At 46.1% G+C, this 115343-nt stretch carries 91 protein-coding genes and 2 tRNA genes; 49 read left to right on the plus strand and 44 right to left on the minus strand.

Annotated elements, in window-relative coordinates; all coding sequences use genetic code 11:
* Positions 1-148: 148 nt before the first annotated feature.
* The 3 genes from HGH90_RS11465 to HGH90_RS11475 form a co-directional block, all read right to left on the minus strand.
* Positions 149-664: a hypothetical protein gene (locus tag HGH90_RS11465; protein WP_168766745.1), complete on the minus strand. Its 516-nt coding sequence runs from the start codon at positions 662-664 to the stop codon at positions 149-151.
* A 127-nt stretch (positions 665-791) separates the two neighbouring features.
* Positions 792-2840, minus strand: a complete 2049-nt coding sequence (locus HGH90_RS11470) for an OPT family oligopeptide transporter (protein WP_169191159.1) — start codon at positions 2838-2840, stop codon at positions 792-794.
* A gap of 169 nt (positions 2841-3009) precedes the next feature.
* Positions 3010-4728 (minus strand): peptide MFS transporter, encoded by a 1719-nt coding sequence (locus HGH90_RS11475; protein ID WP_168766747.1) that lies wholly within the window; start codon positions 4726-4728, stop codon positions 3010-3012.
* A gap of 169 nt (positions 4729-4897) precedes the next feature.
* On the opposite strand from HGH90_RS11475, the gene purD reads away from it, so the two are divergent.
* The 9 genes from purD to HGH90_RS11520 all read left to right on the plus strand — a co-directional run bounded on the left by purD (position 4898) and on the right by HGH90_RS11520 (position 14491).
* On the plus strand, positions 4898-6175 hold the full coding sequence (gene purD / locus HGH90_RS11480) for a phosphoribosylamine--glycine ligase (protein WP_168766748.1): 1278 nt from the start codon (positions 4898-4900) through the stop codon (positions 6173-6175).
* Positions 6176-6494: 319 nt separating this feature from the next.
* The gene (locus HGH90_RS11485) at positions 6495-7517 is read left to right on the plus strand and encodes a rod shape-determining protein (RefSeq protein ID WP_106527013.1); all 1023 of its coding nucleotides are present in this window, start codon (positions 6495-6497) and stop codon (positions 7515-7517) included.
* 99 nt (positions 7518-7616) lie between these two features.
* Positions 7617-8504 carry a rod shape-determining protein MreC gene (gene mreC / locus HGH90_RS11490; protein WP_168766749.1) on the plus strand — a complete coding sequence of 296 codons (888 nt, stop codon included), beginning with the start codon at positions 7617-7619 and terminating at the stop codon, positions 8502-8504.
* Positions 8501-9010, plus strand: a complete 510-nt coding sequence (gene mreD / locus HGH90_RS11495) for a rod shape-determining protein MreD (RefSeq protein WP_145663531.1) — start codon at positions 8501-8503, stop codon at positions 9008-9010. Before mreC ends, mreD begins: the two co-directional genes overlap by 4 nt.
* A 70-nt stretch (positions 9011-9080) precedes the next feature.
* A complete protein-coding gene (gene mrdA, locus HGH90_RS11500; protein ID WP_168766750.1) occupies positions 9081-11021 on the plus strand; it encodes a penicillin-binding protein 2 in 1941 nt (646 codons plus the stop codon).
* Positions 11022-11055: 34 nt separating this feature from the next.
* Positions 11056-12342 carry a rod shape-determining protein RodA gene (gene rodA, locus HGH90_RS11505; RefSeq protein WP_168766751.1) on the plus strand — a complete coding sequence of 429 codons (1287 nt, stop codon included), beginning with the start codon at positions 11056-11058 and terminating at the stop codon, positions 12340-12342.
* Positions 12343-12476: 134 nt separating this feature from the next.
* Positions 12477-13223 carry an MBL fold metallo-hydrolase gene (locus HGH90_RS11510; RefSeq protein ID WP_247680019.1) on the plus strand — a complete coding sequence of 249 codons (747 nt, stop codon included), beginning with the start codon at positions 12477-12479 and terminating at the stop codon, positions 13221-13223.
* Positions 13224-13244: 21 nt separating this feature from the next.
* Positions 13245-14105, plus strand: a complete 861-nt coding sequence (locus HGH90_RS11515; RefSeq protein WP_169191160.1) for an AraC family transcriptional regulator — start codon at positions 13245-13247, stop codon at positions 14103-14105.
* Between the two features lie 38 nt (positions 14106-14143).
* Positions 14144-14491, plus strand: coding sequence for a nuclear transport factor 2 family protein (locus tag HGH90_RS11520; protein WP_145663544.1), 348 nt, complete (start codon positions 14144-14146; stop codon positions 14489-14491).
* Between the two features lie 69 nt (positions 14492-14560).
* On the opposite strand, the gene HGH90_RS11525 is transcribed toward HGH90_RS11520, so the two are convergent.
* From HGH90_RS11525 to HGH90_RS11560, 8 genes are all read right to left on the minus strand, one after another.
* Positions 14561-15055 (minus strand): hypothetical protein, encoded by a 495-nt coding sequence (locus HGH90_RS11525; RefSeq protein WP_168766753.1) that lies wholly within the window; start codon positions 15053-15055, stop codon positions 14561-14563.
* Positions 15052-15771, minus strand: coding sequence for a hypothetical protein (locus HGH90_RS11530; RefSeq protein ID WP_169191161.1), 720 nt, complete (start codon positions 15769-15771; stop codon positions 15052-15054). Before HGH90_RS11530 ends, HGH90_RS11525 begins: the two co-directional genes overlap by 4 nt.
* Before the next feature lie 106 nt (positions 15772-15877).
* A complete protein-coding gene (locus HGH90_RS11535; protein WP_145663553.1) occupies positions 15878-16429 on the minus strand; it encodes an RNA polymerase sigma factor in 552 nt (183 codons plus the stop codon).
* Between the two features lie 193 nt (positions 16430-16622).
* Entirely contained in the window at positions 16623-17588 is a 966-nt protein-coding gene (locus tag HGH90_RS11540; RefSeq protein ID WP_168766755.1) for a transketolase family protein, read from the minus strand.
* A 52-nt stretch (positions 17589-17640) separates the two neighbouring features.
* Entirely contained in the window at positions 17641-18669 is a 1029-nt protein-coding gene (gene galE, locus HGH90_RS11545) for a UDP-glucose 4-epimerase GalE (RefSeq protein ID WP_145663559.1), read from the minus strand.
* Positions 18670-18699: 30 nt separating this feature from the next.
* Entirely contained in the window at positions 18700-19572 is an 873-nt protein-coding gene (rfbA, locus tag HGH90_RS11550; RefSeq protein ID WP_168766756.1) for a glucose-1-phosphate thymidylyltransferase RfbA, read from the minus strand.
* A gap of 196 nt (positions 19573-19768) precedes the next feature.
* A complete protein-coding gene (locus tag HGH90_RS11555) occupies positions 19769-20773 on the minus strand; it encodes an inorganic phosphate transporter (protein WP_168738764.1) in 1005 nt (334 codons plus the stop codon).
* Positions 20774-20813: 40 nt separating this feature from the next.
* On the minus strand, positions 20814-21464 hold the full coding sequence (locus tag HGH90_RS11560) for a DUF47 domain-containing protein (protein WP_145663566.1): 651 nt from the start codon (positions 21462-21464) through the stop codon (positions 20814-20816).
* A gap of 182 nt (positions 21465-21646) precedes the next feature.
* Here HGH90_RS11560 and HGH90_RS11565 point away from each other — a divergent pair, with 182 nt between their 5' ends.
* Positions 21647-22477, plus strand: a complete 831-nt coding sequence (locus tag HGH90_RS11565) for a UDP-2,3-diacylglucosamine diphosphatase (RefSeq protein ID WP_169191162.1) — start codon at positions 21647-21649, stop codon at positions 22475-22477.
* A gap of 193 nt (positions 22478-22670) precedes the next feature.
* Positions 22671-23069, plus strand: a complete 399-nt coding sequence (locus tag HGH90_RS11570; RefSeq protein ID WP_168766758.1) for a hypothetical protein — start codon at positions 22671-22673, stop codon at positions 23067-23069.
* A 240-nt stretch (positions 23070-23309) separates the two neighbouring features.
* On the opposite strand, the gene HGH90_RS11575 is transcribed toward HGH90_RS11570, so the two are convergent.
* Positions 23310-23603 carry a YHS domain-containing protein gene (locus tag HGH90_RS11575; protein ID WP_169191163.1) on the minus strand — a complete coding sequence of 98 codons (294 nt, stop codon included), beginning with the start codon at positions 23601-23603 and terminating at the stop codon, positions 23310-23312.
* 90 nt (positions 23604-23693) lie between these two features.
* Positions 23694-25760 carry a M13 family metallopeptidase gene (locus HGH90_RS11580; protein ID WP_169191164.1) on the minus strand — a complete coding sequence of 689 codons (2067 nt, stop codon included), beginning with the start codon at positions 25758-25760 and terminating at the stop codon, positions 23694-23696.
* Positions 25761-26047: 287 nt separating this feature from the next.
* On the opposite strand from HGH90_RS11580, the gene HGH90_RS11585 reads away from it, so the two are divergent.
* From HGH90_RS11585 to HGH90_RS11595, 3 genes are read left to right on the plus strand one after another with little or no spacing between them, the layout of a single operon-like run.
* The gene (locus tag HGH90_RS11585; RefSeq protein WP_168766761.1) at positions 26048-26419 is read left to right on the plus strand and encodes a hypothetical protein; all 372 of its coding nucleotides are present in this window, start codon (positions 26048-26050) and stop codon (positions 26417-26419) included.
* An 11-nt stretch (positions 26420-26430) separates the two neighbouring features.
* Complete coding sequence (locus HGH90_RS11590) at positions 26431-26868, plus strand: group III truncated hemoglobin (protein ID WP_211172624.1); 438 nt, start codon at positions 26431-26433, stop codon at positions 26866-26868.
* A 14-nt stretch (positions 26869-26882) separates the two neighbouring features.
* Entirely contained in the window at positions 26883-28139 is a 1257-nt protein-coding gene (locus HGH90_RS11595; protein WP_168766762.1) for a replication-associated recombination protein A, read from the plus strand.
* A 112-nt stretch (positions 28140-28251) separates the two neighbouring features.
* On the opposite strand, the gene pbpC is transcribed toward HGH90_RS11595, so the two are convergent.
* Positions 28252-30666, minus strand: coding sequence for a penicillin-binding protein 1C (gene pbpC, locus HGH90_RS11600; RefSeq protein WP_248277000.1), 2415 nt, complete (start codon positions 30664-30666; stop codon positions 28252-28254).
* A gap of 227 nt (positions 30667-30893) precedes the next feature.
* On the opposite strand from pbpC, the gene HGH90_RS11605 reads away from it, so the two are divergent.
* The gene (locus tag HGH90_RS11605) at positions 30894-31769 is read left to right on the plus strand and encodes an alpha/beta fold hydrolase (protein WP_169191165.1); all 876 of its coding nucleotides are present in this window, start codon (positions 30894-30896) and stop codon (positions 31767-31769) included.
* Between the two features lie 62 nt (positions 31770-31831).
* Here HGH90_RS11605 and HGH90_RS11610 read toward each other — a convergent pair whose 3' ends face one another.
* Positions 31832-32440, minus strand: a complete 609-nt coding sequence (locus HGH90_RS11610) for an RNA polymerase sigma-70 factor (protein ID WP_168766764.1) — start codon at positions 32438-32440, stop codon at positions 31832-31834.
* A gap of 107 nt (positions 32441-32547) precedes the next feature.
* Here HGH90_RS11610 and HGH90_RS11615 point away from each other — a divergent pair, with 107 nt between their 5' ends.
* From HGH90_RS11615 to HGH90_RS11625, 3 genes are all read left to right on the plus strand, one after another.
* Complete coding sequence (locus HGH90_RS11615) at positions 32548-33576, plus strand: FecR family protein (protein WP_169191166.1); 1029 nt, start codon at positions 32548-32550, stop codon at positions 33574-33576.
* Positions 33577-33822: 246 nt separating this feature from the next.
* A complete protein-coding gene (locus tag HGH90_RS11620; protein WP_169191167.1) occupies positions 33823-37176 on the plus strand; it encodes a TonB-dependent receptor in 3354 nt (1117 codons plus the stop codon).
* A 21-nt stretch (positions 37177-37197) separates the two neighbouring features.
* Positions 37198-38901 carry a RagB/SusD family nutrient uptake outer membrane protein gene (locus tag HGH90_RS11625; protein WP_169191168.1) on the plus strand — a complete coding sequence of 568 codons (1704 nt, stop codon included), beginning with the start codon at positions 37198-37200 and terminating at the stop codon, positions 38899-38901.
* A gap of 56 nt (positions 38902-38957) precedes the next feature.
* Here HGH90_RS11625 and HGH90_RS11630 read toward each other — a convergent pair whose 3' ends face one another.
* Both HGH90_RS11630 and HGH90_RS11635 read right to left on the minus strand, forming a co-directional pair.
* A complete protein-coding gene (locus HGH90_RS11630) occupies positions 38958-44546 on the minus strand; it encodes an alpha-2-macroglobulin family protein (RefSeq protein WP_168766768.1) in 5589 nt (1862 codons plus the stop codon).
* A gap of 203 nt (positions 44547-44749) precedes the next feature.
* On the minus strand, positions 44750-46243 hold the full coding sequence (locus HGH90_RS11635) for an ATP-binding cassette domain-containing protein (RefSeq protein WP_168766769.1): 1494 nt from the start codon (positions 46241-46243) through the stop codon (positions 44750-44752).
* Between the two features lie 91 nt (positions 46244-46334).
* On the opposite strand from HGH90_RS11635, the gene HGH90_RS11640 reads away from it, so the two are divergent.
* Entirely contained in the window at positions 46335-46799 is a 465-nt protein-coding gene (locus tag HGH90_RS11640) for a GNAT family N-acetyltransferase (RefSeq protein ID WP_211093103.1), read from the plus strand.
* A gap of 73 nt (positions 46800-46872) precedes the next feature.
* On the opposite strand, the gene HGH90_RS11645 is transcribed toward HGH90_RS11640, so the two are convergent.
* The 5 genes from HGH90_RS11645 to HGH90_RS11665 all read right to left on the minus strand — a co-directional run bounded on the left by HGH90_RS11645 (position 46873) and on the right by HGH90_RS11665 (position 53818).
* Positions 46873-47697, minus strand: a complete 825-nt coding sequence (locus tag HGH90_RS11645; protein ID WP_169191169.1) for a DUF6048 family protein — start codon at positions 47695-47697, stop codon at positions 46873-46875.
* Positions 47660-48136: a DUF6452 family protein gene (locus HGH90_RS11650; protein WP_168766771.1), complete on the minus strand. Its 477-nt coding sequence runs from the start codon at positions 48134-48136 to the stop codon at positions 47660-47662. The genes HGH90_RS11645 and HGH90_RS11650 overlap by 38 nt, the downstream gene beginning before the upstream one ends.
* Positions 48137-48161: 25 nt before the next feature.
* Positions 48162-51047 (minus strand): excinuclease ABC subunit UvrA, encoded by a 2886-nt coding sequence (uvrA, locus tag HGH90_RS11655; protein ID WP_168766772.1) that lies wholly within the window; start codon positions 51045-51047, stop codon positions 48162-48164.
* A gap of 188 nt (positions 51048-51235) precedes the next feature.
* Positions 51236-52498 carry a beta-ketoacyl-ACP synthase II gene (fabF, locus tag HGH90_RS11660; RefSeq protein WP_168766773.1) on the minus strand — a complete coding sequence of 421 codons (1263 nt, stop codon included), beginning with the start codon at positions 52496-52498 and terminating at the stop codon, positions 51236-51238.
* Between the two features lie 243 nt (positions 52499-52741).
* Positions 52742-53818, minus strand: coding sequence for a fatty acid desaturase family protein (locus HGH90_RS11665; protein ID WP_169191170.1), 1077 nt, complete (start codon positions 53816-53818; stop codon positions 52742-52744).
* Between the two features lie 272 nt (positions 53819-54090).
* Between HGH90_RS11665 and HGH90_RS11670 the strand changes: the two genes are divergently transcribed.
* From HGH90_RS11670 to HGH90_RS11680, 3 genes are all read left to right on the plus strand, one after another.
* A complete protein-coding gene (locus HGH90_RS11670; protein WP_168766775.1) occupies positions 54091-55107 on the plus strand; it encodes a LacI family DNA-binding transcriptional regulator in 1017 nt (338 codons plus the stop codon).
* A 264-nt stretch (positions 55108-55371) separates the two neighbouring features.
* Positions 55372-57663: a GH92 family glycosyl hydrolase gene (locus HGH90_RS11675; RefSeq protein WP_168766776.1), complete on the plus strand. Its 2292-nt coding sequence runs from the start codon at positions 55372-55374 to the stop codon at positions 57661-57663.
* 168 nt (positions 57664-57831) lie between these two features.
* Entirely contained in the window at positions 57832-60114 is a 2283-nt protein-coding gene (locus tag HGH90_RS11680) for a GH92 family glycosyl hydrolase (protein WP_169191171.1), read from the plus strand.
* 124 nt (positions 60115-60238) lie between these two features.
* Here the strand turns inward: HGH90_RS11680 and HGH90_RS11685 are convergent, their stop codons facing one another.
* The 7 genes from HGH90_RS11685 to HGH90_RS11715 all read right to left on the minus strand — a co-directional run bounded on the left by HGH90_RS11685 (position 60239) and on the right by HGH90_RS11715 (position 69313).
* The gene (locus HGH90_RS11685) at positions 60239-63652 is read right to left on the minus strand and encodes a ThuA domain-containing protein (RefSeq protein WP_169191172.1); all 3414 of its coding nucleotides are present in this window, start codon (positions 63650-63652) and stop codon (positions 60239-60241) included.
* A 7-nt stretch (positions 63653-63659) separates the two neighbouring features.
* A complete protein-coding gene (locus HGH90_RS11690; protein WP_168766779.1) occupies positions 63660-64403 on the minus strand; it encodes a ThuA domain-containing protein in 744 nt (247 codons plus the stop codon).
* A gap of 143 nt (positions 64404-64546) precedes the next feature.
* Positions 64547-65269, minus strand: a complete 723-nt coding sequence (locus HGH90_RS11695; protein WP_168766780.1) for a DUF1080 domain-containing protein — start codon at positions 65267-65269, stop codon at positions 64547-64549.
* 37 nt (positions 65270-65306) lie between these two features.
* Positions 65307-65720, minus strand: coding sequence for a c-type cytochrome (locus HGH90_RS11700; RefSeq protein WP_168766781.1), 414 nt, complete (start codon positions 65718-65720; stop codon positions 65307-65309).
* Positions 65721-65774: 54 nt separating this feature from the next.
* Positions 65775-66830, minus strand: a complete 1056-nt coding sequence (locus tag HGH90_RS11705; protein WP_168766782.1) for a sugar phosphate isomerase/epimerase family protein — start codon at positions 66828-66830, stop codon at positions 65775-65777.
* A 22-nt stretch (positions 66831-66852) separates the two neighbouring features.
* The gene (locus HGH90_RS11710; RefSeq protein ID WP_168766783.1) at positions 66853-68016 is read right to left on the minus strand and encodes a Gfo/Idh/MocA family protein; all 1164 of its coding nucleotides are present in this window, start codon (positions 68014-68016) and stop codon (positions 66853-66855) included.
* A gap of 22 nt (positions 68017-68038) precedes the next feature.
* Positions 68039-69313 (minus strand): MFS transporter, encoded by a 1275-nt coding sequence (locus tag HGH90_RS11715; RefSeq protein WP_168766784.1) that lies wholly within the window; start codon positions 69311-69313, stop codon positions 68039-68041.
* Between the two features lie 663 nt (positions 69314-69976).
* On the opposite strand from HGH90_RS11715, the gene secA reads away from it, so the two are divergent.
* The 8 genes from secA to HGH90_RS11755 all read left to right on the plus strand — a co-directional run bounded on the left by secA (position 69977) and on the right by HGH90_RS11755 (position 77642).
* On the plus strand, positions 69977-73297 hold the full coding sequence (secA, locus tag HGH90_RS11720) for a preprotein translocase subunit SecA (protein WP_168766785.1): 3321 nt from the start codon (positions 69977-69979) through the stop codon (positions 73295-73297).
* Between the two features lie 91 nt (positions 73298-73388).
* Entirely contained in the window at positions 73389-74048 is a 660-nt protein-coding gene (deoC, locus tag HGH90_RS11725; protein ID WP_169191173.1) for a deoxyribose-phosphate aldolase, read from the plus strand.
* 29 nt (positions 74049-74077) lie between these two features.
* Complete coding sequence (locus tag HGH90_RS11730) at positions 74078-74518, plus strand: SPOR domain-containing protein (RefSeq protein WP_168766787.1); 441 nt, start codon at positions 74078-74080, stop codon at positions 74516-74518.
* Positions 74502-75677: a M20 family metallopeptidase gene (locus tag HGH90_RS11735; protein ID WP_168766788.1), complete on the plus strand. Its 1176-nt coding sequence runs from the start codon at positions 74502-74504 to the stop codon at positions 75675-75677. Before HGH90_RS11730 ends, HGH90_RS11735 begins: the two co-directional genes overlap by 17 nt.
* A 162-nt stretch (positions 75678-75839) precedes the next feature.
* On the plus strand, positions 75840-76430 hold the full coding sequence (locus HGH90_RS11740) for a TetR/AcrR family transcriptional regulator (protein WP_169191174.1): 591 nt from the start codon (positions 75840-75842) through the stop codon (positions 76428-76430).
* A 69-nt stretch (positions 76431-76499) separates the two neighbouring features.
* Positions 76500-76958 carry a hypothetical protein gene (locus HGH90_RS11745; RefSeq protein ID WP_168766790.1) on the plus strand — a complete coding sequence of 153 codons (459 nt, stop codon included), beginning with the start codon at positions 76500-76502 and terminating at the stop codon, positions 76956-76958.
* Position 76959: 1 nt separating this feature from the next.
* Positions 76960-77274 carry a DUF3817 domain-containing protein gene (locus HGH90_RS11750; RefSeq protein WP_168766791.1) on the plus strand — a complete coding sequence of 105 codons (315 nt, stop codon included), beginning with the start codon at positions 76960-76962 and terminating at the stop codon, positions 77272-77274.
* Positions 77271-77642 (plus strand): rhodanese-like domain-containing protein, encoded by a 372-nt coding sequence (locus HGH90_RS11755; RefSeq protein ID WP_168766792.1) that lies wholly within the window; start codon positions 77271-77273, stop codon positions 77640-77642. Before HGH90_RS11750 ends, HGH90_RS11755 begins: the two co-directional genes overlap by 4 nt.
* 119 nt (positions 77643-77761) lie before the next feature.
* Here the strand turns inward: HGH90_RS11755 and HGH90_RS11760 are convergent, their stop codons facing one another.
* The 5 genes from HGH90_RS11760 to glyA all read right to left on the minus strand — a co-directional run bounded on the left by HGH90_RS11760 (position 77762) and on the right by glyA (position 81910).
* Entirely contained in the window at positions 77762-78439 is a 678-nt protein-coding gene (locus HGH90_RS11760) for a hypothetical protein (RefSeq protein ID WP_169191175.1), read from the minus strand.
* 1 nt (position 78440) lies between these two features.
* Positions 78441-78812 carry a GntR family transcriptional regulator gene (locus HGH90_RS11765; RefSeq protein WP_168766794.1) on the minus strand — a complete coding sequence of 124 codons (372 nt, stop codon included), beginning with the start codon at positions 78810-78812 and terminating at the stop codon, positions 78441-78443.
* Between the two features lie 11 nt (positions 78813-78823).
* The gene (locus tag HGH90_RS11770) at positions 78824-79639 is read right to left on the minus strand and encodes a hypothetical protein (protein ID WP_168766795.1); all 816 of its coding nucleotides are present in this window, start codon (positions 79637-79639) and stop codon (positions 78824-78826) included.
* Positions 79640-79645: 6 nt separating this feature from the next.
* Positions 79646-80479: an ATP-binding cassette domain-containing protein gene (locus HGH90_RS11775; RefSeq protein ID WP_168766796.1), complete on the minus strand. Its 834-nt coding sequence runs from the start codon at positions 80477-80479 to the stop codon at positions 79646-79648.
* Between the two features lie 153 nt (positions 80480-80632).
* Positions 80633-81910 carry a serine hydroxymethyltransferase gene (gene glyA / locus HGH90_RS11780; protein ID WP_169191176.1) on the minus strand — a complete coding sequence of 426 codons (1278 nt, stop codon included), beginning with the start codon at positions 81908-81910 and terminating at the stop codon, positions 80633-80635.
* A gap of 242 nt (positions 81911-82152) precedes the next feature.
* Between glyA and HGH90_RS11785 the strand changes: the two genes are divergently transcribed.
* Both HGH90_RS11785 and HGH90_RS11790 read left to right on the plus strand, forming a co-directional pair.
* Positions 82153-83145 (plus strand): sugar phosphate nucleotidyltransferase, encoded by a 993-nt coding sequence (locus HGH90_RS11785; protein ID WP_168766797.1) that lies wholly within the window; start codon positions 82153-82155, stop codon positions 83143-83145.
* 58 nt (positions 83146-83203) lie between these two features.
* Positions 83204-84151 carry an NAD(P)H-dependent flavin oxidoreductase gene (locus HGH90_RS11790; protein WP_168766798.1) on the plus strand — a complete coding sequence of 316 codons (948 nt, stop codon included), beginning with the start codon at positions 83204-83206 and terminating at the stop codon, positions 84149-84151.
* Between the two features lie 39 nt (positions 84152-84190).
* Here HGH90_RS11790 and HGH90_RS11795 read toward each other — a convergent pair whose 3' ends face one another.
* From HGH90_RS11795 to HGH90_RS11810, 4 genes are all read right to left on the minus strand, one after another.
* Positions 84191-85495 (minus strand): ABC transporter permease, encoded by a 1305-nt coding sequence (locus HGH90_RS11795; protein ID WP_168766799.1) that lies wholly within the window; start codon positions 85493-85495, stop codon positions 84191-84193.
* A 15-nt stretch (positions 85496-85510) separates the two neighbouring features.
* Complete coding sequence (locus tag HGH90_RS11800) at positions 85511-86455, minus strand: ABC transporter ATP-binding protein (protein ID WP_168766800.1); 945 nt, start codon at positions 86453-86455, stop codon at positions 85511-85513.
* Between the two features lie 55 nt (positions 86456-86510).
* Positions 86511-88073: an NAD(P)/FAD-dependent oxidoreductase gene (locus tag HGH90_RS11805; protein WP_168766801.1), complete on the minus strand. Its 1563-nt coding sequence runs from the start codon at positions 88071-88073 to the stop codon at positions 86511-86513.
* 136 nt (positions 88074-88209) lie between these two features.
* Entirely contained in the window at positions 88210-88590 is a 381-nt protein-coding gene (locus HGH90_RS11810; protein ID WP_145663729.1) for a DUF3127 domain-containing protein, read from the minus strand.
* Between the two features lie 553 nt (positions 88591-89143).
* Here HGH90_RS11810 and dnaA point away from each other — a divergent pair.
* The 3 genes from dnaA (at position 89144) to HGH90_RS11825 (ending at position 92769) form a co-directional block, all read left to right on the plus strand.
* Positions 89144-90577 (plus strand): chromosomal replication initiator protein DnaA, encoded by a 1434-nt coding sequence (gene dnaA / locus HGH90_RS11815; RefSeq protein ID WP_079469646.1) that lies wholly within the window; start codon positions 89144-89146, stop codon positions 90575-90577.
* Positions 90578-90780: 203 nt separating this feature from the next.
* Positions 90781-90869 (plus strand) — tRNA-Ser (locus HGH90_RS11820).
* 160 nt (positions 90870-91029) lie between these two features.
* Positions 91030-92769, plus strand: coding sequence for a hypothetical protein (locus tag HGH90_RS11825; protein ID WP_168766802.1), 1740 nt, complete (start codon positions 91030-91032; stop codon positions 92767-92769).
* A gap of 84 nt (positions 92770-92853) precedes the next feature.
* Here HGH90_RS11825 and HGH90_RS11830 read toward each other — a convergent pair whose 3' ends face one another.
* Together HGH90_RS11830 and chrA are read right to left on the minus strand one after the other, a co-directional pair.
* Positions 92854-94230, minus strand: a complete 1377-nt coding sequence (locus HGH90_RS11830) for a hypothetical protein (RefSeq protein ID WP_211093104.1) — start codon at positions 94228-94230, stop codon at positions 92854-92856.
* 57 nt (positions 94231-94287) lie between these two features.
* On the minus strand, positions 94288-95643 hold the full coding sequence (gene chrA, locus HGH90_RS11835) for a chromate efflux transporter (RefSeq protein WP_211093105.1): 1356 nt from the start codon (positions 95641-95643) through the stop codon (positions 94288-94290).
* Positions 95644-96054: 411 nt separating this feature from the next.
* Here chrA and HGH90_RS11840 point away from each other — a divergent pair, with 411 nt between their 5' ends.
* From HGH90_RS11840 to HGH90_RS11855, 4 genes are all read left to right on the plus strand, one after another.
* On the plus strand, positions 96055-96462 hold the full coding sequence (locus HGH90_RS11840) for a hypothetical protein (RefSeq protein WP_168766803.1): 408 nt from the start codon (positions 96055-96057) through the stop codon (positions 96460-96462).
* Positions 96463-96652: 190 nt separating this feature from the next.
* The gene (locus HGH90_RS11845) at positions 96653-99049 is read left to right on the plus strand and encodes an ABC transporter permease (RefSeq protein ID WP_168766804.1); all 2397 of its coding nucleotides are present in this window, start codon (positions 96653-96655) and stop codon (positions 99047-99049) included.
* Positions 99050-99225: 176 nt separating this feature from the next.
* A tRNA-Pro gene (locus HGH90_RS11850) sits at positions 99226-99299 on the plus strand.
* Positions 99300-99562: 263 nt separating this feature from the next.
* Positions 99563-100045, plus strand: coding sequence for a MaoC family dehydratase (locus HGH90_RS11855; RefSeq protein ID WP_247680020.1), 483 nt, complete (start codon positions 99563-99565; stop codon positions 100043-100045).
* Between the two features lie 129 nt (positions 100046-100174).
* Here HGH90_RS11855 and HGH90_RS11860 read toward each other — a convergent pair whose 3' ends face one another.
* Both HGH90_RS11860 and HGH90_RS11865 read right to left on the minus strand, forming a co-directional pair.
* Positions 100175-101095, minus strand: coding sequence for a helix-turn-helix domain-containing protein (locus tag HGH90_RS11860; protein ID WP_168766805.1), 921 nt, complete (start codon positions 101093-101095; stop codon positions 100175-100177).
* A gap of 12 nt (positions 101096-101107) precedes the next feature.
* A complete protein-coding gene (locus HGH90_RS11865; RefSeq protein WP_169191177.1) occupies positions 101108-101992 on the minus strand; it encodes an NAD(P)H-binding protein in 885 nt (294 codons plus the stop codon).
* 204 nt (positions 101993-102196) lie between these two features.
* Here HGH90_RS11865 and HGH90_RS11870 point away from each other — a divergent pair, with 204 nt between their 5' ends.
* Complete coding sequence (locus HGH90_RS11870; protein WP_168766807.1) at positions 102197-102772, plus strand: Crp/Fnr family transcriptional regulator; 576 nt, start codon at positions 102197-102199, stop codon at positions 102770-102772.
* Between the two features lie 65 nt (positions 102773-102837).
* Positions 102838-103548, plus strand: a complete 711-nt coding sequence (locus tag HGH90_RS11875) for an MBL fold metallo-hydrolase (RefSeq protein WP_168766808.1) — start codon at positions 102838-102840, stop codon at positions 103546-103548.
* Between the two features lie 143 nt (positions 103549-103691).
* Here the strand turns inward: HGH90_RS11875 and HGH90_RS11880 are convergent, their stop codons facing one another.
* Complete coding sequence (locus tag HGH90_RS11880; protein WP_169191178.1) at positions 103692-104477, minus strand: AraC family transcriptional regulator; 786 nt, start codon at positions 104475-104477, stop codon at positions 103692-103694.
* A 132-nt stretch (positions 104478-104609) separates the two neighbouring features.
* Between HGH90_RS11880 and HGH90_RS11885 the strand changes: the two genes are divergently transcribed.
* The 7 genes from HGH90_RS11885 to HGH90_RS11915 all read left to right on the plus strand — a co-directional run bounded on the left by HGH90_RS11885 (position 104610) and on the right by HGH90_RS11915 (position 113752).
* Complete coding sequence (locus HGH90_RS11885; protein ID WP_169191179.1) at positions 104610-105944, plus strand: TolC family protein; 1335 nt, start codon at positions 104610-104612, stop codon at positions 105942-105944.
* Between the two features lie 4 nt (positions 105945-105948).
* A complete protein-coding gene (locus tag HGH90_RS11890) occupies positions 105949-107013 on the plus strand; it encodes an HlyD family secretion protein (protein WP_168766811.1) in 1065 nt (354 codons plus the stop codon).
* Complete coding sequence (locus HGH90_RS11895) at positions 107006-108595, plus strand: MFS transporter (RefSeq protein ID WP_168766812.1); 1590 nt, start codon at positions 107006-107008, stop codon at positions 108593-108595. The genes HGH90_RS11890 and HGH90_RS11895 overlap by 8 nt, the downstream gene beginning before the upstream one ends.
* A gap of 37 nt (positions 108596-108632) precedes the next feature.
* Positions 108633-109034 carry a hypothetical protein gene (locus tag HGH90_RS11900; protein ID WP_168766813.1) on the plus strand — a complete coding sequence of 134 codons (402 nt, stop codon included), beginning with the start codon at positions 108633-108635 and terminating at the stop codon, positions 109032-109034.
* 132 nt (positions 109035-109166) lie between these two features.
* Positions 109167-110522, plus strand: a complete 1356-nt coding sequence (locus HGH90_RS11905) for a glycoside hydrolase family 27 protein (protein ID WP_169191180.1) — start codon at positions 109167-109169, stop codon at positions 110520-110522.
* A gap of 368 nt (positions 110523-110890) precedes the next feature.
* A complete protein-coding gene (locus HGH90_RS11910; RefSeq protein ID WP_169191181.1) occupies positions 110891-112612 on the plus strand; it encodes a hybrid sensor histidine kinase/response regulator in 1722 nt (573 codons plus the stop codon).
* 159 nt (positions 112613-112771) lie between these two features.
* The gene (locus HGH90_RS11915; protein ID WP_169191182.1) at positions 112772-113752 is read left to right on the plus strand and encodes a terpene synthase family protein; all 981 of its coding nucleotides are present in this window, start codon (positions 112772-112774) and stop codon (positions 113750-113752) included.
* Between the two features lie 59 nt (positions 113753-113811).
* Here HGH90_RS11915 and HGH90_RS11920 read toward each other — a convergent pair whose 3' ends face one another.
* Complete coding sequence (locus HGH90_RS11920; RefSeq protein ID WP_169191183.1) at positions 113812-114318, minus strand: GNAT family N-acetyltransferase; 507 nt, start codon at positions 114316-114318, stop codon at positions 113812-113814.
* A gap of 138 nt (positions 114319-114456) precedes the next feature.
* On the opposite strand from HGH90_RS11920, the gene HGH90_RS11925 reads away from it, so the two are divergent.
* Complete coding sequence (locus tag HGH90_RS11925) at positions 114457-115335, plus strand: MBL fold metallo-hydrolase (protein ID WP_169191184.1); 879 nt, start codon at positions 114457-114459, stop codon at positions 115333-115335.
* Positions 115336-115343: the final 8 nt, after the last annotated feature.

A 115343-nucleotide genomic window follows, 5' to 3' on the forward strand; every position in this document is an offset into this window, starting at 1 on the left:
TTAGGCGTATATTGTTTAAATACCTGTTTAGTCTTAGTTTTGGCCATAGTAATTTCAATGTGGTAATTAAAATTACTAATCGGCCCTTTCTCTGCAAAGAAAAGGGCCGACCTTTTTGGTCAGCCCCCTGTTTTTTTATACGGGGTACTTATTGTCCTACCTGGGTAATAATTGCTCTGAAAGCGCCGTCCTGCACACTTCTGGGGCCTCCGGCCGCTGACTGGTCGGCGAGAGTGCCGGAAAAGGTGCCTTCTACCACCATATTGTCAATACGTGTAATCCTTATAACGAAGTCGCTGCTGCCGGTAGACACAAGGGTATTGGCATATACGCTGTTGAGTACGATGCTCATACCGTTACCGGTTTTGGTAGCAGGGTACGCGCCCGGTGTAAAAGGCAGGGTGGGTGCGGCCATGGCCATGGTGATTACATCACCGGTATAAGTTTGCCCGGTAATTTCCAACTTTGGATAGTCGTTATTCGGGTTGTTGTCTGTTAAATTAGGCGCATAGATGGTTCCTTTTGGATTATCTACCAGGTACACCCTGTTATCCAATTTCATCGAAACATATTTGCGGCGCTGGGCATCGTCTTTACTATCTTTCTTGCAGGATATACTCAACATTACAATGGCACTGAGTAATGCAGTTACTAATATGCGCATAGGTTATATTATAATCTGTTTTAATTAATCGGCGACTAAATTAATCATTTAAATACAAAAACGGATGCCGGTAACGGATTGTTACATCCCTTCACCGGCATCCGCTGTATATCTTTTTGATGGGCTATTACGCCTTACGCGCTGTGCGGTACAGGTACCAGCCCATAAACGCAAAAAAGCCACAACCTATTATATAATATCCTGTTTGTCCCAGCATATTTGTGAGCCCGGTTTGTTGATTGAGTTTGGACAAGATGACGGCCGACCAGTCGAAACCCGCCAGTATGGCGATGATAACGCCGGCCACGGCTCCTCCGGCTACCAGGCCGGTAGCAAAGAGATTGCCTTTACCCAATTCTTCTTCTTCCGGAGAAATCTTTTTGTTGGATTGCTTCCGTTTTCGGTCTACCACACCACGGATAGCTCCGCCCACAAAGATGGGTAAGGTAGTAGATAGTGGCAGATAAGCTCCCACGGCGAAAGACAGGGAGTTAACGCCGCATAGTTCCATGGTAATAGCGAGGAATACGCCTACCAGCACAAACTGCCAGTCGAGGTTGAACGACAGGATACCTTTTGCCAGTGTAGCCATGAGCGTGCCTTGCGGAGCAGGATAGTATGCACTGCCGATGGCATGATCTTTTACCCCATGGAGTACCATATCTGCCGTAGGCTTATCCAGGAACTTCACCGTTAAACCGATCACCACTGAGGAAACGATAGCTCCAATAAATAACGCCAGCTGTTGATACATAGGCGTGGCCCCCACGATGTACCCTGATTTTAAATCCTGCGAAGTACCGCCTGCATTTGCCGCAGCAATACAGATCATACCACCTACTACCAGTGCCATCGGTTCATACACTTTGCCTGTCCAGCCAACGGCAATAAATACCAGGCAGGTGCCCATGAGGGTGGCGATGGTCATACCGGAAATAGGATTGTTGGAAGAGCCGATCAATCCTACGATGCGGCTGGAAACGGTGACGAAGAAGGCGCCAAATATAACTACGAGTAGGCCTACCAGTAGTTTTTTGCTGATGGAGTCGCCCGGAAGCTGTGGTAACAGTGCAATGAGTAATACTAGTGCAATGCTTCCGAAAAGCACCACTTTTAAGCTCAGGTCTTTTTCTGTTCTGGGTGCGCTGCCTTTGGCGGCACTGTTTTCAGAGCCATCTTTGATAGCGCCCAGGCTTCCTTTAAAGGAAGAGATGATAGTAGGAATTGTTTTCAACAGGGTAATAAATCCACCTGCTGCTACAGCGCCGGCGCCGATTTGCCGTACATAGGCATAGTATACAGCAGCCGAGTAATCGCTAAAAGTATGTGTAACTGGGTTCCAGTCGCCTTGTCCGCCAGGCGTTTGCAGGTTGGCCAGGTAACCTATTTTCACCAGCTGGGTGGCAATGGTATCGGGTGGTAGCAATGATGCCAGCAAAGGGATGAGGGCCAGCCATGATAGTACGCCTCCGGCTACCAGTACCCCGGCAATGCGGGGGCCGATAATATATCCTACGCCCATGTACTCGGGCGTAATATCAGCACTGATTTTGGCAGAAGGGAAAAACTTGCTGGCCTGTTTAGTCATATATTCGGGCGTTTCGGCAATCACATGCAGGATCTTCTGGAAGATGGCATATATGAAAGCGAAGCCCAGTCCGTAGAAAGCTGTTTTAGCGAAGTCGCCTCCCTTCTCTCCCGCTATCAGTACATCGCCGCAGGCGGTACCTTCGGGGTATGGGAGGGTTTTATGTTCTTTTACAATCAATGATCTCCTCAGGGGGATCATCATCAGCGTGCCCAGGATACCGCCGCAGATGGCAAGAATCAGGATGGTGAAATAATTGAAATACTGGGCGCCGCCACCATCGCTGAGGAACAGGAATCCCGGTAAAGTAAACACCACACCTGCTGCAATAGATTCGCCAGCAGAGCCGGTGGTTTGGATGATATTGTTTTCAAGAATAGTGGTGTTGAAGAATTTTCTGCCTAAAGTAATGGCAATAACGGCAATAGGGATGGATGCAGATACTGTGAGACCGGCTTTCAGTGCCAGGTATACGGTGGCGGCGCCAAAGATAATACCGAAAATACAACCGAGTAAAATGGACTTGAGGGTAAACTCTTTCATTTGTACACCGGGTGGAACAAAGGGCTTGAATTGGTTATCAGACATATGTATATTTGATTACAGGTAGTATGTTGTACAATATAATATAGTAAATAATCCGGCGCCGGACATGCAATGATACTAAATAGTAGTTTGAATGCGGTATAAAAGAAGAGGAAAGCAGGATTGATCCCGCTTTCCTCCATTTCCTTATTATTGACCACTAATAAAAAACTTATCTAACGCCGTGCATCCATTTTTTCAGGAAGGTGGTAGACAGGAACAGCAATACTGCTGCAGTTCCTGGCAGGATTACAAACACCATGAAGAATTCATAGAGGTTGTGAATGGTAAAGCCTGCGAAAGTAGGATAATGGGCTGACAGTTTCAATTCGTGCAGCTTATCCAGTTGTTGTGCAGTAGCAGTAATAGTACCATCGAGAATGCCTTTTAGGTCGATACCATTTTTGGTAGCCAGTTCGTATTTATCCATTGTAGGCGGCAGCAGGGCGCCGAGCGTTCCAGCCAGCGCATAACCGGCGGCATTGGCCAGGAACCATACACCCATCAGCAGGGAAGAGAAACGATGAGGGGCCAGTTTGGCTACCAGCGATAAACCGATAGGCGACAGGCACAATTCACCCAGTGTATGGAACAGGTACATGAGGATTAACCAGCTTACGCCGATTTTTTCATTAGCACCCAGCCCTTTCATTTGCCAGGCAATGATAAAGAAGCCAATGGCCAACAGTGCCAGTCCGAGTGATTGTTTAGCCGGAGATATCGGTTCCAGGTTACGTTGCTGTAATTTCAGCCATAAGAAGCTGAAAGGCAATGCAAATACGATGATGAAGATGGAGTTGGCATTTTGCACCAGGCTTGGCGGCATGTCCCAGCCAAAGATGCGGCGATCAGTCTGATAATCCGCTACGAAGGTGAGGGAAGATCCTGCCTGTTCAAAACAAGCCCAGAAGAAGATCACGAAGAATGCCACAAAGTAGATCACGAGGATTCTTTGCCTTTCTACTTTGGTAATAGATTTATCGGTAAGGATCAATACAGCGAGACTGATACCAGCGGCATAGATGAAGGGATATACCCATGACTTGATAGGATTAGGGTCGATGGACAGGTAGTGGATGCCGAAGAAGAGGGCTACCATTAAAACCAGTACGCTGAAAATGGCAGTAGAAGTAAATTTAGCTTTATCGGCTTCACCGGTAGCAGTAGTGCCGGAGGATTTGGAGAAATCGGGTTTGCCGCCGATGGCTTCGCCGGTAGGCGTTACTACATATTTATCTTTGAGGAAGTAAAAGAGGATGGTGCCAAGGAACATAGCGATACTTGCGGCCAGGAATCCCCATTTAAAGGCGCTTACCACTCTTACGCCAGTGGCTTCTATTTTTACGTCGCCGAGGATAGGACAAATGGACATACCGAGGAAGGCGCCCATGTTGATACCCATATAGAAGATGGTGAAGGCGGAGTCGAGGCGGCTGTCATTTTTGGGATACAGCTGGCCTACCATAGAAGAGATGTTAGGTTTGAAGAAGCCGTTGCCAATAATGAGGATAAAAAGCGCCAGCCATACGATCATTTTGGCTGTTTCCACGTTGGATGCGTATAATACGCCACTTAATACCATGAGTAGTTGACCAATACCCATTACAAAACCTCCCAATATAATGCAATTCCTGTTTCCCAGGTACCTATCGGAAATATATCCACCCAGCATAGGTGTCAGGTAACATAAACCGAGGAATCCTCCATAAATAATAGAGGAATCTGCTTCAGAGAAAGCCAATGCATTTACCAGGAAGAGCGTCAAAAGCGCTCTCATACCATAAAAATTAAACCGTTCCCACATCTCCGTGGCAAATAATACTGGGAGCCCTTTAGGATGGCCCTTCTGCGAGGCAATAGGGGACTCTTGTGCAACAGCAGTTTGCATCATAAATTGGTTAGTTTTAGCAATAGTTGTTTAGATTTCGTAAACCTTTAAATATGGCAAGTTAAATAAAATCGGCTATCAACGTAAAAAAATGGGATGAATGCTCATTTTTTGCCATTTTTTGAACTTTCTTTGCATTTTCTTTCGCATCTGCATTTATTAGGCAACTCATATGAACATACTACTACTAGGAAGTGGTGGCCGGGAACACGCGCTGGCCCTGAAAATGTCACAAAGTACCCTATGCGGTCAACTTTTTATTGCCCCGGGTAATGCCGGTACCGCTCAATGTGGTACGAACGTTAACATGGGGGTAAGTGATTTTGAGAAGATCAAGGCTTTTTGCCTGGAAAATGCCATCGACCTGGTGCTGCCGGGCTCTGAAGAAGCGCTGGTAAACGGTATCTATGATTATTTTAAGAGTGAACCTGCATTACAGCATATACCAGTAATGGGTCCATCTAAGGAAGGGGCTCAGCTGGAGGGCAGCAAGGCTTACGCCAAGTTGTTTATGCAACGTCATCATATTCCCACAGCTGCTTACCGGGAGTTCAACGCCGATAATTATGAAGCGGGGGTGGCGTATCTTCAACAGCACTCCTTACCAATTGTACTGAAGGCCGATGGCCTGGCAGCAGGTAAGGGCGTGGTGATTGCCACTTCGCATGAAGAGGCGCTGACTGAATTTGAACAGATGATTAAGTCGGCCAAATTCGGCGATGCCAGTAAAACCGTGGTGGTAGAGCAATTCCTTACGGGTATTGAGTTGTCTGTATTTGCCCTTACTGATGGGCATTCCTACCAGGTATTACCAGAAGCCAAAGACTATAAGCGGATTGGAGAAGGCGACCAGGGCCTGAATACAGGCGGTATGGGAGCGGTATCCCCGGTACCTTTTGCCGATGCGGTATTCATGAAGAAAGTGGAAGACCAGGTGATCCGTCCTACTATTGAAGGGCTTTCCAAAGAAGGAATTGTCTATCATGGGTTTGTGTTTTTTGGCCTGATTAATGTAGAAGGGGAGCCTTTCGTGATCGAATATAACTGTCGCATGGGGGATCCTGAAACGGAGGTGGTTATGCCCCGTTTAAAAAATGATTTACTGGATTTATTCATCGCAGTAACTGAAGGTAAGCTAAGTGAGCAGACTATTTACGCCGATGAGCGTGCAGCATCTACGGTGATGCTGGTATCAAAAGGATACCCGGAAGCATATGAGAAAAACAAGGTAATCAGCGGTATTCCGGCGCCTACCCACGACCAGGTAGTGTTTCATGCCGGTACCCGGCAAGATGGTGCCAACATACTGAGTAATGGTGGCCGTGTACTGTCTGTTACTTCACTGGCGGCCGATCTGTCTTTAGCCCTGGCTCATTCTGTACAAACAGCAGAGCAAATCTCTTTTGAGGGCAAAGTATATCGCCGCGATATAGGATACGAGTTTATTTAGCCAACGGGCTTTAGCTGCCGACAGGGCTACTGCCGGCAGCTAAAGTGTTTAAGCCATGAACAGCTACAGTAGGGAGGACTGGTACAGGACAATTGAAAAGCGGGACTTGTAAAGGCGTAATTTTAGGCAGCAGGAACAATTAAAACGGACTAATTCCGTTCATCTGATCGAAGCGTAAAGAGAGCAGTTACTATGCCGTTTGTATAACAAATAACTTTTTTTAATATTTAGCTGTATTATTGCAAGAATATCCATTTTTTGCATCGTATATTCGTTGGAATTATTCATTTTTGCATTCTAATTTTTGACCGTATCAACAATGGGATTTTTTAATTTTTTAACGCAGGAAATCGCGATTGATCTTGGTACAGCGAATACGCTGATAATTCATAATGACCAGGTGGTAGTGGACGAGCCTTCCATTGTAGCGATAGAACGGGCTAGTGGCAAAATTGTGGCTGTAGGAAAGAAGGCCATGATGATGCACGAAAAAACACACGAATATCTTCGTACTATACGTCCCCTGAAAGATGGCGTGATAGCGGATTTCAATGCCGCTGAAGGCATGATCAGGGAACTCATAAAAATGATTTACCCCAAAAAGCCCCTGTTTGCCCCCAGCTGGCGCATGGTGATCTGCATTCCTTCCAGTATTACGGAAGTGGAAAAAAGAGCCGTACGCGATTCTGCTGAACAGGCAGGTGCCAAAGAGGTATACCTGATTCACGAACCTATGGCTGCCGCACTCGGTATTGGTATCGATGTGGAAGAGCCGGTAGGTAACATGATCATTGACATAGGTGGTGGTACCACTGGTATTTCGGTGATTGCACTGGCGGGTATCGTTTGCGACCAGAGTATCCGTATTGCGGGGGATGAATTTACCGCCGACATCATGGAAGCCCTGCGCCGTTACCACAGCTTGCTGATTGGTGAAAGAACCGCAGAACAAATTAAAATCCATATCGGATCTGCCCTGAAGGAACTGGACAATCCACCAGATGATATTCCTGTTAACGGTAGAGACCTGGTAACCGGTATTCCGAAACAAATCATGGTATCCTACCAGGAAATTGCGGAAGCCCTCGACAAGTCTATCTTTAAAATCGAAGAAGCCATCCTGAAAGCGCTGGAAACAACGCCTCCTGAGTTGGCATCAGATATTTATCGCAGAGGTTTATACCTAACCGGTGGTGGCGCCTTGCTCCGCGGACTGGATAAGCGTCTCACGCAGAAAATCAAACTGCCGGTGCATGTAGCGGACGATCCATTACGCGCCGTGGTAAGAGGTACAGGTATTGCCTTAAAGCATGTTGGTAAGTATCCGTTCCTGATGCAATAACACTATTTTGATATTTACGGATTTTGAGGCGTAGTGGCGGATACTCCCCCGATGCCAAAAAATCCGTAAATCTCTAAATCTCAAAACCCGTGCGCGCTTGTGCGAAATTTAATCATTTTCTTTAGGCGATACTTTAACTTCTTCTTATTTCTGCTGCTGGAAGTGATTTGCATGGTATTGGTATTCCAGCATAACAACTTTCAGCGAACCGCCTATCTTAGCTCCGCCAACGCCATCAGCGGTAAACTGTACGACAAGTATAATAACGTTCAATATTACTTTCACCTCAAGTCGACAAACGATAGCCTGGTGAACGAAAACATGCGGCTGCACAATGCCCTGCTTACCAGCTATGATAGCATGCTTACCGCAAAGGGGATTAAAATCGATACCGTACGTCAGTACAGTGATGATACCCTGCGCAAAGTGATAGGTACACAGATCCGCCGCTACGAATACTTTTCCGCCAAAGTGATCAATAACTCCATCAATAAGTCTGTTAACTATATTACTATTCACCGGGGTAGCTTGCAGGGCATTCGTCCTAATATGGGCGTTATCAGCAGCAGCGGTGTTGTAGGCGTAGTAAGAAGTGTAAGCGATAATTATGCGGTGATTTTGTCGATGCTCTCTAAATCTAACTCCGTATCCATCAGCGCCCGTCTTGGCCAGGGTAAAGAAATGGGATCTGTACACTGGGATGGCGAAGACGCCGGTTATGCACTGCTGAAAGACGTACCCAAAAGTGCTAAAATACATAAAGGAGATACGGTGGTAACCAGCGGGTTTTCTGCCCTCTTCCCTGAAAATATTCCTATCGGCTATGTGGAAAATATTGCCGTGGGAGATAAGGCCAGTACCTCGTATACCATCCGGTTGAAATTGGCCACCAATTTCTACAACCTGCAATATGTGTATGTAATCGAGAACCTGTTGAAAGAAGAACAACAACGATTGGAAGATTCAACGTATAAGTTGATTAAATGAGTATACTGTTAAGAAATATAATCCGCTTTGTGCTCCTGTTGCTGATACAGGTGTTTGTGCTCAATGAAATATTGCTGCATCAGCTGGTGAGCCCCTATCTTTACATGCTGTTTATACTGGCGCTGCCCTTTAACCTGCCCCGTCCTGTATTGATGTTGATGGGACTGCTGATGGGACTTTCCCTGGATATGTTTATGAATACCCCTGGTATGCATGCTGCTGCCTGCGTTTTCATTGCCTATCTGCGCCCGTTTATTATCAATATCCTATCGCCACAAGGAGGTTTTGAAACTACCCAGAAAACACCTTCCATGACCAGTATGGGGGTATCCCAGTTCCTTATTTATGCTGCCATCCTCGTATTGCTGCATCATACCGTATTTTTTTCCTTAGAAGTATTTGGTACAGGTAACCTGTTATACCTGATCATGAAGATCGTCTTTTCATCGCTGGCCAGTCTTTTCCTGATTGTACTGTATGAATTACTATTCTTCTCAAGGAAGTAATAGGGAGAAGCGGCAAGCTTTAGGCTTTTTAATGTAGGTTTGTAATTTAAAATATATCCGTCCTTAAAGCATGTCTGTATTTAATCAGCCCAGGAAGAGAGTAATACAGTTGATTATACTGGGGATGGTCACTTTAATCATCTCGAGATTATTCTTCCTGCAAATTGTGGAGAAGAAGTACGCCAAACTGGCGGATGCCAACGCAGTATTGCGTAAGGTAGTGTATCCCAGTCGTGGTATTATCTACGACCGGCAGAATCGTAGTATCCTCGGAAACGATGTATTATACGACCTTGTAGTAACGCCCGCCAGTGTAAAAAATATCGATACGGCCTATCTCTGTAATATCTTAAAAATAGATAAAGAAGAATTCAGGAAACGTATTATCAATTCTATTGTAAAGAATGGACGGGTAAGGCAATCGGTATTTGCTCCCCTGTTGGCGCCGGAGGTATTCGGACAGCTCCAGGAAAGCATGTACCTTTTTTCACCGGGTTTTGAACTGGTACCCCGGCAAATCCGCTCCTATCCTTACTCTGCGGCGGCTAATATACTCGGGTATATCGCGGAAATTTCCCCGGCCATGCTGAAGGATACCGCCAACTATGGCTCCTATAACTCCGGCGATTATCTCGGTTTTACAGGATTGGAAAAAACGTATGAGTCGGTATTGATGGGCCAGCGAGGTATCCAGTACCTGGTAAAAGACAACCTTAACAGGCCTCAGGGCGCCTATGAAAACGGCGAATTCGATAGTGCCGCCGTAGCGGGGAAAAACCTGCGCCTTTCCCTGGATATTGAATTGCAGCAGTTGGGCGAGCAGATGATGAAAGGAAAATCCGGCAGTATCGTAGCCATTGATCCAAAAACCGGGGGGATCCTGGCCATGGTAAGCGGCCCCAGCTTCGATCCTAACCTGTTGACCGGATCTAACAGAAGTGCCAATTTCAGTAAGCTATATACCGATACCACCAAACCGCTTTTCAACCGTGCCATCCAGGCTACCTATCCTCCCGGCTCTACCTTTAAGCCGATGATAGCCCTGGTGGGATTGGATGAAGGTGTAATTACACCCAGCTTTGGCTATCCTTGCCGGGGCGCCTATTACGGTTGTTCGCGGCCTATTAAGTGCGAACACCATGATCCGGGGCACGCAGCGAACCTGCGCCTGGCGCTCTCCCATTCCTGTAACGCCTACTTCTCGCATGTATACCGCCTCAGTGTGGATGCTGCCAAGTTTGGTGGTATTAAGGAAGGCGGGATGCAGAAATGGGCCGATTATATGAACACCTTTGGTTTCGGTCATAAGATCGGGGTAGATATCCCCAGCGAGGGACGCGGACTTGTACCAGACAAAAAATATTATGATGCCCGTTATAAAGGCAGCTGGAATTCCTGTACGTCTGTGTTCCTGGGTATAGGTCAGGGCGAGCTGTTGTTAACACCGCTGCAAATGGCGAATGCCATGTGTATTGTGGCTAACCGTGGTTCTTACTATATTCCTCACTTTGTAGCCAGCATTGACAATGACGATACCCACCTGTTGGATAAATATAAAAAGAAACATGAAGGCGCGCATATCTCTGACTCCGCGTATAGCGCAGTAATTCATGGTATGACCGATGTGGTGGAAAGCGGTACCGGCCGTATTGCGCAAATTGAAGGTATTACTATTGGTGGTAAAACAGGTACAGCGGAAAACTATGGTATTGTAAATGGCGTAAGAACCAAATTGAAGAACCACGCATTGTTCGTAGCCTTTGCGCCTGCCGAAAATCCACGTATAGCCATTGCGGTGGTAGTGGAAAATTCCGGTTTCGGCGCGACGTATGCCGCGCCTATCGCCAGCTTGATGATGGAGAAATACCTGAAAGATAGTATCTCTACTAAACGCCAGCCATTGCTGAAAAAGGTAATGGAAACAGTTACCCTGGACCAGTCGTTGCTGGCTAAGTCGCATCTGGATTCACTGAATAACAATGCCATCATGTTGAAGAAGAAGAAGTCGTAACCAATCGCTCATCGAATAAACTGATTAATGAAGAATGAACCGCTCGCAAGCCAAACTGACACAAGGGATTGACTGGCCAATAGTTGGCCTATACCTCGCACTGGTGATTATAGGCATAATGTCGATTTTTGCTGCGGAATACCGGGGTGACGACAATGTGTGGTATGATATCATCCACCCAAATAAAAACTATTCCAGGCAGCTGGTGTGGTTCGGCGTATCATTGGTATTGGCGGCTGTGATATGGCTAACGGACAGTAAGTTCTTTACAGCTACGGCCAATCTGATGTATGCGGGCGGGTTGCTGTTGCTATTATTGGTATTGGGAATTGGTAAAGATGTAAAGGGGTCCCACTCCTGGTTGGTGATTGGAGGATTCCAATTTCAGCCGGCAGAGCTAACCAAGTTATGTACTAACCTGGCCCTGGCCAAATATATATCGTCGCAGGAAACGGATTTTACCAAGCTACGATCGCGGCTGATTGCAGCGGCTATTGCCCTGATTCCGGCCGGTATCATCATCTTACAGGATGAAACGGGGCTGGCACTGGTATATTTCTCCTTCTTCCTGGTGATGTACCGTGAAGGGCTGCCGGGCGTATTACTGGTGATCGCGTTTTCAGGAATTGTACTCGTATTATCTGCCTTGCTGGTAGATCGAACGGTACTCTTTTCTATTTTCACCGTGGTAACTGCGTTGGTCATTTATTTCAGTCGAAGGGAAATAAAACGAAAGCGATCGAGACTAGCCATCATATTGGGTGTATACGCTTTCTGCGGCCTGTTTGTGATGTTTGTGGTTCCATTTGCATTTACCAAAGTGCTGAAAGACTACCAGGTACGCCGTATTGAAGTAATGCTGGGTAGAGAAAATGACCCCAAGGCAACGTATAATACAAGGCAGAGTATGATTGCCATTGGTTCGGGTGGCTTTTGGGGCAAAGGTTACCTGAAAGGAACGCAAACCCGTTACGACTTCGTACCTGAGCAGAGCACTGACTTTATATTTTGTACAATAGGGGAAGATTTTGGCTTTTTCGGCAGCATCATTTTCCTGGCTATTTATGTGGCGTTGCTCTTCCGGATCATTTTCGTGGCGGAGCGACAGCGATCGACCTTCACGCGAGTCTATGCCTATGGCGTGGCCGGAATAATCTTCTTCCACCTGGCCATTAATGTGGCTATGACCATCGGGTTGGCTCCTGTAATCGGGATTCCGCTGCCGCTGGTAAGTTACGGCGGATCTTCCCTGATGACCTTTACCATGTTGATATTTATCTTATTGCGACTGGATGCTGACCGGCAGATGGTTTTAAGATAGCAGAAAGCTGAAAGCGTAAAGCAAAAAGCTATTGTAGCGGATGATCTAAACGTATATTTACTCGCTTTGCTCATTCGCTACAATAGCTTTTTGCTTTACGCTTTCAGCTTTCTGCTTTTTTGTACCTTTGCGCCATGGCGCGTATTATTCCATTATCCGAAGGGTCATTTACAGTAGATGGGACCAAGAAATTCCTTCCTTTTAACCGGGAAACCGAACGCATGCAGGATCGGCCGCATGGGTCATTACTGGTAGAAATCCAGCCGTTTCTCGTGATCACTGACCGCGATTATATACTTTTTGATACCGGGCTGGGATTCCGTAATCCTGATGGGGTATTACAAATCCATCAGCACCTGATTGACCATGGCGTTAATCCCATGGAAATTACCAAAGTGTTGATGAGCCACCTGCATAAAGACCACTCGGGTGGCATATCTGCAGAAGATCCGATCACCAGGGAGCGTACACTCACCTTTCCAGGCGCTACTTACTATGTTAATAACGAGGAAATGCTGTATGCCATGGAGCATTCCGGTAAATCTTATCTCGCGGAAGATATCTTCTTATTACAACAACGGGATAACGTGGTATTTACCACCGGTAATGGTACCATAGATGGTTATATTCATTACGAAGTAACGGGTGGCCACTGTCCCTATCACCAGGTATTTTTGGTAGATGACGGAGAAGATAAAGTGTTTTTTGGCGGAGATGTGGCGCCCCAGATTTCCCAGATGAAGAGTCGTTTTGCCGCCAAGTATGACTATGATGGTAAACGCAGCATGGAACTGCGACAGGAATTTATGGAGCGGGGTAAAAGCGAAGGTTGGACCTTCCTGTTTTACCACGATACCAAAGAACCTTTCACCAAGTTTTGAGTATAAAGCATACCGCCGTTTATGTACACCCTTTTTGATAGTCATGCCCTGAAGGGACAGCATGCCGTTAAAACATGGCAGCAGGATGGTTATCGTTGGGCATCGTATAGTCTTTACCGTGAATCGGCTTCCCACGAATTATATATACCTCATACTTTATTGAACCTGGTAATACAGGGGCATAAGAGAATGTATGATGGCAAGCAGGTACATCACCTGCAAGCAGGCGACGTGCTCGTAATACCGGCGGGTACGCTGCTTTGTTCGGAAATACTCCGACCGGAGCAACAATACCGGAGCATTAACCTGGTGATACCGGATGAAATGGTGATATCGGTGCTGGCTGGAGCCGCCCGCCGGCAGGATGCTTACAGTAAGGAATTGACCGTACAATCAGGCGACAGGCGTTGGCAACAGCTCGCCGCCACTTTGCTGCAGGGCTTTACGGAGGAAGGTAACCCCGGTTTTGCCTCTGAGGACATTCTCTCCCAGGCCTTACACCTGGTGAACAGCAATGGAGCATTGAGTAGTATGCTGGTGAAGGCGGTGAAATATCCGTTACCAGATATGATGAACCAGCTAAGAACCCGCTTGCCGGAAGTGCGTTTTTTGGAAGAAATTGCCCAAATGGGGCATATGAGCACGGCCACCGTAAAGCGTCGTTTTCGCGAGATATACCATTGCAGCCCCATGCAGTGGATATGGGAAAAGCGCCTGCAGATGGCAGGCTTCCTGTTGCACACCACGGAGCAGCCTATCCCGGAAATTGCTTACAGCACCGGATTTGAAAATATTACTCATTTTTACCGCCAGTTCAGGCGTTGTTTCCAGGTAACACCGCTGCAGTGGAGGGATATGGAAACTGATCTTTTCAGCAAATAGCGTTATTCCCCGATTCTCTACCTTCAGGAAAAAAAGTAATGGAACAATTGAGCCACTTTGGTGAGGCCTGGGTAAAAGCCTGGAATGCCCATGACCTGGAAGAGATATTATCGCACTATGACGACAACATCGTTTTTTATTCCCCGGTGATCAAAAGAATCAATAATGACCCTTCCGGAACAATCCGGGGTAAGGAAAACCTGCGCGCCTACTTCAGCAAGGCCTTGGTAGCTTATCCTGATTTACATTTTGAATTGTATCATATCCTGGAAGGAGTACAGTCGGTAGTACTGTTTTATAAGAGCATTAACGACAAGTTATCAGCGGAAATGATGGTATTAAATGAAAAGGGGTTAGTGTGTGAAGTAAGGGCACATTACAAATAATGTCACTACCTATTAGGGTATCTTGTTCAGGGATTGATGCCACTGAACAAGATATCTCTTTATATTATATTAAGGTCTCCGTCTGGGACCTCCTCCCTGCCCCATCCTGTTCATGCGTTGGGTATTGAGGTGGTTGATCATAATACTCCGGAATTCTCTTTCACTTTTAAATACCATGCCTGCTTTTCTGCCGGGTAGCACGCGTTGAAATTCGTTACTGTAGCGGGAACGGATGTCGAGCATTCTTTTTTCATAATTCAGCTCCTTGTCCATATTTTTCCGGGCCAATTCATCGGCATTATCTGCGGTCAGCTTATCCTGTTCTTTTTTGTCCCGGCGTTCGGCTATCAGTTGTTCTACTTCGTGGGTATAATTATTATATATCGGCAGAAATTTTTGGGCTTCTTCCGGTGTGAGTTCCAGTTTTTTGGTCAGGTATTGTATCTGTATAGCCTTTATTTTCTCCGTAGCATCCTCTGCCGGAGGCTGTTGGGCACTACTAACGTGGGTACCCGTGAGCAGCACAAACATTACAATCCATATAAAGCTAAGACGTTTCATCATTTCTTATCAGGTAACACTTCCTTGGATAAATCCGTTTGTAGCAGGTATTTTTCGATGGCATCCAGCGGAACGTCTTCACTCAGTTGGTGTTGAACCGGGGAAACTTCCTGGGCAGCTGAAGATGCGAATACTGCATCGTTATCGAAGGAATCAGTGTGGGTTTGCAGGTATTGAACGATATCCTGGTCGTTAAGATCTTCCAGTTGTTTTTCAATAGAGGTATTGTGATAGTTATTATTCACAATAAACAGGATGGCGCTGCTGCCTATAAAAAGGGTGAGGCAGGCGGCCACTGTCCATTTCATCCATGTGCTCACCTTATTTCTATGAACAACCCGGATGGGTGAAACAACGGGAATATGACGACCTGGTTGCAGGGATGCAAAGTAATCATCCGGAACGGAAAGGGTATCTTTTCTGGGTATAGTGGCCAGGAAAGGGGAAAGTGTTTCCAGTTCTGTTTGTACCGGATTGATATTTTCTTTGGCTTTGATCCGTTGCAGGATAGTAGCTGGCAATGCGTTAAAATAGCCAATGGGGATATCCTGGGGGGCGGGCATGACAGAACGGAGTTCTTCCAACTGAATCTGCATTATAATAGCGGCCGGGAGCTGTTCAAAATAACCGGCTGGAACCGCAAAAGGTGCCTTTGCCGGCCAGTTGACGCCTGGCGCTATTTGCATTAATTCATTTTGTATGTTGGTTAGCTTGTTCATATCCTGTTTGTTAGACAGTGAAGGGATCTAATAGTTTAATGTGATTTTAATCTTTTAATAAAATTCTTTAAAAATCACTTAAAATAGATATTTGTATGATTATATATCAGGCATTTCTGATAAATTCCTCTATTTTTTTTACCGCGTGGTGGTAAGAGGCCTTCAGGGCTCCTTCCGAGGTTTCCAGCACTTTACTCATTTCTTCATAGGGCATTTCATCGTAATATCGGAGATTGAACACCAGCCTTTGTTTATCTGGCAAACTCAGAATGGCCCGTTGCAGCTTCCATTCCAGCTTATTGGGATCGAACTGGGGGTCGGCTTTGAGTTTGTTGCTTAGGCCGGTTTCTACTTCCGACAGGGAAACGGATGCCTTACGTTTTTGCTGTTCCAGGAAAGTCAAACTTTCGTTGGTGGCAATTTTATACAGCCAGGTATACAATTGTGCATCTTCCCGGAAGTTTTCCAGGTTTTTCCACACTTTAATGAACACGTTTTGCAACACATCGTTTGCGTCGTCGTGATCCAGCACCATTCTGCGAATGTGCCAGTATAGCCTTTCCTGGTACTTCTGGATAACGAGTGTAAACCCTTTTTCCCTGGTATCCGGGGTGCGGTATAATGCCAGTAATGTTTTATCGTCCTGTGAAACGGCCATAGGTTAAATGGATCTTAACAGGTTTTAATTAGATGAATATAAATAAAAACCCTTTCATAAGACGCATTCTTTGGGGTAAGGTTTAATTGGTAAGCAGAATGCGCAAAGCATAAAAGCTATTGAAGCGAATGACCGACGCGATTTTCAATATTCGCAAAGATCATTCGCTTCAATAGCTTTTATGCTTTATGCTTTACGCTTTCTGCTTTCTCTGCATAGCTTTCTCTGCGGCAGCTACGATGTGATCTGGATCCAGTCCATACTTTTTCAGGAGATCCAGTGGTTTACCACTTTCACCGAAGGTATCGTTGGTACCTACGTATTCGATAGGCACGGGAATGTGACGGGAGGCTACCTGGGCAATACTGTCGCCAAGTCCGCCGAGAACGTTGTGTTCCTCTGCTGTAACCGCGCAACCGGTTTTGGTGAGGGAAGCGATAACGGCGGCTTCGTCGAGTGGTTTGATGGTGTGGATATTAATAATTTCTACGCTATATCCTTTTTCTTCCAGGATTTTGCCGGCTTCGATGGCGAGCCATACCATGTGGCCACAGGCGAACAAGGTTACGTCTGTACCTTCATGGAGGATCTGGGCTTTACCCACCTCGAATTTTTGATCTTCTGCGGTGAAATTGGGCCATTTCGGGCGACCGAAGCGGAGATATACCGGACCTTCATAGTCGGCAATAGCGATGGTAGCGGCTTTGGTTTGGTTGAAATCGCAGGGAACGATAACAGTCATACCAGGCAGCATTTTCATCATACCGATGTCTTCGAGGATCTGGTGAGTGGCGCCGTCTTCACCCAGGGTAAGACCTGCGTGGGAGGCACATATTTTTACATTTTTGTTGGAGTAGGCAACAGATTGACGGATCTGATCATATACCCTGCCGGTGGAGAAGTTGGCAAATGTAGTTGTATAAGGTATTTTACCACCAATAGTTAAGCCAGCAGCAATACCAATCATATTAGCCTCAGCGATACCTACCTGTACAAAGCGGTCAGGAAATTCTTTTACGAATGCATTCAGTTTCATAGAACCGAGCAAATCGGCTGTCAGCGCTACTACGTTGGGATTCTTACGGCCTGCTTCCAGTATTCCCTCGCCAAACCCACCACGGGTTTCTTTTTCATTTAGTGGTTGAATATCTTTTACCATTGTGGTCTTTTTAAAATTGAAGTCTAAAAGTAAACATTAAAAAGTGATGATCCTAGTTACTCAGCACTTTATTGCGGAGACTTACTTCCCACTGCCAGGCAGTGCGCATGCTGTCTTCTATACCTATTTTAGGTTCCCATTGCAATTTCTCTTTAGCCTTGCTGTTGTTGGCATAAATAGAAATCACATCTCCTTCGCGGCGGGGGCCTGTTGTGTAGTTCAGTTTAATACCAGATATTTTTTCAAAGGCTTTGATAGCTTCCAGCACGGTAACGCCGTTGCCGGTACCCAGGTTAAATACTTCGCAGTTGCTGGTATTGCGGTGTGCGATCAGGTATTGCAGTGCTTTTGTGTGAGCATTGGCAATATCCATTACATGGATATAGTCACGTACGCAAGAACCATCGCGGGTATCATAATCGGTACCAAAGACGGTCATTTTGGGAATTTTCCCGATGGCGGTTTGGGTGATTACGGGTACCAGGTTATCGGGTTTGCCCAGGGGTAATTCGCCGATGAGGGCAGATGGGTGGGCGCCTACCGGGTTAAAGTAACGAAGTAGTATGGACTGGGTATCATTTACGCGGCTATAGTCTTCAATCATCTGTTCTCCCATTTGTTTGGTGCGGGCATAGGGTGACTGGGCTTCGCCGAGCGGGGTTTCTTCTACTACCGGGAGAGCTTTGGTATTGCCATATACCGAGCAGGAAGAAGAAAATACCAGGTTAGGTATATTGTATTCTTTTACACACTTCAGCACATTGATGAGTGAGGTGAGATTGTTCTGAAAGTACATCAGGGGCTCGTTAACGGATTCCCCTACTGCTTTCAGGGCTGCAAAATGGATAACGCCGACGATATCCCTGTTTTCATGAAATACCGCATTGGTATCTTCCAGGTTACAAAGGTCAACTTTGTAGTTGCGTACCTTTTTTCCGGTAATTTTTTCTATACCATCCAATAGTTGGGTGGAGCTTCTGATGTTGCTGTCGACAGAGACTACATCAAATCCATTATTGATCAGATCTACAATAGTATGTGCGCCAATATAGCCACAACCACCCGTAACAAGAACCTTCATGATATTTCAGATTTACTTTTAGTTGATATTTCAGAACATTTTTTGTTTGAGTACGGTTTCGAGATAAGCTCCGTAACCGCTTTTCAGCAAAGGTTTGGCCAGCTCTTTTAACTGATCGGCATTGATAAATCCTTTGCGATAGGCAATTTCTTCGATGCAGGCTATTTTAATACCTTGTCTTTGTTCAATGACCTGTACAAACTGGGAGGCCTGCATCAGGGAATCGAAAGTACCGGTATCCAGCCAGGCAGTTCCGCGAGGTAAGATAGAAACTTTTAATTTTCCACGGCGTAAATATTCCTTATTTACATCGGTAATTTCATATTCGCCCCTGGCGCTGGGTTCCAGGTTTTTGGCAATTTCTACTACTGAATTATCGTAGAAGTAAAGGCCGGGCACTGCATAATTGGATTTGGGCTGTGCTGGTTTTTCCTCAATAGATAGTACCGTCATGTCGCTGCCAAATTCTACCACACCATATCTTTCAGGATCAGATACCTGGTAGGCATATACGATTCCGCCATCGGGAGAGGCATTATTAGCCAGTTGGGTGCCCAGTCCGGCTCCGTAGAAGATATTATCTCCCAGTACCAGTGCTACACTGTCGTTACCAATGAACGATTCTCCGATGACAAAGGCTTGTGCCAGGCCATTGGGATTGGGTTGCTCTGCGTAGCTAAGATTTAGGCCCAGTTGGTGGCCGTTCCCAAAAAGACGTTGAAAAGAAGGAAGGTCATGCGGGGTAGATATGATCAGGACATCTTTAATGCCTGCCAGCATCAGGGTAGACAATGGGTAATAGATCATCGGCTTATCGTACACCGGCATTATTTGTTTGCTGATAGCGTAAGTAATGGGGTGTAACCGGGTACCGGAGCCGCCGGCCAGGATAATTCCTTTCATTTCAAGATCATTTTTGATGGTCAATAACTACGGTCTCCTTAAGAAAACCGCACAAAAATAGCGGCTCTCTTTCAAATGTCCAAAGAAAGCATAAAGCAAAAAGCTATTGAGGCGAATGATATAAGCGGAAATTGGTATAATACCTGCGCTGATCATTCGCCTCAATAGCTTTTTGCTTTACGCTCTTTGCCTTATGCTAAATAAACAAGTTTACAATAAAGTATGTCACTGCGGCAAGGAGTCCACTGATGGGGATTGTTAGTACCCAGGCCCAGAGCAGGGATACGGTTACCCCCCAACGAACGGCCGATAATCTTTTGGTAGCGCCTACTCCCATAATAGCACCCGTAATAACGTGGGTGGTACTGGCCGGGATACCCAGGTGTTCGGTGAGGAAGAGGGTAATGGCGCCGGAAGTTTCAGCAGCCACACCTTCCAGTGGAGTTACTTTGGTAATACGGGTCCCCATTGTTTTTACAATTTTCCAGCCACCGCTCATGGTACCGAGGGCGATACAGGTAAAGCAGGATAAGGGTATCCAATCGGGCATTGATTTGATATTGTCGATATAACCGGCAGAAACCATAGCGGCTGCAATGATACCCATTACTTTCTGGGCATCGTTACTACCGTGGCCAAGGCTCAGTGCAGCGGAAGATGCCAGCTGCAGGCGTTTGAACCAGCTTTCTGCCCGGTATGGATTCGCTTTCCGGCATACATTCACGATAATGAGCGTAATCACAAAGGCTACGATCATACCAATGAGGGGAGCCAATACGATAAAATACACGGTAGGAAGCACTTTATGGTAGTTGATTACCGCAAAGTTGCCACCTGAGGCGGTTAGCGCTGCTCCAATAAATCCCCCGATCAGGGTATGGGAAGAACTGGATGGAATACCCAACCACCAGGTAAACAGGTTCCAGGTAATGGCTGCTACGAGTCCGCAAAGGATTACTTTCAGTGTAATAAACTGCTCAAATACAGAACTGGCCACAGAATTGGCCACTTTAAATTCTCCGATTACATATTTGGCAATAAAAAAAGCCGCAAAGTTGAAAACTGCGGCCCAGAGCACTGCCTGAAAAGGCGTCAGTACTTTGGTCGACACAATAGTGGCTATAGAGTTGGCGGCATCATGAAAACCATTGATATAGTCAAAGATGAAGGCCAATATGATGATAATTACTAATAAAGTCATGACAAGGGTGCATTATGCGTTCAGAACAGTATTCCCCGAATCAGGAGTACTTGATAATAATGGTTTCTATAACATTGGCGCAGTCTTCGCATTTGTCGGTAGCGATTTCCAGCGCCTGATAGATTTCACGCATTTTAATCAGTTCTGCCGCATTTTGCTCTGTATCGAACAGATCGGCGATGGCCATATCGTAAATATCGTCGGCATGGTTTTCCAGGCTGTTGATTTTTACACAGGCATCCGTAATGATACGCATGTTCTGCATATTACGTAATTCAGGTATTGCTTTGGCGAGTTCCAGTACACCCAGGTGGATTAATTCAGCGAGTTTGCGGATGCTATCGTTGATATAGTGTACCTTATAGAGGTCCATTCTTTTGGCGGAACCGTGGATATAGTCTGCCACGTCATCCATAGTGGCAGCCAGGTAGTGGATATCTTCCCGGTCGAAGGGAGTAATAAAGTTTTGGCCCAGTTCTACAAATATCCGGTGCGTATAGTCATCGTTTTTATGTTCCAGGCGCTCGATCAGATGTACTTTATCTTTTCTCACGGCCAGATCCGTAGTAGCTACCAGCTCGTTGAGCACAGTTGCCATTTCTACCAGATTGGAAGCTACATCTTCAAACAGCGAATAAAATACCCGGTCTTTCGGCATGAATAGTTTAACAAAAGAATTGAAGCCTCCCATACGTTTGAGTTTAAAAATTTGCCGCAAAAATAGCTTTCAGAATCTATCCCAGCCAGTAAAAAACGCGAATTAATAATTCCTTAACACTGGATTAATATAAAAGTAATATAGCGATTTTTCCTTTGTATTGAAAATTATACTCATAATCAGGCTGCCTACAACCTGTACATACGACCTATTAAATGTCAGACAAACGTCCATTAGATATAGCCGTTATTTCCGATGTGCATCTGGGAATTTACGGGTGTCACGCAAAGGAATTGATCCAATACCTGGATAGCATAGCGCCAAAAATTCTGATACTGAATGGGGATATTATTGATATCTGGCAGTTTAGCAAGCGCTATTTTCCCAAAGCCCATACCAAGGTAATCCGCAAGATCCTCAAAATGATCGGCAAAGGTACAGATGTATACTATCTGACCGGTAACCACGATGAAGCATTGCGCAAGTACGCAGGTTTCGAACTGGGCAATTTCACCATCGATAATAAATTGGTGCTGGAAGTAGATGGTAAGCGACATTGGTTTTTTCATGGCGACGTATACGACGTGACCATGAAAAATTCCAAATGGCTGGCTAAACTGGGCGGAAAAGGATATGACCTGCTCATTATCCTGAATCGCCTGGTCAATCACGTGCTGGAAAGCCTCGGGAGAGAAAAGATGTCTTTCTCCAAGAAAGTAAAACAAGGGGTAAAGTCAGCCGTGAAGTTTATCTCCGATTTTGAGCAAACAGTGGCCGAAATAGCGGTGGATAAAGAGTTTGATGTAGTATGTTGCGGGCATATTCACCAGCCCCTGATCAAGGAAATGCAGGTGGGCGAAAGAACGGTCACTTACCTGAATTCGGGCGACTGGGTAGAAAGTCTTACCTCACTTGAGTATATTAACCAGCAATGGACCCTGTACCAACATCCTATTACCAAAACCCGTATTGTATTGGCAGAAGATGAAGACGACGCCAATCCCGACTGGGATATTCAGCGTATCATTACTTTCCCCGGCGCTTAAAAAAATGTTTTGCTGAGTTTCTCTTTGAATTTATTCATATTTATTATATTTAGTATATATTTATAATTAAATATTATTTTCACAAAATCATAACAACCGCTTAATATTAAATTAAAGGTAGACTCCTAAGTTTGCCAGAGAAATAATTAAGTGTAACGATAGTGGGCATTTAAAAAAGCAGAAAAACAGCTAGATGAAAGTATTGAAGTTGCATCCTTTAATGACTATCTCCCTATTGCAAATGCAAATCCAGCGTTTGCTCTTTTGTAATGTAGCGGTATATGTGCGTAATTCGCTGGCAAACACTTTTGATACATTAAAAGAAGCAGGTTTTGAAGAGGAGATACTGGTGGAGTTTCCGATCGACGAAACGCTGAGTTTGCGTGAGTTTGAGGAAGAGGTGGAAGAGCGGTTCAATTTTTCACTGGAGCTGTGCAACAAAGACAATAAACCTTTTATGAATAAAAGCCAGCACCTTTTTCAGCTGGCCTGCAATACGGAAAAAAAGGAAGAACGTAACTATCAACTGGATATTTCCCTCGACATGCTGATGAATAACAATCGCCAGTCGCCACAGCAAAACATGTGGTAATCTGTTTGGGGTTGTTGACCCGAGGATATTCCTGTTGGCCCCACTTTATTTATATCCCTTTGCTGAAATACTGATAACGGACAATGATTCCCTGAAACTATTCGGCTATGCTCGCTATGGCGTTGGCTGAAAGGCGTTTGGGGAGGCAGCCCTGACCGGAATAACGTAGTACTTAATTAAAATAGATTTCATAAACTGAAGCCGAATACCGCCGGGATATTTACCCCGGCGGCTTTATTATTATTTGCCCAGTTTGGCCATGTATTTTTCAGGCGCTTTTTCAAATACACCTTTACAGGTAGTGGAGCAGAAGTGTACGGTATCTCCTTTATATACTGCAAATTCTTTATAGGCAGTATCATAAGGCATTTCGCATACCGGATCCGGTAGTTTACCGTTAGCGTCTACAGTTAATTTTTCCTCCTTAGCAGTAGCAGGTCCGGCAGGCATAGTGGTGTTGCTTTCTGCGGGCTTACTTTGCTGGGCACAGGCAAACAGGAATAAGGCGCTACAGGCAATGAATATATATTTCATGACGATTATTTTTTTGCAAAGTTATAGATAAAAAATTACGGGTTTGCAGTGTTGACTGCAAACCCGCTATGAGGAGGATGAGAAAACTGATTACCAGATGACTACGCGTTGTGCCTCCGGTAATACCATTTTATTGCCGGGAGCGCAACCCCAGGCTTCCTGGAATTCAGCCAGGTGAGGTAATGGTCCGTTGATGCGGAATCTTGCCGGAGAGTGCGGATCTGTCTGGATCTGGTTGCGGAGGGCAGCATCGGTAATATTACCATGCCATACCTGTGCCCATCCCAGGAAGAAGCGTTGTTTCCAGGTAAAGCCATCAATTGGCTTGGGTTCTGCCTTACCTTCCAGGGATTTAGCCAACGCGTGATAAGCGAGGGTTAAGCCCCCCAGGTCGGCTACGTTTTCACCAATGGTTAAGGCGCCGTTTACTTTGAATCCGGGTAGAGCTTCCAGGCCGCTGAAATAGTTGATATAACGTTTGGTCAGCGCATCGAAGTTCTTACGATCAGCGGCGGTCCACCAGTTTTTCAGGTTACCATCGGCATCGAATTGAGAACCCTGGTCGTCGAAGCCATGGGTGAATTCGTGGCCGATTACCGCGATGATACCACCGTAGTTGATAGCGTCATCGGCGTTTGGATTGTAGAAAGGAGGCTGGAGGATACCGGCGGGGAATACTACTTCATTGTTTAATGGATTATAGTAAGCGTTCACCGTTTGTGGCGTCATGCCCCATTCTTTCTTATCAACCGGTTTGCCGATCTTTTTAATATTATCATTATGCTCAAAGAGGGCGGCTGATACTACGTTTTCCAGCAATTTACCTTTATCGATGTCAATAGAAGAGTAGTCTTTCCATTTATCAGGATACCCGATTTTATAGGTAAAGGAAGCCAGTTTTTTATGTGCCATGATTTTGGTAGAATCGCCCATCCAGGTGAGTTTATCGATTCTTTCGCCATATACTTTACGTACGTTTTCGATCATCTCAGATACTTTCTGTTTGCTGCTTTCCGGGAAGAATTTTTTAGCAAACAGTTTACCGAGCGGCATGCCCAGTTTGGCATCGGTGATACGGATAGCGCGTTCGGGGCGTGTTTTTTGTGCTTTTTTACCTGTCATCACGGTACCGAAGAAGTGAAAGTTTTCGTTATCGAAAGCGGCAGGCAGGTAGGCTGCAAATTGTGTGAGCAATTGCCATTTGCTGTATGTTTTCAGGGTTTCCAACGGGGTTGCTTTCAGCAGGCTGCCGGCTTTGGTGAGGTATGCCTTGTTTTGGATAATGATGGTATCGGCTTTAATATCCTGTTTGCCGGCGAAGTTATCCCAGTCAAATTCCGGGGCTAATGTTTTCAGTTCTGCAAAAGCGGCTCTGTTGTAGGTTTTCACCGGATCGCGGAGTTCTACATTAGAGAGTTGGATATTGGCCAGTTTGGTTTCGAAGTCGAGGACGGTTTTACCGGCGTTGGCTTCCGTGAAGCCGGCCAGTTTAAACATTTTATCTATGTGGCTAACGAATTCGCTCCGTACATTTTTGGTAGCGGAGTCTTGTCTTTCGTAGTAGCTTTTTTCGCCCAGGCTCAGGCCGCCCTGACCCTGGTACAGCACGTTCATTTTACTGTCTTTGGCATCTGCATCCGCACCCAGTCCTACGAAGGAGGATACGCCGATTTTTTGTAACTCACCGGTAACAGCGGCCCAATCGGCGAGGGACTTGATACCATTAATTTTATCGAGATAAGGTTGTAATGGTGTGATACCGCGTTTTTCCACGGTAGTGGTGTCGAGGAAAGAGGTGTAGAAATCTCCGATTTGCTGTTCTTCGCTGCCTTTTTTCAGATCAGTTTTGCTGGTAATGTCTCCAATAATTCCTTTCAAGCGAACTTCTTTATTTTCTTTATCAAGGATGTTGAATGCACCCCAGCGGCTTTCAGTGGATGGAATGGGATTGTTTTTCTTCCAGTTTCCATTCACATAATTGTCGAAATCATCACAGGATTTGTAGGAGGTATCAATGTCTGCCAGGTTAAAGGCGGGGACTTTGGTGGTATCAGCCTGGGCTGTTTCACCCTGGTGCGAGGAACTGTTGGAATTGCAGGCTGCAAACGTAACCATGGCAGCCAACAACGGTAGTTTTACCGCATTGCTTTTCTTCATATATTAAACAGGTTTAGTATTTAAAGTTATGGAAAACGGGTCAAGTAGCCTCCAGGGTTTTTTATGAGCGGCAATCACTACGGTAGCGGGTTATGGATCAAATCAGATATTCTCTAAATAATTAGGTAGGTTTGTGTTAGAAAATTGAGAAATTGATGACTTTCAGGTTTAAATTGTATAGAATAACGACTGTACTCGCACTATTAATCTCCGCTTTTTTCGTGCTCTCGGCTGTATTGAGCCTTGCTATCGCGGGACCGAATATAAGTATCCTATTACCTTTTATTATGGTAGTGGCTTGCTTTATTCATAGTATTTTATCTATATATCTGCAACGGAGCCTGTCAACGCCCGGCCTTCCACTGAAAGAAAATACCCCCAGTGGTATCCGTATTATGGGCATATTGGGGCTGATATTTGCTTTTATGTTACTGATGTCGGGCTTTTGGGCGATGACAGTACCAGCAGAACAAATGAAAGACCTGTTGAAGCAATTGCCACCGGAGCAACAGGCCAGTATTCAATCGGGTATGTTTAAACTGTTAGGGAAGATCTGTTTATTTGCCGGCGTAGTATTTATTGTGAACATTAACCTGTCTTTCAGGTTCCTTCGTCAGTGGCAGGAACTGCAAGAGGGAAAAGGGGAAGATAGGGAATAAAATACGGGGTTATGGAAAAGCGGGAAATTGCCAACACCGAAGATATTATGGAACTGGTAAATAGTTTCTATGATAAAGTGAAGGCAGATAACGTGATCGGTTTTATTTTTAATGATGTAGCAAAAGTAGACTGGTCGCGCCATTTGCCGGTTATGTACGATTTCTGGGGAAGCCTGTTACTGGGAAGTGGCAGCTATGGCCGCAATGTAATGGATCCGCATTTTAAACTGAATAAGCTGATCCCCTTGGAACCTGCATTCTTTGAGCGTTGGCTGCAACTGTTTGAATCTACCGTTAACGAACGTTTTACGGGAGAAAAGGCCACCCAGGCTATTTCCCGTGCGAGGTCCATTAAAGGCATCATGTCGTTTAAAATGGACCAGATCAATCACCCGGATAAGGGGACCGATAAAAATATCCCATTGGTTAACCCGGGCCATCAACAATAATATAATCCATTTGTATGCAACCATTAGCGGAGCGTTTAAGGCCGGTAACATTGGATGAACTGGTTGGGCAGGAGCATCTTACCGGCAAGGATAGTATTTTAAGAAAAGCCATAGAAAAGGGAATGATTCCTTCCATGATTTTGTGGGGACCTCCCGGTGTTGGTAAAACTACCATTGCCAATATTATTGCGCATACGTTGCAGGTGCCGTTTTATACATTGAGTGCTATTTCGGCTGGTGTAAAGGAAGTACGGGAGATAATAGAAATGGCGAGAAGGCAGCGGCATGCCGTATTATTCATCGATGAAATTCACCGCTTCAATAAATCGCAGCAGGACGCGTTGCTGGGAGCCGTCGAAAAGGGTATTATCACCCTGATTGGCGCTACTACGGAGAACCCTTCCTTTGAAGTAAATGCAGCGGTATTGTCGCGTAGCCAGGTATATGTGTTAAAGCCGCTGGGCAAGGAACAGCTCATGCAACTGCTGCAACAGGCCATGGAAAAAGACGAGTGGCTGCGGAGCAAAAGAATTGAATTAAAAGAAACCAGTGCGCTGTTTAATATTTCCGGTGGAGATGCCCGGAAATTGCTCAATCTCTTTGAGCTGGTGGTAACCACTTTACAGGAAGATCCCATCGTGATCACCGATCAGAAAGTAATGGATATTGCCCAGCAACGGGTGGCCATTTATGATAAGAGCGGCGAACAGCACTACGACATTATTTCTGCCTTTATTAAATCGATCCGCGGCAGCGATCCCAATGCAGCAGTGTATTGGCTGGCCAGGATGATTGAGGGAGGAGAAGATGTGAAATTTATTGCGCGCAGGCTGGTGATACTGGCATCGGAAGATATTGGCAATGCCAATCCAAATGCCTTGCTGCTGGCTACTAATTGCTTCCAGGCTGTGAATATGATCGGTTACCCCGAGTCCCGTATTATTTTATCACAATGTGTTACATACCTGGCAGCATCTGCCAAAAGTAATGCGTCTTATATGGCTATCAATAAAGCCCAGTCGGCGGTATCCAATACCGGTGATCTGCCGGTGCCCATGCATATCAGGAATGCCCCTACGAAATTGATGAAGGATATGGGCTATAGCCAGGGATACGCATATGCCCACGATTTTGAGAAAAATTTCGTGGAGCAGGAATTCCTGCCGGATGCATTAAAGGGCACAAAGTTCTACGACCCGGGAAACAACCCGCGGGAAGATGAGCTGCGCCGCTACCTGAAGGCGTTGTGGAAAGAAAAATATAATTATTAAGCAGAGAGCAGAAAGCGTAAAGCAAAAAGCTATTATGAAGAAGAACTTAGCGAGTATTTAAAAATTCGCATTAATCATTCTCCATAATAGCTTTTTACTTTACGCTTTCTGCTCATTCCCTTTCCTTAGCCAGTATTTCAAATACTTGCTCAATCCTTTCTCCATTTTCGTCTACCAGTGTAATGGTATGCTTGCCTGCGGCCGGATGCAGTGCCATTTGGTGAAACTCTGTGGTGGTACCGATAAAATGATCGTCGAGGTGCCAGAATATTTTAACGGCGGTATTCCGGTGGGTGGCAGTGAAAATAGTTTGACCCGGTTTGCCATCAATTTCTACGGGCACGAATATACGAGCGCCGGGCTTGGGATAAATCAGTTCCATGGGTGCTTTATCCTGCCCTAACGAAGCCAGGCAATCAGGTTTATAAGGGGGCAGCGGCTGGTAATAATTTTTGCTGCGATAGTAATATTCCTGTGACGGAGGTAATACAAACCACGACTTATGCTGCATTAACTGTGGCGACTCGCAGGCTTCCGTGACGCGCCATTGGCCGGTTCTGTCGAGGTGAATTAACTGGTGATACGGACATACTCCCGACCGTATGCCTGCAACGGGCACATAGATTGTATCTTTTTCGTCGCATAGTTCGCTGGCGCGATAGCCGCTTTTGCGGCAAACTTCTACTTTTATTAATTGGGCGTAGGGTGTATTAAACCAGCCGCTGGTGTGCAGGAGGCGAAATACATCAAACAGGATGGGCGCGGCTGTAGCTACGCCAATGAGTCCGGGGCGTCCTTCGCCGTCGGCATTGCCCACCCACACACCTACTATATATTGCGGGGTTACGCCAATGGCCCATCCGTCTCTGAAGCCGAAGCTGGTGCCTGTTTTCCAGGCAATACGCTGGGAGGAGGAAAATTGTTGCCATAGCAGTTCTTCCCCGGGGCGCATCACTTCTGTCATTGCCTGGAAGGCGTACCAGATAGCGCCGGCGTCGAGCAGCCCGTTTTTGCTGAGGCCATAATGCGATGGGCGCTGAATATTGAGTTGATAGTTAGGTGGATGTATATCATCCATATCATATTTCCCTTTGTATTGCTCCATATGGAGAAGTGTGCGAGCCATGCTGGCATACATGCCGCACATTTCCCAGAGGGTGGTTTCGCCACCTCCGAGGATCAGGGATAAGCCGTAGTGGTCGGCCGGTTTATTGAGTGTGGTAATACCTATTTTTTGCAGCAGGGCATGAAATCTTTCGTACCGGTATTGTTGCAGCATACGCACAGCCGGAATGTTGAGCGACCGTGCCAGTGCACGGGAAGCGGGAACGGCGCCATCGTAGCCCAGGTCGAAGTTCTGGGGGGAGTAGCCGGCAATCTGTGTAGGAATATCCGGGATCAGGGTATGCGGCAGTATCAGTCCGTCATTGAGCATGGCGGCGTATAGTACGGGTTTCAGGGTGCTGCCAGGGCTCCTCCTTGCCTGGATAATATCTACATGGCTCTCCAGCTCAGCATTGGAAGGCTGATAAATGTTTCCAACATAAGCGAGGGTATTTCCTGTTTCTACATCGAGTACCAGTACGGCGGCATTGTTGATGCCATTGGCTTTATAAGCGTTATGGTATCGTTCGGCGATGGCGGTGGTATTTCGTTGCAGATCCGCTAGTACAGTGGTTTTAATGCGAGTGGGCGCATCTGATTTTTGCTGCTGGTAGTCGCGCCGGAAAAGGTCCAGGAGATGAGGAGCATCTTGTGGAAGTGGTAAAGGCTGATCGGGCAAGGGTTCCAGTTTGGCCAGCTGGCAGGTAATGCTGTCGATGCTGTGCTGTCGATGGAGCTTGTCGAGCAGCTGGTTACGTTTGCTGAGCAGGGTGGCCCTGTTGCGGCCGGGGTGTACGAGTGCGGGACTGTTGGGCAAAACAGCCAGGGCAGCCATTTCTCCCCAGGATAGTAAATCTGCTTTACGCCCATAATAACGCCAGGCAGCGGCCTCCAGGCCCACTACATTTCCGCCGAAAGGTGCATTGGCTGCGTATAACGCGATAATTTTATTTTTAGAAGCAGCAAATTCCAGTCGGGTAGCCAGTACAGCTTCCACCATTTTTTGCCAGATATTACGGGGCTGATTACGCGAGAGACGAATTACCTGCATGGTGAGGGTACTTCCGCCGCTCACTACTTTTTTGCCACGGATATTCTGGCTGATAGCGCGGCTAATGGCAAGAGGATCTACTCCCCAGTGATAATAGAAGCGTTTGTCTTCATAGGCCACAATACACTTTTTGAACTTTTCCGGCACATGTGGATTATAGGGAAACCGCCATTGTCCATCTGGTGCAATACTGGCGTTCAGCAGATCGCCGTTGCTATCTTCCAGTACATAAGAGGTGGCAGTGGTAAAAAGCTGCCGGGGTAAACAGCAATAATAGGCAATAAGCAGTACAGCGGCTGCGCTGAGCCACCATTTCTTTTTTATGCACCATTGCCGGAGTGTATGTAGCTTCATCAGGGTGTTCTGGGTCAAATAAGTATTATGCGCCCAAAGATAATGTTTTGGGCAGTTACCGTGACGGCGATATGACTACTCATGAATGCTTCTCCTTAAAAAAATATATTTTGTACTAATTGGTAAAATATATACCTTCACAATAGTAAAGCGTGAAATGATGATGTGAAAGTGTTACCGGGCAAGTGCTATCTGCCCTTTTTTTAAAATCATTATTGTACTAAATAGTACAAAATAAAAAAGATATGAAAGCAGCTATTTCTTCTTCCATTTTGCACAAGAAAGTGCGTGTTCGCGAACTGGATATATTTTACCGCGAAGCGGGACCTGCACAAGCGCCGGTAGTTTTATTGTTGCATGGTTTCCCTAATACCTCTCATATGTACCGGGACCTGATTCGCGACCTGGCGGGAAACTATCGTGTGATCGCGCCGGATTACCCTGGATTTGGGCTCAGCAGCCGGCCGCCGGTGAGTGCGTTTGCATATACATTTGATCACCTGGCCGACATGATGGAAGCATTTATTGATACCCTGGGGCTAACGCACTTCGCCTGGTATATGCAGGACTACGGCGGACCGATAGGATTTCGTATTATCAGCCGGCGCCCTGAGCTGGTAAAAGCGCTGGTGATCCAAAACGCTAATGTATATGAAGATGGCCTGGGGCCTGGTGTACAGGAAATTGCAGCGTTGAAACAGGCGGGCGATGAGCAGGCATTACATACCACCATCGTTAATAAATTATCCCTGGAATATATCAGGAATGAACATCTTTTCGGTGCTGCCAACCCGGAAACGGTGAGTCCCGATAGTTATGAACTGGCGGCTTTTTATATGAACAGGCCGGGTATGGAAGATATCCAGGTAACGTTATTCCATAACTATGGCACCAATTTTCCATTGTATCCGGCATGGCAACAATACCTGCGTACCTATCAGCCACCATTGCTGGTGGTATGGGGTAAGAACGACCAGATCTTTACCTGGCCCGGCGCGATTGCGTACCAGCGAGATGTGCCGGCTGCGGAGATACATCTCCTGAATGGTAGCCATTTTATGCTGGAAGAATACCATGAGCAAGTGGCTTCACTGATCACCCATTTTATGGAGAAAATATAAAAGATAGGAATCCTTATTGTAAGTTCGCGTGAAGGGTATCTCTGAAATAAGGGGGTATCCTTTTACTTTTTCATCATCATCCACAGCAGCAGTACAGCCAGGTCATTGCCCAATGAAGCTCTCAGCAGGCGCAAGGCTTTTCGCATATGTTGTTCTACGGTATTTACAGAGATATTGAGCCGCTCCGCCACCTCTTTATTGGACAACTGGTTTTCCCGGCTCAGCAGGAACACAGCCCTGCATTGCGTAGGCAGTTGTTGTATCCTGGCCTGGAGACGAGCCTCAAGCTCTTTTAGCTCCAACTGGCTGTTGTTTTCCCTGGCCGTCACCGGCATATCATCTATGAAGGCTTTTTCTTTCTTTAACTTGGCTAACTGCTGGCGATGATAATTGAGTATCCTGTTCTTCAACGCCACGAACAAATAATTTTCCAGTACTGTAGCGGGTTGCAGCGCGGGGAGCTGCTTGTAAAGGGATATAAATACATCCTGCGCCAATTCCTGCGAAGCTTCGAGGTGACCGGTCTTTTTATAGGCGATATTGACAAGCCGGATAAAGTGCCGTTCATAAAGCCTATCAAACGCCTGGGATTCGCCCTGTTTGAATAATGCAATTAACTCAAGGTCGGTATGATAAGATTTCGGTTTGATAGCGGAATAGTTTGATCTCAAATTTAATAATAAATCGTTTTTTATCTAAGCGCTATTATTCCTTAATAATTTATTTAAAATAAAATTTTAACCGGCATAACGGTAGCCGGTTAAAATGGTGTTTTTATATGCAGACGTCCATTTTTTATATGATGAGCCCTCAATATTTATTAACGCTCCTGGAGAAATACAAGGATGGTACCTGTACGGAAGAGGAGCTGCAGCAATTGAATGACTGGTATAACGCCCTGGGTGCGCATTTACCGGATCAGTTGCTGGATGCCGGCAGTGAAACAGCCCGGCAGTTGACCCAACAGGGATTGGCTTCCCTGAAGGAAGGGCTGTCGATTGCAGATGCTCCGCGTACGGCAACGATTATAAAGCCATTCTGGCGGAGGGCCGGTAGCTGGGCGGCTGTTTTCCTGGGTATGCTGATGCTGGCCGGTACAGTATGGCTGTTGCAACAAAAGCAGTCATCGGTGGTGGTGGCTGATAATGGCCTGCAACAGGTAGCTGGATCGGATTACAACCGTTATATTATTTTACCCGATAGCAGCACCGTATTATTACACGCAGGTAGCCGCCTGGAATACCCTGCATCATTTAATGGCAGCAACAGGGAAGTAAGTCTTTCAGGAGAAGCCTATTTCGACATACGGCATGATAGTACCAAAACTTTTGTGATTAATACCGGTAAACTGCGCACCACCGTACTCGGAACGGCATTTAACATAAAAGCCTACCCTGAGGCGCGTGAAATTACGGTGTCGGTGACAAGAGGGAAAGTAAGAGTAGAAGATGAGCATAAGGTTTTAGGAGTATTGACGCCTGATCAGCAGATTGTATATAATACCTTGGCGGCCACCGCCGAGCAACAATCGGTCAATGCGGCCGCAAAGATAAGCTGGGTGCGGGAAGACATGGTATTTGAGTCGACCTCTTTTGATATGATAGCCGCTGCACTTAGCAAACGTTACCAGGTAAATATCCGGTTCAGAAATGAAGCGTTGAAGCATTGCCTGGTCAGGGCTTCGTTTACCGGCACAGAGTCGCTGGAGGAAGTGCTGGATGTAATTTGCCTGGTACGGAATGCATCTTATACTATCGAAAACGGCCATGATATAACAATAGATGGAAAAGCTTGTGTAGCAGAATAAAAACTAAATTGTTTGCCTATGCTGTATTAATATCTGACTTGTAAAATCACCCATTTACATTGTGGTTATTGTGGATAGCGTCGCTCCTCGAGAGGGATAGGGACATGCTATGGGTATGATCAGCACCAACGTCTCATTTATTCCTAACATATAAAACCAACTCACGTTATGCGTACATCCATGGCTGTGGTAACACAGCTTGCAGGTATTTTTTTGTCATATTTAAACCGTAATGCCCGACAAGTTATGAAGATCAGTACTATGGTAGTGGTAAGTATCCTGTTCCTGTCGCAGATGCTGATGGCGGCAAGCGGCAGCGCGCAGAATATTTCCACGAAGAAGATCACATTGGCGCTCAGCAATGAATCATTGCGTAATGCCCTGGTAAAGGTGGAAAGCCTTTCCGGCTTCCGTATTGCCTTTCCACCTGAGCAAGTGCGCCGGTTCAGGAACGTCAGCCTGGCGAGAGGCACCCGCACTGTACAGGAAACGTTGGAGTTGCTACTGGCAGATACGCGGCTGAGCTTTAAGCAACAGGATGATATTGTAATCATCTTTCAGCCATCTGTATCCGGAAAAAGCAACCTCGAAGAGGACACGCTCAGTAGTCTGCTTTTACCCACCACGGCGCCGCAGCAGCAGGTCCGCACGATCATTGGTTCTGTTATTGAATACAGAACCAATACCCCGCTGCCCGGCGTATCTGTGCAGATAAAGGGTACTACCCGCGGCACGCAAACGCAGGTGGATGGTACTTTTAGCCTCCAGGTACCGGTAGCTGCGAAAGCATTGTTGTTTTCCTATGTTGGTTTCGAAACCAAAGAGGTGGAAATTGGCGTGACCAACTCTGTCAACGTAGCCCTAAGCCCTGCTAACATTGGTTTGAAAGACGTAGTGGTAGTGGCTTATGGTGAACAGAAGAAGGCTACGGTAACGGGAGCTGTTGCTTCTATCACCACCAAAGAGCTGACACAGAGCCCTGTGTCTAATCTTACCAACGCCCTGGCAGGCCGGCTGCCAGGGCTGATCACTACGCAACGTAGTGGCGAGCCTGGAGTAGATGCCAGCACCTTCTATATCCGTGGGGTAGCTACGCTCAATAATGCCTCTCCTATTGTAATGGTAGATGGGGTAGAGCGCCCGATGGATTACGTAGATCCTAATGACGTAGAAAGTGTAACCATCCTGAAAGACGCTGCCGCCACCGCCGTATTGGGTATGCGGGGCGCCAACGGGGCAGTACTGGTTACTACCCGCCGGGGAAGGGCAGGTGGGCCACAGGTAAGTTTCCGCGCCTCTATGGGATCGCAGGAACCTACCCGTATACCGGAATACCTCGGCTCATACGACTATGCCCGGTTGCTGAATGAAGCGCTGACCAACGATGGTGCTCAAAAGGCATTTACCGATCAGCAGTTGGAAGGATTTAAGAATGGCACGTTGCCTAATACAGACTACTATAAATTTTTGATGAAACCGTCGAAGGTGGCGCAGGGTAACCTGAATGTGAGCGGCGGCGGGAATGTAGCCCGGTATTTTATTTCCGCAGGCTATAACCTCGCAGAAGGCAACTACCGTCATACCAAGGAAAATGCAGATGGCTACAATGGCAATAATGCCATGAAACGTTATAACCTGCGGGCCAACGTAGACGTGGATATTTCTCCCAATCTCACTGCCCGCCTGGATGTGGCAGGCATACTCACCGACCGGACGGATGGTAATAACTCCGCCTCTACCGTTATTAACCTGGCTAACAGGCTCCCGCCTACCAACCCTATATTTAATCCGAATGGCTCTATGTGGGGAAATGGTACCTATACCGCTAACATGTTTGGAGAAATTTCCCAGAAAGGATACAGACGTTATTATAACAACGCCATGCAGGGAACCTTCGCACTCACCCGTAAGCTGGATTTTATTACCAAGAACCTGAGCATTAAAGGATCTTTTTCTTACGATAATACCAACTCTCCTTCCGCTACTTACAGCCGCAGCTACGCGGTGTTTGAACCCCTGTATAACGCCAACGGGGAGCTTACCGGCTATAAGCAGTCCGGTACCGATACCAAGATAGATCCAAACGGTACTTTTGGTGGTGGCGATGCCGTCCGGAATACTTACTTTGAGGCCGTGATGAACTGGAACCGGCAGTTTAAATCGCATGAGGTAACCGGTATGTTACTTTGGAACCGCCGTTTACAGGAATATAATTCTACCATTCCCTATGCCTATCAATCCCTGTTATTCAGAGGAACGTACAATTACAAGCTCAAATACCTGCTGGAAGTAAGCGCCTCTTACCAAGGTTCTGAAAACTTTCCCAAGGAAAGCCGCTATGGCTTCTTCCCTTCCATTTCCGGTGGATGGGTAATATCTGAAGAGCCTTTCTTCAAGGATAATATCAAAGCAGTCAGCTTCCTTAAGATACGCAGCTCTTATGGAGAAGTAGGTAACGACCGGGCTACCAACGATCGTTTTCCCAGTGCTTCTAACCGCTTTTTGTGGTTTACTTCCTGGGCAGGCGCCGATCCTTATTATTTCGGTACCTCTGCACAGCAGGCCAATGGCTGGGCCCAGGGCTCTATCGGGAACCCCAATGTTACCTGGGAACGTGGCCGGCAGGTGGATGTAGGGCTGGAAGCACGTTTCTTCCGCGACAGGTTAAGTATGACGGTCGATTATTTCAGACAGGAACGCAGCAAGATATTGATACCACGCAGTACCTTATCAGATGTATTCGGACAAGGTATTAAAGCACAGAACATTGGTATCGTTAATAACAAGGGCATTGAGGTGGAATTATCTTTCCAGGATAAAATTGGACAGGTTTCCTATAGTATAAAACCCAACTTCACGTATGCACGCAACAAAATTATTTACCAGGATGAAGTAGCCCGTGCTTATCCCTGGATGCTGCGCACCGGTCATCCGGTGGGTACCAAATTTGGATTGATTGCAGAAGGGTTCTTCAAAGATGCTACAGATGTGGCGAATAACCCGTACCAGAACTTCTCTGCCTATGGCGCCGGTGATATCAAGTATAAAAAACTCACCGGCAAAGAATACGATTATATACAATCCAGTTTTGATGAAACGGCCATCGGTTACGCACGTACGCCGGAAATTATGTATGGCGCTTCTATGGGACTGAGCTATAAGGGATTCGACTTTTCTATATTATTACAGGGAGCGGGTCATTCTTCCGTACAGCTGAACAATGAATCGGCCTATGAATTTTTTCAGGGAGGTAAAGTAAAGCCTATTCACCTGGGCCGCTGGACGCCGGAAACAGCGGATGCGGCTACCTATCCCCGTTTGCATGCTACCACAAACGGCAACAACCACCGTGCATCTTCCTTCTGGATCAGGAGTGGCGACTATCTAAGAATCAAGAATGCAGAGATAGGCTACCAGCTTCCCAAGCAATGGATCAAACGTGCCGGGCTTAATTATTTCCGTGTATACGTTAACGGTATGAACTTCTATACGTGGGACAAGCTAAAAGATTTTGGACTGGATCCGGAAGTAAACGATGGCAATGGCGCGATGTATCCTATTCAGAAGATCTGGAATTTTGGCATAGATGTAAGGTTCTGATATAAAAATAAATCCTAAGAAATGAGATCACCATTCAACGCAATTATATTTTCTATACTTCTCCTCACCACGTTGGGCGCCTGTAAGAAAAATTTCCTGGACAGGGCCGCCACCACACAGCAGCAGGATGCAGATATATTCACCAATTTTGCAACTACCGATATGGTAGTGAATAATCTATATTCACGTATTCGGGGCGCCTATGTATATTGTGGCGGATACGCTATGTCTTCCGCTACCGATGAAGCCAAGGATGCTTCCAGCTGGATGGCTTCCCAGAACTTCAATAACGGATCCTGGTCCGGCAGCCTGAACCCGATAGGTAATACCTGGCGCGACAACTACGTCGCTATCCGCCAGGCAAATACTATCCTGACCAATATCGTGAAATATAAAACGCCAGATGATGCCAACAATCCAGGTTTCCTTGAAAACAGGGTAGGTGAAGTGTATTTTCTGCGGGCCTGGTACTTGTCGGAATTGATTCGCCAGTTTGGCGGCGCCATTATTGTCAATGATATAATAGACCAGGATGATAAAGTAGCATTGAATAAACCCAGAAACAAATACGATGAATGCGTAGCACAGATCTTGTCCGATTGTGAGGAAGCTTATAAGCGGGTGCAGTTCTCCTATCCTGCCAACCAGGTGGGACGTGTAACCAAAGGCGCCTGCCTGGCGCTGAAATCACGCATGTTATTGTATTCAGCCAGTCCCTTATGGGCTATTGCCGGAAAAAATGGTTTCCAGGCAGACATTACCAGCGGTGCGGCGGCTACAGATCCGGAGAAATGGCGTAAAGCAGCAGACGCTGCCAAAGCAGTGATAGACCTGAAAGATGGCAATAATGCGATCGTATACCAGTTGGAACCTACCTTGGCCGACCGCCAGAAGATGTTTACCAGCACTACGCTACAGAGCCGGGAAGTGATCTTTGAACGTATGCGTGAAACCAACCAGGACTACGACAAATACATGTTTCCTTATGGCAGCAATGGCTGGTCGGGTTGTGCACCTACGCAAAACATTGTAGACGACTACGAAATGAAGAACGGTCTGCCCATCACCGACCCTGCTTCCGGTTATGATGCTGCCAGGCCTTATATCAACCGCGATCCACGGTTTTATAAAGATATTACTTACAATGGGGCAACGTTTAAAAATCGTAAAATAGAAACATTTACCGGTGGTAAAGATGAACAGAGTACAGCCACAGACCATACCCGCACAGGCTATTATTGCCGCAAGCTGGTAGATGAAAGCATTACCGCCAACCAGGGATCCTCTACAAGATTGGTGCATGGTATCATTTTTCGCCTTTCCGAATTTTACCTGAGTTATGCAGAGGCGTTGAATGAATACGATCCTGGCAATGCAGATATCCTGACTTATGTGAACTTCATACGGCAGCGGGCGGGTCAGCCGGTAATCCCGGCAGGGCTTAACCAGCAACAAATGCGTCAGCGTATCCGTAATGAAAGAAGGATAGAGCTGGCATTTGAAAACCATCGTTTCTGGGATGTACGCCGCTGGAAAATTGCAGAGAACACGGAAAAAACCGTGTATGGTATGAAGGCGATTGTAGACGCCGCCGCACCGGATGGCTTCCGTTACGAACGTTTCAAAGTAGAAGACCGCCTATGGCGCAACCCGATGTATGTGATTCCTCTTCCGGTGGATGAAACTTTACGTAATGTGAACCTGGTACAAAACGCCGGGTGGTAAAAAAAAGGGGTGTTTCTCGTACAGAAACACCCCTTTTTTTGTTATTAATCGCTTCTTTATTTTACTACTTCTATCCATTTACCTGGCTGGAAAGCATGTATGGTATTATCATACATGGCCTCACAGGAAGTAGCCGGCAAGTAATAGCGGCCCAGGTAAGCGGCGTTTAGCAATACATTGTAAGTACGTTTCTTGTTTTCTTCTATATTGAAATAAGTATATACCCTGTCGTCACGTATATCCATATACGTAGATGGCGAAGAATGGAATGCGCTATCATTTTCCATCAGGCGGGTATTCAATATTTCCCATCCGGACGGGAAGATTTGCGACAGTGCCATTTGTTCGTAATAGCCTCGTTTGCCGGGGTTAGTGATGGTAACAGTGGCCATGAAGTCGCTGCCTTGGCGTAGTGTGGACGGATCCAGTGGTTTGCCGTCGCGCGTACTGTAGCTTACCTGCATTCCCAATATATCAGGATTATTGGAGGCCACCGGCTCCTGGCCTGCATCCGGCTGGCCTTGGAGGATCAACCGTACATACAGCACATTTTGCCCGTTGTTCTGAATGCTGACATTACCAGCAGCGCCATTGAATGTAACCGGTACCTGTGTCACAAACGATTGACCATTCACACTGCCTTTTGCGCCATTGAGTGTATAGCTGAAACCCATCTTGCTACCGCCTTTATTAGTACCACAGTATTTCGCTACGGCAATCAATGCGTAAGCAGTCGTTTGGGTACTGTACCATTGGTCGTTTTGCGACAAATGCGCGGCAATCTGTTTCACCATATCGTTGGCCGTATTGCGTTGGCCGAGGATGGTGAGTGTTTCCAGTATCATGGCTTTATCGCGCACGTCGGAGCCGAAGGTGCCTCCCAGTTGCTGGTAAGGTTTCACTTCGGTGCTCAGGCCACGTATAAGTGACTGTGCCACTTCCGGTTGGCCGGCTAGTTTATAGGCTGCTGCCAGTCGCCATTTAGCGGGAGCAGACAGGTATTTGAATTCTTTGAGCCTGTTCATGGCGCCTAATTCCGGTGATTTGGCCAATGCCAGCAAATACAGGCGGTACGACTGTGTAAGGTCGCCGCCATAGAAATTGAGCGTACTCGGAGCCCAGGTACCTGCTTTATTCCGTTGGTATTTCTTCCATTGGTCCAGCAGTCCCGGAGGAAGGGTGTAGCCTTGTGCCTGTGCTTCTATGAGGAAATGACCGCCATAGTTAGTGCCCCATTCATCGGAGTTGCCTTCGCCGGGCCAGTAGCTGAAGCCACCATCCGAAGCCTGGAAGCTCTTTAGGCGGTTGATACCGGCCTTTACGTTCCTGTCTATTTCTGCCAGCTGGCTTTCTTTCAGGTCCATCAGCTGATTAAGCACAAGCTGAGGGAACACACCGGAGGTAGTTTGTTCAATACAGCCGTGTGGATATCCTATCAGGAATTGCAGGCGCTTGCCGAGGTTCAGTGATGGAATGGTAGATACTTCCAATACGCCGGAGTTGGTACCTGCCATGCCTACCGGGCTGAATGCCGATTGCCAGCTCTTATTCCCTTCCAGTGTATTTTCAATGATGTTGGTAATAACGGGGTTAGGATTGCGAACATTCAGTTCTACATTTTCTTCTGCCCTTTCTACGCCACTGGCGGCTACCACTTTTATTTTAGCTACGCCGGTGAGTGGTTTTACTTTTACATCAAAATAAACAATCTGTTCCCCTGGTTGGGAGAAGGTAACGGTTTTGGTATGCTCGCCTATTATTTCCAGCAGTGGGCTGGTGCTCAGTGTTACGCTGGCGTTACGGATATTGGGCTCCAGGCCAAATACGGTTACTGGCAGTTGTATAGTTTCTGATGGTCCTAATACGCGGGGAGCAGTTGTGAGCAGCATTAGTGGTTTTTTCACGGCTACTGTTTTTTCTGCGGCGCCATACGCACCATCCTGTCCGGCTACCACCATGGCTTTTACGGAGCCGATATAAGGAGGTAATTTGAATTTATGGGTTTGTTTCTGTCCTGATTTCAGGTAGAAGGGGCCCATATATTTAACTACCGGTTTAAAGCGATTGGCTTTGGCGCTACCGGCATTTTTATTGAGGCCTTCGTCACCACCGATACTGAGTATACGATCCATATCTGCGCCCCAGGCGCCAATTACATAGTCAAACAGGTCCCATGTTTTTACGCCTAGTGCTTCCCGGGCATAGAAGGAGCTATGGGGGTCGGGTGTTTTAAAGCGGGTGAGGTCCAGCAGCCCTTCATCTACAATGGCGATGGTGTAGGTCATGGCCTTACCATTACTTTCGCTGACGCTGATGCTGGCTTCTGTTTCCGGTTTGAGTTTATCCGGCATGCTGATCACCGGTTTCAGTATGGTACCCGGATCTTCTACGGAAATGGGGATGGTGCCATACATACGGATAGGCAGGTCGTTGAGTGTTTGTGCGTGTGGTTGCAACAAACTAACGTTCACGTATATATTGGGCGTCATATTCTTTTCCGCCTTGAATTTAAACGTGGTCTGGCCTTGTTTGGTGGTGATCCAGTAAGACTTCAGCACTTTGCTGCCGGATTCTATGCTGATCAGTCCCCGTCCGCCTTCGCTGCTGGGAATGGTAAGGTTGATATCTTCCCCGGTTTTATAGTTTTGTTTATCGGAAGTGAATACCAGCATAGATGCTTCTGCCGGGTTCTCTTTCTGCATTCTTTCTGCCCATCCCGGCCAGTCGATATACACGGCTTTACCGGCAGTATGGCCGCTTTGCAGGTCTTTTACCCTTACCAGGTATCTGCCCCAGTCGGGCGAGTTAACCCGGAGGTCCCATTTACCTTTACCATTCTGCAGGGTAACGGTTTCTTTGCTCAGCAGCTGGTTATAGCTATCCTGGGTAAAGTTGGAGAAGTCTTCTTGCTCCCCTTCATCCCACCACCATCTCCATTTTATTTTGTAGAGTTCTACCTGTACTTCGCGGCTGCCGCTGGTCAGGTTACCGTTGCCATCTACATCCACCAGTTCGATTGTATGCGGTCGGTCGGTGAGCAACATACCGGTAGTGCGGTCGCCAGCCGGCATGCGCAGCCCTGCATAAGAGGTATACGGGTTATAGGGCATGGAGAAGTGATCGATACTGAAATCGCCCCCTGGTTCAAATACTTTTACTTCAAAGTTTGCCTTCAGCTGGCCGGGAGGCAGTTTACCCAGTTGTATATCGGCGTTTACGGGAGCGCTGCCATTGTCGTTCAGGGCGCCTTCGAAGATGGTTTTATTTTCCGCGCCGAAGCGATTTACCGGGTCGTCGAAGGAATAATCTGCAAAGTTTTTAAAGCTGGTGGTTTGCTCCGTAAGCGATACATCTACTTTAGCTTTCAGGTGCTGGGCTGTTGCGCCGAAGAGCCACATGGCCGACAGGGTGCCGGTGGCGCCGGTCTTGGAGAGGGCGGTCTGGCTACCGAAGTCCATTTTTATTTTCAACCGGTTCGGTTTCACGGTTTCCACGCGTACATTCTTCTGGAAGGTAGCGCCGCCTACTTTTACTTTAGCTACCCAGCTGCCAGTAGGATCGTCGGGGCCGGTGGCCGTAGCAAAGCTATAGAACCCGTTGAGTCCCTGGTGCTGGTTAATGCGCTTATAGAGCTGTCCTTTCGGATTGTATAACTCCATGGTAACGGGATGGTCTGCCGGGAGTTTCTGTCCTTTATCTTCCAGTATAAAGGTGAGATATATAGAATCGCCGGGGCGCCATACGCCGCGTTCACCGTACAGGAAGCCTTTGATACCGTTTTGTACCTCTTCTCCTTTTACGTCGAAGCGGCTCAATGGCAGGGAACTTCCGTCATCCAGTTTGAGATAACCTCTTTCATGGTCTTTCTTGGCAATGAGGAGGTAGGGTTTACGTTTCAGGTCGAAAGAAGCCATGCCTTCCCCGTCGCTCTTGGTTTTAAAGATAACCTGGTTTTGGTAGTCGAGCAGTTCCAGGTCAACGCCTATCATCGGTTTGGTATCACGTATATCTGTTACCGCTACCAGCATGCTGTTATCATTACCTCTTTTGGCGATAAGGCCAATGTTGGAAGCAATAATATTGCGGGACGCCCATTTGTCTTTGCTGTAGTAGGAATTAGAGCAGGCATCGTTGCGACGGTCCCAGTTATAGCCGTAGGGATAGTAGCTGTCATAGCGTTGCCAGAAGGAGTCGTCGTCATCAATCTTTTCACCGCCGCCATAGTATTCATCTTCTCCTTCTTCATCTGAATAGTTGCCATTATCGCTGTCTTTGGTGGTGTCAGCGGAGCAGGCGGTCATAGCGTATGATTTACGGAAGCCGATGGTAATGCGGTAAATAGCGCCTGGTTCGGTGCGCAGCATTTTGTCGAGGTCGAGGAAGAAGCGGTTCTTTTTATGCAGGTTAAGCGACTTATCCACATCGAGGCGAATGGTCTTTTCCACTACGGGCTTGCCTACACGTCGCAGCTCCTGGCTGCCGTCGAGGTCATTGCGTTGCAGGTATTGCGGTACGTTGTTTTCATAGATTTTGATAATGGAAACGTCTACTGCATTGAGGTTTACGGCTTCGAAGGGCATTACCAGCTTGTTGCTTTCCGGGAGGATTACACCTTTACCGGGAATACTAACGGAAGGCAGCGTATTTTCAAAATTTACATTGGCGCTGAATGTTCTGCCCAGTCGTTTATCCGTGATGTTGAGCACGCCTTCGTTAACGATCACGTTGTAATTACCTTCCAGTCTTACCGGGGCATATACGCTTACTTCGCTGCCATCGATGGTATAACGGAGATCGCTCTGCCCAGAGATACCGATTAATCCTTCCAGGGTTTGCGCTACGCTGATGGGGTCGGAGAACTGTACCAGCAGGTGTTGTTCCGGGTCGGAAAGGGCTTTAACAGCCAATACTTTAAAGTCGCCTACCGCTGGTACCTCTATGGTCGTTTTGCCTTCATTGCTCACGTTGAGCGGGGCGCCATTCCACTGGAGTTCCAGGTTACGGCTAATGTTGCCGCGTGCAATATTGGCGATGGTAAAACGGGAAGTGCGTTCGGTAGCATTGTGTTGCCAGGTAACAGGTAAGCTTTTCCCGGCATATTGCGCACTGAGTATTTTTTCTATGGTTTGCGGGGCTTCCACATCGGCGGTATAGACGGCGCCAGTGAGGGTCATTTGATCGAGTGTATTGTTGGTACTGGCTTTCAGACCGAAATTTTCTACAGAGAAGGCCGGTTTGATAATTTTGAATTCAAAATCGAATGATTTAAGTTCTTTGGGTACGTCCAGTATTTTGCCCAATTTAAAGGTAGCCTGGTAGGTTTTGCCGGGTTGCAGGTTTTCATCGGGCCTGAATTCAATGGTGGTGGCATCAATCCAATAAGACTTACCCTTGATGGAGGGAGAAAATTCGAAGATTTCCTTTTCCAGCGGTTCATTCTGGGTATGGGTAATATTGGTTTGGCCTGTAAGGTGAATGCGGATGGCACTTTGTTTGGAAATGATACCGGCCGTATATGCCTCGATATACCGGGCAAATTCGGGGTTCATTTCTTTACGTGTACTCCGGCAACCACTGACAATGAACAGGGTAGCCATGAAAAAGAGCAATGCAGCTACAACAGGGAGCCGTTTGATTGGGTGCATCAGTAAGGAGAATTAGGGTGATTAACTAGGTGCGAATGTCGGGAAAATTCTTTAGAAAGCAGCAAGCGTAAGGCAGAAAGCAAAAAGCTATTAAAGGGAGCAAAAAGCATAAAGCAGAAAGCAAAAAGCTATTGTAGCGAATGCCCAACGCGATTTATAGATTCCCAGAGATCATTCGCTACAATAGCTTTTTGCTTTCTGCTTTATCCTTTTTGCTCCCCCTTCTCGAGCCGGATGTATTTATCCACACAGGCGGGTAGTTCTTCTTCATAGTGGGTAACGTAGATGAGTGTTACGGCCATATGATCACAGAGTTGTTCTATTACTTTCTTAAAGTGCATTTTTTGTTGAGAGTCCAGTCCCTGGCAAGGTTCATCAAAAATAAGCAGGGGGGGATTTTTCACCAGGGCCCGGGCCAGCAGCGTTAATCGCTGGGCACTTTCGGATACCTGTTTAAACGGTGTTTTTTCATGTTCCGAAATATTGAGTACGCTCATCCATTCGCAGGCAATTTGCACCTGGTCTGGTGTGACAGGACGGGTACTGCCAATTACATCGGTAAACCCGGAGCAAATCACTTGCAGGCAGTTGTCACGGGATGTGAAGTACTGGTGCAGTTCCGGGGATACGAACCCTATTTTTTTCTTTATATCCCATATACTTTCTCCTGAGCCGCGCTTGCGGTCGAAGAGCCATAGTTTATTAGCGTACGCCTGGGGATTATCCCCATTTACGAGGCTCAGTAAAGTAGACTTTCCCGCGCCATTAGGACCCAATAGCGCCCATTTTTCATTGGGTTTCACCACCCAGTTGATGTTGTTGAGAATGGTATTCTCGCCATATTTAATATGGATATTTTCCATCCTGACAATAGTGTCAAAGGCAGCTTGCGGGCTATTTTGCACCAGTGCATTTATTTTATCTGCTGCTATGGCTGGTAACTGTATTTCCTGGATAGCCGGTAACGGCAGTTGTACGAATTCATGGCGTGTATACTTCCCTGTTACATTCCCATTATCGAGGGTAAGTACATGGGTTATATGTTCCGGGATTTCGTTGGGGGAAGTTGCTAATACCACGGTAGTACCACTGGCAATGATTTCATTGATCATAGCGCTGAAGTCTTTGCGTGCCTGTACATCCAGTCCTATATAGGGATTGTCGAGCATCAGCAGGGGAGGCTGTTGCAGCAAGGCTTTGGCAATCATTACCCGGCGGGTTTCACCATTAGATAATTTGATCAACCTTTTTTCCATCAGTGGTGCTATACGCAGGGCATTGATCAGTGGCGGAATTACTGTGATTTCCAGGTATTCCATCACTGTAGGCGAATTATCGGCATCCATACTGTTGAAGCGCTGCTGATAGTAGAAGTCGGTGGTGGTATTGGAAAGATTGCGGAAAGTATGATGATGTCCTACCATCGCTATCAGGTTGCGGTAGTTGAACCAGGGATCGGTGATGGTGTGCTCCCGGCACCAGTCGTCGTAGAAATGATAATGAATGCTACCATTTATCACGTTGAATTTACCGAGAATGGTATTCAACAAAGCTGTTTTGCCGGAGCCACTCGGGCCGGTGATAGCCCACTGTTCACCTTTGCTGATTTGCCAGTTGAGGGTATTGAAGAGTATTTTGTCGAGATACCTGACGGTGATATGTTCGAGGGAGAGGAACGGTGTTTGTTGGTATGTCATGATTGTACGATTGGGCTCAATATTCATCTATCGGGTATAAAATTAGCAGGATTATTGAAAGCATCTGATATTTTTATACGAAATTGAGGCTATGAACTGGAAGATAAAATCCTTTGAGGAGCTTAGTACAACAGAACTCTACGCTATTTTGCGTTTAAGAAGTGAAGTGTTTGTGGTGGAGCAAAATTGTGCTTACCAGGACCTGGATAATACCGACCAGCTGGCGCTGCACCTGATGGGTACTGATGATACCGGCCGGTTGCTGGCCTATACGCGGCTTTTTCAGCCAGGTATTAAGTACCAGGAAGCTTCTATTGGCAGGGTAATTACTTCTCCGCTGGCGAGGGGCACAGGCGCCGGAAGGGAGCTGATGGAGCGGTCGATCGCCGCGGTACAGCAGCAATTTGGCGTCGTACCTATCAAGATCGGTGCCCAGCAATATCTGCAACGTTTTTACACTTCATTGGGTTTTGAACAAACCAGCGATACTTACCTGGAAGATGGTATTCCTCACATTGAGATGGTGAGGAGCGTTCACGGCGCTCATACGGTATAATGCCAGCGGGGGAAACTGGCATGGATATCGCCACACCGGTTTCCCCCGATTATTTATTTCTCTCCCGAAAAACTTACCGCTTGGGTATTTTTTTCTGTTTTACTTCCACTTTAGGTGCATGTTCCTTCAGCCTGTAGAAAGGAATGACGTAGGAAATGGTGTATTGCACATCAAATACCGCTCTTTTGGAGCCGCTGCCAAAGCCGGGTATGACAAGGGGCGTTATTTCATCTGTTTTTACACTATTGATCAGGATACGTTCACGGATATTCCAGCCCATAAAGAAATTCTTCAGCACCTCTGCTTTCAGGCCTACCAGCAATTCCACCCAATGGGCGTTGACATTGGTTTTAGGCACGCTGCCACTCAGGTGATCGCCCCAATAGGGACTGTTGATGGAATAAGTAGGTACGGAATAGTTGAAATGTGAAAACCCATAGCGGATGCCGCCGTAGAAGATATTCTTTTCAGTAGGGTATTGTCTTTTCAGGAAATTATAATCGACTCCTAATGTTACGAACATACCATTGCCTTTATAGGTATAGGTTGAATCGCTATGGGGCGTATTGGCGTATCCGCCTTCAAAGGCTGCATACAGGTTGCTGTTGATGCGGGCATCGGCAACGATGGTCACTTCTTTTCTATAAGGGTAATAGATAGCAGAAACAATACGACTAAGATCCACGCCTATCCGCAGGCCGCCCGGAATATACCAGGAGCTGTCTTTAAGCGGTATGCCCATTTTTTTAGCAGTATCCACCACTGCTTTGTGGGTGGTATCTGCCAGGATGGCCTTATGGATAGTATCCCGTTTAGCGGCTGCCGGCAGCTGGGCTGATACAGCAAGACTGAAGAGGATACTACTGATTAAAGAAAAATAAAGTAAGATGCGTGTCATTACTGCTGATTACTGACTTATTATTAATCTGGAGATCGTTGATAGTATGCCGGGTAGCGATAACGGTATCCAGTGTGAAGTAGGTACCAAACCCGCAACCGGGAGATATGAAATGTTTTGTACGTGTATACCTGACGGTGATAGTGTCTGCTACCAGTGCGGAATCCACTTTCAGGTAATACTGGCTGCTGTCCGCTACCGGCGAGAGCTGGAAAAAGAGATTACCCAGTGGTTGCCTTTTGTAAATGCTGTCCCTGCCCAGGGCAAAAGCCGTTACTTTGGGCATGATGGTATCTCTCACTATTCCCTGGCTATCGCGGGAAAAGTGAATATGGAGACTGTTACTCAATGTCTGGTCACATACTTTCGTTTCATTTTCGCAGGCGATGAAGCCGGCGAAAATGAAACAGGTAAGTAATATTTGGTAAATGCTTTTCATGCTTGTTGATGCAGTTGGCAAGATATTAAATTCCCAGCTCCTTTTTGAGGAAGCGGGCGGTATGGCTGTCTTTACAGGTACTTACCTGTTCGGGCGTACCGGTACATAAGATCGTACCTCCACCTCCACCCCCTTCTGGGCCGAGGTCTACGATATAATCAGCCATCTTGATAACATCCAGGTTATGTTCTATCACCAGTACGGTATTCCCCCGGTCTACCAGTTTATTGAGCACGGCCAGGAGTAATTGAATATCCTGGAAGTGGAGCCCTGTAGTGGGTTCGTCCAATATGTAGATTGTTTTGCCGGTATCTTTTTTAGATAATTCGGTGGCCAGTTTTACGCGTTGGGCCTCTCCTCCGGAAAGGGTAACGGCGGACTGGCCCAGGGTAATGTATCCCAGTCCTACATCCTGCAGGGTTTTTATCTTGCGGTAGATCCAGGGAACGGGCTGGAAAAATTCCACGGCTTCATCTACTGTCATATCCAGTACGTCGGAGATGGATTTGCCTTTATAGCGTATTTCCAGTGTTTCGCGGTTGTACCGGCGGCCGTTACATTTTTCGCAATGTACATATACATCCGGGAGAAAGTTCATTTCGATGACGCGCATACCGCCGCCTTCACAAACGTCGCAACGACCGGTTTTTACATTGAAAGAGAACCTGCCGGCGTTGTATCCCCTGATTTTTGCTTCCGGTACGGCAGCAAATAGGGTTCTGATATCGGTAAAAAAACCGCAATAAGTGGCCGGGTTGCTGCGGGGCGTACGGCCTATAGGCGATTGGTCGATTTCTATCACCTTATCGATGAACTCCAGTCCCTTGATGCTTTTATAAGGCATGGGTACGAGTTTGGAGTCGTACGCATGTTTCGACAGGATGGGATACAGCGTTTCATTGATGAGGGTAGATTTACCGCTGCCGGAAACGCCGGTCACGCAAACGAAAGTCCCCAGGGGCATTTTCAGGTTTACATTCTTCAGGTTGTTGCCGGTAGCGCCTTTGAGTTCCAGGAAGTTGCCGTTTCCTTTGCGGCGTTGTGCGGGTATTTCTCCGGCTGTATTGCCGTTGAGATAGCCGGCGGTAGGCGTATTGAGTTTGAGAATATGCTTGGGTGTGCCCTGGGCAATGATTTGTCCGCCGTGTACACCTGCGCCTGGACCGATATCCACGAGGTGGTCGGCGTGGAGCATGATATCTTTATCATGTTCCACTACGATTACGGTATTGCCCATGTCTTTCAGGTTGCGGAGGGCATCTATCAGCTGCATATTATCGCGTTGGTGCAGGCCTATGCTGGGTTCATCCAGGATGTAGGTGATGCCCATGAGCTGGGAGCCTATTTGCGTGGCCAGACGTATGCGTTGTGATTCGCCGCCGCTCAGCGTCCGCGTTGGACGGTTGAGGGTCAGGTAGTTGAGGCCTACGTTGAGCAGGAATCCCAATCGTTCACGGATTTCCTTGAGGATATCTTTAGCGATGGCATTCTGCTTTTTCTCCAGGCGGTTTTCGATACCACCGAACCAGGCCAGGAGCTTGTCCAGGTCCATATTACCGAGTTCGGAAATATTTTTCTCATCTATCTTAAAGAAGAGGCTTTCTTTTTTGAGGCGTGCGCCGTTACATTCGGGGCAGGTGCTCAGTTGCATAAAGCCTTCGGCCCAGCTGCGTACATGATCGGAGGAGGTATCGTTGAAATATCGGCGTACCATATTTACGACCCCTTCATATTCAGTGGCGTAGGCGGCGTCGCCATTGCCATTACTTTCGCTATAATCCATGTCTACCTCCAGTTTGCCGTTTTCATCGCCAAACAGGAGTACGTTAAGGGCTTTTTGCGGAATATTGGCGATGGGTGCAGTGAGGGAGAACTTATATTTTTTGGCGAGTTGCTGTACCTGTTTGAAGGTAAAGGTATCGCGTGCTTCTCCCAGTGGTTTGAGGCCACCATCGCTGATAGACACGTTATAGTCGGGGATTACCTCGTCCATATTGATCTGGTAGATGCTACCGAGACCTTTACAGCGCGGGCAGGCGCCATAGGGGGAGTTAAAGGAGAAGGTGTTGGGACTGGGCTCTTCGTAGGAAAGGCCGGTATCTTCGCACATCAGCTGTTTGCTGTACTGGCTCACTTTATTGGTATCGTGGTCCATGATAAACAGCAGTCCTTTGCCCATGGTGAGTGCCTTTTGCACGCTCTGGCTGATACGGGTGCGGGCATCTTCCTGTACCTGTATACGGTCTATCACCAGTTCAATGTCGTGGATTTTATAGCGATCCACCTGCATTCTTTCTTTCAGGTCCTGTATTTCCCCGTCAATCCTCACTTTTACGTAGCCTTGTTTACGTACTTGTTCAAACAGTTCGCGATAGTGGCCTTTACGTCCGCGTACAAGCGGGGCCAGGATGGCCAGTTTTTTATTTTTATAGTGTTTGAAGAGGTGCGCGAGGATTTCTTCCTCGGAGAACCGCGTCATGGGTTTGTTGGTATTATAGGAGTAGGCGGTGCCGGCGCGTGCATAGAGCAGGCGGAGGAAATCGTATATCTCCGTAATAGTACCCACAGTGGAGCGGGGATTTTTATTCGTTGTTTTTTGTTCGATGGAAATAACGGGCGACAGACCGGTAATTTTATCCACATCAGGTCTTTCCATGTCACCTATAAACTGCCGGGCGTAAGCGGAGAAGCTTTCCATATAGCGGCGTTGTCCTTCCGCGTAGATGGTGTCGAATGCCAGTGATGATTTACCACTGCCACTGATACCGGTAATGACAACCAGTTTATTTTTGGGCAACAGGAGGTCCAGGTTTTTCAGATTATGCTCCCGTGCGCCAAAGATGGCTATTTGTTCATCTGCCGGGGCTTGCGCAACGGAGCCAGCGGGTACATTCTCTTTTTTCTTTGCCATAATATTAAACTACTAAGCTACGTGAAAAAGCGGAAAGCGGAAAGCATAAAGCATAAAGCTATTGTAGGAGCGGAAAGTGTAAAGCATAAAGCAAAAAGCTATTGTGGAGAATGATTAAAGCGAATTTTAAATATTCGCTAAGTTCTTCTCCACAATAGCTTTTTGCTTTATGCTTTACACTTTCCGCTTTACGCAGTATATTTTTTGAATACAACGATGGCATTGTGTCCACCAAAACCAAAGGTATTGCTCATGGCAATGTTAACGGTACGTTGCTGTGCCTTCCCGAGGGTGAGGTTCAGATTGGTAGGGATACCTTCGCCAAGTACAGTTGTGTTGATAGTAGGAGGAACGATGTCTTCCTGGGTTGCCTTGATACAGGCGATGGCTTCAATAGCGCCGGCAGCTCCCAACAGGTGGCCTGTCATGGATTTGGTAGCGCTGATATTGAGTTTTGGCGCATGTTCGCCGAAGGCAGTTACAATGGCTTTCAGTTCACTGAGGTCGCCTACGGGTGTGGAGGTGGTGTGAGAGTTTACATAATCCACATCTGCGGTAGTGATACCAGCATCTTCCAGGGCTTGTTCCATGCCGAGGCGCGCACCTAGTCCTTCCGGGTGAGTAGCGGTGAGGTGATAGGCATCGCAGGTCATAGCGCCGCCAATCATTTCGCCGTAGATGGTAGCACCTCTGGCAATGGCGTGTTCGTATTCTTCCAGTATGATAGCGCCTGCGCCTTCACCCATTACAAAACCATCACGTTCTGTATCGAATGGACGGGAAGCGTGTTCCGGGTCCTGGTTGCGGGTCGACAAGGCTTTGAGGGCATTGAAGCCGGCAATACCGGCACGGGTAACAGGAGCTTCAGAGCCTCCGGTTACAATAGCTTTGGCTTTACCGAGGCGGATATAGTTAAAAGCGTCTACCAGTGCGCTGGTAGAAGAAGCACAAGCCGATACGGTACAGAAGTTAATACCCATGAAACCATATTTCATGGCAATCTGGCCTGCAGCAATGTCGCAGATTAATTTAGGGATAAAGAACGGGTTGAATTTAGGAACAAAGTTGTCTTTGGTGAATTCAACGATCTGTTCTTCGAACGTGAGCATACCGCCGTTACCGGAGGCCCAGATCACCCCGACCTGGGTTTTGTCGATACCCTCTTTGTCCAGCCCTGCATCCGCTACTGCTTCTTGTGCAGCCGCCATCGCGTACTGAGTGAAGCAATCCATTTTGCGGGCTTCCTTCTTTTCCATATATTTTTCCACATCAAAGTTCTTCACCTCACAGGCAAACTTGGTTTTAAACTCCGTGGTATCAAACTTAGTGATGGGGCCGGCGCCACTTACGCCCGCCTTCATGTTGCTCCAAAAAGTATTTACATCATTCCCGATAGGTGTTAATGCTCCCAAGCCGGTAACCACAACCCTTTTCAGTGTAACAGTACGCATATTTTTTACTTTAATAAAAAAAGTTAGAGCGCAAATTTAGTTACTTATTGTTATGAATAAGCATATTCATTAAGATAATATAATATAACTTTTCTGTTTTTATGACCAAATGCAGTGTGGGTGCGGATTTATAGGCCATATAAGACATGTTCTGACCCTTTTCTTACAAATTTTAAGGCATTTTTTGTCAAAAAAAAGCCTACTGCAAGAGAATTGTCAGCAGAAAAATTCCCGATAATGGAATTACGCAGCGGCAACAGCAGCAGCTGGTTCCGATACAGCGGCCATTTTACGGGTGCGTTGTTTCAGGAAGGAAATTACTTCTGCATCCGTTTGGAAGCGGCCTCCGATATTCACAAAATGTTTAGCCAGCAGGTCATAACGTTTTCCCATCAGGTATACCCAAACATGGAGGAAGTGTATGCTGTCGAAAACAATGGCATCGTTGCTGATATATTCGTCGAGGGTTTGTGTGAAGTAAACGGGGTGCTCTGTCCAGTGCATACTGGGTTTCACATGGTGACTGATATGATAGCCATCATTCCAGCATTTGTGGTTGTATTTGGTATTGATGCAGGTAATGCTGTTTTTGTAAGAATTGTCCGGCTCATCGGCATCAATGAAGGCATGTTGAGCCCAGTTACCCACCATCATGATGATACGGGAAATGATAAAGGGTAATATAAATACCACGAAGGTAGCAGGAAAATTGACGAAGGACAGTCCCACGCAGGCAAGGATAAAAAATACTTCTCCTCTTACCAGCTTCACCATCAGCTTATTTCTCTTTTTACGGATATGATAACGGGCGGTGTCGTAAACGCCGAAGGTAACAAAGTGGAATAGGTATAGCAGGAATCCCCGGAAGGAGTCGCGCTGGTAAATCATGGTACAGCTGTCATCATCCGGCATATTGTTTTCCGGGTGGTGCATACCGATGTGGTGGGCATAATATGATTCGGGCGTTTGGCCAAACAGGGGGCCTATGAACCAGGGAAGGTAGTTATTCCAGAACTGGTATTTTTTTTCAAAGAAAGCCCGGTGGCTGGTGCAGTGGAGCATAAGGCCAAAAGGTCCTTTGAAGGTGATATTATTTAAAAACTGGTAGGCAATGGCAGCCCCCCACCAGAGCCAGTTGTTGAGGCCTGGTACATACAGGAGGATGGCCAGTGGCCACAGGGTAAAGGTAATTTTCATCGTCAGGTACACGAATGGGAGGTCACGCTCATCCCTGATCCAACCTAAGAAAAGACGATCAAGTGCACTGTAATGGTCCGGCTTTACGTAAACGGGATCAGTAAGTTGAGAAAGATGCTTCATACGCGCTGATATATTTTACTACAGTTGTAACTGTGCTGGCAAAACGGAGCCGGTGAATTATAATAACGTGCCCCTGCGATATATATTTCACATAGGTTGGCTGAAAGATAGCCATTTTTGTGCTATACTGGTAGTAATTACGGTTAATTTTGTAATTTCCATGCGAATATGTATCTGTCAGGGGCGTGAAACGCCTGATAACGTAGGTTTTAGAGAGTGCTAGCGATAGTCCGGTAATCACGTTAAAATACAGCCAAAACCAACCACTATACATGAAGAGATTGACCCTTAAAGATGTCGCGAAATTGGCCGGGGTAGCGCCTTCCACTGTTTCATTCGTGTTGAATGGAAAGGGAAAACAAATGCGTATACGGGATGAGGTAGCCGCCAGGATTATGCAGGTGGCCGAAAAATCGGGTTATGAGCCCCACCGGATGGCCGTAAACCTTCGCACGGGGCAGTCCAAAACATTGGGATTGATCGTGGAAAGTATTTCCGGCAGCTTCTTCGCCAGCCTGGCTAAAACCATTGAAACGGAGGCAGAGCGCAGGGGCTATAATGTAGTGTATTGCAGTACAGAAAATAATGCCCAGAAGGGCGGTGAACTGATACGCATGCTGGGCAGACAAATGGTAGATGGTTATCTGATTACTCCTGCTCCCGGTATGGAAAAGGAAATACAGCAACTGGTGAACCAGCATAAGCCATTGGTACTGATGGACAGCTATTTCCCGTCTATCAAAACACCCTATGTGCTGATCAACAATTTTGACGGCGTACAGCAGGGAATGAAACACCTCATTGGCAGGGGGCTGACAAAAATAGCCTTCGTGATGGTAGATGTAAAGCTGATACAAATAGAAGAGCGCCTGCGGGGTTATGTTACTGCCCTGAAAGACCATAAAATTCCTGTGAAGAAGAAATATATCCTCCAATTGCAGTACCACCGGCAGCGGGAAGATTCGCTCCGGGAGTTGCAAGACTTCCTGGAGTCCAACCCTGAGTTGGATGCCATCTTCTTTTCTACCAACTACCTGGGTATCCTGGGACTGGAAGTGATTGCCCGTATGGGGCTAAAGATGCCGGAAGACCTGGCGGTAGTCTGCTTCGATGACCACGATATTTTTCGTTTATACCCTCCTGGTATTTCGGTGATAGAGCAGCCGATAGAAGGTATTGCCAAAACAGCCATCGATTTATTGATGCATCAGCTGGATAAAAACAATGGCCCAATGAAGAAGCAGGCCATAGAGCTGCCGGGTAAGTTTATATTAAGAGGATCGGCCTGAGTGCCGGGTAGCCGCCAAAAAAACCGGTAAATACTTGCAATTGCTGGAAAAATATTTATACTTTTAGTATCGGCTTTTGAAAAGTAAGGGAAAAGGATTCTAATGAATCTTTTTTTTCTAAACCTGTGCTAAATCGATTTTTCAAATGAAGAAATAAGGCAACAAAGCAGTAAAAGAGAATGTTATTTTTCTTGTAAACGTTGTTGCGTGGTGTTTTTAGAAGAAAACAAATAATTGTTATAATACATAATCATCATCGTAATCATGAAAAAAGTTGGACTGTTAGCAGCTGCTTTATTATGCCTGCATGGCGCCTATAGCCAAACGGTGAATAAAGTGACTGAGCCTGCAGACTGGGTAAACACCCTGATGGGCACCGATTCCAAGGTAAGCCTGTCGAATGGTAATACCTATCCTGCCATTGCCCTTCCCTGGGGGATGAATTTCTGGATGCCTCAAACCAATACCATGGGTAATGGCTGGGCGTACCAATATACTGCTGATAAAATCAGGGGCTTCAAGCAAACACACCAACCCTCCCCATGGATTAATGATTATGGACAGTTTGCCATCATGCCGGTAACCGGTTCCGTGAAGTTTGATCAGAACAAACGCGCCAGCTGGTTTTCCCATAAGTCAGAAGTAGCTCGTCCTTATTATTATAGTGTATACCTGGCCGACCCCGATGTAACCACGGAAATTACGCCTACGGAAAGAGCTGCCCAGCTGCGGTTTACCTTTCCAACTACCGACAGCGCCTTCATCGTGGTGGATGCCATGGACCATGGTTCCTATATTAAAATAATACCGGAACAGCAGAAAATCATTGGATATACCACCAAAAACAGTGGCGGTGTACCTTCCAATTTCAAAAACTACTTTGTTATCACTTTTGATAAACCTTTCACGGTTAGCAACACCTGGCACGACTCCGTACTGGTTAAAGGCCAGCTGGAGCTGAAAGCCGATCATACCGGGGCCGTAGTAGGTTTTAAAACAAAGAGAGGCGAAAAAGTAGGTATTAAAACCGCTTCGTCCTTTATCAGCTTTGAACAGGCGGAATTAAACCTGCAGCGTGAAATTGGCGGCGATAGCTTTGACGCCACCTGCAAGAAGGCGAAAGATACCTGGAACAAAGAACTCGGCCGCCTGGCAGTGGAAGGCGGTACTACTGAGCAGGTAAGCACCTTCTATTCTTCCCTGTACCGTACCATGTTGTTCCCCCGCAAATTCTACGAAATCAACGCAAAAAATGAAGTGGTACATTACAGTCCCTTCAATGGCCAGGTATTGCCAGGCTATATGTTTACCGACAATGGTTTCTGGGATACTTTCCGGGCCGTACACCCTTTCTTTACCCTGATGTACCCTACACTCAGCGCACACATTATGGAAGGCTTATCCAATGCCTATACAGAAAGTGGCTGGTTGCCCGAATGGGCCAGCCCCGGACACCGCGACTGTATGGTGGGGTCCAACTCTGCTTCACTCATAGCAGATGCTTACCTGAAAGGCATACGCGGATATGATATCAATAACCTGTACCAGGCAATATTAAAAAACTCTGAAAACGAGGGCCCGATGAGCTCTGTAGGCCGCCTCGGTGTGAAATACTACAACAGCCTGGGATATGTTCCATATGATGTAGGCGTAAATGAAAATGCTGCCCGCACACTGGAATATGCATATGATGACTTTACCATTTTCCAACTGGCAAAAGCGCTGAATCGCCCTAAGGAAGAAATTGAGCGCTTTGAAAAACGTTCGCAGAACTACCGCAACCTCTTCGATCCCGAAACAAAACTGATGCGGGGCAAAAATAAAGATGGCAAATTCCAGACACCATTCAATCCATTCAAATGGGGCGACGCCTTTACGGAAGGGAACAGCTGGCACTATACCTGGTCTGTATTCCATGATGTAAAGGGCTTATCTGACCTGATGGGTGGCAAAGACATGTTTACCCGCATGCTGGACTCTGTGTTTAACATGCCTCCCGTATTCGACGAAAGCTACTATGGTACTGTTATCCATGAAATACGTGAAATGCAGATCATGAATATGGGCCAGTATGCACATGGCAACCAGCCTATCCAACACATGATCTACCTGTATAACTATGCAGGACAGCCCTGGAAAACACAGTACTGGGTTAGGCAGGTAATGAGCCGCCTGTATAAAGCTACCCCGGATGGATATTGCGGAGATGAAGATAATGGTCAAACCAGCGCCTGGTACGTATTTTCAGCCATGGGATTCTACCCGGTTTGTCCAGGCACCCAACAGTATGTACTGGGTACGCCACTGTTCTCTAAACTTACTATGACTTTGGAAGATGGTAAGAAAATGGTGATCAACGCGCCAGGAAACAGTGAGAAAAACCTGTATGTACAAAGTGCTGCTTTAAATGGCAAGCCTTATTCCAACAACTGGATCAGCCACCAGGACCTGCAGAAGGGCGGTACCCTGGAGTTTAAGATGGGCGCTGCCCCGCAGAAAACAAGAGGCACCTCATCTGCGGCGTTCCCCTACTCTTATTCAACAGCGAACAAATAAACACTAAATGGATATATAAACGATTTTCATTGTTCACTGAAATATTTCGTCCCGATTCTTCGGGAAGTATCTCTTTAGCTGTCAGGTGTTAGTTTTTAGCTTTTAATCCATAAAAAATAAAAGGCAAAGGCGAACATCTGGCAGCTAAAAATTTTTAAAACCACTGCTATGCGAAAATTATTATTACCCTTATTCCTCGTTACTGCTGTTGCCGTACAAGCACAGGAAAACGTGATACAATATGTAAAGCCGATTACCGGCACACAAAGAATGGGACATACCTATCCCGGCGCTACCGTGCCCTTCGGAATGGTACAACTCAGTCCCGATACAGATACCATTCCTTACGAAATGAATGGAAAGTATAACCCCGATGTATACAAGTACTGCGCGGGTTACCAGTATGAAGACAAAACCATTGTTGGGTTTAGTCATACGCATTTCAGCGGAACAGGACATTCCGACCTCGGCGATTTCCTGATTATGCCTACTACTGGCGCCCTGCAGTTAAATCCGGGTACCGCCGACCATCCTGAAAGTGGCTACCGCTCTGCCTATTCCCATAGTACGGAAGTAGCTGAACCCGCCTACTATAAGGTAAAGCTGGAAGACGATAATATCCTCGCGGAACTGACTGCCAGCAACCGCGTGGGATTTCATCAGTATACTTTTCCGGGTTCCGGCCAGGCACATATCATCCTGGATATGATGCATGGTATTTACAACTACGACAACAAAAACGTGTGGACATTTATCCGCGTGGAAAATGATACGCTGGTAACGGGCTTCCGGCAAACTAACGGTTGGGCACGTACGAGAATAGAATACTTTGCCATGGTGTTTTCCAAGCCCATTGCACAATATGGACACGCCAACTATGCCAAAGACGTGTATAAAGGTTTCTGGAGAAAGTTTGATCAGACAAAGAATTTCCCCGAAATGGCCGGAAAGCAAATCCGCGCTTATTTCGATTTTAACACTACTCCCGGTGAGAAAATCAAAATAAAATTTGCCCTCTCTCCGGTGAGTACGGAAGGCGCCCTGAAAAACCTTCAGGCAGAAATACCCGGATGGGACTTTGACCAGGTAAAGCGCAATGGACAGGCATTATGGACAAAAGAGCTAAATAAGATACATATTGAATCCGGCAGCCGGGAAGAAAAGGAAAACTTCTATACGGCCATGTATCATGCCTTCATCAATCCTACTACTTATATGGACGTGGATGGCGCCTACCGCGGACTGGATATGAGCATTCATAACGCCGGTGGGCATACGAACTATACTACATTTTCCTTATGGGATACTTATCGTGCCCTGCATCCCTTGTTTAACATGATCCAGCCGGGCCGCAACGCCGATATGGTACAATCCATGCTGCATCATTATGAACAGAGCGCGCAGCATATGTTACCCATATGGGCGCATTATGCCAATGAAAACTGGTGTATGATTGGTTATCACAGTGTATCGGTGATTGCCGATGCCATCATGAAAGGAAATGCTCCGTTTGACGTGAATAAAGCCCTGGATGCCTGTGTTACCACTGCCCGTCACCGCAGTTATGATGGCCTCGGATATTATATCGACCGGGGTTATATCCCGGAAGATAAAAATGGTTCTTCCGTATCTAAAACACTGGAATATGCCTATGATGACTGGTGCATTGCGCAGGTAGCCAAAAAGCTCAACAGGATGGATATTTATGATGAATTCATGAAGCGCTCCCAGAACTATAGGAATGTGTATGATGGCAATACGGGCTTTATGCGTCCCCGTTTGGATGATGGCAGTTTCAAAGCTAATTTTGATGCCCTGCAAACGCACGACCAGGGCTTTATTGAAGGTAATGCCTGGAATTATAGCTTGTATGTGCCGCACAACCCGGACGATATGATCAGGATGATGGGCGGCAAGCGGCAGTTTACCGCACACCTGGATTCATTATTTACCATGGAGCTGCCCGATAAATTTTTTGCAGAAACGGAAGATATCACCCGCGATGGTATCATCGGTAACTATGTGCATGGCAACGAGCCTTCCCATCACGTAGCTTACCTGTATAACTGGACTGGCTACCCCTGGAAGACGCAGGAGCGTGTACGCATGATCCTGAAGAAGATGTATCATCCTGGTCCTGATGGCCTGGGTGGTAATGACGACTGCGGACAAATGAGCGCCTGGTATATTTTTACCACACTGGGCTTCTACCCGGTTTGTCCCGGATCTGACCAGTATTCGCTGGGCAGCCCGGCTATTGATAAAGCCACCTTGCAATTGGAAAATGGGAAGACTTTTACCATAGATGTGAAAAACCAGGGCGATAAAAATGTGTATGTACAAAAAGTGCTGTTGAATGGTACGCCATTGAACCGTTTGTATATAACACACGCCGATATCATGAATGGAGGGACGCTTACTTTTTATATGAGTAACAAACCTAAAAAGTAGTGATCAATCTATAGTGTAGCAGCCGTCTCTATTCGGTAGAGATGGCTTTTTTAGCTTTTGGGGAGGAGTAAAAAAAAGCGGCCGTTTTAGGAAACGGCCGCTTTTTTTTAAAAAAGGAATGTTACTAAGTATGCAACGTAAATGAAACGATGCCCAGCTGTACTTTTTGTGCTGGGTCAGTGGCTTTAAACCGGAAATACAGGTTATGGTTTTTACCATCTGTTACCGGTGTAAAGTTGAAGTTCACTTTGTTGGCTGTTTTAGGCTGGGCGCCTGGTCCAATGGTTACTTCTCCCAAACGGGTACCGTTGGCATCGTCCAGGAATGCTTCCACTACATAGCCTTGTTGTGGTGTTTCCTGTACCATGTAGGCGAGTTCAATGCCGTTTACGTCCGTAAGATCCAGTTTATTATAGCTTACCCAACCCGCTGCAGTAGCAGGGATGAGGAACTTCATACTATTTACTGAGAATACAGATACGCCATCGGCTTTGCTGTAATCAGCAGCTGCCAGCACGGGGCTGATCAGCTCCAGTTGCGCTGTGCCTGTAATGGGCTTGATGCCTGGTCCGCCTTTATCGGTGTAGCTGGCAAGCAGGTATAATACACCGTCGTCTTTTACTTCAGCACCCATTGTTGGGTTAATGTTGCCGCTAACTGGCAGGGAGGCCGCTTTGGGAGCGCCGCCACCAACAGAGTAAATATATTCTACCAGCTGTTTGGCTTCACCTACAGACAGGCCTGGGTGAGCTGACATGGCGGTTTCTCCCCATACGCCGCCGCCGCCGCTGATGATTTTCTTCGCCAGCATTTCCGGTGCTGCAGGATCGACTTTGTACTTTTCGGTGATCTGTTTAAAAGACGGCCCGATTGATTTTTCATCGGGTTTGTGACAGGTCTTACAATCAGATACTTCCATGATGTTTTTACCTGCAATAGCACCGGTAACAATCTGGTGCCCCTGCGGTGAGGCTGCTTTATCGCGGCCCTGTATGTAGTCGGCCTTCACGAAAATATTATTGACATCGAGCTTACCATCAGCAGAAGTACCATCTTCTTTATCGCTCACGTTAACGGTATAATGTACCTGCTTACCGGGGAAGTAGAACATTTTATTACCGGTGATATCAATCTTTACATCAGGCGTTTCATTACCTGCATAAAGGTCGATAGACTTACTCTTGGTTTTAGCGCCTTTATCATCAGACACTTCCACGTACACGGGGTATTCGCCGGCTGCTGTGTAAGTAAATTCAACAGAAGGCTCAGTGGTTTCTTTTTTGGTACCATTACCAAAATACCAGAGATAGGTGAGCTTATCACCATCGGGATCTACAGATCCATCGGCAGTTAATTTTACCTTAAAGGGCAGTCCGCCGGTAAGGCGATCTACATGGATTTCTGCTTTGGGTGCACGGTTGCCGCCATTGTAGTCAATGCGCGACAGGCCTGCATCTGCATTTTTACTGAACCATCCGTTGCCGTATTCCAGGATATACAAACGGCCATCAGGCCCCATTTCCATATCAATAGGGGCATTGAGTTTGGTATGCGGCATGAACTTTTCCATTTTGGAGAAGTTGCCGTTTTTATCCATGGTAACAGCCATAATCCAGCCACGGATCCAGTCGTAGATAAACAGTTTGTCGTTATAATAATCCGGGAAGCGGGTTTCTTTCGGATAAAACTCGCTGTAATAAACCGGTCCTGCTTCCGCATTACGGCCACCGCTACCAACAATCGGGAATTCATCTGATTTACCATAAGGGTACCAGATAAACGCAGGTGTTGCAGGCGGCAGTTCTCTTAAGCCGGTGTTGTTACGGGAATCGTTGATCGGTTTTGCCGGATCGAAATAGGGGCCACTTTCGCCGGTTTCGTAATTGTATTTGCGGTAAGGCTTATTGTTGGCAATAAACATGGGGTAACCGAAGAAGCCAGGCTTCTTTGCCTGGTTTATTTCGTCGTACCCTCGTGGTCCCCGCGTAGAGTCATCGTTGTTGGCGTCTGGCCCTACTTCTCCCCAATACACATATCCTGTTTTCCGGTCTACCGTCATCCTGTAAGGATTACGGGTACCCATGGCATAAATTTCAGGACGGGTATTTTTGGTGCCTTTCGGGTACAGGTTACCATCCGGGATGGTATAGGAGCCATCTGCTTCCACTTTGATACGCAGGATTTTCCCCCGCAGATCGTTGGTGTTGGCAGAACCGCGCATATCATCATATTGCAGGTGACCGGGACGATCATCGGTAGGACCATAGCCTTTGCTCACATATTTCTGTCCGGGTTCATCAAATGGCGTAGTATTATCGCCGGTAGATACGTACAGGAGTCCGCCGGGGCCAAATGCAATAGAACCGCCGGTATGGCAGCAGATATCGCGCTGGGAATAAAACTGGAGGATTACCTTTTCTGATGACATATCCAGTTTGTTATTTTCAAATTTGAAACGTGACAAACGGTTTACGGAGGTATCTATCGGGGAGTACATCGCGTAGATGTAGTGATTGTTTTTGAAGTCGGGATCTGCGGCGAGACCGATGAAGCCTTCTTCTGCATTTACTCTTGGTACATCGGTGTGATGATATACTTTCAGTAAGCCTACCTGTGACAATTTTTTCTCTGCATTATTATACAGCATCAGTTCACCGCGGCGTTGAGCCACGAGGATGTCGAGGTTAGGGAGTATAGCCATTTCCGTTGGTTCGAAGAATTCGCCGGATACCAGTACATTTTTGGTGAAGCGGTCTTCAGATGGTACGCGCAGTGTTTTAGCCTGGCTGTAGTCGAGCACCAGGTTTTTGCCAATAGCATATTTAATACCGCCAGCCAGGTGTTTGAGGAACAGGCTGTCGGTGTAGGATTCTTCCGTATGACCGAGACCGGTGTAGAATGCGCGGCCGCCGTCAAAATCGTGGTACCAGCTGATGGGGTGATTATTGCCCATTTTACCGCCTTCATAAGATTTCTCATCTAATTTCAGCAGTACGGTGGTAGTGGTATCTACATCTTTGTAGTTATACCATTCATCGGTATGTTCCCATTTTTCGGGAAGCCCTTCTGTAGCAGGGAATGATTTTTCAACAACGTCAACTATAGCTTTATGTACGCCCGGAGGGTGGTTTTGGAACCATGCGCCGGCGAGGTGGTTATACCAGCCCCATTCATATTCAGTGTCTGCTGCAGCGTGAACGCCTACATAGCCGCCACCTGCCTGGATATATCTTTCGAAATCGGCTTCCTGGTAGTTGTTAAGGACGTCGCCAGTAGTATTGAGGAAGATAACGGCTGCATATTGTTGCAGGGTGTCTTCATTGAATTTATCGGCATTTTCGGTGGTGTCTACCTCGAACCCGTTGGCGGCGCCTAATTTCTGGATGGCTGCGATGCCGGCAGGAATAGAGGTGTGGCGGAAGCCCATGGTTTTAGTAAACACCAGTACTTTCGGTTTCCCGGAGCGTGTTTTTTTACAGGCTGCCAGGCCTGCTGTTACAAGGGCTAACAGCAGGAAAACTTTGATTGCATGTTTCATCAGATGGTTAGTTTTTGGGTTTCCAGTTACCGATGGCATATTGGATGCCACCCAGTAAATGTTTCAGGTATACAGGATCCTGGTATGATTCTTTTATGTGTCCCATTTCGGTATAGAATGCGCGGCCGCCTTCGAAATCGTGGTACCAGCACATGGGGTGGTTATCCCCGTTTTTACCGCCTTCGTAGGTGCTTTCATCTATTTTGATGAGTACATGTACATCGGGGTTGAGATTTTTGAAATTATACCATTCATCTTTACGTATCCATTCGTCGGGCAGGTCTTTGGTAGCAGGGTGATTGTGGTCTACTACCCTGAGCGTGGCCTGTTGCTGATGCGGGTGGCTCAGGAACCATGCGCCGGCGAGTTTGTTATACCATGGCCAGTCGTACTCGGTATCGGTAGCTGCGTGTATCCCCATCCATGCACCTCCTTTGTGAATATAATTTTCAAAGGCTGCCTGTTGTGTGTCGTCAAGTACATCGCCGGTAGTGCAACTGAAAATAACGGCTGCATACTTTTTCAGGTTAGCAGGGGTAAATGCGCTGGCATCTTCCGTTGTATCTACTTCAAACCCATTTTCTTTTCCGAGTTGCATGATGGCTAATTTGGCAGCCGGGATACAATCATGCCGGAATCCCTTTGTTTTGGAAAAAACCAGCACTCTTTTGGCTTTGTGTTTTCCTTTTGCCTGCACGGATAAAGTGCCGGCCAATAACAAGAGTGTAATAAACGCGGTGAATGTTTTCATTGTTATTATTTTACGTGGATGTGAAGGGCGGAAAGCCTAAAGCAGAAAGCAAAAAGCAAAAAGCTATTGCAGTGAATGATCAATGCGATTTTAAAATTCGCTAAGGCCACTCGCTACAATAGCTTTTTGCTTTCTGCTATAAATTAAAGAACTCTGATTTTAATGTTTCTATACCAAACATCGTTACCATGGTCCTGTAGAGCAATGTGGCCTTTTGGATATTTACCGAATGCTTTCCAGTCATGGAATTTGCTTTTTGCTACCAGGGCATCCCATTCAGGGGTACCCATTGTAGTTTCTGCTGTTTTAACGCCATTGAGCCAGAGGGTCAGGTGACCATCTTTCTTCAGGATCCTGGCGGTATTCCACTGCCCTACTGGTTTTGCAGCCAGTTTAGGCGCCTTGATAAGGTCGTACAGATCGCCAGAGTTGTGTTTCGGGATCTTACCATCGGAATGCTTGGCATCATCCAGCACCTGCATTTCAGGGCCGGAGAGATAAGTTTGGCCTAAGGAAGGATCTTCGTGTACGCTGAAAATGATACCGCTGTTGCCTCCTTCGGAAATTTTCCATTGCAGGCTCAGTTCATAGTTTTCATATTCTTCGTTTGTTACGAGATCCCCGCCGGGAGCGCCATTCTTTTTGGCTGCCTGATCCAGGCCAATGGCGCCATCAGTTACACCCCAGGCAGGGCTAGCTTCTGTTTTCCCGTAGGTATGCCATCCTTTGGTAGAAGTACCATCGAACAGTAATACCCATCCTTGTTTCTTTTCCTTTGCTGAAAGGGTATTTAATTGCTGGGCTTTCACTGCGGAGGTAGTGATGAGGGCACCTACCGTTAGTGCGCCCAAGATTAACTTTTTCATGCCGGATGATTGAGTAATGAGCTATTATTAGTTAGACTTAGTGCTTTAATGATAAGATGTAGCTTACCATTTCTTTTGCGTCGTCTTTAGATACTTGTGGATGTGGCAGCATGGCTACTTCACCCCAGTTGCCAGAACCGCCTTTGATTACTTTGTCGGCTAGTTTGTCAACATTTTCTGGTGTGTTAGGATATTTACCTGCGATATCTTTTAAGGCAGGTCCTACCACTTTCATTTCTTCTTTATGGCAGGTTTTGCAATCACTCTGCGCCATCAGGGTTTCACCTTTGCTTACCGGTTTGTCGGCATTGGGCGATACCATGGAATTGTCTGCTGCCGGAGCTTCGTGTGTGCTTACGCTGTCAGTATTCGTTTGTTTTTTTTCTCCTCCTCCGCAAGCTGCAAAGAACATAGCGGATAACAGCAGCGGCGCCAGATATCTCTTTCTCATTTGTTGTTTATTTATTTGGTTATTGTTTACGAACGATTAGTGGATAATAAATGATTAAATACCTAAAATTCTTTTATTAAATGCATCATCGGTACCGCCGCCGGCAAAGTCGTCGAAAGCTTTTTCGGTGACACGGATAATATGATCGGCGATGAAAGGAGCTCCTTCTCTGGCGCCATCTTCCGGATGTTTAATACAACATTCCCACTCCATAACGGCCCAACCGGCAAAATCGTATTGTGCCATTTTACTGAAGATGGATTTAAAGTCGACCTGTCCGTCGCCGAGGGAACGGAAACGGCCCGGGCGATTGATCCAGGACTGGTATCCCCCGTATACGCCGGAGCGGCCGGTAGGATTAAACTCCGCGTCTTTTACGTGGAATGCCTTGATTTTTTCGTGGTAGATATCAATATATTCCAGGTAATCGAGGCATTGCAGCAACAGGTGACTCGGATCGTATAACAGGTTAGCCCGGGTATGATTGCCGGTAGCTTCCAGGAAACGTTCAAAAGTAACCCCGTCGTGCAGGTCTTCTCCCGGGTGAATTTCATAGCAAACATCTACTCCGTTGGCATCAAATTCATTCAGGATAGGTAACCAGCGTTTGGCCAGTTCAGCAAAAGCTGTTTCCACCAGTCCCGCCGGGCGTTGTGGCCAGGGATACATGGCGGGCGCCCACAGCAGCGCGCCGCTAAAAGTGGCGTGTGCATTGAGTCCCAGGTTGCGGCTGGCTTTTGCAGCATATTTCAGCTGGTTCACTGCCCACTCCGTACGTGCCTGGAGGTTACCCCGGCATTCCGCAGGGGCAAAGCCATCAAACATTTCAGAGAAAGCAGGATTTACGGCCACTAGTTGTCCCTGCAGGTGCGTGCTCAGTTCTGTGATTTCCAGTCCAGCTGCATTCACGATGCCTTTGATCTCATCTGCGTAGGTTTTGCTCTCTGCTGCCTTTTGCAGGTCGATCAGGCGGGTTTCCCAGGTAGGGATCTGTACGCCTTTAAAACCAAGAGCGGCAGCCCATTCACAGATCGATTTCAGATTATTGAAAGGCGCTTCATCTCCCATGAATTGCGCCAGGAAAATACCAGGTCCTTTAATCGTTTTCATACGCTCGTTCTAATGGTGAATACTATATCTCGAAATTAGTCCATTTAACATCGCTCTGGGAAGAACGTACTACATTATCGATGAATGCCATACCACGTACGCCTTCTTCAGTGCCCGGGAAGTCCAGGGATTCAGGAGAAGGTTGTACGCCGTCGATTTTGGCAGATAAGGTTTGGGCGAAGTTGCGATACAGGTTACCAAATGCTTCGAGGTATCCTTCGGGGTGGCCGCCAGGAGTGCGCGTGTTGTGGGTCATGTAGCTCGACTGGAAAGTATATCCGCCGCCTGCGCGGTAGATTTCAGTGGGTTTGTCCAGCCATTTTACCAGCAGGGTATTAGGCTCGTGCTGCGCCCATTCGAGGCCGCCTTTTTCGCCATATACACGGATTTTCAGTGCATTTTCTTCACCGGCAGCTACCTGGGAGGCCATCAGTACGCCCGCAGCGCCGTTGTCGAAGCGCAGCAATACAGCGCCATCATCATCCAGTGCGCGTCCAGGTACGAGTATATTCAGGTCGGCACAGAGTTTTTCGATCTTCGCGCCACTGATATATTCTGCCAGGTTAGCAGCATGGGTGCCAATATCGCCCATACATCCGCTTTTGCCGGATTTTTTTGGATCTGTTCTCCAGGCTGCCTGTGCATTTCCTTCTCTCTCACTCAGTTTACTGAGCCAGCCCTGTGGATATTCTACCCATACCTTGCGTATTTTGCCCAGGGCGCCATCTTTCACCATTTGCCTGGCTTGCTTTACCATGGGATATCCGGTGTAGGTATGTGTCAGTAAAAGCGTTAAGCCGGTGGCTTCTACTTTAGCTTTTAATTGTTTGGCTTCTTCCAGGGAAAACGTAATCGGTTTTTCAATCACTACGTTAAAACCCAGGTCCAGCGCCATCATGGCAGGTTCGAAGTGGGCAAAGTTCGGCGTCACGATGGTCACGAAGTCCATACGTTTATCTGCCGGCATAGCCGCTTCTTTGGTTAACATGGTTTTGAAATCGAGGTAGGTGCGTTCCGGATCGAGGAACAGCATTTTACCCGATTCTACGGCAATTTCATTATTAATGCTGAGGGCGCCTGCCACCAGCTCTATCAGTCCATCCATATTGGCGGCAATCCGGTGGATAGCGCCAATGAAGGCGTCTTTACCGCCTCCGATCATTCCCATTCTTAGTTTCCGTGTCATATTTACAATGCTCTTTTATAGGTTATACTATTTGAATCTGTGCTTTTTTGCGGTTGCGCATATAAAAGAAAAGGCCAGCAAATGCCACAATCAACATTACTGGTATTATGAGGGTAGCGTTAATAATTTCGGGGCCGGCCACTGCAGTTGCCTGGCTGAAAGCGGTGGCTTCAGGAGAGCCGGGGGCAGCAGAGCGGTAAGCATCCAGCGAAGCGCCGGCAGGCAATTGTTTGGTAATGATGGTATCGTAGAAACCGCCCATGAAGTACATGTACACAGACACGGCAAACATACCGGCGCCGCCCATCAGGTTCATGCCCAATGCCCCGGATTCCGGGATGTTTTCAGACACAAAGCCCAGCATGGTAGGCCAGAAATAAGTTACACCCATACCAAAGATAAAGGCAGCCACAAATACCATACTGCCGGATACATGCGACAGCAGGTACAAACCGATAGCGGATAAAATGGCAGATATCAGCAACACGCCGGTGGGAGATATTTTATGTACAACTGGTCCGGCAATACCGCGGCCCAGTACCTGCGTACCCGCCGTTAATGCCAGGATCAGGATAGAATTCTCAGTAACATTCTTAAGCAATACTTCAATCCACTGTCCGGTAAAGAGTTCTGTGATGGCGGTGCCAAACATCAGGATAAACATAACGATAAACAGGGGGCTTAACACAGATTTGTACATTTGTGCAGAGGATACGCCGGAAGCCACCCTTTCTGTTACCGGGAAGTCCAGTTGCATAAAAAGATAACCATAGATCAGGGTAGGAATAATCATGGTGGCTACCTGTAGCTGCCAGCTGAGTCCGAGTTTAGACAACAGGAATACCAGTAGTGTACCTACTACGATACCGCCGGGAAACCACAGGTGGAAGTGATTCAGCTTGGTGGTTTTGTTGTCGGGGAAGATAGTGGCTACCAGTGGATTACAGGCTGCTTCTACTGTACCGTTGGCCATCCCGATAAACAGGGTGGAAATAAACAGGGACCAGAACCCACCAGCAAATATGGTGAGGACAATACCTATGAGATGGAGTACGAAAGCTGCGAGGAGCAGGCGTTTCATACCTATCGCATCTACAATGAAGCCTCCTATTACCACTGCCAGCGGGAATCCCCAGAAAGCAGTTCCGGCAATAATGCTCAATTCTTTTGTATCCAGGTGAAATTCGACGCCCAGGCGGCTTAAGATGCCGGCGCGAATACCAAAGGATAACGATGTTACCAGCAGGGCCATACAGCTGGCTACAAACAGTTTTTGTGGCTGAATTCCATTTGCCATAAACGTGGACTTTTGAGTAAAACTTGAAAACCTATATTAAACCTTTAAATTTATAAAAAGTATTTTCATATTTCCATCTTTTTGTATGGACGAACGGCATTTTTCCTGAAAATTTTCATTTTCGCGGGGAATGTCCCGTGGTACAAGGGGGCCTCCCAATTTTTCAATGGTCTCTGCGGTAATAAATCAGGATAAGCGGTTGGGGCAGCGCTGCCTTTTACCCGGATCCCCAAGGGAAAGTATAATATATAATATAATTATATGCGGATTTTAGGAGATGGAAACCCCGTTGCCTGCTTCTTTGCCGCAGGTGTTGTCCAATGCCGCAGAACATCCACAGCAGCCTGTTAGCAGCAAATACTATCAATATGTTAATTGCTGGCGGGAAAAGCAAAATCCCTTCAAAATCCCCGCTAAATCACCGAATTTATTCCTACTTTTACAGGCCTTGCCGGGCAGCTGTAAAACTGACACCTTGACAGTTGGTCTTTACAAGCATAATATTTGAGTAACCTGGATGCCGTCTATCCAACTGACTAAGCCCGCAGCATTAGCGCCACAGGCTGACAAAGCAGAAAGTTATCAACTGATTATTATATACTCAGCCTGGATGGAAGTAGGTTACCATAAATAGAAATCGTAATTCGTAATTAAACGTTTAACATGTTAGGTTTTTTATCAAAGCTATTTGGAGGGAATAAATCAGAAAGGGATATCAAATCCATCTCTCCGGTGGTGCAGCAGATTAATGAGGAGTACGAAAAACTGCAATCCCTGCCTATTGATGAGCTGCGCCGCAAAACGCAGGATTTCCGCGAGCGTATCGCCAAGCATCTGGCCTCTATTGATAAAGAAATAGCGGAGAAACAAGAGAACGCCGATACCACCGAAGATGTAACAGAAAAAGATACCATATACCAGGAGATAGACATTCTGAAAAAAGACCGGGATAAGCAGCTGGAAGTAGTGCTGAAAGAACTGTTGCCCGAAGCTTTCGCCGTTGTAAAAGAAACAGCCCGCCGCTTTACCAATAATCCAACACAAACCGTTACCGCCACAGAACTGGACCGCCATCTCGCCGTAAAAGGGGACTATGTAACCATAGAAGGAGATAAAGCCATCTGGAAAAATAGCTGGAATGCCGCCGGCAATATCGTTACCTGGAACATGGTGCATTATGATGTGCAGCTGATCGGTGGTACCGTATTGCACCAGGGTAAGATTGCTGAAATGGCAACGGGTGAAGGTAAAACGCTGGTATCTACCCTGCCTGCCTACCTCAACGCGTTAGCAGGACAAGGCGTACACATCGTAACCGTGAATGATTATCTGGCACGTCGTGACTCCGAATGGAACGGCCCCCTGTTTGAATTCCTCGGTATTACCGTTGACTGTATCGATAAACACCAACCCAATACACCAGATCGCCGTAATGCCTACCTGGCCGATATTACCTATGGTACTAACAACGAATTCGGCTTCGACTACCTGCGCGACAACATGGTACACAGCCCGGACGAAATGGTACAGCGTAAACATCACTATGCCATGGTGGATGAGGTGGATAGCGTATTGGTGGATGATGCCCGTACCCCGCTGATCATTTCCGGCCCTATCCCACGTGGAGAAGAACAGGAATTCCATGCACTGAAACCACGTATCGAATACCTGGTTGAAATGCAGAAAAAGTCGGTGAACCAATACCTGCAGGAAGCTAAAAAACTGATTGCAGAAGGTAAAGACGATCCAAAAACCGGTGGCCTGGCCCTGATGCGCGCCTGGAGAGGTTTACCAAAGAGCAGCGCCCTGATTAAATACCTCTCTGAAGCAGGTAACCGCGTATTACTGCAAAAGGCAGAGAACTATTACCTGGCAGACCAGCAACGCGAAATGCCAAAGGTTGACGAAGGCCTGTTCTTCGTGATCGACGAAAAACAAAATAGCGTAGACCTCACCGATAAAGGTATTCACCTGATCACACAAGGCGGAGAAGATGCCAACTTCTTTATCCTGCCAGATGTGGGATCAGAACTGGCAGAAATTGAAAAACTGTCAATAGCCGCGGAAGAAAAACTGCAACGGAAAGATATGTTGCTGCAAGACTTTGCCGCTAAATCAGATCGTATCCACTCCGTACAGCAATTGCTGAAAGCGTATACCCTGTTCGATAAAGACGTTGAATACGTAGTACTGGACGGTAAAGTAAAGATCGTAGATGAGCAAACCGGCCGTATCCTCGATGGCCGCCGCTACTCTGATGGATTACACCAGGCGATCGAAGCCAAGGAAAATGTGAAAGTGGAAGCAGCTACCCAAACATTTGCTACCATCACTTTACAGAACTTCTTCCGTATGTACCACAAACTGGCCGGTATGACCGGTACGGCTTCTACAGAAGCCGGTGAATTGTGGGAAATCTACAAACTGGATGTGGTTACCATTCCTACTAACCTCCCTATCTCCCGTATAGATGCGGAAGACCTGGTATATAAAACCAAGAGAGACAAGTATAAAGCGGTAATTGATGAAATTAAGCAATTGCAGGCCAAAGGACGCCCGGTACTGGTAGGTACTACCTCCGTAGAGGTGTCGGAGTTGCTGAGCAAAATGTTGACTTTCGATAAGGTTCCACACAACGTATTGAACGCTAAGCAACACGCCCGTGAAGCACAGATCGTAGCAGAAGCAGGTTTGCCGGGAGCGGTAACTATTGCTACCAACATGGCCGGTCGTGGTACGGATATCAAGCTCGGACCTGGCGTGAAAGAGGCCGGTGGTCTGGCTATCATTGGTACAGAAAGGCACGAAAGCCGTCGTGTAGACAGGCAGCTGCGTGGTCGTGCCGGTCGTCAGGGTGATCCGGGAACTTCCCAGTTCTTCGTATCCCTGGAAGATGACCTGATGCGTATGTTCGGCTCAGAACGTATTGCCGGTCTGATGGACCGTATGGGTTATAAAGAAGGAGAAGTAATCCAGCACAGCATGATTACCCGCTCCATCGAAAGAGCACAGAAGAAAGTAGAAGAAAATAACTTCGGTATACGTAAGCGCTTGCTGGAATATGATGACGTGATGAACAAGCAGCGTACCGTGATTTACGCAAAACGTAACCACGCCCTGTTTGGCGAGCGCCTGGCCATCGATATTGATAATGCATTCTATGATGTGGCTGAAAGCATGGTTACTACGCACAAAGGCAGCGGCGACTATGAAGCCTTTAAAATGGACGCCATCATGAACTTCTCGATCGATACTGCCATCACCGCTGAAGAACTGAATAGAACAGATGTGCCCACCCTGGCCAATAAGCTGTATTATGAAGGGAAAGATAATTACCAGCGTAAAGTAAATGACCTGATTGCCAATACCTTCCCGCTGATTGAGCGTATCCACACAGAGCAGGGCCACCAGATCGAAAATATCTCCATTCCATTTACCGATGGTAAAAAAGGTATTAACGTAATGGCTAACCTGCAGAAAGTGGTAGAAACTAAAGGTCATGAAACCATGAATGCGCTGGAACGCAGCATTACGCTGGCCCTGATCGATGAATCCTGGAAAGAGCACCTGCGTGCAATGGACGACCTGAAACAGTCTGTACAAAGTGCCGTATATGAACAAAAAGATCCATTACTGATCTATAAATTCGAAGCCTTTAACCTATTCAAGGAAATGGATGGTGAAACCAGCCGCGATATCGTATCCTTCCTGTGTAAATGTGGTATTCATGGCGGTAATCAGGCAGAGGAAGCCGCGGAAATCCGTGAAGCACATGAAGAAAGAACGGATATGAGCCGTATGCGGGCTTCCCATGAAGACCTGGTAGACAATAATGGGCACCAGGGTGCTGGTCCCGATTACCAGGTAGCAGAAGAGGTAAAATCAGAACCCGTTCGTCACCAGGGACCGCAGATTGGCCGTAATGACCTCTGCCCTTGTGGTAGCGGCAAAAAATACAAGCAATGCCACGGTAAGAACGCGTAAGCAGTTATATCGCTATAACGAATATCAGAACGGATTACGGCAACGTAATCCGTTTTGCATTAATTTCGCCCTGTAATCAGTAAATGTATTTATGGAGATTAACCGCTATATAGACCATACCGTATTGAAACCCACCACCACGCTGGAGGATATCAAAAAGTTGTGCATGGAATGCGTGGAATATGATTTTGCCGCTGCCTGTGTACCACCGCTGTACGTGAAACTGGCCAAAACATTCCTGGGATCTACCAATACCAAGGTTGCTACCGTTATCGGTTTCCCATTTGGCTATTCGGCCATTGAAGCCAAAGTGGCGGAAACGGTACTGGCTATTGTAGATGGCGCCGATGAACTGGACCTGGTGATCAATATCTCCGCTATTAAAAATAATGACTGGGAATTCCTCGAAAAAGAAATTGCCAATATCATGTATATCATCCGGGAAAAGAAGAAGGTGATAAAAGTAATTATTGAAAGTGGCATATTATTAGAAGAGGAGATCGTGAAATGTTGCCGGCTTTACAGTAAATACGGCGTAGATTTCATGAAAACCTCCACTGGCTATGCTGAAAAAGGTGCTACGGTGGACGCGGTAAAGCTGATGAGAGCAAATTTACCGGCCAACATACAAATAAAAGCTTCCGGTGGTATTCGTACCTTTGCTTTTGCGAAGGAGCTGGTGGAAGCCGGGGCAACCCGGATTGGCGCCAGTGCCAGCGTAAGTATCATGAAGGAGAGCAAAGAACAGTAATTATTCATTCGTTAATTATACCTTATTTCATGCAAAAGTTATTCATCCTGGTGTGCTGCCTGTTAGGAAGTAGTTGGGCAATGGCCCAGGACAACAGCGTGGCTGCCAATGGTGGCGTAAGAGTGGTAAAAGATAGCCGGCTGGATGTGCTGATTAAAAAGCAGATCTATATCAACACCCTGGCTATCCGTAATCAATCCGGTTTCCGCGTACAGGTAATTTCCACCAACAAACGTGGCGATGCCAATGAAGCCAAGGCGAAAGTGATGCAGCTTTTCTCCGACTATCGTACCTATCTTGATTATCAGGCCCCCTATTTTAAAGTGCGCGTAGGCGATTTCAAAACCCGTGAAGAGGCCACCGAATTACGGGACAAATTATCTGACCTGTTTTCAGGCGGTGTATTTGTAGTACCTGCCATTATTAACGTGACACTGGATAAAGAACTATCGAATGAAGAATCGAATTAAAGAGCTGGCGAAGGCATATGCGCCCGAGTTTACCGCCGTGAGGCGTCATCTGCATTCCCACCCGGAATTGTCTTTCCAGGAATTTGAGACCACTGCGTTCATCCAGGAACAACTCGCCGCTTTTGGCGTTCCTTTCCAGGCAGGTATTGCCGGAACGGGTATTATAGCGCTCATTGAAGGAAAAAATCCCGCTTCCAAAGTGATTGCCTTGCGTGCCGATATTGATGCGCTGCCTATTACAGAAGCCAATGAAGTGTCTTATAAATCTACCAACCCTGGCGTAATGCACGCCTGCGGACACGATGTACACACCTCCTGCGTCTTGGGCGCCACCAAAATACTGAATGAGTTAAAAGACCAGTTTGAAGGCACCATTAAAGTATTGTTTCAACCGGGCGAAGAAAAACACCCCGGTGGCGCCAGTATTATGATTGAAGAAGGCGCGTTGGAAAACCCCCGTCCCGACGCTATCCTTGGATTACATGTACATCCTTCCCTGGAAGTGGGTAAGCTGGGATTTCATGCCGGCAAATACATGGCCAGTGCCGACGAAATTTATATAACGGTAAAAGGTAAAGGTGGCCATGCGGCGCAGCCACATCTTACTGTAGATACCATCCTGGTGGCGTCTCAGCTGGTGGTAAGCCTGCAACAGATTATTTCCCGCAATAACAATCCTTTTTCGCCCTCCGTATTATCTATCTGTGCCTTCAACGGCGGATTTACTACCAATGTAATCCCCAGCGAAGTAAAGCTGATGGGTACTTTCAGAGCGATGGATGAAACCTGGCGATTTAAAGCGCATGAGCTGATCCGCAAACAGGCCATTGGCATCGCAGAAGCGATGGGAGCTGAAATAGATATTGAAATACTAGTTGGGTACCCCACTTTATATAACAATGAAGCCGTTACCAACAAAGCCAGGAACTTTGCCACCGATTACCTGGGTAAAGAGCTGGTGGGAGATACAGAAATCCGGATGGGCGCAGAAGATTTTGCATTTTATTCCCAGGTAGTGCCAGCCTGCTTTTTCCGGCTGGGTACCGGCAATGTAGCCAGGGGCATTACTTCCGGCGTACACACGCCCTCTTTCGATATAGATGAACAGGCGATTGAAGTAGGCATGGGTACCATGGCCTATTTAGCTACGCAGTTCTAACGATATGTATATGATGAGAACGTCCCGGTGAACGATCGGGACGTTTTTATTTAAAAGCTTTCAGAAAGCGGCCCTGCATAAATACACCCCGGCGCCGACAATAATTTGTGTAACTGGCCAGGTATCACTTTATTTGCAAATAATACCTATTAGTATGTTTTTATGAAAAAAGCAGAAGGAACACGGTTGAATATCCTGCAAAAAGCCTTTGCACTGATATACGAAAAAGGCTATCAGACCACCAGTATTGACGACATTCTCGCTACTACACAAGTAACAAAAGGGGCTTTTTATTACCATTTCAAAAACAAAGATGAAATGGGAATAGCCATCATAAATGAATTGCTAAAACCAATACTTGCCAGCAGTTTTATTGCGCCGTTGCAAAATGATAAAAATCCAGTAGACACTATTTACAACTTAATACATTATCTCTTAATCGAAGATGAGTTTTTACAGGTGCAACACGGTTGCCCGGTGGCCAACTTTACGCAAGAGATGGCATCCTGGAATAAAGATTTCAGCCATGCATTAAATGAAATTACACAACAATGGGTAAAGACAATGGCAGCGGTCATTGTAAAAGGAAAAGAAAAAGGACAGATACGCGATGATATAAATGCAAGGCAGGTAGCCATGTTTGTAGCATCCGGCTATTGGGGCGTACGAAATTTTGCAAAACTCGAAAACGACAAAAAAGTATATCTATCCTATTTAAAAGAACTTAAACGCTACCTCAACACCTTGAAATAATTTTTTTCTTAAAAAACATACTAATTAGTATGTTTTTGTTTTACTTTGCATCGTAAACGAAAAAGTACGATGTATCAGGCGCTTACATTTTATCACTCCATTGTCCGTTGGCTTGTGTTGGTAAGCTTAGTTCTTGCTATTTACAACGCATATAAAGGATACACTTTAAAACGCGATTTTACCAGAACAGACAATGCTGTCCGGCACTGGACGGCCACCATTGCCCATATTCAACTGGTAATTGGAATTATCCTTTATTCTCAAAGTCCCATCATTAAATATTTCTGGACAAATTTTAGAGAGGCTGTTCACCATATTGATATGGCTTTCTTTGGCTTCATCCATATTGCTTTAATGCTGTTTGCCATCATATTAATTACTATTGGTTCGGCATTAGCAAAACGGAAACCAACAGACAATGAGAAATTCAAAACAATGCTGATATGGTTTTCAATTTCTCTGGTTATTATTCTCATTGCCATTCCATGGCCGTTTTCACCATTAGCAAACAGACCTTACTTTAGATAAAATGAAAGATTTACTTAAAACAAAAGTCGGAAGATTACGAATTATAGGCTACCTGGAAGGGGTTTCATTGTTAGTGTTGGTTTTTGTAGCAGTCCCAATGAAATATTACTTTGGAAACCCAAGCCTGTCAAAGTCACTCGGTCCCGTTCACGGAGCCATATTTTTACTCTTTTTGTTCAACACGTTAAGCGTTGGCGTTGAACAGAACTGGAAATTCAAAGCAACCACCTGGAAAGTGATTTTGGCTTGCTTCATACCATTCGGAACATTTTATATTGACAGCAGGATTTTAAGCAAACTCAAAGAGAAAGAATGAAAGCAGCCTTAATAATAGCAGGTGTATTATTACTGCTATACGTTTCGTATCGAACCTATCGTTTTGCTACGCTTGACAATGGATTATCCGCTAAAATTGCAAACGGGGCAGTCATATTGGATGTCCGGACGGAGAAGGAATATGTGATGGGGCATATTGAAGGCGCAGTGAATATTTCATTAGGAACAATCCGGGAAAGGTATATTGAACTCGATACTAGTAAGACTTATATTACCTGTTGTTCGCACGGTTTAAGAAGTGTGAAAGCGGAAGCCATTCTCAAAGAAAGGGGATTTAAGCATGTTTTTAACGGTGGCGCCTGGACTGATCTTGAAAAAATAGTAACTGAACAGAAAAATCAAAAATGATGGCTGTTTTTACAACAGGTGTGTCATCGGGGCTTAAAGATTCCTTTAAAAGAAGGGCCTGTTAAACAACAGGCCCCGTTTTTTAAGATAGAATTTTATTGCTAAATGTATGAAAGCGATTAATTGATCTTTTTGAGGCTGTTGACTGCCTGGGGTGACAGTACTAATTCAGCAAGGCTGTCTACCTGGATGTCGCCATATCGATAGCCAGGGTAGAAATAAAGCGATCCGTTTTTATGCATGGAAATTTTTACGGAATCCAGTTTAGCCACATCACTGACTTCAAGTATATTGACGGTATCACCGGTGTAACGCAGGCGTTTTATGTTTACATCGCCGAAGTAGGACCGTACATGCGACCCTGCGTACATGTCGAGCTGGTCGGTTACCAGGCCATTCAGGAAAACATTGCAGCGGCTGGTGTTGCGGATATAACTGAGTTGCTGGCAGTTTAAAGTAATGCCCCGTGCTTTCCGGATATCGATGAACAAGGTGTCCCCAATTCGGTGCGACGTAATATTTTTATATGATTCCAGGCTGTAATCTGCCGTGGTATTGATAGTTATGTCAGGATGCTGTTCCTTGCCATCTCCATCGATAGAGCTGGTTAGTACCAGTGCTTTGAATGGCGGAAGGGAAGCCTTGGTATAATCAGGATCTGGCTTTTGCTGCTTGTCATATCCCGGGTTGTTGGTAATGCCTTTATTATAGCCCGCTTTCAATATAATGGCAGAAAACAGCATGCCTATTACCAGTAGCCCCATGAATCCCAGGAGTAATTGATTGCTCGTTTTCATGTTAGTTGAAGTTTGATTTTTTGAATTTCTCAAAATGAGGTTTCAGTTCGTCGAGGTCGAGATCCAGCAGGTACATGCTGCGGAAGAAGCTGGGTAATTCATTGGTGATGAACGCTTCTTTTTTGTATTGCTTTATTTTCTTTACCGCATCAGCACTGATAAAATAACCGATTCCTCTTTTATTGTAGATAATTTCCTGTTGTTGCAACAACTCACAGGTGCGCATCACCGTATTGGGATTTACTTCCAGTAGTACCGCCAGTTCCCTGACGGAGGGCAACCGTTCTTCGGTCTGCCATTTACTGAGCAATACCTGTTCACAGATATAGTCTGCGATCTGTAGGTATATTGCCTGGGTATCTTTGAATTCCATCTCTCAAAAATTTAAATTTCCTGGTCTTTCAACCTAAAAAAGGCCATCGTCCATAAAATGGGGGCTAACAAAAACTTGAAGGCGAAGAGGTATATGTTCTGTAGCCAAACCGGGATGAAATAGGTGGTGGTATGCCATACCTGCGGGCCGCCTGTTTGTTTAATGACAAGTATGAATGGCATTCCTCTTTTCCACATATCTTTTTCAAATCCGAAAACAAAAGTCAGCAAGATACAGTTAACGAAATAGAGACCCAACGCAAAAAGAAATATGCAGAGCACTGTTTTAATAAAAGCGACTTTATGGAAATAGGTAGCGCCCAGTAAAAAGGCAGCCTGCAGGATGAAGTAAGCATAGTAGATATACTTTTTTTCATCGGGGTCGCTGAGAAACTTGAAATTCTGCTCAATGGGTTTATGACGGAGCGTTAGTTCTATGCCGTTGATGATTTTATAGGTACAGTAAAAGCTGAGATGATAAAACAGGAAATAGCCTACCGTGGTAAACAATAGTACCGTGATGAATTTCTCAAACAGGGAAGCGGGTATCATCAGGAAGTCGATGCCTTTTTCCTTGCTGCCCAGTTCATTAAAGGATCTGCTGGTAAGCAGTGTTCCCCCGAAGAACAGGCCCATGTAGTAAATAGGCGTAATTTCATTCATCCGCGTAAAGGCATCGCCATTAAAAAATACCATTAGAACCGGGATGATGGTGGACAGCCCAAAAATAGCGGCCATTCCCATCAGGTAAAAGCGATAATGATCTGTAATATGTTTTTGCAGGTAGAGCTGCATGCGCGGCAGGCTGAAAAAGTTATTTGGTTGCATGGGCAATTAGTTAAATATTTCCTGGATAGGTTGCTGGTTAGTGAGAATAGCATTGAATAGCAGTTCCATATCTATTTTGCTATGTTCCTGGCCGGTGTTGCGGGTAATGATGGTATGCCCCCGGAGGTTACTGTCGGCAAACAGTACGCCGGTGGACTCTTCTATACGGCTCACGGTTTTAAAGCTCAGTTTATCCGTTACTGTTTGTACATCTTCGCGGAAAATGATCTTATGATCGTTGATGATTACGATGCTGTCAATCAGGTTGTCGAGGTCGCGTACCTGGTGTGTGGATATTACAATGCATTTATCTTCACTTACGGCGGCGGCAATAACTTTACGGAACTGGCTTTTAGACGGGATATCCAGGCCGTTGGTGGGTTCGTCCATGATCAGCACTTTCGTGTTGGTGGCCAGGGCAAAGCTGATGAGCACTTTTTTCTTTTGCCCGTAAGACATTTCGGTGAGCATATGATCCCGGGGAATATCGAATTCTTTGAGGTAATTAAAGAAGGCGCCCTGGTCGAAGTTGGGGTAAAATGGCGCATATGTATTCACGTAGCGGGTAATGCTCACCCTGGGCAGGTAGAACTCTTCCGGTACCAGGAATATTTCGCGCAGGAAGGCGGGTTGTCTTTTGGCGGCAGCATGGCCCATTACTTCGCAGGTGCCTTTGTCGGGGTACAACAAGCCGGCCATCTGTTTCAGGAGGGTTGATTTGCCTGCGCCGTTTTTTCCCAGCAATCCATAAATATGCCCGGCTTCAAGCCGTAGCTGGAGATTGTCGAAAAGGGGCTTGTTTTTTCGGTAGCTGAATGACAGGGATTGGATGTTAATCATATTGTCGTGGTTTAGTGTACTATTTTACTAGTACACTATAAAGGTAGAGGTATTTTTTAAATATCAAAATAAATTTTGGCGAGCTTGATAAAATAAAGAGAGGAAGTCTGTAGACAGACTTCCTCTCTTTAATATACTTGTGAGGGTACGTTATTATAATTCAGGATACAGGGTAAACTGTTTCATGAAGGTATTTACTTCTCCTCTTACTTTAGTGATCAGTGCTTCGTTATCGGAGTCCAGGATCAGTTGATCGATCCAGTCTACGATTTGTTCCATGTGACCTTCTTTAAGTCCACGGGTGGTGATAGCGGGAACGCCTACACGGATACCGGAGGTAACGAAAGCAGATTTATCATCGAAAGGCACCATGTTTTTATTAACGGTAATATCGGCTTTAACGAGTGTTTGTTCTGCTTTTTTACCGGAGATATTTTTATTGCGGAGGTCAATCAGCATCAGGTGGTTATCGGTACCACCGGAGATGATTTCATAGCCTTTACCTACCAGGTTTTTAGCCATGGCCTGTGCATTTTTCAGGATCTGGTTGGCGTATACGGTATAGTCGTCAGACAGGATCTCGAAGAAGGAAACGGCTTTTGCAGCGATGATATGTTCCAGCGGACCGCCCTGGATGCCAGGGAATACAGCAGTATCAATGAGGGAGCTCATCATGCGGATTTCGCCTTTGGGTGTTTTCAGTCCAAATGGATTTTCGAAATCGGCGCCCATCATGATCATACCGCCGCGGGGACCACGCAATGTTTTGTGGGTAGTGGTAGTAACGAAATGGCAATGTGCAAATGGAGAATTCAGTAATCCTTTCGCGATCAGACCAGCCGGGTGGGCGATGTCCGCCATTACGAAAGCGCCTACTGAGTCGGCGATCTCGCGGATACGTTTATAGTCCCAGTCACGGCTATAAGCAGAAGCGCCGCAAACAATCAGTTTGGGTTTTTCGCGTTGGGCAATTTCTTCCATTTTATCGTATTCTACAAGGCCGGTTTCTTTATTAACGCCGTAGAAATGAGGCTGATAAAGTTTACCGGAGTAGTTTACTGCAGAACCATGGGTAAGGTGACCGCCCATGCTCAGATCCAGTCCGAGGATTTTGTCGCCGGGTTGGAGGATAGCCAGCATTACTGCTGCATTGGCCTGTGCGCCGGAGTGCGGCTGTACATTCACGTATGCAGCGCCAAATATTTGTTTAGCCCTGTCGATGGCCAGTTGTTCGCTTTGGTCTACAATTTCGCAGCCGGCATAATATCTTCTGCCAGGGTAGCCTTCGGCGTATTTATTCGTCATCACCTGCCCCATCGCCTGCATTACCTGTAAGCTGGTAAAGTTTTCAGAAGCAATTAACTCGATGCCATGGCGCTGACGCTCCAATTCCTGGCCGATTAAATCAAATATTTGCTGGTCTCTTTGCATGTTGCCTTAAATTTGACGCAAAAATAAATGATAGTCTGATGAATTGCAAGAAAAGCCCAAAGCAGGAGGCCAAAAGCGACAGCTGCATACAAAAATTTACTATCACGTATAATCCATGCAAATAATTCTCTGTAAAAGTTATCCGCGATAATAGCTTTTTGCTTTATCCTTTTAGCTTTTTGCTCTTTTTTGCCTATTTTCGCCGCATTCGAGCGTACTCGCAATCCTAACTACAACACTCAATGAAGGCAATAATACCAGTGGCAGGGGCAGGCACCAAACTTCGTCCACATACATATACCCAGCCCAAAGCATTAATACCTTTAGCCGGCAGAACCATACTCAGTATTATCATTGATCAGCTGGTGGAGGCCGGGATTTCTGAATTTGTATTCGTGGTAGGCTACCTGGGAGAGAAAATCCAACATTACGTTGAAAAGAAATATCCTAAGCTCACCTGTCACTTTGTACATCAGGCCAGCCGCGAAGGTACCGGCCACGCGATGTTGCTGACCCGTGAGGTAGTGGGTAACGATGAGATATTGATCGTATTGGGAGATACCATCTGTGAATGTGACTTCAAAGAAGTGATCGCTTCCCCGTATTCTATGCTGGGACTGAAGAAAGTAGATGATCCCCGCAATTTCGGCGTAGCAGAACTCGACGACCAGGCCAGGATTACCCGTGTGGTGGAAAAACCGCAGATACCTAAGTCAAACCTTGCCCTGGTGGGACTTTACAAAATCAAAGAAACACAACAACTCTTCGATTGCCTGCAAAGCAATGTCGATAATAAGATAAAATCGCATGATGAGTTCCAGTTGACCGATGCGCTGGAATGCATGATAGAGCACGGTGTACAGTTTAATGGCTTTAAAGTATCGAACTGGTTTGACTGTGGCCGTAAAGATACTTTGCTGGAAACAAATGCCATCCTGCTGAAAAAATATAAACTGGCCAGCAACCCGGTATTACCTTACGAAAACACCATTATCATTCCCCCGGTAAGCATTGGCGAAGGCTGTAATATTAAAAACGCCATTATTGGCCCCAATGTAGCCATTGGAGATAATACTGTGATCAACTACTCTATTGTAAAAGATTCTATTATCGGCTCGTTCAGTAACCTGTATGAGGTAGTATTAAAATCATCGCTGATTGGCAGCGATGCTAATATCCGGGGATTGAGCCAAAGCCTGAATATCGGCGACAATACAGAAATAGACCTGGGGTAGAGCGGAAGGCTTTGTGCTTTATGCTTTACACTTTCTGCTTTATCGTATATTCGTGGCTATGAATGGCCGTATCACTTCCTTATTTAATATTCAATATCCCATTGTCCAGGCAGGTATGATCTGGGCAAGCGGATGGCGTTTAGCCAGTGCCGTTAGCAATGCGGGTGGTTTGGGGTTGATAGGCGCGGGTAGCATGTATCCTGATGTTTTGCGGGAGCATATACAGCAATGCAAACAGGCCACTGACAAACCCTTTGGGGTAAATGTGCCGTTGCTGTACCCGGATATCGACCAGCTGATGAACATGATACTGGAAGAGAAAGTACAAATTGTGTTTACGTCTGCCGGCAATCCCAAAACATGGACGCCGGTGTTGAAAGCTGCCGGTATCAAAGTGGTACATGTGGTGTCCAGCGCCCTGTTTGCTGTTAAAAGTGAAGCTGCCGGTGTAGATGCGGTGGTAGCAGAAGGTTTTGAAGCCGGCGGGCATAATGGCCGGGAAGAAACCACCACTATGGTACTGATACCATCGGTATGTGAACAGGTGAAAATACCGGTGATCGCCGCAGGAGGTATTGGATCTGGGAAGGCTATGGCGGCGGCTTTTGCCTTGGGAGCGTCTGGGGTACAGGTAGGCAGCCGTTTTGTAGCCACCCCTGAAGCATCTTCCCATATCAACTTTAAGCAAGCCGTAGTAGCCGCTAAAGAAGGAGATACCGCACTTAGTCTGAAAAAGCTGACACCTGTTCGACTTCTAAAAAATAACTTCTATAATGCTGTAAAAGCAGCAGAAGACAGCGGGGCAGACGCTGCCGCCTTACAGGCATTGCTGGGGCGCGCCAGGGCTAAAAAAGGAATGTTTGAAGGCAACCTCGAGGAAGGAGAGCTGGAAATAGGCCAGGTGAGCGCGCTAATACATGAGATAAAACCCGCGGCTACCGTATTGGCAGATATAGTAACAGAATTCAGGGAAACCATACAGCGGCTTAAAAATATCGATATATAGTGTTGCATCCCGCCTTATGGGAGCGGGATGCGTATAATTTTAAGGTTTTCTTACTATCCACTTCATCGCTTCTTTCAGCGTAATTTTCTTACCATACATCAGGATACCCGTGCGGTAGATCCGGCCAGCGGCCCAGGTAGTGGTCATGAATCCGCCTATCAGGCAAACGAATGAAAGGCCCAGTTGCCAGTAAGGTACGGTGCCGGGCACACCATAAGGCAATCTCGCCATCATCACCATAGGAGAGGTAAACGGAATAATACTGCCCCATACGGCCAGGGAGCTGCCTGGGTCATGTACGGCCTTCATCATGATCATAATGCCGATGATAATGGGTACTGTTACCGGTATGGTGAGCTGTTGTATATCTGCAGCATCTTCATTGGCAAGGCTGCCAATAGCGGCATATAGCGAAGAATAAAACAGGTATCCACCCAGGAAATACAATACAAAGCAAGGGAGGAGCAGGCTCCATTGAATACTGCCCACTACTTCGGTAATCCGTTTTACCACTTCTGCCTGTTCGCTCTGCGACATGGCCTGGCTGCCCTGGGCAGCTGCCTGCATGCTTTCCGGGGAAACGAACAAAGGAATGAGGGAATAGATGGCGGTGATGAGCACGCCCCAGATGAGAAACTGCAACAGGCCCACCGCCGCAATACCAATGATTTTGCCCATCATCAGCTGGAAAGGTTTTACGCTGGAGATCATTACTTCAGCTATGCGGCTTACTTTTTCTTCCATTACCCCTCTCATCACAGAGGTGCCAAATAATAACAGGATAAAGTAGATAATAAATCCCGAGGCATATCCAACGCCATAGGCCACCCAAGAGCTGCCTTTCTTTCCCTCTTTCCCGTTTTTGAAGGTCACTTCCACGTCCGACCTGATACCATCCAGTTTGGCTTGGTCAATGCCTTGCAGTTCCATGCGTTTTTTTTCAATAATGCTATTGATATCGCTGTTGATACTGCTTTCCATGGTAACGCTGGCCTGCCCGCTGCTATAAAATTCAAAGCCGGAGGGACGGTTGATATCAAATTCAGGTATATATAATACGCCTTCATAACCCAGCTCCTCATAGTGTTGCTTCAGGCTGTCGATGTTTTGCTGGTGCAGGTATTTGAAGTAAACGCCTTTAGAGTCGGGGAATTTGTTTTCGAATAGCTGGCTGTTATCCACCACTGCAATGAGTTTGTGCTCACTGGAGGAGGTGGCCAGGAGGATGGGAACAATGATCATGGCAGCAAAGGCCAGTGGCACCAGCAAAGTGGTGACCAGGAATGACTTTTTGCGTACACGGGTAATAAATTCTCTTTTTATAATGAGCCATATTTTTTCCATAAACAAGCAGGATGATCAGGTGAGCGGTGCAGCGGCTACGTTGTTGCGGCTGTTTTCAGTTTGTTGTACCTGGGTGATGAATACTTCGTTGATAGAAGGTAAAATTTCTTCGAAATAGGTAACAGGAATATCCTGGCGGATGAAGTGCAGCAGAATATCGTTAGTGGTGCTGTCTTCATTCATTTTTACCGTAAATGCTTTATCGTGTGATTGCACAATGGTAAAATGATAGGTAGCCATTTGTGCAGGATTGGGCATGGTACCGAGGCCAATTTTAAAGAGGCCTTGTTTGAAGTCCTGCTGTATTTGTTTTACGCTACCATCCAGTATTTTATGGCCTTTGTTGATCAGCAGGATATGATCGCATATTTCTTCCACCTGTTCCATGCGGTGGGTAGAAAATATGATAGTAGTGCCCTGTTGGCTCAGGTGAAAGATTTCCTGTTTGATCAGGTTCGCGTTAATCGGGTCCAGACCGGAGAAGGGTTCATCGAGTATCAGCAGTTTAGGCTGATGCAGGATGGTAGAGATGAACTGTACTTTCTGTTGCATGCCTTTGCTGAGTTCATCGATTCTTTTGTTGTACCAGGTGTTGATATCGAACTTATCGAACCAGTACTTGATTTTTTCTACAGCTTCTTTTTTTGGAACGCCTTTGAGCTGGGCGAGGTAGAGTGTTTGTTCGCCTACCATCATTTTTTTATAGAGGCCTCTTTCTTCCGGCATATAGCCGATGTGGCGGACATCATTTTCGGGATCAAATTTTTTACCATTGAAGAGAATTTGTCCTTCATCGGGGTAGAAGATGCCGGTAATCATGCGCAGGAGGGTTGTTTTGCCTGCGCCATTGGGGCCCAGTAGGCCGAAGATGCTGCCCTGTTGTATGTCAAAGCTAACATCATCAACCGCTTTGTGGGTGGCATAATGTTTTTTCAGGTGTTTAACTTCGAGTAGGTTCATAATGAAAAATTAGTAATTAATCAGCAATAATTAATTATAATATCTCATACAAGATTTATTGCCATTTGGCGGCAATCAAGGCGGCTACGCGTTCGCCGTCCATGGCGGCCGACACGATGCCGCCGGCGTATCCGGCGCCTTCTGCGCAGGGATATAGTCCAGCCACCTGCGGGTGTTCGAGGGTATCGTTGTTGCGGGGAATACGTACGGGTGAAGAGGTGCGTGATTCGGTGGCTACCAGTACGGCCTGTTCGGTGTAATAGCCTTTCATTTTACGTCCAAATGCTTTGAAGGCGCCGGCGAGGCGCTGGTGTACTACCTTGGGGAGTACTGTGCGCAGGTCGGCACTTTGCAGACCTGGAATATAGGAGCATTCGGGTAAGGAGGCAGATATTTTTTTCTGTACGAAGTCGGTCATGCGTTGCGCGGGGGCTACGAAGTTGCCGCCGCCGGCCATATAGGCTTTTTGTTCGACCGACTGCTGAAAGTACATACCTGCGAGGGGGCCGTGTTGCGCGAAGGGAGCGAAGTCGGCTTCATCTACCGTTACCACCATGCCGGAGTTGGCGAAGGGGTTGTTACGTTTGGAGGGCGACCAGCCATTTACCACCAGTTCACCGGGGTCGGTGGCTGCGGGAGCAATGATGCCGCCGGGGCACATGCAGAAAGAGAATACGCCTCTTCCTTCTACTTGCTCTACCAAGCTATAGCTGGCGGGTGGCAGGTATTGGCCGCGGGTGTCGCAATGGTATTGGGCGGTGTCGATCAGGGCCTGTGGATGTTCTATCCTGACGCCGAGTGCGAATGGTTTGGCTTCCAGTAAAATGTTTTGCTGGTGAAGCATGATAAAAATATCGCGGGCGGAGTGGCCGGTGGCGAGGATCAGTTGTTTACCTTCAAACACTTCTCCTGAGACGGTTTGTACGCCGGTAACGGCGCCGTTGCTGATGCGGATGGCGCTTACCTTTTGTCCGAAGTGTACTTCACCGCCGCTGTTGATAATTTGTTCCCGCATGGAGGTGATGATGTGCGGGAGTTTGTTGGTGCCAATATGTGGGTGCGCATCGATCATAATTTTATCTTCTGCGCCGAAGTGTACGAATATATTGAGGATACGGTTAATATCTCCGCGTTTATTAGACCGGGTATATAGTTTCCCATCAGAGTAGGTACCGGCGCCGCCTTCGCCGAAGCAGTAGTTGGAGTCGGGATTTACGATACCGGTTTTATTGAGTGCAGCGAGGTCGCGGCGTCTGTCTCTTACGTTTTTTCCCCGTTCGAGGATAATGGGTTTGATGCCTGCTTCGATGAGGCGTAATGCGGCAAAGAGTCCTGCCGGGCCGGCGCCGGCGATGAGTACGCGGGGGGCATTGGCGGGCAGGGATGGGTATACCGGGTGGGTATGTTGCTTTTCAACAAATGGTTCTCCGATAAAGACCTCGAGGGTGAGCACGAAGAATACGCCCTGCCTGGAGCGCGCGTCTATAGAGCGTTTGAGCAGGTTGAATCCTGTGATGTCCGTAGGTTTTATACTCAGTGCTGCGGCTGCATGCGCTATGATAGATGTATGGGAGGCGGCATCTGCCGGCAGTAGTTTGAGAGATATTTGTTGTATCATATTGCAGAGGCGAAGATAGGAAAGAAAAGGCTAAAGCATAAAGCAAAAAGCTATTGTGGAGAAGAGCGTAGCGAGTATTTAAAATTCGCTTCGATCAATCTCCACAATAGCTTTTTGCTTTTTGCTTTTATGCTAATTAAAACGGTAAATCGTCTCCACCGTCGCCGGCTGGCATTTGTGGTGTATTGTAGTTAGGTTGTGGGTCTGCGCCGGGAGCAGGAGCTGCCATTACAGATTCCATGCGCCATGCGTCCAGGTTGGTGATGTAATTTACTTTACCATCTTTTTCCCAGCGGGTACCTTTGATATTGAAATAAACTTTAACGTTTTCACCCTCATTGAACCGGTCTACAATGCCAGTGCGGTCTTGTACCGACTGAAATTTAATATAGTTGTTAATAACACGGCCATTGATGTCGTCAGACTTCTCAATAACGAACTCTCTTGTTTTAAAAGTTTCGCTACGCTGTACCGTATTGTACTTCACAATCAGCTTTCCGGTAATTTCAAAACTCATAGAAAAATTATTTTAAATTCAGAAGGGTCAAAGATAAGGTATTCGACTTAGTGCGGGCAAATATTTTTTATTAATACCAGTGCGCGCGGTTATAATTAAATACTTCCATAATTACTACCCCTAAACACATTTTTTTAAATGGAGATACTAACATAGTTTTGCACCCTCTCCGGAAAAAGTGTGAATATCTCGCGCTTTACCAGTGAACGATTTTTTTTGTTGACAAGGATACAATATTATTTTATCAGTTATATATCCATATTTATGATAAAAAGGAGAATGACGAAGATAAAGGTACTGTTAATCAACGGGGTTTATAGTAGTGAAAACCTTGTCACGTCTGGGTTGTAAAGCCCCGGCAGCAGCGGAAAGAGGAGTTTAGGCAAACTGTAATCAGGATAACATAAACAAGGGTAGATAAATTTTTTTTTTCAACATTTTCTACAGATATTCGTCATCCTGTCTGAAAATTTTTCAACTTCCTGCGTTGGGGAATTTCGAATTCGAGAACTAAGCATCCTTAATTAAGAAACAACTAATTTTTTTTATCTCAATGAATAAAACTTGCGAACAAGTTTGGGAAAAGTGTCTTAATATAATTAGGGATATAGTAGAATGGCAGCCGTTTAAGACATGGTTTGAACCAATTAAACCCATTAAACTTGAAAACAATGTTTTAACCATCCAGGTCCCCAGCCAATTCTTTTATGAATACCTTGAGGAGCATTATGTGGGATTGTTAGGAAAAACCATCAAAAGAGAATTAGGAAAAGAAGCCCGGTTGGAGTATCGCATTGTTGTCGAGAACGGTACACCACATCAGCATCCCAGAACAGTAAACATGCCCACGCAGTTTACCAAACCTCAGAAAGACAATGAAGTAGATTTCCCCTTAACGATTCATAACCCGGTGAAGAATCCGTTTGTTATCCCGGGCATTAAAAGGGTTCAAATTGATTCACAGCTCAATCCAAACTATACGTTTGATGCGTATGTAGAGGGAGACAGTAACCGTGTAGCCAGACGGGCAGGTAAAACCGTGGCAGAGAAGCCCGGTGGCACTTCTTTTAATCCGTTGGTGATATACGGAGGTGTAGGTCTTGGTAAAACACACCTGGCACAGGCAGTAGGTAATGATGTAAAGCGCATTCATCCCAATAAGGCGGTGTTGTATGTGAGCGCAGAAAAATTCATCAACCAGTTTATAGATCACTCCAAGAATAATATCATTAACGATTTTATTCACTTTTACCAGTTGATTGATGTATTGATTGTAGATGACATACAATTCTTTGCGCGCGCAGAAAAAACGCAGGATGCCTTCTTTGCAATCTTCAACCACTTACACCAGTCAGGTAAGCAACTGATCCTCACCTCTGATAAGGCGCCGAAAGATCTTGACGGTGTACAGGAGAGGCTGTTGAGCCGTTTCCGCTGGGGATTAAGTGCAGATATCCAGATCCCTGATTTTGAAACCAGGATGGAAATCCTGGAGATGAAAATGCGAAACGACGGACTGGAAATGCCGAAGGAAGTAGTGAAGTATGTAGCGTACAATATCCAGACAAACGTACGTGAACTGGAAGGCGCGCTTATTTCATTGCTGGCGCAGTCGTCGCTGAACCGTAAGGAGATAGACCTGGAACTGGCCAAGCGGGTATTGAAGTCTTTTGTGAAAACATCTTCCAAAGAAATTACGATAGAAAGCATCCAGAAAATGGTATGTGAATATTTTGATGTACCATACGATAAGTTGCTGCAGAAAACGCGTAAACGCGAAATTGTACAGGCCCGGCAAATCACTATGTACCTGGCGAAATCATTTACTAAAAACTCTTTGAAAACGATCGGTGAACATTTTGGCGGACGTGATCACACTACCGTGATTCATAGCTGCCAAACCGTAAAAGACCTGATGGATACAGATAATAACTTCCGCGACAGCGTGATTGAATTGCAACAGAAAGTACAGCTGGCCGCTATGTAAGGCCTCCCTCCCCCCAATAACCTATTTTAGTGATGCCATTCTTCTTTAGAATGGCATCACTATTTTATGCTACCGGAATAGCCCTGGTGGCGCGTTTAGATACCCTGGTAATAATATGGGTTTCAAAATTTTTATAAAAAAATGAAAATGCTTTTGGAGAATATAAAACTTTGTTTATTTTTGCAGCCCCTTCTGGGAAATACGGAGAGATGCCTGAGTGGCCGAAAGGAACGGTTTGCTAAACCGTCGTACGGGTTAAACTGTACCGAGGGTTCGAATCCCTCTCTCTCCGCAAGCTTTAAAAGCTCTGGTAAACGCAAGTAACCAGGGCTTTTTTCTTTTAATATATTAACAGCGGCCCGATGATCCCAGAAAAAGTGCAAACGGGGCCGGCATCAGTCTAAAAAAATACCTTTAATATTTATTGTATATCCTTATACCAAAAAAAACCAATGAAACATTTTTACCTATCTCTGTGCCTGACTGCTCTTAGCTTCGTTTCCGCAGCTCAAAAAACGGTTATTAAATGGGGCGATGAATTTAAACTCCGTAAAGGTAGTACCGACCTCAAAGTAATACATGCCGACAACACCGGTGCTTATCTTGAGGAAAGCCACTGGGCCATGAAGTCTTACTTTGTAGTCGGTGCCACCCTCAGAGAATCAGCCTCCCTTGTAAAGGTGGATAAAAACCTGTCGGAAGTTTACCGGAATGACTTTAATAAGGAATTGAGAGGAAAAGAATTTGAACAGTTTTTTGCCTGCCAGGATAAGTTATTCCTGTTTTCATCTGAGTACAGTAAGCGCGATAAAACATTTGCCATTTACGCCTCCACGGTGGATAAGACTACTGGTGAACTTACCGGCGAATGGCGTGAGATCACCACTTTTCAGCAAATAGAAAAGAATGATGAATTTGATTTCAAGATTGATTACAATGTGGATAGCTCCAGAATTTTAATAGTGAGCAGCGCTAAAGGAAAGGAAAGAAATGAGTATAAGATCCAGGAGTTCGACAAAAGCCTTAGACCCTCTGCAAAGCCGCTTGTTATCCGGAATGAGTTTGAGCCTAAGAAGTACCAGCTGGAAGATGTGCTGTACACACTCGATCACAAGGTAGTACTGGTAGCGCGCATGTATGAGTATGAAGAAGGCAAAAAGAAGAAAGAAAAGTTTCTTGATTTCACCAACTACAATATTCGCATTTACGAAGACAAAGGCAAGCTGCAAACTGAGATCAATACCGGCATCAACGGGAAATGGCTCACCAATACTAAATTGGTACAGGAAAGAAATAAAGACCTGGTGCTGACAGCCTTTTACAGCAATGAAAAAAAAGGTAAAACGATTGATGGACTGCTGGTGCAAAGAATCAACGTAACTAATGGGAAAGTAGTATCGACCAGCGATAAGCCCATTAATAATTCGCTGTTGTTGGCCAATCAGGATAACGCTGATGATGAAGAGGCGGATGATAAAGAGGAAACAAAGGAAGAGAAGAAGATAAGAGAAGAATTGAAGAAAATGAAAGCGGAAGGAGAAGGATTTTCCAAATACATGCGATTCCAGAAAATTTTTTATACGGCTGACAACGGACTGATTATTGTCGCCGAAAAATATGATAATTATGTAAGCACCTTCCAGAGTTACAGCCCGGGGTTTAATAATATGCCCGGTCAATGGCGATCTACTTCCTATGCTATTTATGTATCGGGCGACCTGATGATATGTAAAATAGATGCCTCCGGGGATATTGGCTGGTTACAGGTATTGCCCAAAAGGCAACGGGAAGAAATAAATGTAGGCTCCTCCGTTGCCCCTACCAATGGTTTCTCTTACGGGTTAGGTTATTTTATGGAAGGGAATAGGCCTTACTATTCTGGTTTTGGAGCCTTACAGACAAATGGAAATATCCAGCTCTTATTTAACGATCATCCCAGAAATGCGATAGTTACCCAGGCTGGTCAGAAAGCTAAACTGATTGGGCGTTTTGCCAAGTCGGATTGTTTCCTCGTAAATATTGATGAAACGTCTGGTAAAATTACCAGGAAGCCTTTTTTCAACAATGCGGATATTCCTACTGCCATGCCCCGGTTAGGCGCCATCATTGGCAACGATATGTATATGGTAGGAAGAACAGATAGAGGATTGGGTAAAACAAAAATTGCTATTGCGAAGATTACTGCGGATTGATAAATAGCTAAGAAAGATATGTGTGAAAAGCAGCTAAGATATTTTCATGGCTGCTTTTTGCATTGATGACATTATCTACTATCTCTACACTCCCTCTTCCATAAACCCACTCTTATCCGTAATCGTTCCGCCATTATTCACCAGCACTTGGCCTGATTTCGCTCCTGCTGTTACATTGGTGAGTGGCGTACTTCCGCCGGCGCTCACTACAATAGCATGCGCATCTGGTCCCTGGGCGCTGATCAGGCCTGCTACCTGGATATGCTCCAGTTTACCGCCTTCGATCGTATAGGTGTCTACGTTAGCGCCATAAGTGGTAATGTCGCCCTGTATAGTAAGATTTTCTACTGCGCCGCCAGGTTTAATACTGAAAGCTATAGCGGGAAGCGGCATAAGTACGCCTTTTACGAGGGTGTTGCCGATACTGCCATGGGTAGTAATATTTTCCGCAATGTGGATACTGCCGATAGGTTTGCTGATTTGTATACCGATGGAGCCATCGCCGTGTGTAGTAATGGATTTGAGATGGATGTTTTTAACAGTGCCATCATATTGATTAAAGCCCCGTGCACCTAATCCATGGGTGATGATTTCTTTTTTGGCCGTGAAAGTATCTACGGTGCCGAAGTTAACGAAGCCTATGCCGCTGGGTCCATGAGAGATTAATTGCTCCTGGGCGGTCCAGTTGTCTACAGAGCCCCAGGTATCGAGTACCATATCATTTACACCATAGGTCACAATCTCGCCGTGATGCACCACTGTTTTCGCTTTTACGCCAAACACAATAAACACGGCGGCGGTGATCATATCGGCAGTGCCGTAAGGGAGCATGCCATTGGAATAGACTGCGCCGGTAGTAAGTTTTTGGAGGGTTACCCATCCCCCGTTATCACCAAATCCGCTGATAAAAATTCCCGAGCCGATGACCGGGGCATTTTTCCGGCCTATCGTGATGTCGGTCAACCGGGCCTCGATGTTGCTGTTGCTATCTCCATTAAAATTATACACGGTAAAAGCACCCTGGTAAACGTTTACACCGTATTTCTGTGGTTGTTCGCTGTAGCGGCGGGCATCACAAGACACTATGTCGATGTCGCCGGCATGCAATACCAGGTGATGAGTGCCTTGCCGTATCATTACAGATATCTGGCCGGTAACACATAAGTTATGCAATGTGATGGTACCCATATCTGGCAAGCCGGTTTGAGAAAAGATAGCCCTGCAGGAAGGGGTAGTCATAATGGTGAGATCCTTGATGGTGTTATTGGCGGTGATGCCAATGCCGTCGCTGTTATTGAAGCTGAGCATGCATTTATCCTTATCGGTGCCACAGAGTGTATAGCCCGGCGGCAGTGTAATTGCATATGGACAAAGAATGGACGTTTCCAGTTGCAGGGTTTGTGGCTGATGATGAGCCAGCGCAGTTAGCAGGTCGGTCAGCGAAGTTATTTTGGTGGTCATAATGGAGGATGTTGGTTCATTAATAACGCGCGGCCCGGCAAATGGTTGTCGGATGTTTTACAGCAACAGGTGATGCAGTAATCCGAATAAGATGCTGAGACCTACCAGGAATAAGATATTGGTCCGGTATCGTTGAAGGAGGATCAGGGAGATGATGACCCAGGCCGCGGCCCACCAGTCGGGATGACTTATACCCAATCCTTGCGGAAGCAATACATCTTTGCCCAGGTAGAGTGTGAGGTTCAGGATTACGCCAACTACGGCGGCGGTAACGAGCCCGAGTGCCCCGGCTATTGCCGGGTGACCCTGTGTTTTTTCGATCAGCGGCGCCCCGGCGAAGATCAGGAGGAAGCAGGGCAGAAAGGTAAAGTAAGTGGTGGCTAAAAGCCCGATGGTACCCATCCACAACGAGCCGCCAAAATGATTGTATCCCGCCATAAAACCGACGAACGATAATACGATGATCAATGGTCCCGGCGTGGTTTCTGCCAGGGCAAATCCGTCGAGCATTTGCAGCCTGGTGAGCCAGTTTAGTTTGGTAACGGTAAATTGTGCTACATAGGGCAGTACGGTATAAGAACCGCCAATGGTAACAAAGGCGGTTTGGGTGAAAAAGAGGCCGAGGCTTTTCCAGAAACTAAAATCACCCAGCAGGCAGAAGAGCAGGAAAGGCAGTAGCCATAATACAATGCCCGCCCCCAGCAATTGCAGGAATGGCTTGAGTTGGAAGTTGCTGCGGGTAGCAGGCGATGGTTCTTCTTCTGCTATCTCAGATCCGGTGGGTAGCAGTGAAGGCCAGGCCCAGTGTGCCACCAGTGCAAAAATAAGCGTGCCGGCAATGATGCTGAGAAAGGGAAGATGAAGGAAGAAGATACCAATAAAGGCTATCGCGGCTAATAAGTAGTGAACCGGCGTGTGTAGGGACTTGCGCGCGATTTTGAACATTGCGAGTAGTATAATGGCAATGACGGCGGGCTTCAGGCCATTGAACATAGCGGTTACCCAGGGAATATTCCCATACAATACATAGAGGATGCTAAGTCCCAATAGAATAAACATAGAAGGCAGTACAAACAGCATTCCTGCTGCAATGCCTCCCCGTTTCCCATGCATCAGCCAGCCGGTATAAATGGCCAGTTGCTGGGCTTCTGGTCCGGGTAAGATCATGCAGTGATTGAGTGCATGCAGAAATTTGTGATGGCTGATCCATTTTTTCTGTTCTACCAGGTGTTCGTGCATGATGGCAATGTGGCCGGCGGTACCGCCAAAGCTGATCCAGCCTAGTTTAAACCAAAATTTCAAGGCTTCATTAAAGGAGGGTGTCGACAGTTTACTGGTGGTATCCATAATAAATAACGGCTTTCCAATTACGTCCGATAGCAGGCATAGTATGGCCAATCCGATGCCCTGCATCGGATTGCTGACTGGTATAACGGTAGCAGGAAATAGCCGGTAGGCTATACCGGTTGATGGGTGAAAAATTATTTTTTAAGAGAAAAGCAGCTGTTTTTCAAGTTGTGTAAAGATAGCTTAAAAAGTACTGCTATGCAAGGTTTTGATATGTTTATTTGCGTTAAAATAAGCTTGTTTTTGACTGGTTTAAGCGCACTTTTGAATATGGGGATAAGGAGTTTGTTTTTGGAGGCTTATTTGGGGTTTTAGAGCGATTTTAGAAATGATAAAATCCGGTACTTTTTATCAACAGGTAATCCGGTAGTAGAAAGCTGTTTTTCTTTTTAAGCAGATTTTAAGCCCCGGTTCGCCAGGTTCTGATGCACTGGCAAGAAAATTGGATTACGGGCCATACAAAAACAAATTATACATATGAAAAAGTTAATTGCTGCAATCGCTATCATGCTGGCGGTATCCCCGGTTTTCGCACAAACAGCTACACCTGCCCCTGCTGCCGCCAAACAGGCGCCTGCTAAAGCCCCTGCTGCTCCTAAAGCATTACCAGCTCCTGAAAAACGCGCTATCGCCTACACTGATGAATTAAAGTCGAAATTAAATCTCACAGATGATCAATATAAAAAGGTGCTGGATGTAAATACAGAATGTATCCGCCGTAAGGATGCGGCCAAGGCAAGCGGACAAAAAGGTGGGTTTAAAGAAATTTCCGCTTACCGCAAGCAACAGTTCCAGACTATTCTGACCCCTGATCAGCAGGCTAAGCTGAAAGATCTGAATGCACAGCATGCACAGAAAGGAGGAAAACCGGATGCAGAAAAATAGTCAATTATAAAACAGCGATAGGAAGGGAGCAGTACTACTGCTCCCTTTTTTTATTGCATATAATACCGGACGTTGCATGTACCGCTTCCGGACAATTATATAAATAATAAATGTATAAATGATTTATTTAAAACTATTTTGATTACTGGCACCGTATTTTCGCCCCAAGAATATCTCAATATATTAGGGTATGTTCAGGAGTTATTTGAAAACCACTTTCAGAAGTCTTTTCAGGAATAAGCTTTTTTCGGGATTAAACATTTTAGGGCTGGCCGTCAGCATGGCCAGTAGTATCCTTATTTTTCTATGGGTACAGGATGAAAGAAGCTATGATAAATTTAATGAGCATGCAAATGACATATATCGCCTTACTGCCCGTGTGTCGGATATTGATGCGGCCGTGGTACCGGTGCCCATTGCCATGGCTGTCAGAGATGAGGTACCGGTGGTTAAAAATGTAACCCGGCTATCTTCCCTCCAATGCATGGTTACAGCAGGTGCGCAAAAGTTTGACGAAAAGCGTATTTACTATGCCGACAGCAATTTCCTTCACATCTTCACTTATCCGTTACTGCTGGGGGATGCTGCTTCCCTGCTCACGCGCCCCGAAGAAGTAGTACTGACAGCAGCCAGCGCAACTAAGTTTTTTGGTAGTCCCCAAAAAGCGATGGGCAAAACACTATATATCGACAATAACTACAAGGGGAATGATCTGCTGGTGACGGGTGTGCTAAAAGATATTCCGCAGAACTCTCATCTGCAGTTCGATATGTTGGTGCCTATCCAGCAATATGACAAGGTCATAAATCAGCAACAGGCATGGGGCAATTTTGATGTATATACTTACCTGCAGATGAATGAGCACTTTCGTGCCACCGTTCCTGCGTTAGCTGCGCTGCAACAGCAAATTATGAATACTTACCGGAAGCATGATGATTCTAAAACAAATGGTACACTGTTTTTGCAGCCCCTGGCAGATGTCCATCTACGCTCCCATTATATGCTGGATGTACCCGGGCAGGGGAATCACCAGCAGGTATTGATTTTTTCGCTGGTAGCAGTGTTTATATTGGTGGTAGCAGCCATCAATTTCATGAATCTGTCTACCGCCTTGTCGGGGCAACGTGCCCGGGAAGTGGGTATGCGCAAGACATTGGGCGCTTTCCGCTTTCAGCTGATGCTGCAATTTTTAAGCGAGGCGGTATTGTTATCTTTTATCTCGCTGGCTATTGGCATCGTCATCGCCTGGGCGCTGATGCCGTTGTTTAATCAATTGTCGGGCAAAGCAATGGTATTGCACGTGCTGAATGTAAAGATGATAGGGGCATTGTTAGCCATCGCAGTGATAGTGGGATTGCTGGCCGGTAGTTACCCTGCACTATTCCTGTCTTCGTTTAACCCCGTTAAAGTGTTAAAGGGCGTAAAAATGCTACACGGTGGAAAAACGTATTTCAGGAATGGGTTAATTATCGTACAATTTGCCATTGCGGTAATCCTGATGGTCAGCACCATCGTTGTATACAACCAGCTGCAGTTTATCCGGACCATGGATATAGGCTACAACAAGGAAAATCTCCTGTATGTACCTATTCCCCGTGTGGGCGACCTGATACAGCATCAGCAGGCCTTCAAAACTGCTATGAGCCAGTATCCTGAAGTGGATAACTACAGCTTTGTGAGTCATTTGCCTACGGATATGCCTACCGGTACCAAGGCGGTAAAGTGGGAGGGGAAAACACCTGCTGATGATATTGTTTTCCCGCAAATGTGGACAGATAATCATTTTGTCGGTACGTTTGGTATGCGGATGAAGTCGGGACGTTTTTTTTCAGAAAATTTTAAGGGAGATAACATTAACTATGTGGTCAATGAAACGGCGCTGAAAGCCATGCGGATAGCCCCTGAAACGGCGATAGGGAAAAGGTTGACACTCGACAGCAGGGCCGGGCAGATTATCGGGGTAGTCAAAGATTTCAATTTTAAACCGATACAACAGCCGATACAGCCGCTGATTATCAGGAATGGCAGCAATAGTGATTTTAATGGCAATACAGGTTATGTGGTTTTGAGAACAACACCTGCCAATATGAGCCAGCGTTTAGCGGTAATGAAAAAGGTTTTCCAGCAGATCTATACCGATTTCCCTTTTTCATTTGGGTTTGTAAATCAAGACCTAGCCAACTTATATCTGGCCGAACAGCGGATGGGGAAATTATTCAATGTTTTTTCTGCGCTCTCGGTTCTTATCTCCTGCCTGGGCTTATTTGGGCTTACCACATTTGCCACGCAGCAACGTATCAAAGAAATAGGTGTGCGGAAGGTGCTGGGCGCCAGCGTATCGGGTATTGTAGGCATGCTGTCGAAAGATTTCGTTAAACTGGTATTGTGGGCGCTGGTTATTGCTTTCCCTGTGTCTGCCTGGATGATGAATAAATGGTTGCAGGATTTTGCCTATCATATCCGGCTGCACTGGTGGTTTTTCGCAGCTGCCGGCATTGCTGCCCTGGTAATTTCATTTCTGACTGTGAGTTACCAGTCGATAAAGGCAGCGATGACCAACCCCGTTAAAAGTTTAAGATCTGAGTAAAAATATAATACCCTGAAAGTTGCTGTGGTGGCTGGTTCTTTTGTATTTTTAAAATTTATGGAGAAAAAATTTGTTTTTATGTTAAACAATTTCCTACATTTGCACTCCGCAATTGAAGCAAGGATGTCGCCACAAGGGCTGTCTATATTGCCAGAACGCGGACTAAGAAGGGATTTCGGGGCGTAGCGTAGCCCGGTATCGCGCCTGCTTTGGGAGCAGGAGGTCGCAGGTTCGAATCCTGCCGCCCCGACTTAGAAAGAAGCCTACTCAGAAACGAGTAGGCTTCTTTGTTTTTGCCTCATATTGTAATAGTGATTACTACGGTGTTTCCACACCGCATTACGGATAACTTTCGACGGAGTCGCAGATCCTGTCTATGAGAGGATAAGCTGTCCGGTTATTTTTTTATCTTTTCTATTTTAAATATTTTTCTGAATACTTTTGCTCCCAATCAATAAAAGCACATATATTACTACATTGTAACTATTGATATAAAAATAAAACTGCGTCATAATGGAAACAATCGACAATCGAAAAATGGTGATAATTAACTCTTTCGAGGAATATAGCATGTATCTTGGAAAAGAATTAGGCATTTCCAACTGGCATAAAATAGACCAGGAACAGATTAATAAGTTTGCAGACGCAACACTGGATCATCAATGGATTCATACAGACGAGGAAAAAGCTAAACGCGAGGGCCCATTCGGTGGAACCATCGCACACGGCTACTTAACATTGGCATTAATCCCATATCTGTGGAAGCAGATTGTAGATGTACGCAATATTAAAATGGAAATAAACTATGGTATAGAGAGTTTTAAATTTGGCCAGCCGGTTTTGGTGGACAGTGAAGTGCAGCTAAAGGCTAAACTCAATACAATAACCAATTTAAGAGGGGTGACGAAAGTTATTATCGAAGCCACACTGATGATTAAAAATCAGCCGAAGCCGGCTTACACTGGTAATGTTGTCTTCTTATATCATTTTGTGTAATATCCGGAATGAATTCATGATGTATTAAATCGCTTATCAACAGATACGAACTCGGTTATATCATCCCGACATAGCAAGAAGCCTACTCAGAAAAAGAGCAGGCTTCTTTGTTTTTTGGAAAAATTGTTTCTAGCTACTAAAAGCCTGCCTGAACTCAACCGGCGAGAGTTTAGTTTTGGTTTTGAACAATTTACTGAACGACTGCGGGTGTTCAAACCCCAGCTCATAAGCAATCTCGCTTACCGATAATGCAGTGGTGGATAGCTTTTCCTTCGCCCTTTTAATTAGTTCTTCGTGAATATGCTGTTGGGTGCTTTGCCCAGTAAGCACTTTTAGCAAACCGCTTAGGTAGTTGGGCGAGATATTGATTTTTTCAGCAATATAGGTGACGGTTGGTAAGCCGTATTTGGTGATATCTTCGCTGTTAAAATATTCGGAAAGTACCTGTTCCAGTCGGTCCAGCACTTTATGATTATTGATCTTGCGGGTGATGAACTGGCGGTGATAGAAACGCTCGGTATAAGTAAGCAGTAATTCTAACTGTGCAATAATGATATCCTGACTGAATTTATCTACGTTGGATTGGCATTCCTGGTCTATTTGCTGCATAATGCCAACAAGTGTGTCTTCCTCTTTAGACGAAAGAAACAAGGCCTCGTTCACTGAGTAATCGAAAAATTCATATTTTTTGATGGTTTTAGCCAGCGGCGTGTTCCAAAGAAAATCGGGATGGATAAGTAGATTCCATCCCGTGTGTTCCGGCTGCCGTGTCTTATCAATTTCAATCCTCAGCAGTTGTCCTGGTGACATGCAGAACATGATTCCTTCATTAAAATCGTATTCCTGCTGCCCATACTTCATTTTTACATGGGTATTTCGTTTAATGGCAATGGAATAGAAATCCATTATCCTGCTTACCGGCTCATCGTACGTAAGTTTTACATCTTCAAACCTCGTTACGCTCACCAGTGGATGCGCCGGTTTAGGCAGTTGCATAAGCTCGTGGTACCCGCTAATGGTTTTAATACGTATGGGTTGCTGATTTGCCATGATCTAATGTACTTAATTGTGGTTATATGCTGCAGCAAATTCTTTGATAAACTCCTGCAATTTTACCTTGCCAGGTATAGGTTTGTGCTTTTCATAGTCTTCGCCTAATAAACCTGTGTGAATACCAGCGCCTAGTTCAACCAACAAATCGGCAATAGCCGGCGGCATGCCATGCTCCAGCATATTGTTCTTTACTTGCTCATCAGTAAATGTTAGCCATTGAAGGTCTGGCTTACCAATGGCTTCGCCAATCAGTCCGGCTACCTCATTGCAGGTACGTTCATCACTGGCTATATAGCGTACGTTGCTTCCAGGGTTAGCGGCTGTCAGCTCCTCGGCAGCAGCTAACGCAATATCCAGTGGAGAAACCATTATCAGTTTGTCATCGCCGCCAAAGTTGGCGCCGATAATCCCCTGCGCTTTTATCATCCCCAAAAAGTTATATAAGTTATAATAAAAGTAACCCGGGCGAAGATAGCTAACGGTAATGCCTTTCAGCTCATTCAAAACTTGTTCAGCATAGTAGGAACCTCTGATAATGCCGGTGCCTTTTTCAAGGTGTGCACCGTAACTGCTGAGGTAAACAATGCGTTGGAGGCCTGCTGGCTTTGCAGCCTCTGCATAAGCATTGGCAACATTCCGGTAATAACCGATCATATCCGTAGCGCCGAAGTTAGGTGGCGTCATAGCATAAAGTGCATCTGCGCCTGCGAAGGTGGTTTTTAGAAACGATACGTCTTCCACCGATCCAATGGCGGGCCTTGCACCTAAAGTTGTTATTGCATGTTGTTTGTCGGCTTTACTGCTGATGATGGTAACATCATGACCTTTCGCTACCAGTTCCTGTGCCAGGGGCTTGCTGATATTGCCCAATGAACCTGTTACTATAATTTTCATACTATTAATTTAGTAACACAAATATCCGGCGGCAAATTCATGCATGTTTAGCCAAATCTATGATTGTCGTAGCCAAAAATAAGGGTAAGGCAGGATATATATTATGACCTGATTATTGTAACTTTACTCAGCAGTAATGCAGTGAATTACTTTCTCTCCGGCCCTTATTTTAAAAGACCAGCATAGCTTAATCAACCATCTGAAATGAAGCATGAACAATTAATCAGGTTTATTGAAAGAAATGTTCCCATCGATAGTTTCGATATTGATCTTATTGAAACTTATTTTGAACCAGTTACGGTTACTAAAAATGTAGTGTTAGAAAGAGAGCATAAAATTGCTAACCATCTCTATTTTATCAATTCAGGTTTTGTAAGGGTATATCATCTTGAAAATGGGGAAGAAATAACAACGCATATTAATAGTCAACTTAATTTCCTTACTTCTTTCAATAGCTTTATTACTGCAACCCCCGCACAGGATAATGTACAAAGCATTACTTCATGTGAACTTTTAAGAATATCGAAAAAGCATCTTGATGCACTTTATCAGCAAAGTGAAAAGTGGACGAAGTTTTGTAAAAAGATTTATGAAGAAGCCCTGACGTTTAATGAACAGCGAATGAAGGATATACTCACGCTACCAGCAGAAAGGCGTTATTTAAAACTAGTTTCCACGCAGCCGGAAGTTATCCGGAATGTGCCGCTTCAATATATCGCCTCCTACATCGGAATAAAGCCGGCATCTTTAAGCCGTATTCGCAGGCAAGTGATTTCTTAACATTTATCAAGTAGATTTTAATGCGTTCCCAAGACCTTTGCATCGTTTGATTATAAAAAATGAAAATGATGAAAAGCGTAATACAACTATCCATTTTTCCATTGGGAATGATAAATTCTTTTGTAATAAGGGGGACGGAAAAACATATTCTTGTAGATTCGGGCGTTCCGGGAAGTGAAGATAAGATCTTATCACAGCTCAAATCTCATGGGATTGATAAAAAAGATATTGGTTTAATTATTATTACCCATGGGCATATTGATCATTTTGGCAGCGCTGCAGCACTTAAGCAGAAATTAAGCGTTCCGGTGTTAACGCATGAATTGGATGCCGTTGCACTGAGAACAGGTAAAAGTATGGCAGAAACGCTAAAGCCGAATAAACGATATTGGAACATACTAAAACGGAAACTCATCAGAGATAAAGCCATACCATGTGAACCAGACATCATCCTGGAAGGTGATTGCAGTTATGACCTTCATGAATGGGGTGTAAATGGTAAAGTTATTCATACCCCCGGACATACACCAGGTTCCCTCTCCATTATACTTGCGGATGGGAATGCCATTATAATGGACCTGGCTTCTTCCGGTATTTTGCTGGGAGGCATGATGCTTTACGCAAGAATGAAACACCCGCCTTTTCATGACGACTTCCCAACTTTAAAAAGAAGTATTGAAAAAGTGCTGGTTGAAAAGGCAGATAAATTTTATTTGGGGCACGGGGGCCCCGTATCAAGAGATAATCTAATGTACTATTCAGCCAGGTTTCTGTAATCGTACAAAGGTAGCTAATGCGGTTCTTTCTATTGTCTTATGAGCGCATCTCGAAAATAGCTTTGGCGAAATCCTGCGAAATTAGTCGGTCGCAAAAGGCCTCAGCCATACCGTAAAGGAAATGAAACTTGACGTTATCTTTTTTAACTTTTCCTGAAATCTGTTGGCCGCGCGTCGGTAAATTCCCGGAAGGCATCGCTGAAAGAACTGATAGCCATGTACCCTACTGCCGCAGCAATATCGCCAATGGGCTTCTTCGTTTTCAGGATCATCTCAATTGCTTTGATCATACGGATCGTTTTTAGGAACTGCAGAAACGACATGTGCAAGCTGGACTGAAACAGGCGCGACATGGAGCGTTCGCTCATATTAAAGCGGTGGCTAACGCTTTTTAGTGTCAGCTTTTCGTTCATATTTTTTTCCAGATACCGGATGATCCGCTGTACATTTTCATCGTCGGTGATAGGAATCACTATAGGCAGGGCTCTGTTGTTTTCTTTTGGAAGAAGATTTTTTAAGGCTACCAGGAACTCGAAGTTTTCGTCTTTTTCAGTTACATGCCTGCCATCCCATCTTTCGGTATAGTTAACCATCTGGATCAGTAGCTCACTGGCAGGATATATGCCCAGCTTACTGTAAAAGGGGCTGGCAGTATCGTCATGGACGTAAAAATAAAGAGACCGGAATACCGTAGCAGAATGTCCTATCCGGATAATATGGGTCATTCCCTGGGGAATCCAGAAGTAATGACGGGCTGGCACCACGTAAGTATGTGCATCTACAGTAATGTAGGCAATGCCTCCCTCTACATAACTTAGTTGTCCTTTGGTATGCTTGTGGACTGGAATGAGCTTTTCCGATTTTTCATGCATAACAAAAACCGAATTCCGCTTTTTATCTATTTCCGGTAAAGCTGCTATTAACCCCATAATGCAGTTTTAAAGCTGCAAAATAACGTATTTGATAAGGTCAAGTAAATTGGATTGGCCGAAATGATGAAAATATTGTCTATTTCAGAGAAAATTGTCATGTCCTCATTAGATAATTTTGCGCCCTAGATTATGGAACCAGGAAAAAAAAGATTTTTGTTCGGTTTACTATTGGTGGGTTGTGCCCTTTCATCTTACGGACAAGCACCGGCCGCTAGTAGTGATACATTGAAAATTTCCCTGCCAGAAGCCTGGAGGAAAGCCGAGAACTACAGCCGCCTTGTAGTAATCAAAAAGAAAGCTACCGGCATATCAGGCGAAGAAATAAAGGATGCTAAAATGGAACGCTTCCCAGAAGTGGGTGTTAAAGGGAGTGTTGAAAAGGCCGGCAATATCCCGATATATGAAAATGGTCTGTTTTCAAAACCAACACAGCATGAAGTGATCCACACCCTGTACCGGGCCGGTGCGGATTTTTACCTGAACCTTTATAATGGTAATAAGCTCAACCTGAAAATTGAGGAGGACAAAACACTACATCAGATCAGCCTTATACAACAAGATCAGGCTATTTCCGATATCCGTTATAAGACAGCTACGCTATACCTGGACCTCCAGAAATCACTTATATTCAGAAAGCTTATCACAGAGGATATTGCCGACCAGGAGAAACAGCTCAAAGAAATTAAAGCATTTCATAGCCATGGTACGGTGCTGAAGAGCGACGTACTTCGTGCAGAGCTAGACCTGTCTAAAAGAAAAATGGCGCTGGTAACTATTGAGAATGATATCCTGATTGCCACGCAGAAACTAAATATCATCATCGGCGAGCCAGATGAAAGAATGATATTACCAGCCGATATCAGTGCCCAATGGGATGGGCATACCGACTATGAACAATACCTGGCGGAAGCATTTCAGCACTCTTTTCCCTATCATATCTCGGAGCAAGAGACCGAGCGAAGCAAAATACACTTAATGCAGGTAAAGGCGAATATCCGCCCAAAGCTAGGTATGTACGGGGAATTTTATTACGCCAATCCACAAATATTCCTTTATCCCTATAACCCTTACTGGTATTCGCTGGGCGTTGCCGGTTTAAAAGGTTCCTTTCCCCTTTCAGCCCTTTACCACAATGTCCATAAGGTAAGGGCCGCAAAGCTGGAATTAGAAAAAGAAGAAGAGCTGCACAAGGATACAGAAGATAAGCTGCGGCAACAGGTAAAAGAAGCGTTTTTGCGCTACAAAGAAGCCCTGGTACAAATACAGGTAGCGGAAACAAACGTTGCGCAGGCAGAAGAGAATGCCCGTATTATTAAGAATACCTATTTCAGGGGAACCTCTCTGATCACAGATCTGCTCGACGCCAATGTACAGGTGATACAAACCCGCTTCGAACTGGCAGCAGCCCGTATTATGGCGCAAAACAAATACTATTTACTTCAAAATATTACAGGCACTCTTTAATACCATGAAAAAGAAATATACCGTTACCGACAGGTTGATAACAAGGATCACCGGATGGCTTGCTGGCCTTGTTGTTATTGCATTGGCTGCCTGGGGCGTTAATACGCTCTGGGGCTATTATATCTACGAGCAAACCAACGATGCACAGGTAGAAGAATATGTCAACCCCATTATTTCAAGGGCAGGGGGCTTCATTGTAGCGGTGAAATTCGAGGAAAACCAGCCGGTAAAAAAAGGTGATACGCTGCTGGTCATCGACAACCGGGAATATATTCTGCAACAGGAACAAACAGAAGCTGCTATCCAAAAAGCGGAGGCGCAACTAAAAGTACTCGAGAGTAATATCCATACACTGGAAAAAACGGCCGCTGCTTCACAGTCGCAGATTACAGCCACCGGCGCCAAAGTTTGGAAACAACAATTGGATTACGATCGGTATAAGCAACTATACAACGAAGAATCGGCCACGCAGCAACAAATAGAAGCCATGCAGGCCACCCTGGATGTTAACAAAAGCGATCACAAGTCGGCCCAGGACAACTATGAGGCTGCCACCTCGCGCATTGCCGATATTCACGCAGAAAAAGCGGTAGTACAGGCAGAAATTGCCCGTTTAAAAGCATTGCTGGACAGGCATAAACTGGATGTAACTTATACAACCATTACCGCTTCTTATGATGGCCGGATGGGCCGCCGCACCGTGGAAGTCGGACAAATGATCGATGCCGGTGAAACACTGGCCTATATCGTCAATAATGAAACAGATAAATGGGTGATAGCCAACTATAAAGAAACCCAGGTAGCGCATATGCACATCGGCGACTCGGTGAAAGTGGTGGCAGATGCTTATCCCGGGCGTACATTCAGGGGAACTATCATCTCCCTTTCTCCGGCCACGGGCTCCAGCTTCTCGCTGTTGCCACCCGATAACTCTACGGGTAACTATGTTAAGATCGTACAGCGGGTACCGGTACGTATTCGCATCGACGGAGCAAGAAAAGACATTGATGTATTGAAAGTAGGTATGAATGTGAATGTTTATATACCTAAAGCGCAGCATCATGGCTAAGCCTATTCCCATTTTCAGAGATTGGGCACCGGAATGGCTGATAAAGGTGATTTTATTCTCGCTGCTGCTGCCGAGCATCGTGCTGTTCTTCCTGCCGCTGGCAAATATTAATGCGGCAGCAGGCTATTACGGCAGCGAACCAGCGGATATACAATTTGCTGTAGCCCTTTTTTATGCCGGCTACGTCGGATTTTATATCCTCGAACGCCGTTTCTTTGCCTACCTGGCTACCAGGGAATACTTTATCCTTTTTACATTTTTGCAGATGCTGACGAGCCTTATCTGCTATTATACGCACGAAGTGTATATCCTGTTTCCCATAAGGTTTATACAGGGAATGTTGTTCTCCAGCACGGTCAACCTCTCGCTGGCGCTGATGTTTACCCGGCTTCATACCGAGCGCGCCAGGGAAGTAAGCTTCTCTGTCTTCTTTGGCTTACTCCTTTGTGCCATGCCGTTCAATAACTTCGTTACCGCCGACCTGATCGATTCGTATAATTTCAATATCGTTTATAAGGGTGCATTGTTTTCTTATCTGCCTTGCCTGGTGTTGTTACTGATGGTCATGAACAATGTACGTCTTAATGTCCGTTTTCCTTTATATAAGCTTGACTGGCAAAGCTTTGCCATGTATAGCACTGTACTTTGCCTGATTGGTTATATCCTGATTTATGGCCAGGAATACTACTGGTTGGAAGACCTCCGCATACGATACAGTGTGTTGGCGATTGTAGGCCTTACCGCCGTGTACTTGTTGCGGCAAAAAGCCATGAAGCGTCCTTATACCGATCTCCGGATATTCAGGTTTCGTAATTTTAAGATTGGGTTGTTGGTATTGTTTGTCATGTATATCTGCCGTTTTGCGTCGGGAATTACCAATAGTTTTTTTGCAACGGTATTAGGTTTCGATCCCATGCACGTTTCTTACATCAACCTGCTCAATCTCTCCGGGTTGGTAGTGGGCGTAGTTATTGCCTGTGCTATAATCCTGCAAAAAAAACGGATACGTTATATATGGCTGCCAGGATTTTTGCTGTTACTGATCTTCCATGTTAGCATGTTTTTCCTGTTTGATGTGCAGGCAAACGAGTATAATTATTTCATTCCCCTTTTTATCCAGGGACTGGGTGTAGGACTGATCATGGTGCCTACCATTGTATATGCTGTTTCCGCGGTGCCGGTTTCCCTGGGAGCATCGGCAGCAGCGATTTGCCTGGCTATTCGGTACCTGGGGTTTTGTGTGAGTATTGGTATCATCAACTACTTTGAACTGTTTGAAAGAAGCCGGCATTACAACGCTTTCCAGGATCACCTTACCCGGATTGATCCCGCCGTAAGATTATTTCTTAAGAAACAAACCACCCGGCTAATGGCCAAAGGGATGTCGCATGGTCAGGCCGCCAGGGCATCTCATAAGCTGTTGGTCCGCAGTATAAACGGACAGGGCCAGCTTCGCTTTGCCATGGATTATTATGAAATGATGTCCTGGCTGATTGTTGGAACGTTGCTGTTGATAGCGATTTTCCCTTATCTCAACCGGACCACCGCTTATTTGAGATCGCGGAAACTCACGCCGGCATAGTGTGATAGTGATTTATCTTATGGAAATTATGAATGAAATGAAGAAACACCTTATCTTATTTTTGGTAATATTATTATCAGCCTGTTCTAAGGAGAATAAAACTTTCAGCCTGAAAACGATACGGCTCAATGACTACCGGCGGGCCAACCTCCCGGTTCAAAAGCTTTACCTGAAGGTTTTTGAAAATAACTCGATGGATTCCCTGGCGCATACCACCTTTTATCCCAGCGACCTTACGCTGCCGGCTACCTTCAAGGTTTACCCGACGTTGCCCATGAACTTATACCGGAAAGGCTACCAGGTTCAATTATGGGGCGACTCCACAGGGTACATCGGTACCTGCAAAGTAAATATGGATGAGTATAAGATCATTTTTCCCATAGATATGGAGGTAAAGAATGATAGCCTGAGTGTTTCTATGATGGGTAGCTGGCAATAGGTGCTGCCTTGTCCATTTTTTTTAATTAAAGTGTTAAAATGACAATTATTAATTTGGATTTATTATTTTCGACCCGCGGGAGCTACCCGGCTCCTGTATAAATTCCATGTCAGTCAACACAACATTAATACCATGAGGAGAGTAGCAGCATTTTTGATCATTGTCACCCTGTTTGCGCAAACGGTGCGAAGCCAGGATTTTCATCAATGGGCACCGGGCCCTCCCATGGGTTGGAATAGCTGGGATTGCTATGGTCCCACGGTAACAGAAGCAGAGGTAAAGGCGAATACCGATTATATGGCCAGATATTTAAAATCATCTGGATGGCAATATGTGGTGGTAGATATCAGGTGGTATGTTGGCAATGATAAAGCGCATGGGTATAATGAAACAGATCCCGCCTATAATATAGATCAGTATGGGAGATTTGTGCCGGCAGTAAACCGTTTTCCGTCTGCAAAGAATGGCCAGGGATTTAAGCCCCTGGCTGATTACATCCATAGTAAGGGGCTGAAATTTGGTATCCATATCATGAGAGGAATACCGGTGAAAGCAGTAAAAGAAAACTTGCCTATCAAAGGTAGCACCGCCCGCGCGGCCGATATCTATTCCAAAGAAGGGCAGTGCCTTTGGTTGCATGATATGTATACCATATTGCCGGAGAAGGAAGGCGCCCAGGCCTACTATAATTCGCTTTTTGATATGTATGCGGAATGGGGACTCGACTTTGTAAAAGTAGATGATCTTTCTTCCCCAATTTACTTTGCCGGCGAAATAGAAATGATCCGGAAAGCCATCGACCGCACCGGCCGGAAGATTGTGTTTAGCACTTCTCCGGGAGAAACGCCAGTGAATCATGCCGCCCATGTACAGCAGTATGCCAATATGTGGAGAACCGTAGGCGACTTTTGGGATAACTGGAAACAACTGAAAGAACACTTCCAGGTGTTTGAACGCTGGAATAAATGGAGGGCTCCGGGCGCTTATCCCGACGGCGATATGTTGCCCCTGGGCCGTATTGGTATCCGTGCGGAGCGCGGACATCCGCGCATGAGTGCATTTACAAAAGACGAGCAATATACCCTCATGACATTATGGACTATCTTTAAATCGCCCTTAATGTTTGGTGGTAACCTTCCGGATAACGATCCTTTTACATTATCCCTGCTCACTAATAAAAACGTCTTGAAAGTGTTAAATGCCAGCACTAATAACCGCCCGCTTTTCACGGAAGATGATAAAGCTGCCTGGACGGCGGAAGATCCGGCTACAGGCAGGAAATACCTGGCAGTGTTTAATACAGCGGATCATCCGGTTACCCCGGCTTCTTCGGTAGCGGTAAACCTGGCAGAATTGGGCATTAAGGGAAACTGCATCATCACCAATCTGTGGTCAGGTAAAAAGGTGGGTAGCTTTTCCGGCACTTTTTCACCGGTAATTGCCAGCCATGGCGCCGGCTTATACAGCATTGAAGAAAAACATAAATAATACCAGCACCGTCTTACCCTTTGAACCCAGGGGTAAGGCGGTTTTTCCCATTTACTTATCCAGCCACTGTTTAAACAGCCGTACCTTTTCTTTGCTCACCAGTACCTCCCTTTCCGCCTTCTGGCTGCCGCAACCATTTAGAGCAACCGATAACGGCCCTGCTATAAAAAGCCCTGTATATATACTGGTTGCGATCATTTTTGTTCGTTGCCGCAATATTTTCCATTTTATTTAACGTGTTCCCGGCATACTTAATCGAAGGGGATCGGAATATATTTGGTATTTTTATACTGCAATAAGCACAGATATGTGTTTGTTACTGTTACCTAAACATATGCTCAACGCTACAAATAACCACTGTATTTATCATGATGGCAGGCCTGCATGTATTTAAACAACTGGCGGCGCTCGGCACCCGGGATCAGATGCTTTCCAATGAAGAACGGAAAGTGGTACAGCTGGTAAATACATTGGCCCTGGTAACAGGCGGTTTTGCTATCACCATTGGCCCTGTTCTGTATTTTTGGTCTGGGGAACTGAAGATCTTTATCCCGGCCATGATAGAAGCCACGCTATTTGCCATCGTGTTACTGCTAAACTATTACCACCGGCATACGCTCGCTGCCAGCGTAATGATTGCTACTCAAAATCTCGCAGCGGTATATTTCGGGATGATGTTTAGCCAGCGGGCGCCTATCCAGTTGCTGACGCTTTGCCTGGTAAGTGTTACCCTGTTTGTATTTAAGAGAAGAGCCCTGCGTATCACCGGTATTATAGTGGCTTTCCTCTGCCTGGTTATATTAGAGTTCAATGATTTTACCAACATCGTACAACCTATTCTCTTCACGGGGTTGCAACAGCACCTGATCCGGTGGCTGGCCATGGTAGTGATCCTGTTGCTGAATGTGATTATTGTATTGTTTTATGTAACGCAAAATGATCAGCAAACAACGGCGCTGAAACATGCCAGTCACTATAAAAGCCTGTTTCTCCGGGAAACCAACCACGATATCAACAATCCGCTGAATGTGATTTACGGCATACTGCAGCATTATCTGCCACAAGCCGAAAAGCCCGACCAGCCGTCGGTAGAAGTAAGCCCGGGGCATATACGTACTATGTATGCGGCTACCAGGTCTATTATTGACGTGGTGGGAAATGTGTTGCTATTCTCAAAAATAGAAGCGGGCAACTACGATAAAATTGAAGTCTCAGAGATAGCGGTTCATTCCTGGCTAGGGGAGATTACGGAAATGTACAATGAGCTGGCAGGTGCCAAGCAGATCAATATCTCACTAAAAATAGCTGCTCAAACGCCGGCAATCATCGTTTCCGACCGGGTGAAATTAACCAGGATCATTTCCAACCTGTTGGCCAACGCCATCAAATTTTCTCCCAATGGTGCCGACATCCGCCTGGAGGCCGGTGTCGGGGAGGCCAGGTTACAGCTAAAAATCGCGGATCGGGGAAAAGGAATTTCTCCGGAGAAGTTAAAGAACCTGTTCGACTCCCCATTTGTATCGGAGCGCAACGACCTGATCGAAGGTACGGGCATTGGGTTGACCATTGTGAAACAGTTGACGGATACATTAGGAGGAACTATACAGGTGGAAAGCGCACCCGGTACCGGCACTACCTTTACCCTACGTATACCGGTTACCGTGCCCGAGATGCGGCAGGTAGCAGAAACAGTTATGCCGGGGGAAGCTATCAGCCGCTTCCCTAACAAGTCCGTGCTGGTAGTGGAAGACAACCCCATGAGCCAGATGATTGCCAATATGCATTTGAAGCGTTTAGGCTGCGCTCCCATCCGCTTTGCCGCTACTGGTAAAGAGGGAATGCTCCAGGCCAGGGAACAGGTGCCCGACCTGATATTACTGGATATCCAGCTGCCCGACTGTAACGGCCTGGAATTATTACATATCTTAAAATCTGACCCCCTCCTGCGGGAAGTGCCTGTAGTGGTTGTTAGCGGCGACAACTCAGAAGACTTATCCCGTCAAATGCTTGATTCAGGCGCTGCCGGTTATATTACCAAGCCAATAGAGTTAAAGGCTTTATCTAATCTGCTCTCCTCCTATTTTGGCTAGGGGAGCACACTTTCGCTTCCCATTTATCCCTTCTGTTTCCGTTCCCCCCAACGGGTGTTGCTCCTGTATTATATTTGTTAAGGAGAAATGCAACAGTAAATGATCCTATTACCTTCAGCCCGGCAGAAGTCTTTTTTTTAAATATCAACCTGTTTAATTATGAAAATCACAGCTTTGCCAAAGCCGGAATACCCATTTCCGTCGCTTATGAGTACTTATGCAGAAAAGGTCAAGGCCCAAACAGACATGTGGATTGACCGGGATTACGGATTTCTGCCCCTGAAGATGCAGATGAAGTACAAGCTATCTAATTTCGGCTATATCACGGCGAGGTGTTTGCCCGATATGCCTACCTACGACCATCTGAAACCCGCTGCTATGTTCATGTTGTGGGGAACCGTTTTTGATGATTATTATGAACATTGTACTACTGAACAGCTGCAGTCGCTGCAAAAAAGAGTAGTAACCGTATTGAAAGGCAGTGATCCCGAGCCGGGAGAGCACGACTTCTTCCCGCTGTTGGCCGACATACGGGACCGGCTAAACGTACTTTTACCGCCGTATTGGATGCAACGTTACATCGACAATGTGGATAACTACATTGGCAGCATGCAGCTGGAGGTGCCATTTAAGCTGGTGAAGCACTTCCCAAGGCTGGAAGAATTTATCCGGCTGCGGGAACTGACCATAGGGGTGCATGCCTTCCTTGATTTGATTATCCTGCAATTGGGCCTCGATTTGCCTGAAGAAGTGATGAACCATGCCTATATGAAGGAGCTGTATCGCCTCACAGCGCGGGTATTTGCCTGGTGCAATGACTTTTATTCCATTGAAAAAGACATTGACCGGGAGCCGCTAAACCTGGTGTTGGTCTTACAACATGAATTTAAATTGTCGATCGAAGCTGCTAATGATGCCGCTATGAGTTTCCACGACAACGACGTCAGGGAGATTGTCAGGTTGCAGTCGGATGTTCCGGATTTCGGCCATTATACCAATGGCGTGAAAAAATTTGCCTGGTACCTGGGCGTTATGATTCAGGGACAAAAAGACTGGTATGCTATCGATACCAAGCGTTATCAGAAAGGAGGATTTCCGGAGGAGGATACCTTCAAAGCAGTTGCAGGGAGCAGCCTGTAAGCCCTTGCCGTTACCAGATTAGAATGGTCCGGGGCCAGGCGGCTGGTCCCGGATATATTTTACAACTGTATCTCAAACAGGCTGGAAGTGCCGTTTTTGTAATGCGCCGGCAGCTCCGGGGAATCGTCGGGAGCAATAACGCCAAGATAGTTAAAACCACAGCTTACGTAGTAGTTGTTCAGCTTATCATTGCCGCTACCGGTATCCATCCTTATAAATTGCTTCTGGTGTTGGATAGCATACTCCCTGCACCAGGCCACGATATGTTTCACATAGCCGTTGCCGTGGTAATCGGGATGCGTCGCAATGCGGTGGATATAGATAGCCGGATCGCTGTCTTTTTCTTTCCAGATAGCCGGATCGTTAAAGGCAATAGAAAACACGCAGACTAATTGGTCCGCTTCCACTATTTTCCACAGCCGCTTTTCATTGATTTCCTTTTCTATCAGCGCCGGTTCAAATCCCAGCCACTGCTTCTGTGCCACCTTTTTCTGTAAAAGTGTGCCTGCATCATACAAACTAAATATCAGGCTGATGTCTTCCGGGGTACTGTTGGTAATTTTCATGCTCCGATGATTATTTCGGCTGTAAAATTCAATTATCTTCCTTTAATAAAACAGATTCAGTTTTGTTTATTTTCACCAGATCAGATTTTATATATTCCTTATTGGATGCGGTTTTGTGAAATGTATTATCTTCAAAGGATGAAACTAACGATATCAGGTTATTCTACCGCTTTATTTTCCACCTGGTACCTGCTGGAAGAGTGGAGTATTTTGATGGATGCAGGCGATGGGTTAACAGCAGCATTATTACAAAAGAGCAGGAAGATCAACTATGTATTTATATCGCATGCCGACAGAGATCATCTTACCGGCTTGCTTCAATTGAACCAACTCAATGCCCGGCAGGGCTTCCCGGTGATTTGTTATCCCCGCGACAGCAAATCATTCCCGGCCATGGAAGAATTTTCCAAACGGTTTGATCCACATATCAATGGCGCCCAATGGCGGGCAGTAGCACCTGGCGAAGAAATATGGGTAAAAGACGACCTGGTGGTAATACCCATCAGGAATGAGCACGTAACCACAGATTCGCAAACCATCCGCAGCCTTAGTTATAAGGTAATGCAGGTAAAACAAAAAGTACGCCCCGAACTGGCAACATTGCCCGCTGCCGAGTTAAAACAAATTATCCTAAGCAGGGGAAAGGAAAATACCACCATGGAAGTACGTAGCTGTTTACTTGGCTACTCCGGCGACACCCCGGTAACAGATCTTCTCCGCTGGGATCAATCCGGTATATTAATCCATGAAGCCACCTTCCTGGCTAGCGAAGGCGATGTGAAAATGGTACCGCATAAAAATAAACACAGTAAACTCGAAGAAGTGATGGAAATGGTAAGCGGCATTCAGATACAGCAACTGGTACTGGGGCATTTCTCTTCCCGCTATGATGCCACGCTGATAGACCGTAGCATCCGGGACCTCTGTGATAAGTATGCTATCAATATCCCCGTATACCGCCTGTTACCGGGTGTAACGGTAAAGGATATACTTTCCGGTACGCCTCTTAATAAATAAAGACAGTT

The sequence above is a fragment of the Chitinophaga sp. Ak27 genome (assembly GCF_012726295.1).
In the GTDB taxonomy this organism is placed as follows: Bacteria; Bacteroidota; Bacteroidia; order Chitinophagales; family Chitinophagaceae; genus Chitinophaga.

Bases quoted from the DNA above. Each gene is read 5' to 3' on its own strand.
- glyA (WP_169191176.1), bottom strand. From the start codon at position 81,910: ATGCAAAGAGACCAGCAAATATTTGATTTAATCGGCCAGGAATTGGAG.
- mrdA (WP_168766750.1), top strand. From the start codon at position 9,081: ATGTCTGTATTTAATCAGCCCAGGAAGAGAGTAATACAGTTGATTATA.
- rfbA (WP_168766756.1), bottom strand. From the start codon at position 19,572: ATGAAAGGAATTATCCTGGCCGGCGGCTCCGGTACCCGGTTACACCCC.
- HGH90_RS11560 (WP_145663566.1), bottom strand. From the start codon at position 21,464: ATGGGAGGCTTCAATTCTTTTGTTAAACTATTCATGCCGAAAGACCGG.
- HGH90_RS11475 (WP_168766747.1), bottom strand. From the start codon at position 4,728: ATGATGCAAACTGCTGTTGCACAAGAGTCCCCTATTGCCTCGCAGAAG.
- HGH90_RS11565 (WP_169191162.1), top strand. From the start codon at position 21,647: ATGTCAGACAAACGTCCATTAGATATAGCCGTTATTTCCGATGTGCAT.
- HGH90_RS11775 (WP_168766796.1), bottom strand. From the start codon at position 80,479: ATGATTAACATCCAATCCCTGTCATTCAGCTACCGAAAAAACAAGCCC.
- HGH90_RS11870 (WP_168766807.1), top strand. From the start codon at position 102,197: ATGAAGCATGAACAATTAATCAGGTTTATTGAAAGAAATGTTCCCATC.
- HGH90_RS11530 (WP_169191161.1), bottom strand. From the start codon at position 15,771: ATGAACAAGCTAACCAACATACAAAATGAATTAATGCAAATAGCGCCA.
- deoC (WP_169191173.1), top strand. From the start codon at position 73,389: ATGGAGATTAACCGCTATATAGACCATACCGTATTGAAACCCACCACC.
- HGH90_RS11715 (WP_168766784.1), bottom strand. From the start codon at position 69,313: ATGGCAAATGGAATTCAGCCACAAAAACTGTTTGTAGCCAGCTGTATG.
- HGH90_RS11630 (WP_168766768.1), bottom strand. From the start codon at position 44,546: ATGCACCCAATCAAACGGCTCCCTGTTGTAGCTGCATTGCTCTTTTTC.
- HGH90_RS11675 (WP_168766776.1), top strand. From the start codon at position 55,372: ATGAAAAAAGTTGGACTGTTAGCAGCTGCTTTATTATGCCTGCATGGC.
- HGH90_RS11695 (WP_168766780.1), bottom strand. From the start codon at position 65,269: ATGAAAAAGTTAATCTTGGGCGCACTAACGGTAGGTGCCCTCATCACT.
- HGH90_RS11895 (WP_168766812.1), top strand. From the start codon at position 107,006: ATGGCTAAGCCTATTCCCATTTTCAGAGATTGGGCACCGGAATGGCTG.
- secA (WP_168766785.1), top strand. From the start codon at position 69,977: ATGTTAGGTTTTTTATCAAAGCTATTTGGAGGGAATAAATCAGAAAGG.
- HGH90_RS11885 (WP_169191179.1), top strand. From the start codon at position 104,610: ATGGAACCAGGAAAAAAAAGATTTTTGTTCGGTTTACTATTGGTGGGT.
- HGH90_RS11520 (WP_145663544.1), top strand. From the start codon at position 14,144: ATGGAACAATTGAGCCACTTTGGTGAGGCCTGGGTAAAAGCCTGGAAT.
- HGH90_RS11855 (WP_247680020.1), top strand. From the start codon at position 99,563: ATGGAAACAATCGACAATCGAAAAATGGTGATAATTAACTCTTTCGAG.
- HGH90_RS11860 (WP_168766805.1), bottom strand. From the start codon at position 101,095: ATGGCAAATCAGCAACCCATACGTATTAAAACCATTAGCGGGTACCAC.
- HGH90_RS11845 (WP_168766804.1), top strand. From the start codon at position 96,653: ATGTTCAGGAGTTATTTGAAAACCACTTTCAGAAGTCTTTTCAGGAAT.
- HGH90_RS11790 (WP_168766798.1), top strand. From the start codon at position 83,204: ATGAATGGCCGTATCACTTCCTTATTTAATATTCAATATCCCATTGTC.
- HGH90_RS11765 (WP_168766794.1), bottom strand. From the start codon at position 78,812: ATGGAATTCAAAGATACCCAGGCAATATACCTACAGATCGCAGACTAT.
- HGH90_RS11585 (WP_168766761.1), top strand. From the start codon at position 26,048: ATGGTAGTGGCTTGCTTTATTCATAGTATTTTATCTATATATCTGCAA.
- HGH90_RS11700 (WP_168766781.1), bottom strand. From the start codon at position 65,720: ATGAGAAAGAGATATCTGGCGCCGCTGCTGTTATCCGCTATGTTCTTT.
- HGH90_RS11535 (WP_145663553.1), bottom strand. From the start codon at position 16,429: ATGGCCGTTTCACAGGACGATAAAACATTACTGGCATTATACCGCACC.
- HGH90_RS11540 (WP_168766755.1), bottom strand. From the start codon at position 17,588: ATGGTAAAAGATATTCAACCACTAAATGAAAAAGAAACCCGTGGTGGG.
- HGH90_RS11615 (WP_169191166.1), top strand. From the start codon at position 32,548: ATGCAGACGTCCATTTTTTATATGATGAGCCCTCAATATTTATTAACG.
- HGH90_RS11900 (WP_168766813.1), top strand. From the start codon at position 108,633: ATGAAGAAACACCTTATCTTATTTTTGGTAATATTATTATCAGCCTGT.
- HGH90_RS11915 (WP_169191182.1), top strand. From the start codon at position 112,772: ATGAAAATCACAGCTTTGCCAAAGCCGGAATACCCATTTCCGTCGCTT.
- HGH90_RS11620 (WP_169191167.1), top strand. From the start codon at position 33,823: ATGAAGATCAGTACTATGGTAGTGGTAAGTATCCTGTTCCTGTCGCAG.
- HGH90_RS11555 (WP_168738764.1), bottom strand. From the start codon at position 20,773: ATGACTTTATTAGTAATTATCATCATATTGGCCTTCATCTTTGACTAT.
- HGH90_RS11515 (WP_169191160.1), top strand. From the start codon at position 13,245: ATGTACACCCTTTTTGATAGTCATGCCCTGAAGGGACAGCATGCCGTT.
- HGH90_RS11875 (WP_168766808.1), top strand. From the start codon at position 102,838: ATGATGAAAAGCGTAATACAACTATCCATTTTTCCATTGGGAATGATA.
- HGH90_RS11690 (WP_168766779.1), bottom strand. From the start codon at position 64,403: ATGAAAACATTCACCGCGTTTATTACACTCTTGTTATTGGCCGGCACT.
- HGH90_RS11645 (WP_169191169.1), bottom strand. From the start codon at position 47,697: ATGACACGCATCTTACTTTATTTTTCTTTAATCAGTAGTATCCTCTTC.
- HGH90_RS11570 (WP_168766758.1), top strand. From the start codon at position 22,671: ATGAAAGTATTGAAGTTGCATCCTTTAATGACTATCTCCCTATTGCAA.
- HGH90_RS11755 (WP_168766792.1), top strand. From the start codon at position 77,271: ATGAAAGCAGCCTTAATAATAGCAGGTGTATTATTACTGCTATACGTT.
- galE (WP_145663559.1), bottom strand. From the start codon at position 18,669: ATGAAGGTTCTTGTTACGGGTGGTTGTGGCTATATTGGCGCACATACT.
- HGH90_RS11465 (WP_168766745.1), bottom strand. From the start codon at position 664: ATGCGCATATTAGTAACTGCATTACTCAGTGCCATTGTAATGTTGAGT.
- dnaA (WP_079469646.1), top strand. From the start codon at position 89,144: ATGAATAAAACTTGCGAACAAGTTTGGGAAAAGTGTCTTAATATAATT.
- HGH90_RS11575 (WP_169191163.1), bottom strand. From the start codon at position 23,603: ATGAAATATATATTCATTGCCTGTAGCGCCTTATTCCTGTTTGCCTGT.
- uvrA (WP_168766772.1), bottom strand. From the start codon at position 51,047: ATGGCAAAGAAAAAAGAGAATGTACCCGCTGGCTCCGTTGCGCAAGCC.
- HGH90_RS11590 (WP_211172624.1), top strand. From the start codon at position 26,431: ATGGAAAAGCGGGAAATTGCCAACACCGAAGATATTATGGAACTGGTA.
- HGH90_RS11830 (WP_211093104.1), bottom strand. From the start codon at position 94,230: ATGACCACCAAAATAACTTCGCTGACCGACCTGCTAACTGCGCTGGCT.
- HGH90_RS11800 (WP_168766800.1), bottom strand. From the start codon at position 86,455: ATGAACCTACTCGAAGTTAAACACCTGAAAAAACATTATGCCACCCAC.
- HGH90_RS11825 (WP_168766802.1), top strand. From the start codon at position 91,030: ATGAAACATTTTTACCTATCTCTGTGCCTGACTGCTCTTAGCTTCGTT.
- HGH90_RS11925 (WP_169191184.1), top strand. From the start codon at position 114,457: ATGAAACTAACGATATCAGGTTATTCTACCGCTTTATTTTCCACCTGG.
- HGH90_RS11665 (WP_169191170.1), bottom strand. From the start codon at position 53,818: ATGAAGCATCTTTCTCAACTTACTGATCCCGTTTACGTAAAGCCGGAC.
- HGH90_RS11840 (WP_168766803.1), top strand. From the start codon at position 96,055: ATGAAAAAGTTAATTGCTGCAATCGCTATCATGCTGGCGGTATCCCCG.
- HGH90_RS11770 (WP_168766795.1), bottom strand. From the start codon at position 79,639: ATGCAACCAAATAACTTTTTCAGCCTGCCGCGCATGCAGCTCTACCTG.
- HGH90_RS11785 (WP_168766797.1), top strand. From the start codon at position 82,153: ATGAAGGCAATAATACCAGTGGCAGGGGCAGGCACCAAACTTCGTCCA.
- HGH90_RS11580 (WP_169191164.1), bottom strand. From the start codon at position 25,760: ATGAAGAAAAGCAATGCGGTAAAACTACCGTTGTTGGCTGCCATGGTT.
- HGH90_RS11920 (WP_169191183.1), bottom strand. From the start codon at position 114,318: ATGAAAATTACCAACAGTACCCCGGAAGACATCAGCCTGATATTTAGT.
- HGH90_RS11525 (WP_168766753.1), bottom strand. From the start codon at position 15,055: ATGATGAAACGTCTTAGCTTTATATGGATTGTAATGTTTGTGCTGCTC.
- chrA (WP_211093105.1), bottom strand. From the start codon at position 95,643: ATGCAGGGCATCGGATTGGCCATACTATGCCTGCTATCGGACGTAATT.
- HGH90_RS11485 (WP_106527013.1), top strand. From the start codon at position 6,495: ATGGGATTTTTTAATTTTTTAACGCAGGAAATCGCGATTGATCTTGGT.
- HGH90_RS11880 (WP_169191178.1), bottom strand. From the start codon at position 104,477: ATGGGGTTAATAGCAGCTTTACCGGAAATAGATAAAAAGCGGAATTCG.
- HGH90_RS11710 (WP_168766783.1), bottom strand. From the start codon at position 68,016: ATGACACGGAAACTAAGAATGGGAATGATCGGAGGCGGTAAAGACGCC.
- HGH90_RS11735 (WP_168766788.1), top strand. From the start codon at position 74,502: ATGAAGAATCGAATTAAAGAGCTGGCGAAGGCATATGCGCCCGAGTTT.
- fabF (WP_168766773.1), bottom strand. From the start codon at position 52,498: ATGCGTACTGTTACACTGAAAAGGGTTGTGGTTACCGGCTTGGGAGCA.
- HGH90_RS11760 (WP_169191175.1), bottom strand. From the start codon at position 78,439: ATGAAAACGAGCAATCAATTACTCCTGGGATTCATGGGGCTACTGGTA.
- HGH90_RS11680 (WP_169191171.1), top strand. From the start codon at position 57,832: ATGCGAAAATTATTATTACCCTTATTCCTCGTTACTGCTGTTGCCGTA.
- HGH90_RS11635 (WP_168766769.1), bottom strand. From the start codon at position 46,243: ATGACATACCAACAAACACCGTTCCTCTCCCTCGAACATATCACCGTC.
- HGH90_RS11740 (WP_169191174.1), top strand. From the start codon at position 75,840: ATGAAAAAAGCAGAAGGAACACGGTTGAATATCCTGCAAAAAGCCTTT.
- HGH90_RS11470 (WP_169191159.1), bottom strand. From the start codon at position 2,840: ATGTCTGATAACCAATTCAAGCCCTTTGTTCCACCCGGTGTACAAATG.
- HGH90_RS11865 (WP_169191177.1), bottom strand. From the start codon at position 101,992: ATGAAAATTATAGTAACAGGTTCATTGGGCAATATCAGCAAGCCCCTG.
- HGH90_RS11730 (WP_168766787.1), top strand. From the start codon at position 74,078: ATGCAAAAGTTATTCATCCTGGTGTGCTGCCTGTTAGGAAGTAGTTGG.
- HGH90_RS11805 (WP_168766801.1), bottom strand. From the start codon at position 88,073: ATGATACAACAAATATCTCTCAAACTACTGCCGGCAGATGCCGCCTCC.
- HGH90_RS11640 (WP_211093103.1), top strand. From the start codon at position 46,335: ATGAACTGGAAGATAAAATCCTTTGAGGAGCTTAGTACAACAGAACTC.
- HGH90_RS11595 (WP_168766762.1), top strand. From the start codon at position 26,883: ATGCAACCATTAGCGGAGCGTTTAAGGCCGGTAACATTGGATGAACTG.
- HGH90_RS11905 (WP_169191180.1), top strand. From the start codon at position 109,167: ATGAGGAGAGTAGCAGCATTTTTGATCATTGTCACCCTGTTTGCGCAA.
- HGH90_RS11685 (WP_169191172.1), bottom strand. From the start codon at position 63,652: ATGAAACATGCAATCAAAGTTTTCCTGCTGTTAGCCCTTGTAACAGCA.
- HGH90_RS11510 (WP_247680019.1), top strand. From the start codon at position 12,477: ATGGCGCGTATTATTCCATTATCCGAAGGGTCATTTACAGTAGATGGG.
- HGH90_RS11670 (WP_168766775.1), top strand. From the start codon at position 54,091: ATGAAGAGATTGACCCTTAAAGATGTCGCGAAATTGGCCGGGGTAGCG.
- HGH90_RS11890 (WP_168766811.1), top strand. From the start codon at position 105,949: ATGAAAAAGAAATATACCGTTACCGACAGGTTGATAACAAGGATCACC.
- HGH90_RS11810 (WP_145663729.1), bottom strand. From the start codon at position 88,590: ATGAGTTTTGAAATTACCGGAAAGCTGATTGTGAAGTACAATACGGTA.
- HGH90_RS11750 (WP_168766791.1), top strand. From the start codon at position 76,960: ATGAAAGATTTACTTAAAACAAAAGTCGGAAGATTACGAATTATAGGC.
- HGH90_RS11650 (WP_168766771.1), bottom strand. From the start codon at position 48,136: ATGAAAAGCATTTACCAAATATTACTTACCTGTTTCATTTTCGCCGGC.
- HGH90_RS11795 (WP_168766799.1), bottom strand. From the start codon at position 85,495: ATGGAAAAAATATGGCTCATTATAAAAAGAGAATTTATTACCCGTGTA.
- HGH90_RS11705 (WP_168766782.1), bottom strand. From the start codon at position 66,830: ATGAAAACGATTAAAGGACCTGGTATTTTCCTGGCGCAATTCATGGGA.
- rodA (WP_168766751.1), top strand. From the start codon at position 11,056: ATGAACCGCTCGCAAGCCAAACTGACACAAGGGATTGACTGGCCAATA.
- HGH90_RS11625 (WP_169191168.1), top strand. From the start codon at position 37,198: ATGAGATCACCATTCAACGCAATTATATTTTCTATACTTCTCCTCACC.
- HGH90_RS11605 (WP_169191165.1), top strand. From the start codon at position 30,894: ATGAAAGCAGCTATTTCTTCTTCCATTTTGCACAAGAAAGTGCGTGTT.
- purD (WP_168766748.1), top strand. From the start codon at position 4,898: ATGAACATACTACTACTAGGAAGTGGTGGCCGGGAACACGCGCTGGCC.
- HGH90_RS11910 (WP_169191181.1), top strand. From the start codon at position 110,891: ATGATGGCAGGCCTGCATGTATTTAAACAACTGGCGGCGCTCGGCACC.
- HGH90_RS11745 (WP_168766790.1), top strand. From the start codon at position 76,500: ATGTATCAGGCGCTTACATTTTATCACTCCATTGTCCGTTGGCTTGTG.
- mreD (WP_145663531.1), top strand. From the start codon at position 8,501: ATGAGTATACTGTTAAGAAATATAATCCGCTTTGTGCTCCTGTTGCTG.